We start from the raw sequence: 115,343 nt of genomic DNA, 5'->3' as shown, positions 1-115,343 counted from the left end.
TTCTAAAAATACTAGTCGTTGTCGTGCCCGCGTCATCGCCACATAAAACAATCGGCGCTCTGCTTGCATTTCTGCCGCCGCTTGACGATCGATCGCACTAAGATCATCGTCATAATATGGGAAGCGCCCTTCTTGCAGTCCGGACATTAGTACCAGGTCAAACTCTAAGCCTTTGGACTTATGGATAGTCATTAAATGCACACCATGATTGTGCTGGGCATCTTGCTCGTTAAGCTGACGCAACTGCGCCATAATCTCATCAGCAGGCTTAGCAATACCTTTGACGTAGCTTAAAAAGGCTTCACAGGTGGCGATTTTCTCTTGCGCTTGGATATCTTTGCTACTGGTGTTTTCAAAATAACGATAGATGCCCAGCTTATCCAAGGTCATTTGCAGCCCTTGCGCAGGGTCGTTTTTGTATAGGGGCAAGGTACGTAACCAATCCGCTCGGTCCGCCATTTTCTTACCCTTCCAACCTTCGGTTTGATCGGCTAAATTTTCGATTAGCTCGGGAATCAAATGTGGACTTTGGCGCGCCTGGGTAAGCAGACGTTTGCGGTCAGCTTGGGCATGGGTAACGTGTGGCACACTTAATAAATACTCAAGATCGTTGCTGTCATAAAACTTCGAAGGATCCTGCAACCCGCCAGCCATGACACTCAAATAGGCCATTAACAAACGTATTTGACGGTTATCCAAAAGTGGCGAATCACCATGCAGCTGATAAGGCACACCTTTGTGCATCAAAGCTAACTGTATCGGCACCATATCACTGTAGAGGCGCACTAATACCGCACAACTTTCCAGGCTGCGGCCACGGTCGTGCCAGTCTTTTAACTCAGTTAGCAATGCTCGACCAGGAAGGTTTGAACGGGCAAAGTCGATCTCGGTCGCTTGACCTTTACCCACCACGAGCTGATCAACTTGGTTTTGCGACACCACACAGGAAGCCATCAAGCCAACCGAGTGGCCAAAGCGAAAACTACACGCTAGCGGATAGGTCGTCACTTGACCAAAGTCATGATCAAATTGCTGCGCCATGATATCTGGCGCCGCACCGCGCCACTCATAAATACACTGTTGCACATCGCCGACGATCATCCAATTGGCCTGACTCTGATAGAGCGCCTTTAGCAACTCGTACTGACACGGATTAATGTCTTGAAACTCATCAATTAATAAGTGCTCATACTCCGGCGCCAAGGTCTGAATATAGTGCATTTGCTCGCCCGAAGCCGTTTGCATCAAGGTGAAAGGATCCGCCAATAGATCGGCAAAAAAACGTAGTTTATGCTGTTTACGCAGGGTTTCGACGTGCTCATACAAGGCCACAAAATGCTGGCATTCTTTGTTCCAACTGCCTGACTCAAACACCTCTTGAGGGTTGATGCTTGCGGCCTTGACTTGATCGACAAACAGTAAGAAATCTTCCAACCAATCCCGCTCATCTTGCAAAGTAAGCGTATTGTTGTCACGCAACAGCCGCTGTCGGGCCTCGCGCACAAGCTTGATAAAAGAAAACTCATCGGTCACCAGCTTGGCAGTGCTAAGCAAATTACGCTGCTCTAAACGTCGGCATAAACGCATACCAAAAGCATGAAACGTCATTACATTTGGCTGACGCGCACTTCCCCGCTGCGCTAGTACCTTGCTTAAACGAGCAGAGAACTCTTCTTGAGCGCTTTTATTAAACATAAACACGCCAATTTTTTCAGCCGCCACGCCCTGCTCAAGTAATGTCACAATACGCCCGATCAAGGTCGTACTTTTACCTGCGCCGGCCACAGCGATGACTTTAGCATGCTGGCGCATATCATGTTGAATCACCGCTTGCTGTTCAGCGGTATATGGATAATCAGACAAGCGACTATATCACCTTATTAAACTGTTAAATCTTCCATTTACAGGCCATAGTTACATAATGACGCAACGATAAATTTGCCGCTCATGGTACGCTAAAGCGCTGCTGAAGAAAAAAATAAATCCTTCTCACCCACTCATTCAATCTTTGTGCAGCCAGACATCGAAGTGCTTAAGGAGCTTGAGATGCTTAAATACACACCTTTTTATGCCATCAGTCTATGCTTGTCAGCGTTGCTTGCCACGTCCTCTGCTCAAGCACAGTCAGAGACATCTCGATGGGATGCCATTGTTGAACAGGCTAAGGGCCAAACCGTTTATTGGAGTGCTTGGGGTGGCGCTGAAAATGTGAATGAATACATTCAGTGGATCGCCAGCCGCGTCGACAGCCAATACGATATTGAGTTGAAGCATCTTAAGGTTGTCGAAATAGCGAACACAGCCAATCGAATTATGGCAGAAAAACAGGCCAACAATAATGCTCAAGGCAGTGTCGATCTGGTCTGGATCAATGGTGAGAACTTTCGATTCATGAAGCAAAATGGTCTGCTTTATGGACCTTTTGCAGAGCAGCTCCCCAATTATATAAACCATGTGAATCCTTCAGCTCGACAAAGCCTGACACAAGATTTCGGTACTGCTGTGGAAGGCATGGAAGCCCCTTGGGGCATGGCTCAGCTGACCTTTATGTATGACTCAGCTAGGTTAGAGAATCCCCCTAAGTCAGCCCATGACATGTTGCGCTATGCCAAACAACACCCTGGTCAAATCACTTACCCTAGACCGCCACATTACTTGGGCACGACCTTTCTAAAGCAAGCCTTATACGAACTCTCTGAGGACCGCCTTGCCCTTCTTAATCCAGTGAGTGAGGCAAATTTTGATCAGGCCACTAAGCCTTTGTGGGCCCTACTAGATCAACTTCACCCCTATGCTTGGCGCCAAGGGCGCGTCTTCCCAGCCACCGCAGAAGAGATGATGCAGCTTTTAGCGGATAAACAAATCGATATTGCCCTAAGTTTTGATATATCGGCGGCATCGGTACAAATTGAACGCGGCAATTTACCTGATACTGTACGTACCTATGTGTTTGATGCTGGCACTATTGGCAACACGCATTTCGTCGCCATACCTTTTAATAGTGGCGCTAAGGCTGGCGCACAAGTGGTCGCCAACTATTTACTGTCGCCTGAAGCTCAAATCTTTAAACAAGATCCGATGATTTGGGGCGATTTATCGGTCTTAGATTACAACAAACTCTCACCCCAATCCCAAGCGGAGCTGGATAATCTTCCAAGGGGACTAGCCACGCTCTCTATAGAAGAACTTGGCACCACACTGCCCGAGCCCCACAGCAGTTGGATGACGGCGTTGGAGCAAGCTTGGCAGGCACGCTACGCCCGTTGAGCCATTTGCCCCAGCAAGCTTGAGTCACCGTTATTCCGTGACAAAAATAGCGGTACCATGAATGCTCGCAGGATTAATGGTAAAGCCAGTGCCTAAACCTGAGCGTAACCCGCCACTACCACCAGAGATCCCCGTAGAAACTTGCGTCGACACGCCACCTCCACGCCTAGCAAGATCTGGCACGATCACGCCATTAGCGCCAAGCTCGGCCGCTTCTTCTTTAAGCGTATTGAGAGCTGAATCCATGCGCCCTTGTTGTGTGACGCCGCGACTACTGGAAGCCTCAACACGCGCTACTACTTCGTAGTTTTGTTGCGGCGGTTGACTGTAGACGGCGACTTGTGTCGCGTCGATGGCAGGTCGTTGCTGACCAGTTAAGACATGAGAACCCGATGCACAGCCTGTGAGAGCCAGCGCAGTCAGTACTGCGATAAGAGGTTTGCGTTGCTTCATGGTTTTCTTCCGCATCATTTAAACAGAATAACAGTTTGGCCGAATGTGCCTATGAAGTCAGCTTTGTAATGAGATTTTAATCCTATTTACCCAATTGGACTCCCCATTGCGTCTTCGCTGTTCTAACATGACCTCCTACACATCCCATTAAGGAAGGTTATGATCGTTCAACAACAGAGTGTCGAGCTTGCGACTGCAACAGGCCCTATGCACTGCCAAATCATTCGCCCTCAGATAGAGGGAAAGTTTCCGTGTGTGTTTTTTTACTCAGAAATTTTCCAAATTACCGCACCAATAGAGCGCAGCGCTAAGATATTAGCAGGCCATGGCTTTGTCGTGGTCATTCCAGAAGTGTTCCATGAACTCAACCCTATTGGCACCGTGCTCGCTTATGACGACGCCGGCAAGGACAAAGGCAACCAAGACAAGTTCAGCAAACCGCTTGAACATCACGACTCCGACACTTGCGCCATGCTCGATTATTTTACGCAGCAGCCTTATTGCTCGGGACACTTTGGCGCTATGGGCGTCTGCATAGGGGGTCACCTAGCCTACCGTGCCGCACTCAACCCACGCATTGAAGCCAGCTTTTGCCTCTACGCAACAGATATCCATTCCAACACTCTGCCTTGTCAGCCAGGTAACGATTCACTGACTAAAACGCCCGAGATAAAAGGTGAAATCAGTTTAATTTGGGGCAAGCAAGACCCGCATGTCCCGACTGAAGGACGTCAAAAAATCTACCAAACATTAATTGATAGCAAGACAAACTTCACTTGGCATGAATTTAATGCTCAACATGCTTTTATGCGTGATGAAGGCGACCGATTTGATCCAGAAATAGCCCATGAGTGCTATCGCATGGCGGTCGCTTTATTTCGAAGAGTCTTGTAGCTCACCAAGATTAGATTTATTCCAAAGCCCTTTTTTAAAGGGCTTTTTAATGCTTAAAAGCCTTGTAACTCCCACCACCATTGAATCTTTACACTTCCCGGTTAATTTCTGACAATAATGAAAGAACTGCTAAAAGAATAATGTTTACAAAAAACTGCATTGAATACCGCGCAGAAAAAACCAAAAATGATTACCAGCTGCAGGACACAGCGTCAGGAGTTATCACATAAATAAATTCTTTTTAAATTAGTTTTTATTTAAATAGATTCGCCTTTTTCGAATAAGGGACATCGCAAAAAGGCACATAGATAAAAATTCACTTAACGAGAAATTAGAGGGAAGCACAATGGACAAGTTCAAACTTAAATACATCGCCGGCCTATTTGCAGTAGCAGCTTTTACAACCGCTTGTAGCGAGCAAATGCCAGAAGTAAATGATGAGAACTGTACTCAAGCAAACATTCAGCAAATCGAAGATAGCCAAGCTCGTGAAGAGTTTTCTGATCAGTGCTTTGACTACCAAATCGAACAAGGTAAAGAAGCCGCTCAAGAATTGATGGATGACAGCGCAGACGCTGCTGAAGACGCTTACGATAACACAGCTGATGCTATGGAAGATGGTGCAGATGCGGTAGGCGATGCGTGGGATGACAGTGTTGACGCGATCGAAGAAGGCGCTGACGAAGCCGAAGACGAAGTAGATCAAGCGACTAATTAATCGCTGAACTTCAAGATTTAGGATGATAACTCCCCACCATGGATGGTTTTAATGGGGACAGAATATAGGGAGCTGATGTTCAGCTCCCTTTTTTGTGCCTATGGATAGTTATTCTTTGACATCCATAAAACGATGCGCCCACTCTCTACTTTCTTCAAGCGTCGAATAACGAGTAGACAATTCAGAGGCATTAAGCTTGCCTTCGGCGATACCGCGTTGCTCACGCAGACAATCATAAGTTGCTTTGATCGCGGCAAAGTAAGCCGCATGACCATTCACCACAATACGCACACCATTAGCAGCCAATCGCTCACGATCATTAAGCTCAGGATTGCCATAAGCCACTAACATCAGCGGAATCGAAAGGTGTGCACTGATTGCTTCTAGGTGTTCAAAATCTTGCACGCCAACCATGCAAATACCATCGGCACCAGCCGTTTCGTAGGCTTTAGCACGGGCAATTACTTGCTCTGTGGTTAATTGCCCCGCATTGGTACGGGCAATGATACTCATTGCTGGATCAATACGTGCTTCAAGCGCAGCTTCGATCTTACCGACAGCCTCTTCTAGCGGAATTAAATCGGTCGACTTATGACCGTATTTGGCCGGTAGCAACGTATCTTCGATGGTCAGCGCCGCAACACCTGCACGCTCCAATTCAGTCACGGTGCGCATAACATTAAGCGCATTACCGTAACCATGGTCAGCATCGGCAATGATGGGTAACCGTGCAACACGACCGATACGAGTCGCTTGCTCGACAAACTCACTCAGTGTAATTAGCGCAAAATCTGGCGCTGCCAAGACCTGCAGTGAGGCCACTGAGCCACCTAGGATGCCAACTTCAAAGCCTAAATCTTCAGCGATACGAGCAGACATCGGGTCAAAGGTTGAAGCGGTATAATAACAATTAGAGCTCTCAAGAAGCGCACGAAAATCTTTACGTAGATCGTGTTGAGAAGGGGTAGCCATGGGGGAAGACTCCTGATTACGACCTAACTCCTTTTTTATTGTGTCGGAATTAGGCAAGCGAACAAATTTTCCCGCATTTTAACTAAACTAACGACAAATAGTCACCAGCAAAGCTTGTAACAAAGTTCCAAAAGGCACGTTAATGCATAATGTTGGAAATTAACTACAAAAATACTCTATAACAACTCTTAATAATTGACTTATCAAATGGCTAGGGGCGAGCAATTCATATTAAGCATTATGGCTTAGAGGGCGCCTCTGAGGTCAACTGCTCGACTCGTGCATTGTCCGCTTTCAGCTCCACGTAGACCTTCTGCCCAGTATTACCCCCGATATAGTCTTGCGCCGCCGCCAGCATAATCGGGAATAAACGACGTAAATCCTGCTCGCCATCTGTCAAGGTAATAGTGATATCCCACAACTGACTCGCCGCTTGATCTAAGCTCTTAGCCGTTAGACGGATATGACTGCGATAGGTGGTCATGGTTCGCAGCTCATCTCTGAATCCTCGTACCCCATAGGATGGCACATGACGTATGGTACGCACCACTTGCGTCCCACCATCTTTGGCGGCAACTTGCGTTGTTTCTGTTACCGCGTGGTAGCCTGTGTGCCCATAGACAGGTACGGACTGACGATACTGTTCCGTTTGCGGGTCACTCACCCCATAATCCAGTGCTACACTGAAATCGGCTGCCTCAGATGAGGGGGTTAGTTGATAACCTTTTGTCGCTAACGCTTTGATGACGTAATCAGAAAACTCTTGGAATTGTAGACTGTCAGAACTCACTCGCTCCATGGCAGACACCAACTGATAGGTGGCGCCCTCCCCTAAATCTGTAGGACGATTGATGGCATCAATACCGACTTGATAAGTAGGCGTCATTGAGCAAGCGCCCAGCAACCAAGCACTAACGAACAAGAACAACAGTTTAAGGTGTTTGTTGTGCATCCATTCCTCCAAATAAAGCTAGACAAGATCGAAAAGCCTAAGTATCAGTATAATCTATCCTTATTTTTTTCACCTAGCTGAAACAACCCGCCATGACAGACACTTTACAATATTGCTCCACATAGCTTGCAAATCATGATGTTAATCAGCACAAATCACGCACACTTGCGCTAATTTGTTGCGTCTAGAAAGGAGGTAAACATGATCAAGCATTCAGAGTCCACCGCACCTAACCCTAATAGCCCGGCAAATGACTTATACGAGCAATTACTACAAAGCAGCCGTACGCGCGCCAGTCATTCGGTACACACAGCCAAACACAAGAGTAATATTCGCAACCTTATCATCGTAAGCTGCTTGCTGATCGCTGGCATCCTAGCGGTTGCCCTTACGAATAGCTAATCACAGCCTAGTACTGACTTGGCAAACCTTGCGTTTGCCAAGTAGTAAAATTCCTCAACACGCCCGCCAAACAGACGACTACTGGTCTTTTGAATGACAAGCCGCCGCAGTAAATAGCACATCGGTAGAGCTGTTAAGAGCCGTTTCGGCCGAATCTTGCAACACCCCGATAATAAAGCCAACAGCTACCACCTGCATGGCAATATCATTAGAGATATTGAACAAGCTACACGCCAACGGAATCAACAACAAAGAGCCACCGGCCACACCTGAGCTACCACATGCCGAAATAGCAGCAATGACACTCAACAGCATCGCCGTAGGTAAATCGACGGTTTGCCCTAATGTATTGACAGCCGCCAGCGTCAAGGTCGTTATGGTAATGGCTGCGCCGGCCATATTGATGGTCGCGCCCAGTGGGATAGAGACCGAATAAGTATCCTCATCCAGCTTTAACTTCTCACACAAGGCCATATTCACAGGAATGTTGGCTGCAGAGCTGCGAGTGAAAAACGCCGTAATGCCACTACTTTTCAAACACTGAAATACTAAAGGGTAAGGGTTTTGACGCGTCATCAAAAACACCAATAAAGGGTTAGTGACCAGCGCAATAAATAGCATGGTGCCAATTAGCACCATCAATAGATGCGAATAACCTAGCAACGCTTCTAACCCCGTAGTAGCGACCGTATTGGCCACCAAACCAAACACACCAAACGGTGCCAAGCGGATCACATACCCCACCACGCTGGTCACACTCTCCGCTAAATTATGCAACACCACTTTAGTGCTACCAGAGGCATGGCGCAGACCAATACCTACCAATGCCGCCCAGGTCAAAATCCCTACATAGTTGGCGTTAACTAGCGCCGCTACTGGGTTGTCGACCATGTTGAACAACAGATTGTAAAGTACTTCTGCGATGCCTTGAGGCGCTGCTTGGGCAACATTGGAAGTCACCAAATCTAAGCGTGATGGAAACGCGTAACTAAACAATACGGCAGATAATGCAGCGATTAAGGTACCAATTGCATACAGGCCTAACACCGGTCCAATTTGCGTCTGTTGGCCGCTTTTGTGATTGGCAATAGAAGCCATCACCAGCATAAACACCAAAACAGGCGCTATCGCTTTCAGGGCACTGACAAAGAAAGTACCGATAAACGCAAAGGATTGAGCTAAGGAAGGAGCGACGGTCGCAAGTACCACACCACTGACGATACCGATCACAATTTGCAGCACTAAACTGCCGTTCATATAACGCTTAAATAGCGCGGAAATAAAGCTTGATGCCATGATTTAAACCCATCTTTTTTTGTGGGTGAACCTTATAGCATCAGCCATCAGAATTGAACCTTTATACGGTTTTTTTTGACTTATTGGTCAACGGATGAACACTTACGGTTTGTATCCCACTCATTACGAGGCCTAGGTAAGTGATACCTCGTAAACGAAGAATAGTCGTTTAAGGTAGGTCGTGCAGGCCAGCATTACAGGCCTGCACTGGTTAGAACTTAACGAATTTCAAAACGCTTATCGAAACGTGAAATCATTAAAATATTGCGAATGAAATCATTGGCACCAACAATTTCAATTTTCACCGGCTCCCCTAGAGCTGTTTTCATACTCAACAGCATCCCCAGCGCAGCACTATCAAGATATTCAACGCTTTCAAGATTCACAATGAAGTGCTGACTCTGACCAATGTATTCTTCGTAAGCGACACGAAAGTCGTTAAACAAAGAAAAATCAAAGCTGCCCATTACCTGAATCTCAACGATTCCATTACTCTTGTGTTGAATGACCGAAATACTCATTAGCTTTCCTTAATGACCCCCACCCATACAATCTGGAGAAAGCGGTGCTTCATATTTACGAGCCTCCCACTCCTCTAGTGTATAAGGGTGGATGGCAAGTGCATGTATTTTTTGCATCTGATCCGTCAATGCGCCGTAGATGAGCTGATGTCGCTGCACCAAGCGCTTCCCTTCAAACACATTACTTACTAAGGTTAGCTTAAAATGTGACTCACTGCCTTCTGGCACATTGTGTTTGTAGCTTTCATTTTCAAGCTCTAAATGATGCACATTGAAAGCGCGCTGTAGAGTTTCTCGAATTTCGTTTTCAATGATCATATTATTCCTCCGCGAGCGTTGATGCTGGCTGTGGCTCAGCATCGCCTGATTCTTCATCACCACTTAACAACGCTTTACCGCGTTGCTGAGGGTAGGCAACATCCAACGACACTGCCCCGCCTTCACGCCAAACACTGATAATGGTATCCATATTGGCCGCCATCACCGCACGCTTGTCATCGGGTGCTGCCGCAATGACCTGCAAGCCAATATCACGCATAAAGCCCATACAAGTTGACGTTTTCGCCATATCGATTTTGTTGAAAGCTTCATCAAACATAGCCAACGAGAAACCACCCACAATATCACCATCCATCGTCTCGTGCAGGCGATAAGTAGTAGATAACGCAGCTGCGATCGCCAGATAAAATGGAATCTGGTGCTCACCACCTGAACCAGTTTGGATACGCTGTGACAAGGTGGTTTTCTTCTCACCTTGTTGATCTAGGATATCCACTTCAAAGTTATAGAACTTACGGTAGTCAGCTAAGTCTTTTTGTTTGTCTTCATCACTGATCAATTCTTGAATCAGCTCAATGGCGCGAGCATGTTCTGAATCGCCAGTTTGCTCCGGATCAAACAGACCACCGACATTCGCTTGGTCATGCGAACTAAATTTCTCCACCAAATCCAAGATGTCTTTCATATCACCGTTTGGATAAAAACGGAATTGGTACACTTCTTGGTTAAACGGACGGCGTTTAAGGCTGTGGTTTAGCTCTTTAATGATCAGCGCCACTTGGTCCAGTGAGTCTTTCAGTTTTGATACATAATCGCTGCGGAAGGTCTCTTCTGCTTCCCGACGAGCAATTTCAGCACGCTTAGCGTATTTCGCCAGTTCCGTATCACCCAGCACTTCAATTTGATGATTGATGTAGTATTCAAACTCTTCAAATTTAGACTCTAGGTAATCCAGCTGAATATCATCGTCTAGATTACTGTTATGGTACTTAGCGTAATGATCCGCGACTTCTTTACGTACCTTTTGATCAAATGAACGCACTTTTTCAGAGGCTTTGTCAGAACGGCTAATAGCCTCTTTGTAGATCGCTGAGCCATTGCCCATACTTGACTCAAGCAGCTCGTAGCGCTCACTGGCGTATTCGGCATTAAACAACGGATTAGCGGTGATGCGCGTACGCTCTTCATCCAGCGCTGATAAAGCCTCGGCTAATTGTGTTTTCTGGGTATTCAAAGAGCCATAATGCTCAGAAATTTGCTGACGCTCACGATCAAGCTTTTTGCGTTCAAGTTCAATGCTCGCAATACGCTCTTTTAAGCTTTCGATGCGCTCTTGTAGCTCCGTATCATCATGCTGCTGTAGGGCCGCGATCTGCGCTTCCACATCAGCCAAATCTTGCGCTACACGGGTATTGGTCGTACCCGCCTCATGCAACGCATCCGCATCGATCTGATTAGAGGCCATGATACGACCAAGCAAACTGTCCGCTTGCTCTAGACGCTGATCGGTTTTCATGTAGTCCATCAACTCGCCACTTAGCTTTTGCAGCTGAGCTTCACGAGATTTACGCATCCCTTCGGTATTGATACCAACCATCATGTGCGGCTGGAAACGTATCGTTGAAATGGTACCAGAGAGTTTTAACATGCCATCCGCCGTCATGGCGCTGTCTTCACGCAACAACTCACGCTCGGTCTCAACCGGCTTAATGCCGCCTAAACGGCGATTTAGATACGCTTGAGCATGATCATTATTGCAGCGAATAAAACGCAATACGGAGTTGCTATCGCCGCGGTTCAACCACAAACGAGTCTGGGTAGTATCCACTACACGACAACCCATCAGCTGACGACGGTGAGCACGGAAAATTCGAATGGCTTCTTCGGCGTCATCCGGTTCTACGATCAAAGCTTCACGTTGGCTACCCAAGTAACCTTCGATGGCGTCTTGCCATTTATGATCCGTCACTTCTGCCAAGTGGCTCAGTGGCGTTGCCTTGATATTGGCCTCATTCAACAGGTCGATCAGCTTCTTAACATTGTTAGACAGCGGGCTCGAACCACCTTTTAAGGACTTTACATCCGACTCAAGTTGGCGGCACTCGTCTTTCAAGTTAAGAATGTTGCGGTTAAGCTGAGTACGTTGCTGGAACAAAGCCCCTTTGTCTTCATCGAGGGCCTCATTCACACTGGCGAGCAATTTGCTGACGACCTTGGCACTGCCTAAGATATTACCTTCAGCATCAAGATTCGACGCAGCCTCAGTCGCCTCTTTGATGAGGCCACACACACGCTCAGACAAAACGTCTTCAAAACTCTGCAAAGCAGCGAGCAATTGCAGTACTTGGTGTGCTTGGATGACAAGTTTCTTGTCTTGCTGCCCTTCAAGTGTCAGGAGCTTTTTGCTTTGCTCAAGTTGCTGTAGTTTCAGTCCTACATCAGAGTGCTCGTACTGCTGCTCGAGACGCAACAACTGACCTTGCAGCTGTTTTAAAAGATTGGCCTGGGCGACGATTTCTTCGTCGATTTCTTCTTCACGCTCTTTGTAGTTTTCGTACTGATCCTGCAGCTCGTCTTGCTTACTGCCTAATTGATCAAAGCGCGCCTCGGTCGCAATCCACTGGTAGTTGACCACCGTTTGCTCTTGTTGATGCTTCTTCTCACATTCCAGTTGGATGGCTTTAAGATCATCAATTCGCTTCGCCACCTCTTGGGTTTTCGCTTCCAGTTGGCGGTATTCGGTAAGCGATTTTTGATACGCCCCCACTTGCAGCGGCGCCTCGGCCAAGACAAAGTCCTGCACAAAGCGAGTCGGTGAGGCGATCGGCACAAACTTGAGCGCATTTTTGAAGTTTTTCAAGAAGCCATCTAGCGTAATCAATTGCTCAGCACTTGGGCTTAGCTCTTCTAGATAGCGGTTCATATATTGCGTTGCCGAAGCGCTGCCAGACTTGATGTAAGGGTCCAAGCAGACTTTTTTCATGGCTTCGCGAACTTCAAGCCAAGGTTTGGCCTTGTATTGCTTCTCGCCTAACACTTCGACAAAGTCATCACGACGAACGCCGTAGTTCGATAATACAAAGCGCCCTAACACATCCTCTTCAGGGGTTGCCAAAGACGCAGATAGACACAAGCCAACGGTAGTTTCTTTGCCGCTGTTAGAGTCTTCAAACACTAGCGCCAAATAAGCAATCGCATCTTGGCGTGTTTGCGCGCCAGTGACTTTTTGGCTCGCTTGCCCTGAGTCGATCATACCCAAAATATAGGAGCGGATGCTTCGGCCAGAGGCTTTGCCATCGTTGGCGCTGGCGTTGTAATTTAGGTGGCGTTTACTGGCCCCGGTCAAAACGGTCTGGATCGCATCCAATAGCGAAGACTTACCCGAACCCGTTGGACCGATAATCGCGGTATTACCGCGAACATTGATTTCTTCGGCACCCAATAGATACCAGTTCACTAAGACTATACGGCTAAGTTTTTTCATAGGTATTATGGCGCCTCATTCTTTTCGGTTACATCAGCATCGTCTAACGACAGCTCCAATAGCGTTTGGTCAGAAGATGACTCGTCCTCAGCTAACTCTAGGGGCGCCTGATCGTCAGTCATAGCGGCGCTTTCAGGTGCTTGCTCAAGCGCTACAGAAGGCTGTTCAACGCTCGCAGGCTCGTTCTGACCGCCCTCTTCCTCCGTGTCAACATCATCATCGTCTGGATCACTACCATTAAATGACTCCAGTTGACGCAGGTAAGCCTCGGTCACGATTAAACGCACCACCGGCGTAATACTAATCATGAGGTTTTTGGCGTCTTCTTCAAACGCTTTGCCGCGAATGATGACACCGTGCTTGCTGAACAAGCTCAAAATTTCTTTAAAACGCGTTTCCGTTGGAATCTCACGTTTGACCAACTGCACATAGCGCTCAAGGATCGCCACACTGTTGGTGCTAACAAAGCCATTATCAATTTCGAAGTTTTCGACTTTTTCTTCGTACACTTGGCGCATCACCAACAAAAATAGGGTTTCATCGGTTTTCAAACGTACAAAGGCTTCTTTTTCAACGGGTAACACACCCGCCAGACGCTCATTTTCATTCACGTATAGTTTCATGCCTAAGGCATCGAATAAATTAGAGAAGTACTGCTGGTACATTTCGACCAACAGATAATGGCGACGTTGTCCATGCTTGAATGCACTGACAAATTGATTGGCTACCAAATAGTTCGCAGTCTGCTGAAACTCTTGTGGGTCTTTACCAGACTCCTCAGCGGCTCGTTTTAATTCTCTAAGCATTAGCTTTGCTCCTGCGCACTACATTAAATTCACGACATTCTACAAAATCGCGCACATTGATATATTGATCGGTAAACACGACATCGAAAGTTTTCTCGATACGTTTTGCATTGATTCCCAGTGAGCCGATATAACGAAGATGATCAAAGCACACAAAGTCTTCTACGGACTCAATGGTAAAGTCAGTGATATGCATGGCCGACTTTTCGGACAGCTGACGATCGAGGTAGCCCTGCAGCTTAGTGGCACTCACTTGGCGCGCCTCATGGAAACGACGTTGGCGGTCACGCAAGGCTAATGCGGACTGCGGCACTTCCGCTTGCGTAATGACACGTGGCGGTGGTGGCTCACGGCGTTTCATTGGCTGGGCACAAGACTCCACACCAACGATTTTACCGCCGACGACATTTTTAAGGGTCGGCAAGGTATCAAATTTAGCCACGTCGGTGATAATGCCCGCCACTTTGTTGGCTAACCCTGGGCGTGAAGAATCCATGTAACGTGCGGTATCAGCGGCACGCTTTTCAAGACGATAACGATACTCATCGATACGCTCTAAACGCTGCTCAATGGTGCTAAAGGTTTGAATGATATCACGGCAATCTTTTTCCACGATGACCATCGCAGCATCCACCGAAATCAGCTGCTGATCGGCGTAACATTGAGCGATCTGCCCTAGCAGGTTGGGCTCAGCAAGGAAGCTTTGCGTCAACTCAAGAATCTGGCGACGGAAGCGAAACGGGTTATTGCTGGTTTTAATGGTTTTGTAGTCGGCTATCAAGATGCCTTCCACAAACAAATCAAAGAAGCCGGACACAATTTCTTTCGGGTTGCGTTTGGCGAACAAATCACGCTGAAGGCTTCGGATGCCCAACAAAATCTGATTCAAATGCGCGGAGAAGTCACGCGCCGCTTCAGCGGATTGATTCAGTGTCACACCACGTTCTTGTGGGTGCTTAGCAACTGACTCAAGATTACTCAAAATACTAAGTACGGTCGCGCCGTAATTGCGTTTGCCATGGCGACTGATTTCGACTAACGAGCGCAACAGCATCGATACCTGTGGCGACATCAGTACGCTGACTCGATACAGCTCTTGCTCTTCAATCAGCCAACCAGTATTCACCAATCGATGGTAAATCCGCAAAGCATAGTCGTGAATAGTCTTGGGCGAGTCAAAACCCTCTTTAACATCATCATGCCAAGCGAGTGTATCCAGCTTATGCAGTGAGTCTTCGATGGCTTCGATGATCGAAGATTTATCCTTAATCGGATCTTCCGCATGGTCATAAAACACCTCGGACAGATCAAATAATACCGCTTCGATTAACAATTTATTGGAACCCGAGAGAGCCTGAAAAATCTCCTCGGGTAGATGGGTGAATAGCATTCAGAACCAATCCGTTTATGTAATGGTTAAGCTGAAGCCTAGCGTTTGTCTAAGCCAGCTTGGAAACAATGGCTCTCTCCATTGCTGCCACCACTTCTGGGTCATGACCGATAGGGTCAAGCAGCGTGAGAGAGCGATGCTCGTTATTCAAATGCGCCAATTGCTCCGGTACATCCTTACGAAGGTGGCGTCCTTGGGCAAAAAACAGCGGGAAGACCGCAATGTTTGCTTTATCTTGTGAAAGTGTGCTCAAAACTTCCTCAACGGTCGGTTGACACAATTCCATGTACGCCAAACTTACCTTATCCGCTGACACTTCACCAGTCACACGAGTCAATAACTGCTCAAATGGAATCTTCCAGCGCTCGTCGCTACTGCCGTGCGCTAATAAAATAATGTGGTCAAACTGATTAAGTTGCATGTAACTACCTTTTTTCGTATTCGATATTTTAGCGATTAAGTCTTTTAAAAAGAAGGGATTACCTTCTGATAAGAAAATTATTTCACTGCGAGCCTTGATCTATTTTTGGGCAAATGGCGTACACTAAGGGTACATTCTTTGAAGGAGCCGCAGATGAAAGTATTGATTACGGGCGCAAACGGATTCGTTGCCACCAACTTGTACCCCACGCTGACCGCGGCAGGATTTGAAGTCTTTGCACTGATTCATAAACACCAAGGCTCGATTCCTAGTTACGTACAGAAGCTCAAAATAGATGAAATCAGTGATCATTATTTTGATGCCATCGTAAATTTGGCCGGTGCTGGCATTGCTGATAAACGCTGGAGTGCTGAGCGCCAAAAAGAACTACTCGACAGCCGCGTCGGCTTTACTGAGTCCTTGCTCAACAAACTTAAAACCAAACCCAAAGTGCTGCTTAATGCTTCTGCGGTTGGCTATTATGGCTTTGATCGCAGCAAAACCTTTACTGAAACGACCACCGCCAATCCAGGCTTTACCCACCAGCTGTGTAGTGCGTGGGAATACACGGCGAAGAAATTCGAAGCATTTGACACACGGGTCGTCATCTTTCGCTTAGGGGTAGTGTTGGGGCACGGTGGGGCACTCAACAAAATGAAGTGGCCTTACAAACTTGGTTTTGGTAGCAAAATCGGTGACGGACAGCAGTATTTCCCTTGGATACATGTACACGATGTCTGTCGCTTCATATGGACCGCCTTAGAACAGCCGGACTACCAGGGCATCTATAATCTCGTGGCACCAGAAGTGGTCAACCAGGAAACTTTCTCGCGCACCTACGCCGAAGTGTTGCGTCGACCTCATTTGCTAACGACGCCTGCTTGGGTATTGGATAAGGCCATGGGGGACATGGGGTCTTTGCTGACGCGCGGCCAAAAAGTGGTACCTATGCGCCTAGAGGAGCAAGGCTTTGAGTTTGAATACCCAACCCTTAAAGCCGCTTTAAAAAGCCTGACCTAGAACTCATGAAAGTATCAGTCCGCGCTGCGTTTACGCGGCACGGGCTGCCCTTGGTAATCCGGCAAAGTATGCCGGCAATCTGGATATTTGATACAACCCCAAAAGTATCCCTTAGGTCCTTTTTTACGTACCAAGTAGTGCCCACAGGCTCGGCAAGGATATTTTCTCGACGAAGTCGGCTCACCGTTGTGATCTTCCAGAGTTAGCTTACACTCCGGGTAGTTTGAGCATCCCCAAAATGTATTTGCACCGTGGGTTTTCTTGCGTAACTGACCACCACATAAAGGGCAGAAGTACTTTTTCGCCCTGACGGGACGCCCCTCTTCATCATTGGCGGTGTAATCACAAGTTGGATAATTTTCACAGCCCCAAAAGGCGCCATTTTTGCCTTGTTTAAGTAGCAATACACCTTGGCATTTAGGACACCGATAACGTTTGCTGGGCGTGCCAATGTAACCCGAGCCGTCTTGCTGCAGAAACTCTGATTCCCATGGGTCCTGTATCTTTGGCTTACCGCCATTATCACGCGTCAATCAAGGCTACTCCGAACCACAACCCTGCTGAGCATTGGCACACCCATTACCTTGAGTGGCCTGCCTCACATTATCACTGGCGCGACGAGTCGACTCTTTAACACGCTGCCATACATCTCTGCTGGCCTCCCCCACATCTTGGCCTACTTCGCGTGAACGATCCGCCCCATCGCGAGCGACTTCATTGGTGCGCTCAGCAACATCTGAAGCAACCTCACGAACACGATCTGTTAATTGTTGAGCTGATTGACGAAGGCTTTCTATATTTTCGTTAGCGTAGCCAGATGAAACAGACAACACCATACCGACTAACAATACTAAAATACGTTTCATAATCCCCTCTCTACATCGAAAAGTGTGCATCTAACCAAGACAGCACGTCTTCAGCTGAACGAACAGTGGCGATAGGCTGATAAGCGTCAAGCTCAGCTTGGGTCACTTGCTCATGAGACCAAGTCGTATGATACGGAATATGCAAGGCATGCCCACCTACATTGAGCACAGGCAAAATGTCTGAGCGCAGCGAATTGCCGATCATTAAGGTCTCGCTTGGCTTAAGCTGCAAGCGCTCAAACAAACGCTGATAATTGCTCTCTTTTTTGTTACTGACTACCTCATAAAGGTCAAAGTACTGCGCCAAGCCTGATCGAGCCAACTTGCCTTCTTGATCCAGTAAGTCGCCCTTAGTGATTACCATTAGCTGACAGCGACCTTGAAGTGATTGCAACAATTCTTCCACGCCTGGTAACAACTCGACTGGCGATGCCACCATCTGTTTTGCTAGAGTTATGATCTCATGGATCTCGTAGCCTGTAATCCGCCCCTCTGTCAGCGAAATGGCGGTTTCGATCATAGAAAGCGTAAAACCTTTGATGCCATAACCGAAATTGCTCAGGTTTGCTATTTGGATGCTATTGAGGTGCTCAAGGATGTACTCTTTAGAGTGATATTTCTCAAGCATCTGCACAAAATAATCTTGTGAAGAATGGAACAAATCTTCATTGCGCCATAAGGTATCGTCGGCATCAAAAGCGATCGTTTTTAGCTGGGGGGTAGACAAACTTTATATCCAATGTTGCGTGTTTTCATGAACAAGGGTTTCGTATAATGCCACTTGATCCGCAGAGTCATTCAAGGCAGCAATGTAGTCAAAACGCTCACCACCAGCCGCCAGGAACTCATCACGAAGCTGCATATCGATCTCCTCTAGGGTTTCGATACAGTCTATCGCAAAGGCTGGACTGATGACATTAATGGCTGTGATTCCTTTGCCTGGCAATGCTCGCATGGTCTCATCAGCATAGGGCTTCAACCATTCCTCACGGCCAAAGCGTGATTGGTACACATGAGTGTATTCCGACTCAGATAAGCCAAGCTTGGCAACGACTGCTTGCGTGGTCGCCTCGCAGCGTCGCTGATAAGGGTCGCCTTCAGTGACATAGCGCTTAGGCACACCATGATAAGAGAACAATAAGTGGCGCTGCTCGCCCTGTTCTTGCCATTGTGCTTTGATGGTTTGCACCAGTGCCTCAATGTAACGTGGGTGATCTGCGTAATCTTGCAATAGATTCAATGCGGGCCAATGTGGGCAGCGCTTTAAGGATGCCATTAAGCGATCGTAAGCCGCTGCAGTAGTCGAACGAGAAAACTGCGGATACATTGGCAAGACGAAGATTTTCTCGACACCTTTTTCACGAAACAGTTTGCCTGCAGACTCCACGCTCGGCGCGCCATAGGTCATGGCTTTTGCCACCACATAGCGCTCTTGATTAGCATTTAAACGCTGCGCCAATTTATCGGTCAAACGCTGCCCGAGCACCAACAAAGGTGAACCTTCTTCCATCCATACTTCTTGGTACACTTTGGCCACTTTTCGCGGACGTGTATTTAAAATAATGCCATTGAGCACCGGCTTCCAGATCCATGGATTGACATCGACCACTCGAGGGTCCGATAAAAACTCACGCAAATAGGTTTTCACCGCCGCTGGCGTAGGCGCTTCGGGCGTACCTAGATTCATGAGTAAGACGCCGATCAGAGGGGAATTTTGCTGCATGGTTAGTCCATTGTCTTCGTTAAAGGATGAAAAATTTAAAGGTAAGATGCGCCCAGACACTTAAGCACACCAGCACTACGATCCAACGCAACAGTTTGGATTCAAACGCACTGACATTTATTCTGCTGGCCAAAAAAAGCCCCGCTAAGATAGCTAACAAAGCGACCACGATAACACTTATATCAAGATGTAATGGTGTCGTTGATGCAGAGGGTAAGGCTAGCAAACCAATCAAAGCTCCGACTAAACCAAATGCCCACAAGGCAAAATGATTGGCCTTTGAACTCGCCTCTTGATGTGTTTTCAGTAAAGCTCTACCGCTGCCCAAACCAAGAAACTGCACCATTCCAAGCGCTAGACCAGCCCACAATTGCGCCATCTGTGGTAGACGCAGTATATCAACACCTTTGAGGGCACTTAGTCCAAGACTGAAGCTGGACAAAGTCAACAGCAGCAATACTAAAGTCACTTGTGATAACGGCAGTAACGTAAGCAATTGAACACCCACAAAGCCGCCTAATGAAAGACCGGCTCCTAAACGGGTAATCGACTCTACGTTTAACTGCTGTCGTTCTTTGATCACGAAAAACAACGCCATGAGCAGCACAACCGCCAACACATTAACGTAGCTAGTAAGCAGCACAGGAACCGTAGGAAACAGTAGCAACACACACGGCATCACTACCAGCATAGGGTCTAGCCGTACACGTTCTACGACTAAAGCGGCACAAAACAGCGCCAAGAAAAGGTACAGTAAAAACATAAGTGTGAGCACCTTAGTTCACTAAGGCGCTTGATATATCGTCTATTAATCGTCGGCCATGACGCTGCGAATACGGTCTTGGATTACCGTCGCAAGCTTGTCTGGCTGGAATTTGGAAAGGAAATCATCACACCCTACTTTTTGCACCATGGCTTTGTTGAAACTACCACTTAGCGAGGTATGCAGCACAATGTACAAATCTTTAAGGCGTGGATCTTCACGAATTTCGCGCGTCAAACGGTAGCCGTCCATTTCTGGCATCTCAGCATCCGTAATGAGCATTAAAAGCTTGTTAGGCACATCTTCACCGTCGCCAGCCCACTTTTTCAAAAGATCTAAGCCGCGTTTACCATCGGTCGCAGAATGTACTTTGATGCCTAAGTGATCTAATGTCGAACGGCACTGAGCAAGACCAACCGAAGAGTCATCTACGACCAGTACTTCTAGCCCTTTAGCAAGGGTAAGTAAATCTTTGTCGATGACATCGTCAGATACACGCGTGTCGTATGGTGAAATTTCTGCCAAGACTTTTTCAACATCAATGATCTCAACTAAGCGGTCATTCACACGCGTAATAGCCGTCAAATAATGCTGGCGCCCCGTACCATCTGGCGGCGGTAAAATATCGCTCCAGTTCATGTTAATGATGCGATCAACCTCACCCACCATAAAGCCTTGGATGGTGTTGTTGTACTCAGTCACGATAAGATTACAAGGCTTCTCTTTGTCAATCGGACGCAGGCCAATAGACTCAGATAAATCAATGACTGGAATGGTACGCCCACGGAAATGTGTCACCCCAGCGACCGATGGGTGACGATGTGGCATTAGGTTCAAACGCGGCAGTTGCACCACTTCTTGAACTTTAAACACATTGATCGCAAACATTTGCATGCCACCAAGACGGAACATCAACAACTCGAGGCGGTTTTCACCAACCAGCTGTGTCCTTTGGTCTACCGCATCTAACATTCCTGCCATAACACACTCCCAAACGTAAATTTTATTTACTTAGTAAACTCAGTTGATGATAGTGAATTTTAACCAGGTTAGCAGTAGTTTTTTGCTTAATTATTTTGTTAAGTCATGATTTATAAAGCATTCCCTGACGGTTTGCTACGTAGTATTACAAAAGCCTACGCCATCTCCTTACGTCTGTTACAATCACGCTAAAATAATTGTGGAGTGATTATGTTTGATATCGGCGTCAACTTAGACCATTCATCTTACCTTGACTCGCTGCCGGATTTTGAGCAGCAATTTTTGCAGCAGGATGTCACAGGGATTATTTGTATCGCCTCTAATCTTGTTGAGGCTGAGCAGCTGCAACAACATTGCGCACCCTACAACAGCATGTCTTACACATTAGGTTGTCACCCTCACCACGCCTCAACATGGCAGGATCAAGATCAACAAACATTGCTTGAATGGTTTGGCAAAGATACTAAAGCTGTGGCCATTGGCGAAATGGGATTGGATTTTAACCGCAACTACAGCACCCCTGATGAGCAGCGTCGCGCCTTTGCCGCGCAACTTGAGCTTGCTCAGCAGGTTAAGAAACCGGTGTATTTGCATGAGCGAGACGCCTTTGCCGAGATGCAAACAACCTTGCGCCAACATGCTCTACCAAGCGGTGGCGTTATCCACTGTTTCACCGGCAACCGCGATCAAATGGAGCGCTATCTAGAGCTAGGATTGTATGTAGGCATTACCGGTTGGCTACTGGACGAGCGCCGTAATCAAGATTTGATCGAAGCGGTTAAACATTTGCCACTGGAGCGACTTTTACTAGAAACCGATGCGCCCTATTTATTGCCGCGCAATATTCGCCCACGCCCCAAGCGCAATCACCCACAATACTTGCCTTACATTGCACAAGCCGTTGCAGACATTAAGCAAATATCGCTTGAAGAGGTACGCCTGCAGACACGGCAAAACACACAGCAATTATTCTTTGCTGGCGCCAATATGCCAAACACGTCGTTGGGGCGCTGAAATTGATGTAGGCATAGCTGACGTAGCAGCCGCCTCATGCGCCACAAGCGCGGCGACAACCGTTTCGTCAAAAGGCCAGTCATGCTCTTGCTCGCCTTTTGCTAGCACAGGGATACGGATGCCGTAGCGCGCAACTAATGCTTCCTCATCGGCAATGTCTATTTTTTTAAGACTAATGTCTGGATAACTGTTTGCCAGCCAAGCTTCTGCTTCTGTACAAAGATGGCACCCAAGGGTGCCGTACAAAAGAATTTCGTTAGACATAACCTAAATTTGCTCGTTGTAACTGATAAATTGAGAACGGCAATTCTGCCAAAGGCGTGACCGGACAAGGCATTTTCGCGGCCAGCTCTAGGTCTTGACCTGTCAAACCGACAGCTGCTAATGCCATCTGCACCATTTGCGCCGCCTCTTGATCTTCGATTCTAATTTGATTCTGGTGGCGCAATTTCAATAATGGAAACAACCCATTTTCAATAAACGACGCCACCATTTGCTCATCGTAGTGATGCGGCCATGCGAAGGTAGCCCCTTCAATAATAAGAGGCTCTAATAAGGCACATAATCCACCGTCGATACGCTCATGAAACGCTTCTGCGCGATAGAAATAATTGGCCCATGCCGGTTTAGCGTTGGCAATGTTGACGAAGTATTTAAGCAATAGCGAAATACGATCTTGAGTAGTCATGCGGGTCGCCAACAACAGATTTATATCTTTTTTAATAACTTCTGTAAGGCACTGTCTGACATCCGCTAAAGCATCGTCTTTACTGTCGTAATAATTGTAAAAAGTACCAATGCTTACTCCGGCTCGCTCAGCCACATGCTGTACGGTAATCGCAGACCAATCGGTAACCAGCAACAGCTCCTGCACTGCGGTTCGTAAGCGATCTTGTGTAAGAGTTCTCTTTGGTGGTAACGCCATGTTCAATCAACCATCATTCCATAATAGATCAAAGATTATACTAAGGGGCTTATCACCTGACCTCACCCCTAACTACTTTTTTACATATTTATCATACCTAACTTAAGCACACATAGCTCTATGCCCGTTACAGTAAATTAAACTGTGGCGTGAATATTTCCGTGACGTTTAGGTGCAACATATGAAACACGCCTTCGGCAATGGGCAGTACCTGCTTATCAATATAATGTTGATAATCCAGCTGCACCAAGTCATTGTCATCAAAATATGGCTTAACGCCATTGAGCGTGTAGCAATAAGCAATGCGCTTGCGGCCGCGCTCGTACTCAGGCGGCAAGCCCTGCTGAGCGCGTTCTTCATCAACCATGCGCGCGGCTCGCACGTGGGGCGGTTGGGTTTTGACATATTGCGACAAGGGGCGCGTCAATTGTTTGGTATAGACCAGCTCATGATCAAACTTGCCAGCCAACAAGTCATTCACAAACTCCGACACGTAGTGATTAATATCTTTATCAAAGAATAAATGCTCAAACAGCTCGACTTGAAAACGCTTCGCCAGCGGCGTCCAATCACTGCGCGCTGCTTCCAGTCCTTTAAACACCAACTCGCCGTTGGTTAAACCGGCATAACGCTTTTTCGAGCCCTCTTCCTGACCACGGATCGTCGGCATATAAAAACGCGAGTAAAGTGTCTCAAACTCTAATTCTAGATGTGAGGTTACATCGGCATAGTCACCACACCATTCGCTCAAGCATTGGTTTACCACCTCACACAAGTCTTTACCCGCTTGCCAAGCCTGCTCTTCACTCAGCTCATCATCGAGTGTGATAAACAGCGAATCCGTGTCACCATAAATCACTTTGGCGCCGCGCTCTTCCATCCATTGCTTGCTTCTCCCCAGTAACTCATGACCACGCATGGTGATCGAGCTCGCCAGTTCAGCATGGTAGAAACGACACACGGCAGAACCCAACACACCATAAAAGGAGTTCATAATGATTTTTATGGCGTAGCTTAAGATGTCGTTGCCAGCGCGCTTAGCACTTTCACGGGATTGCGCTAGCTCAGCGACTAGCTCAGGCAAAATGGCATGCTGACGCTCAAAACTTGCGCCACGATAACCTGGTACAGGCAATGACTCTTGTGTGAGTGAGAGATCAGACTCGTCGGAAGAATCGATCTCCATTGGGCTCGCCTGCGGCGATAAAGCTTGGGCCACGACACGGGCCAGTGGATCCACATAAAAGGTGCGGATAATGCTTGGGTACAGACTCTTAAAATCAAATACCAAGACATTTTTATATAAACCAGGCACAGAAGACATAACAAAGCCGCCAGGGCTCGGCACAAACTTATCGTCACTCCACGCAGGTGCCACCCAACCTTTACGGTGCAAACGAGGCAAGTAGAGGTTTTCAAACGATGCCACTGAGCCACCCGTTTGCGAGAGCGGAATACCCGTCAAATCGACTCGGGTTTGCTGCAATTCAATCAACTGTAACTTGGCAAAGATCTGCTCTACCAAGACACAGTCTTGCAAGTTATAGGCAACAAATTTATCCAGTTCCTGCTGATGCATGCGCTCGATTTCTTGCCAACGATCGCCGCCGGTCAATAATTTTGATTGATCCAGCAGCTCGCCACTGACATGGTTTAGACTGTAGGATTTGAAGTGATAGCCGCCCACCTTGAGCATGGTAATACCATCTAGGACCGCTCGACCTGCAATGCTAGCAAAGACTTTACCGCTCTCTTTGGCTTCGCGCACGCGCCAAGTTTCACCGTTCACACCAAGCGCTGGCTTGATACCTAGCGTGCGAAAACGTTGATCTAAGAACATCAAATCAAAGCCGATGACATTCCAGCCAATCAAAATATCGGGGGCTTGCTTACGCAAAAATTTGATAAACGCCAACAATAGACGACGCTCGTCCGGGAAGGTAAACACATAATCTTCTGGCGCAGGTTGATCACTGACCACCAACACCGCTTTGCGCTCACCACTGGTGACACCGATTGAAAGCAGCTCATTACGTGTAACCGAAGTTTCAATGTCTAATGACCACACTTGCCAGTCAGGCTGATAATCACTGACCTTAAGCTTAGCTTGGGTAAAATGCGCCTCGGCTGCATCGGGCAGACCGACAAATTCCACCGCACCGCGGATATAGCGCTCCATCAGGTAACGATCTTCTGGGTTAATGTCCTCTTCGTATACGGCATAACCCAGCTTTTTTACTAAAGCCACCATCTGCTGTTGCAACAACAGACTTTTACAGCGCACCACGGTCACGGACTCGTGACCAAAGGATTTCAGTTGCGTCTCATCACACTGCACGCCCGCTACATCAGGGGCGATGGCATCCGCTGGCGCATTGGTAAAAAAGAGCGTTTCTGGATCGGCGATGGAGACCTTCACGGTCCCCTCGTCAGTCTTCACATAGTAATGAATCTCTAGTTGGTTTTGTTCATCACTGCTGTGACGACTGACGATGTATCCTTGACGGGTTTCAAACATGGAACAATGACTTATATAGATCTTAATAAACGAATAGGCGGCACTTTTAGCACAGCTCGGCTCGCAAATACACCTATAATTGTCACAATCACCCAACCAGATAAGGGCCCAACAAGCCATAAAATCGGATGTAAGGTTACCGCCATCTCAAACACAAAGTGCTGTAGCCCTATCAGTGACAGTTCTGCCCCCGCAGCGCCCACTAGACCAGCAAAAAGCCCCAAGGCACCGAATTCCACCAATAGCGCCTGACGCACCACACGCTTGGTCGCGCCTAAAGTACGCAGTAACGCGCCCTCTTCTAAGCGTTCATCTAAGGTCGCGCGCACACTCGCAACCAGCACCAACGCGCCGGCGCCTAAGATAAATGCCAAGACAATTTGCAGCGCATTGGCTAGCTGAGCAATGATCGCTTGCACCTGCTTTAGTAGCTCGCCGATGTTGAGCATTGAAACCGTAGGATAGTCCGCCATAAAACGATAAAAACCAGGCGCACTACGCTCATCTAGAAACACACTGCTCACATAATTCGCTTGGTAATCACTGAGTACCGTCTTAGGCAAAATCAGGTAAAAGTTCGGCTGCATACTTTGCCAATTCACTTCTCGAATCGAAGTAATAGGCAAGGTATAGCTCAAACCACCCACATTGATTTCAAGCTCATCCCCCAAGCCGACATTGGCCTCAATGGCCGCTTCACGCTCAATCGATACACCTTCAGCCGAGAAGTCTCCCTCCACTAACGTTGAGCCTTCGCCAATCTGATCAGCCCAAGTTAAATTCAGCTCACGTTCCACAATCTCTGGCTCATTACGGCGCTCAGGAAACAATGTCTCGGCGGCTACGCCATTAATATGCGTAACGCGGCCGCGAACCATGGGATACCACTCTGAGCTAGTTATACCCTGCTCCTTGGTATATTGCGTGATCGGCGCCAACTGCAGCTCTTGCACATTAAACAAATAATGATTTGGCGTATCCTCAGGAATTTGCGCTTGCCAATCTTGGATCAAATTACCTTGCACACCGACCAACACCAAACTGAGCATGATGATCAGCGTAAATACCAATAATTGAAATAAGTTAGATACCAAGCGTCGATGCAAGGCTGCTAGGCCGACTTGCCAGCCAGTAGTGGCTTGCTTGGATAATGAACGGCTGACTTTGAATAGCCCCCAACCGACGATAAACACCAACGCCGTGACCGCTGCCAGTGCGACCATCATGATGCTCGGTAGGCGCCAACCGCCCGCGTACACGACCATCAGTACATACATCCCCACCAAACCAAAGACAAACAACGACGCCGATCCTGCCTTAAAATCGGTATTGGGCTGTAATACTCGCAGTGGCGGCACTTGCACCAAGCGCGCCAGCAACGGCGAACAGAATGCCACCACCGAAATGATCGCTGTCGTCGCACCAAGCCATAATTTCTCTAAACTCGGGCTTGGCAACCCTGCCGTCATCAATGACCCTAGAATTGACGCGATAAACTCCTGCACTAACATCCCAAGCACTGAGCCCAACACTATCCCCATGAGTGTGATCAAGGAGACTTGGAATACCATTAGAGAAACCAGTCTTTTCGGTGTTGCGCCTAAGGTTTTCATGACCGCAAACTGAGTTAAATGACGCTTCACATAGCGCGCCGATGCCAGCGCCATGGCCACGCCTGACATCACCACAGCTAAGGTGCCAGCCAGTAACAAAAACGATTCGGCACGATTGACGGTATTGCCAATGCGCTCACCGCGCTGCACGGGCGTACGAATGCGTTCACCTTCTGCAAGGCGTGGCTGTAAGATTTCATCAAACTGTTCGAGCTGATCGGCTTCACCCGCGTATAGAAACGCATAGCGCACTCGCGCACCGGGGATAATCACACCCGTTGCTTCTAGGTCTTGAGCACTCATCACCGCGCGCGGCGAAATCGAAAAAGCAGAGGTAGCGCTGCCAGGATCACGCACCAAGTAGCGTGTCACATCGAGAGTTTTCTCGCCCACTCGCACCTCACTGCCCAACTCAACATTTAGCAAGCTCGCCAGACGTGAAGACAACCATACTTCGCCAGATTGCGGCGCATCAGCGGTCGCTTGGCCCGCACCAAACTGCCTTTCGTCAGTTAAAAACTCGCCACGTAAAGGGTAGTTATCCGAGACGGCCGTTAGCTGCGCCAACTGCAAACCATCGCCACCGAATACCATGGAAGAAAACGATACGGTTTGCGCTGTTTCAAGATTGTTTTGCTGCGCCAAAGTGAGCCACTCTTGCGGTGGCGGATCATCCCGGCGAACGCTTCGATCAGCCCCTAACAAATTAGCCGATTGCTGCTCAAATGACTGTTGTAGACGATCAACAAACAAGCCAATCCCTGTCACCGTGGCGACAGATACTACCAAGGCAATCAGTAACGTCAGCACATCCCCAGTTTTAAATTCTCGTAATAGCAAGCGCCACGCAAACATTTAAGACTCCTTCAGCTCGCCATCAAAGATCTCGATTTGTCGATCACAACGCTTAGCCAACTCAGGGTCGTGAGTCACGACCACCAATGTCGTGCCCTCTTTTTCGTTTAATTCAAATAATAAATCTTCAACTAAGGCCCCGTTTTTACTGTCTAGGTTACCGGTAGGCTCGTCGGCAAATAAGATCTTAGGCGCTGAAGCAAACGCGCGGGCAATGGCCACACGTTGCTGTTCACCACCCGACAATTGTCTTGGGTAGTGAGTTAAACGCTGCGCCAATCCGACAGAAGCAAGCAACGCTCGCGCCCGCTGCTCGGCTGAGCGCTCGCCTTTAAGCTCATTAGGCAACATGACATTTTCAAGCGCCGTGAGACTTGGCAATAAATGAAAAGACTGAAAGATAAAACCCACATGCTGGCCACGTAAAATCGCGCGCCCTTCTTCATCTAACGCTTCCAGCGCTTTGTCGTACAAAACAATACTGCCATCACTGTGCTGATCTAAGCCGGCCATCAATCCCAACAAGGTTGATTTGCCAGAGCCAGAGGCGCCGACGATCGCAACCGACTCACCGTCCTTGATTTCCAGATTGATCCCTTTCAGTATGTCCAATGATCCGTTAGCGGTTGCTACGGAATGATTGAGCTGTTTGATTGTCAAAACCGACTGTTTTTCCGTGTCCTGCATAGATAGGTTGCCTATGATTTCTAAAGTGATTGTTACGTGTTTACTTGCTCTTTCGGTTGTTACTGGCGCACATGCGAGCACCTTGCTGGTCTTTGGCGACAGTTTGAGCGCGGCTTACAACCTCAGACAACAAAATGGCTGGGTTAGTTTACTTACTCAACAAATAAATGAACGTGAGCTTGATGTTGACGTCGTCAACGCCAGCGTCAGTGGCGAAACCACCCAAGGAGGTTTGAGCCGCCTGCCCGCATTACTCGAGCGCCATCAACCCGATTGGATGGTGTTAGAACTGGGCGCTAATGATGGCTTACGTGGCTATCCGCTAGAACAGGTCAAAAATAATCTAGCGCAAATGATCGACATGGCCCAAGCACAGGACACTAAGGTGCTATTGCTTGGCAATCATCTTCCGCCTAACTACGGGCGTCAGTATACTGAGCAGTTTTTCAATCTATACAAAGACTTAGCAGAAAGCAAAGACCTAGCATATGTGCCTTTTATGTTAGAAAATGTCGCTCTTGATAAATCATTAATGCTCGCAGATGGCTTGCATCCAAATGCCGACGGTCAACCAGTGGTACTTGAAAACATTGCCCCCACGCTACTGCTGATGCTCGAACAATAATAAGGAAACGTTATGAAAGCTGTTTTTCTAGATCGTGGTTCTTTCCCTGAGACTACGCACATACCACTGCCTAAGGCGGTTACTGAATCAGAGTTTTATCACAATACTGCGCCTAATGAGGTGTTAGCACGTATTCAAGACGCTGATATCGTCATGACCAACAAAGTGGTACTAGATCGCTCAGCCTTAGCCGAAGCGTCTTCGTTAAAACTCGTACAAGTGATGGCCACTGGCACCAATAATGTTGACATAGCGGCTTGTGATGAACTTGGGATTGGCGTGCAAAACGTATCTGGCTACTCTACTGTTAGCGTCCCGGAGCACACTTTTGCCCTGATCTTAGAACTACGCCGCAACTTAACACGCTATCGCGATGCGGTTCGTGCTGGACGCTGGAGCGAGTCAGAGTTTTTCTGCTTTATGGATTACCCGATTCGCGATTTATCCGGTGCCACACTGTGTATCATTGGCAGCGGCACCCTCGGACAGCGCGTGGCAGAGATCGGCCGAGCGTTTGGCATGCAGGTGATTTTCGCAGAGCGTAAGCATGCCGACAGCATTCGCGAAGGCTTTACTGAATTTAAGTCGGCTATAGCTCAAGCCGACATTATCAGTTTTCACTGCCCACTCACCGAGCAAACACGTCATATGCTAGACGCTGAAAGCTTCGTTTCTATGAAGCCTAGTGCGCTGGTAATCAATACCGGCCGAGGTGGTTTAGTTGATGAGCAAGCCTTAGCCGATGCTCTACGTACTGGCCAGATTGCTGGCGCCGGATTTGATGTGGCGACCACCGAACCTATGCCAAAAGACCATCCACTACAGTCGTTAACCGAGCTCCCTAATTTTATTTTGACGCCGCATGTGGCATGGGCCAGCGAAAGCGCCATGGATCGATTACTAGCCATTGCCTGTGACAACATGAGCAAGTTCATCGAGTCTTACCAAGCATGACGCTCGACATTCTGTATCAAGACGAAGACTTGGTAGCCGTCAATAAGCCGAGTGGCTTGTTGGTACATCGCACCGATTTGGCCAAACATGAGCAAGACGCTGTCGTACAGCGTTTGAATGAGCAACTCGGTCAATGGGTCTACCCTGTACATCGACTGGACCGCGCCACCTCTGGCGTACTGGTAATGGCGCTAAATGAGCAAAGCGCTCGAGCATTGGCAGAGCAATTTATGCAGCGCACCACTGAAAAACGCTACTTAGCCATTGTACGTGGCCATACTCCTAGTGACGGCGTCATAGATTACCCGCTGGCCAAGCTGAACGAAGAAAAAGGCCGCTCACGCTTCAAAATCGAAGGCACAGAAAAAGACGCGATTAGTCGTTATAAAACCCTTGAGCACTTCACCCTAGCGCTGCCAGTCAGCCGCTATGACAGCATGCGACTAAGCCTTGTCCAGGTTCAGCCAGAACAAGGCCGAACCCATCAAATTCGACGTCATTTTAAACATATTTTTCACCCGCTACTGGGCGATACCCGCTATGGCTGTCGTCATCACAATAAAGCCATGCGAGAATACTGGTCACCAGAGTTACGTTTAATGCTCCACGCTGAGCGATTAGCCTTTGACCATCCTCGTACCGATCAACGCATCGAGCTAACAGCACAGTTACCCATTGATATGGACAACCTGTTGCAACAACTAAGAACTGAAAACAAGCGAGACTAACCTTTATGAGCAGTAAATTAGTTTACTCAACCGACCAAGGACGCATCGAAGACAAAGAAGATACTAGCGATCAAATACTTGGCTCAGGTAATGTAAAAATTCAGCTTGAAACCAAGGGCCGTAAAGGCAAAGGCGTGACGTTAGTCAAAGAGCTGGCCATGACAGCTGATGAGCTTAAGGTAATGGCCAAGAAGCTGAAAAATCATTGCGGTGTTGGTGGCGCAGTGAAAGACGGCACTATCGAGATCCAAGGCGATCAACGCAGCAAGGTTCAAGCCTTTTTAGCGGACCAAGGAATTAAGGCTAAATTAGCAGGCGGCTAGTTACACTTTTTAACATTAGAAATCATTGGTTACTCATCAGATACGTTTCTTAGAGACTTCTTCATCTAAATCAATGATTTCTATTTTCATTTGCTAGAAGTTGCTGTTAAATTTGAGTGAACCTAAATTCACATAAGGGGTTTAAATGCACGCCGACAGTCCTCGACAAGCTTACGCTTTGCTTCACAAAGCAATTCCCCTTATGCGGGACATGGACATTCCACCTACGCCCTATAATTACGGCATTTGGTACGAATATGTGCGTCAAACCTCTCCTCAATTGAATCGTTTAGTGGATTCTACTATCGGTCGACTTGGGAGCCTGCCAAGCTTTGTCTCTAAAGAACTTTTTCATCAATTTCTGGTTGCTGAAGAGGCTCGCTACAATCCTGAGCACAAAGACCGATTAGAGCAGCTGGTACAGGCGCTTTCTAGCAATACCAACCACCTGCAAAAGAACCTAGCCGACCTTAATCAAGTAGTGCACAAGAGTCAGCGAGTATTGCGTCGCGCCGATCGCGAAGAACACTTAGAGACGGTACTTAGCTATTTGGATAAAGGCACCCAAAAAGCTCGCCAAGAAGCGGTTCAGTTTGCTAAATCCCTAGATGAAGTACAAAGTGAAATTACGCAGCTAAGAGCAGAGCTTGAAGCGATTCGCAGCAATGTGGATCTTGACCCAATGACGCAGTTACTTAACTACAAAGGCTTAGAGAGACAGCTTTACGACGCCCTACTGTCCGCTGAAGACGATCTCTCACTGCTGATTCTGGACATCGATAACCTCAAGGACCTCAATACTCAGCACGGCAAGCGTGCAGGCACCGCTTTGATCACGCATCTTGGTCATATATTAAGTAAACGCAGCACAGAAAATACCTCCATTGCACGTATTGAAGGCGGCACCTTTGCCATACTTCTGCACGAGGCCACACTGGATAACGCGATAGAATACGCGGAAGACTTACGCCTACATCTCAATAAGCAGCGCCTAAAAAGCCGTAATGGCGAAGGTATTATCGAACAAATCAAGGTTTCGATTGGCGTCGCTACTGTTATTGGTGAAGAAACGCCGACTGAGCTTATTGCACGCGCCAATGGCTATCTGGATAATGCCAAGCGACAAGGCCGCAACCGTACGGCCAGCCGCTAACCTGACAAGATGTGAATCATGGATCAAAGCCCACATATCACCGAGATTGAAGTTCGTGACTACGAATGCGACATGCAAGGCATCGTCAACAATGCCGTATATCAGAATTACCTAGAACACGCTCGTCACACATTCATAAAAGCTAAAGGATTGGATTTTGCGGACATCACCCGCGACGGCGTTCACCTTGTTGTGATGCGTGCAGAAATTGACTATAAGCGTCCACTGCATAGTGGTATGACTGTCAAGATAGAGAGCGTTTGCACTCCTATTAGTAAATTTAAAAGCCAATTTACCCAACGTATCTTTATCGCTGAAACAGACCAATTAAGTGCTCAAGGCGTGTTTGTTATTGCCTCTATAAGCGAGAGCGGTCGCCCTACCCAGCACCCTAGCATTGCTAAATTGTTTGACTAAGCTTTCTCTTGCTCATAGAACACTACTTGGTTTTTACCCTGATTTTTGGCTCGGTACATGGCTGCGTCTGCTAGACGCAGCAGCTCCTCTACCTCTTGAGCATCCTTAGGATAGAGCGCCACACCTAAACTCCCAGTTAACGATACGTCTACACCATCGACAGACGAAATATTGGCGATATTCGAAATAATGTTCGTGGCTTTTTGCAATATTCTTTGATGATCGGCGATGTCCACCATACAGACAACAAACTCGTCACCACCTAAGCGACCCGCCGCATCACTCTTACTTAGGGCGATATTAATAACAGAGCCCACTGTCTCCAATAAATGATCGCCAAAGTCGTGTCCATAGGTATCGTTATACTGTTTAAAGCCATCTAAATCGATAAACATTACCGCTAACGAATCATTGCGAATACGCGCTTGCTCTACCTGCTTCTCGAAATAAGCATGAAAACCAAAGCGACTTAATAATCCTGTTAAATGATCGTGCTCAAGCTGCTTCTTAATGTTCTCCGCTTCAATTACCTCATGAGTGACATCGCGTGAAATTTTAGAGATCGAACGCACCACGCCATCTGAATCATAAATGGGCGACGCAGAGATGGAGACATACAAAGATGAGCCATTTTTATGATGATATTTGGCGCGGTAATGATGCTTTCGCTTACCTTCAGCGACACTGCTAACAAACTCAAGCTCCTCCACTTGAGTCAGACTACTGATCAGAGACATGGGCTGCCCAATGATCTCATCAGCCTTATAGCCGTAGATATGTTGTGCTGCATCATTCCAACTCAACACCTTACCCTCTAAATCGATACTAATAATCGCATCCTCAGAAAAGTCGACCAGCGCCTTAAAACGATCTATCTCTTTACGTGCCAAAACGCGCTCTGTGATATCCATCACGAAGCCGTCGATGCAATCCTCACCATTTTCATTCTGAATGTATTTATAGTGATCGACGACCCAACGCACCTTTCCATCAGCACGACGAATACGATATTCAACAGTGTAAATACCATTGCGGTCTGGCTCGATTTCTCGCTCTATATTTTCCTGATCTTCCGCAATAATCAGACTATGGATTGTGACGCCATTCTTAGCCTCAACAAAAGAGCTTGGAACATAGCCGGTGATATGATGAACAGCATCACTGACATAAAGCATTTCATCATTGTTACGCACAGAACGGCGGTAGGCAGCCCCAGGGATATTGGCCACCAAGGTTCGAAACTTCGCTTCGTTGGCTTTAATTGATCGCTCCATTTCGATGCGCTTACGAATATCAGAGATAAACGCCACGAAATAGTTTTCATTGGCCAACTTGGCGTGACCAATACTTAGACGAATAGCAATTAACTCACCATTTTTATGCAACGCCTCAACATCGCGACCAATGCCTATAATCTTAGCTTTATGGGTCGCTAAGTAGCGCGCGATATAGCCGTCGTGATGCTCGCCATCCGCTCCAGGAACAATCTTACTGACATTAGAGCCAATCAAATCCTCGGGCAACCACCCCAACAAACGCGTTGTCGCTTGATTGATACTAGCCACCGTACCTTTTTCATTGATGGTAATAATGCCATCTACAGCGCTGTCCATAATGGTTAACAGGCGCTCTTCACTGGCCTGAACCCGTTCAGAAATGGCTTTATAGCGTTTGACTGTGGTGATCCCAAGAATCAGACCAATCACAACAATGGTGACGATCGTCACCCCAAAGGCCAGTACGTATGAAAAATGCTCTTCGGAGTCCGTCAACACAACACCGTCGGGTAACACGAAGCGCGCAGCAGCCATACCTAGATAATGCATGCCACTGATCGCTAATCCCATGCCTAACGCTGCATAGAAGTTAATGAGAATGAGCTTCTGGCTAAGCTTTTTGCCAAGGTAAAAACGCCCCCAAAGTGATAAGGTCGCAAACACCACGGCAAACACGATCGATGCTAAAAACACCCCCAAGTCATAACGCAACAGCAGCGCCATCTCCATTGCCGCCATACCAAGATAATGCATCACCCCAATACCAGCACCGACCAGTACACCACTACCGATCAACGCTATTTTATTGTCACGCCCAGACTCAATAAAATTCAACGCCACCCAAGATGCCAGCACACAGGGGATCATTGATAGAATAGTTAGGGTAACGTTGTAAGAAACGTCGATATGCAGATGAAAGGCCAGCATCCCCAAAAAATGCATACACCAAACACCACCACCTAAGGCTAACGCAGCACTAGAGGTAATAAGGTGATTGAGCCAATGAGAAAACGTCGGTGATTTGTAGGATAAAACCTGTAATCCGACAAATGAGAAAAACGTTGCCATAAAAACAGACAAGACAACAAGCCATACGTGGTAATAACCTGACAAGATTACCGAGGATGGCGGGATGACAAACCACTGCGTCACAACATCAATCATTCAGCTATCGACTCCCTGATAAGCGACCACAATATTTACTTTAGAAAAGCGTAATAATGAGGTTAGCAGAGAGTAAAGAAACTCGCTAGAAGAGCCACCAAGATGAGCACTTAACGCGTACTAAGCAGTAAAAACTCACACATCCGCCATGAAAAGCAGTAATTATAAGAGAAAATTATAGGCACAAAAAAAGACGCGTTAAGCGTCTTTTTTAGGTCATCCGTACCAGCACGGATTTTCGGTATTTCGAAACTCACTGACTTGATGAAAGTTCTTCAAAATCAATGAGTTAGATGATGGCGGTGAGCAAGAGATTCGAACTCTTGATGCCTTTCGACATACACACTTTCCAGGCGTGCTCCTTCGGCCACTCGGACAGCTCACCAAAACTGGTTGTTCGCTATGAGCGAAACGTGGCGCGTATGATAAAAGCGAAGTTATTGAATTGCAAGCCTTTATTGATCAATAAAGGTCACTCGCTCGGTCACGCCAGTATCTTCTACACGCGGTGGAATATGGCTCGCTGTCCCGGCATAAATGAGCCCGACTACATGCTGATTTGGTTCAAGCCCAAACAGGTCTTTTGCCGTATCGGTAAACACCGCAGGACCTGTACGCCACATACCGCCGTAGCCCAATGCGTCCAAGCCAAGCAACACCTGCTGGGCGGCAGCAGAGGCTGCCATCAATTGCTCAAACTGCGGCACTTTGGGGTGATCCACAAGATCGGCGTAGACCAACACAATCGCTGGCGCACGGAAGGCTTTTTTAATAAAGGTCACCGCTTTGTCATCACTTAACTCAGGCACCTCTGCCTTAGCATGCAACCAATACGCCTGACCCACTTGCTCACGCCCCTCGCCACTGTAAACTTGGAAACGCCAAGGCTTGAGCCCACCGTGGTCCGCGGCACGACTGGCCGCATCTAAAATCTCATGCCACTCAGCTTTACTCGGTGCAGGCTCTACCAACTGGTTTTTTGATACACGATCGCGCATGAAGCGCAAAAAATCTTTACTCATAAGTCCAAAAATTCCGTTACTATCAAATTTATAGGTCAAACATAACGAATGTCGTACTGTATGTAAATTAAAACGACTCTCATTTGAGCAGGTAACTGTTATGGAAAAATGGATACTTTGGGGCTTATTGGAAGCCGCGACAATTATGACCATTGCCTCGATTTGGTTGCTCTGGCGTGCCTATCGTTTACGCCACAAGGATGCACCTACTGCACAAGCTGATGCAGGTGATTCAGCCCCCTCGACAGCCGTCACTGAAAGCTCTGATGAAGACAGCCCCGGCGTCTATAAACTTTTCACTATCGAACTTGAGGCCCAAGCGAACGCCGCTGCCGATACCCTTAAAGCTCTGCGTGATTCTGATGACTTAGATACTGTTACTCAGTACAAGGTCTGGGGCACTTTAGCCAAAGCCGAACGCGCCATCATATTGAACGATGCGTCAGATCATCCTCAGGCCATTGTGAATCGATTTATGGCCAGCATCATTAACACCTTAGAGAGCATACAGAATCGCCAACTCGATCAATCCAAACTGATCGATAGCATCAAAGAACTTGACCAAGAGTTTGTTCAAGCCAGCGACATTATTATCAGCAAAGAAAGTTTAATAGAAAATCAAAAGCTGCTGCATAACGAGCTACAAGAGAGCATCGAATTTGCCACACAGAAAGTGAATCGCCTCGGTGTGAAAAGTACGGAACTGCAGCGCTTAAATGTTGAACTTAAAAAGCTACAAGAACAAATCCACCAACTTGAGTCTCATGATCATCACAGCAATGACTATATTGGCCCACAAGACAGCAATCATACCCAAGCTAAACAACACCACTCTTCCACACACTTAAAGCAACTCGAACGACTGTCACAACGCCAACAAGCTATTATTGAACACTTACAAGCAGAACTTGATAGTGATCATAGCAGCGATGATAAAGAGCATAGTAGCCGCACCGTCGCCTTGGAGCGTATGGAGCGCTTATCCATCGAGTCTCAATCCCTTATTGACCAACTACAAAATGAATTAGAAAGCACCAACCTATCCATTGAATCTTTACGCTTTGAAGTGACTCGCAAGGATCAACAAATCCAAGCTCTCAACGAAAAGATACAAGCCGCTGAAGGTGACGTGCTTACCGAATATCAGTCCCTAAACAGCGACAAACAACTCACCTTAGAAGAAATTTTGGGTAGCATTGAAAACTGGAACGAGCAGAATCCGCCACAAGAATCCCTGACCAATCAAATCGCTGAGGCGAGCAAGCTTGAACAGATGCTTAAAGAATCGGAGACCTGTGTACAGCTTCTGATTCAAGAGTTAGAAACCGCCGAGATGGAAAATAATCGCTTACGCCAACAAGTTGATCAGCAAAGCAAAAGCGTCCGTCAAAAGCCCACCAAGGCCAACAGCCCCATTGCTGAACTTGAGCAATTACGTGACTACAACCGCAACTTACTGACGTCAGTACAGACGATGAAGGAAGAGCTACTGAACCAAGTCGCTGGCAAAGCGGAAAAAGAACTGCGTAATGAATACAACAAGAAAAGCCTAGAGCTAGACCGATTACAACTGGCCTACTCAGATTTAGAAAGGAAATATTTAGGGACGCTGCGCTAGCAAAGCAGCGAGCGCCCCCTGTTATTACTGACGTGTTAGTCGATCATTGCCTAACACAATCTCAGAGGTAGCACGGTAAGGATTAATATCCAAACCACCACGGCGCACATAGCGAGCATAAACCACCAAGCTTTCAGGCTGACAGCGTGTCATAATATCGATAAAGATACGCTCAACGCACTGCTCGTGAAAATCCGTATGTTCACGGAACGATGCCACATATTTAAGCAAGCTGGCATGATCAATGGGCTTGCCTTGATAATCGATAAATACCGAACCCCAATCAGGCTGATTGGTAACCGGACAATTTGATCTAAGCAGATGACTCACCAACCTCTCCTCAACTGCCGGCCCCTCTTTGATCATCAACAAGTCTGCATTAGGCTGGTATTCATTGATTTCGACATCCAGCTCATCGATGCAGTAGTCCGGTGTCAACACCACCAAAGACTCCATCGCATCAACATCACGAATCACCACAGAGACTGGCGCACCAGCCGCCGCAGATAAATCACGCTCCAAGATGCCTTGCACTTCGTAAGCATCCTCATAGTGCATTTGATTCAAAGAGTTTAGATACAACTTAAACGACTTTGATTCAATGATGTTCGGGGATGTGCATGGCAATCTAAATTCGGCTGTCGCAACAATGGGCTTTCCCTTTTTATTAAGCCAAGACAACTCATATGCATTCCAAATATCCTCTCCATGGAAGGGTAAACGCTCAGACTCTATTCCCATGTCCTGCCATTTATCTACCCGTGCGATAGGAAATAGCAAATCAGGATCATATTTAGACACATAATCCGTTTTTTGTCCCAAGGGCAAAAAACCCATAGTTAATACCTCAATTTCTAATGCCTCTGCCACGATTCAGCAGAGTTAAACCAATACAATACAAACCAACAATGAAGGCGCAGATAATAAACAATGCCCAACTGACGTCAATATCTGACACCCCTAAAATGCCATAACGGAACGCATTCACCATATAAAGCACTGGGTTTAGCATCGATACACTTTGCCAAAAATCTGGTAGCAGACTAATGGAGTAGAAAACCCCGCCCAAGTAAGTCAATGGCGTCAGAATAAAAGTCGGCACAATCGAGACATCGTCAAAGTTTCTAGCAAACAGCGCATTAACAAAGCCGCCCAACGCAAACATCACCGATGTCAGCAGCACAATTAAGACTGTCAAAAACAAATTATGTAGATGCATGTGTGTGAAAAACAGCGACAAAATCGTCACCACCAGACCCACTAACAAACCACGCGCAACACCGCCCAATACATAACCAGTGAGTACTACCCAGCTCGGTGTCGGCGAGACCAACAATTCCTGCACGCTGTGCTGAAACTTAGCCGAGAAAAACGACGACGCGACATTTGAGTAAGAGTTGGTAATGACCGACATCATAATCAAACCCGGTACGATAAACTGCATGTAGCTAAAGCCATCCATCTCACCGATACGGCTACCAATCAAATTACCAAAAATGGCAAAATATAAGGTCATCGTGATCGCTGGTGGCAGTAATGTTTGCGGCCAAATACGCATAAAGCGACGAATTTCACGGCGCAGTATGGTGTAGAATGCTATCCAAATTTCACCTGTGGACATGCTATTTATTTCCCTCGATTAATTTGACGAAAAGCTCTTCAAGACGGTTGGACTTGTTGCGCATACTGACCACTTTAATGCCTTGCTGCTCAAGGTAGGCAAACACATCGTTTAAGTTCTGGCCCTTCACAATCTCAATTTCTAAAGACGAGCCATCGCCAACTTTGGTCAAGTTGTAGCCAGGTAGACTGACTTCCGTAATAGACTGGTCCAAATCCAATACAAAGGTTTCACTGTTTAGTGTCTTAAGCAGCGCTTTGACACTCGTGTTTTCGACAATTTCACCACTATTAATAATGGCGATGTTGCGACACAGCTGCTCCGCCTCTTCTAGGTAATGCGTAGTCAAAATGATGGTCGTACCCTGCTCATTAAGACCTTTAATGAACTCCCACATTGAGCGGCGTAATTCAATATCAACACCCGCCGTCGGCTCATCAAGGATCAACACCTTAGGCTCGTGAATGAGTGCGCGAGCAATCATCAAACGGCGTTTCATACCGCCTGACAGCATGCGGGAAACGGTATCTTTCTTATCCCACAAATCAAGCTGCTTTAGATATTTTTCAGCACGTTCTTTTGCCAACTCATGGGGGATGCCGTAAAAACCGGCTTGGGTAACCACGACATTGAACACTGTCTCGAACTGATTGAAGTTAAACTCTTGCGGCACTACGCCTAAAAAACGTTTAGCCCCAGCAAAATCTTTATCAATGTCGACACCAAAGATGCTCACTTGGCCAGCCGATTTGTTCACTAGTGAACACAAAATACCAATAGTAGTCGACTTGCCAGCGCCATTTGGCCCTAGCAAAGCGAAGAAGTCGCCCTGTTCGACGGTTAAATCGATGCCCTTCAATGCCTCAAAACCGTTACCGTAACGTTTTTTAAGGTCCTTTATTTCGATAGCATATGCCATAATAACCTTCTTACTGAAATGACTTAAAACCCGCTAAAACAGGTGTAATAACTCGTGAGTTCTAGAACCCAATATACGATTAGCCTTCTAAATGACCTACATCAGCGTATCCAAGATCACGATCCGTTTGACCGCGAACACCTAGCCGAAGAAGAGCAAGACTTTATAGACAAATTACAGGCCTTGCGTAGCGTTGACACACAACCATCGGCAGACTTTTTGTTTGACGCACAAGAACTGATTGGTCGCTTTATTCGCTGTTATCCCAACCTCGTTCCGCTTATGCAGCGTGAGCTTTTGTATTTCGTCGGCGGTGAATGCCTGCACTTTCTTGGTGATGAAGAGTTGGAGCTGTATCAACAAATTGATGAGCAACTCTACGAACAAGAGCAAGCTGGTAACGATGTAGATATACGCGCCATCATAGAGGCCAACAAGCCAACGACACAAGCGCCAACCTTGCAATAATCTTTAAATTAAAAAAGCGGCCTAGCCGCTTTTTTTATACCTTGCGAAAGACCAAGGTACCGTTTGTGCCACCGAAGCCAAACGAGTTATTTAACACTAACTCGACTTTGCGCTTTTGAGGTGTGAGAGGCACGTAATTTAAGTCACAGCCTTCACTTGGCTCATCCAAGTTGATGGTAGGAGGTGCAACTTGATCGCGTATTGCCAAAATTGAGAAAATCGACTCCACGGCTCCCGCTGCACCCAACAAATGACCGACCATAGATTTGGTCGAGCTAATCGCCACATCAGAAGCATCCGCGCCCATTAAGGACTTAACTGCTTCTGTTTCGGCTAAGTCACCGATCGGTGTCGAGGTACCGTGAGCGTTGATATAGTCAATCTCATGGGCCTCTGCCCCAGCATCTTTAAGCGCTGCTGTCATCGCAGCAAAGGCACCTTCACCTTGCTCAGGTGGCGCCGTCATATGAAATGCGTCATCACTCATACCAAAGCCTGCAAGCTCAGCATAAATCGTAGCACCACGCGCCACCGCATGTTCATACTCTTCTAGCACTAAAATACCTGAACCATCTCCCATGACAAAACCATCACGGTCTTTGTCCCAAGGACGGCTGGCAGTCTTAGGATCATCGTTGCGGGTTGATAGCGCACGCGCCGCACCAAAGCCACCGATACCTAAAGGTGTGATGGCCATTTCCGCACCACCTGCGATCATGACGTCCGCATCACCATAGGAGATCATACGCCCAGCCATACCAATGTTATGTGTGCCGGTGGTACACGCCGTGACGATAGAAATATTAGGGCCTTTAAAGCCAAAACGAATCGCCACGTGACCAGAAATCATATTAATGATGGCACCCGGAACGAAAAATGGAGAAATACGTTTCGGGCCTGACGCATTTAATAGCTCAACGTTTTTTTCGATCATTGGCAAGCCACCAATGCCCGAACCAATCGCACAGCCAATACGCGTATAATCAACACTTTCAGGCGATAAACCTGAATCTTCAATCGCTTGAACCGCCGCAGCAATTCCGTACTGGATAAAAACATCCATTTTACGAGCTTCTTTAACGCTCATGTACTGCGATGCATCGAAGTCTTTTACTTGAGCAGCAAAACGTGTAGAGAACTGTGACGCATCAAATTGTTCTATCTCTGATACACCACTTTTACCTTCAAGGATATTATCCCAGGTATCTTGTACGTTATTGCCAAGGGGGGTCACCATACCCATACCGGTGATTACGACCCGACGACGAGACATATGATTCCTCCGAAAAACTCCCTTTCATACAGGGGGTAAGAATAAGAAAAGCCGCTGTACCTATAATACGAGCGGCTTTTCGGAAACTCATTACACCTGAGTATTACAAGTTAGCGTTGATGTAGTCAATTGCTGCTTGTACAGTGGTGATTTTTTCAGCTTCTTCGTCAGGAATTTCAGTATCGAATTCCTCTTCTAGAGCCATTACTAGCTCCACTGTGTCTAGGGAATCAGCACCCAAGTCATCTACGAAAGATGCTGCTGGTACTACTTCTTCCTCTTTTACACCTAGTTGTTCGCAAACAATTTTTTTAACGCGTTCTTCAATGCTACTCATTAGAAGTTCCTACTCTACTCGTTAATAGCTCACTTTGAGCATATTATAAAAATTAGTGACACCCTTTTCGGGGCGTGATTCTCATCATGAACCGGAGACGTATTTTCGTTGAATTCATTACGAATTTCAACTCAATTTACGCCATGTACATGCCACCATTGACATGTAAAGTTTCACCGGTGATGTAACCTGCCGCATCAGAGGCCAAAAATGCAACAGCCGCTGCAATTTCTTCTGGCTCACCTAAGCGTGCCGCAGGCACTTTAGAAACTAAGTTCGCTTTGTGATCTTCAGGCAGATCCTTGGTCATATCAGTTGCGATAAAACCAGGCGCCACACAGTTCACAGTGATACCGCGAGAGCCAATTTCTGCCGCCAAGGAACGGCTAAAGCCTTCTAGGCCCGCCTTAGCAGCAGAGTAGTTCGCTTGACCAGCGTTACCCATTGAACCCACAACCGAGCTAATCGTTACAACACGACCAAATTTAGCCTTAGTCATGCCACGTAGACATGCCTTAGTCACGCGGAAAACAGATGTAAGGTTGGTGTTAATCACCTGATCCCATTCATCCATCTTCATACGCATCATAAGGTTATCACGTGTAATACCAGCATTATTGATCAAAATCGTCGGCGCACCGAACTCTTCATTGATCTGCTTCACGACCGCATCCACAGATTCATCGCTGGATACGTCAAGCACGATACCTTTACCGTTATCGCCTAGGTACTCACTGATAGTCGCAGCACCTGATTCGCTTGTGGCCGTACCAATCACTGTTACACCGTTCGCCACAAGTGCTTGCGCGATGGCTTTACCAATCCCTCGCGTCGCACCGGTTACTAGCGCAATCTTGCTCATTAATATTTCTCCAATACTAACTATTTTTCAGTGGCAGCTTGAAAACTTGCCACATCACCAATCGCAATCGCGTCTAAACCTTTTACAATACGCTTGTTTAGACCCGTCAAAACTTTACCTGGGCCACACTCAACGGTTTGAGTCACACCCAACTCATTCAGCAATACTACCGATTGAGTCCATAAAACTGGCTCACTTAGCTGTGACACCAAGTTCGCTTTAATTTGTGCGGCATCAGAAACTGCTTGCGCCGAAACATTCTGTACTAGCGTCACTTCAGGCTCACTGAAGGTAATCGCATTCAAGCGCTCAGCTAATTTCTCACCTGCTGGGACCATCAACTGACAATGAGATGGCACACTAACAGGCAGAGGCAGCGCGCGCTTAGCACCCGCTTCTTTAGCATTAGTCATAGCCACCTCTACGGCAGCTTTTTCACCCGCAATAACAACCTGGCCTGGCGAATTAAAGTTAACCGCACTTACGACACCTTCAGTGACTGCTTCACAGGCCGCAACCACTTGCTCATCAGTTAAACCAATGATGGCTGCCATGGCACCCGCGCCTGCAGGCACGGCTTGCTGCATGTATTCGCCTCGCAGTTTTACAAGCTCTACCGCATCTTTAAACGCTAGCACGCCCGCACAAACCAACGCAGAATACTCACCTAAACTATGACCTGCAACATACGCTGGCTTATCACCACCCTGCTGCTCCCAAAGGCGCCATAAAGCAACACTACTGGTCAACAGTGCTGGCTGGGTTTTATCGGTCTGATTCAATGCATCAGCATCGTTTTGCACTAGCTCCCAAAGATCATAACCAAGCACCTCAGATGCTTCGGCAAACGTTGCCTGAATCACGTCATACTGTTCCGCCAGATCCGCTAGCATACCAAGCTGCTGTGAACCTTGACCAGGAAACACAAATGCTAAAGATGAATTCATAACACCCCCTGTTGAGTTAATTTTTGCTCTATGCGTTCGTATAAGTTTGTGCGAGCTATATCAACACCATACTCAATCGCACCTATCATGGCTTTTAAATCAGAACGACCATGACCTTTTACTAAATTTCCTTTCACTCCGACGAGGCAAGCCCCGTGGCGACTTTCTGCTTGAATCAATTGTTCTATCGAAGAGGTATCAACCGAATGCTTAGGCAGCTGCGACAGCAAGAAGAAAAATAAGCCTTCTGAGGCTTTTAATACCGCATTGCCCACCATGCCATCACACACGATGACATTCTTTTCACCCGTAAATAACTCAAACCCCTCAGCAAAGCCAGAAAAAGCCGGCCATGATTGCTCAGACAACATCTGATAGCACTCACGGATTACTGAACTGCCTTTACTGGTTTCCACACCCACATTTAATAATGCCACATTGGCCGCACTATCACTGCGCGATTCCACATAAGCCGCACCCAATAGCGCGAAACCATTTAACATCGCTGCAGGGCAATGGACATTAGCTCCTAAATCCACCAAACAACGCAGTGGATTAGGTCGCATTTCACGAATCAAAGCTGGGTAGAGCTTAGGACGCAACAATCCCAACAAGTGGCGCGCTAACGCTACCATTGCAGCAGTATTACCAAAGGTGACGACAACATCCGCTTGCTTCTGTGCGACAGCGCTCAAGGCGGCATAAAGCGTCGACTCATTGCGCTTAAACAATGACCGATCCACACCCTCGGTGCTGGCGATAGAATCGCAACATGCTATGGGAATTATTCGTGAGGAAGATAGAACATCAGGGCAATCAAAACCCTGAGGATCGAAATAGAAAAGCGCCTCTACATCAGAGAACGCGGCAACGATCTGTTCGGTTGCCTGGAATGCAATGCGGGGACCTAAGTCCCCGCCCATAGCGTCAATAGCTACCCTAATCATTGGGGTATCTAATTACTCACCTTTAGGAGTAACGACTTGACGACCACGGTAAAAACCGTCTGCAGAAACGTGGTGACGACGGTGTAGTTCACCAGTAGTCTGTTCAACAGAAAGAGTTGGGTTAGATAGTGCATCGTGTGAACGGCGCTGGCCGCGACGTGAACGAGTCACTTTACTTTTTTGTACTGCCATTTTTGGAGCTCCTAATTTTTCTTAGCCTTTAATTCGGCCAATATACTAAATGGATTCGGTTTAATTTCGTCATCCGGTGCGTCATCGGTAGACGAGGCATACTTTAGAGCTACTGGGTTGCAACCACTTTCTTCATGATAAGCAACGATGGGTAGCGCAAGAAGTAATTCTTGTTCAACCATCTTAGCGAGAACGACCTCACCATCGGTCATGACAACGGGATCATAGTCGCTAGGAATGTTCTTAGCATGCTCTTCGTCATAAACAAAGCACAGACTAAGATCAACCTCTAGCTCAACAGGACACGGCTCTAGGCATCGTTGACACTCAACCTGAACAGTAGAACTAATTGAACCAGTCGCTATGTAGCGCCTATCTTCATCCACTCTAAAGTCTAGATGAACAAACGCATCCCCTTCATTTGAGGCGGTCGCCGCGCTCAACTCGGGAAACTGACTGAGTGATAAACGCCCTTCGAGGCTTGCTTCGTGAGAAGCAAATTTACGAGGGTCAAAGTATTTGGGTAATGTGTCATTCAACATGGCGACGAATAATATTGCCAAGCTCCAAGCTTGTCAAAGAATACTGAGGCAGAATTGCTATTTTTTACGTATTATTTTGCTCAAGAGAGCGAATTTGCATTTTTTTCATCTATGAGAACAAGGAGACACAGAAAATGACTTACCAACTCGTGTTAGGGTCCTCTTCAAAATACCGTAAAAAACTATTGGAACGTTTGCGTCTGCCATTCACCTGCCTGTCGCCTGAAGTGGATGAGAGCCGTGTCGGCGACGAAACGCCTGAAGCCTACGTAGAGCGGATCAGCAAAGCCAAAGCACGCGCCATTATTAAAGACGTAGATGACCAAACCATCGTTATCACTTCAGACCAATGCGCCACTTTCAAAGATGAAATCATCGGCAAACCTCATACGGTAGAGCGTGCTGCCGAGCAATTACTGCACTTTAGCGGCCAGAGCGTTCGCTTCTTAACGGGCCTTTATGTGTTTAACACCGCCACACTAGAAGACTACTATGCGCTAGCAGAATACACGGTCACTTTTAGGGATCTAACGCTTGAGGATGTGATGCGCTATGTCGAGGCCGAACAACCACTTGATTGTGCTGGAAGTTTTAAGTGTGAGCAACTTGGTGTCGCGTTATTTGAAAAAATGGCAGGCGATGATCCCACATCATTGGAGGGACTACCTTTAATAGAGACATGCAAAGCACTACGCGTGCTGGGCCTAGACCCACTAGCCAAAGCTTGATGAGGCTGTGTCCGCCAGCGATTGCCGGCGGACACTATCAAAACTTAACGCAACCCTTGCAAGGTAGACTGAACCCCTTGCGAGAACTCCACACCAAGCTCTTTCGCCATCTTTTCCCATGGCTCTTGATACGGCTGGTAATAAGTAGGCGTCAATTCAGAGAACTGCGCATTTAAAAGCTGCTGCGAGTACCCATACCCATCAGCAAGACCAAGCTCAACCGCTTGCGCCCCAGTAAACACCATACCGCTAAACAGCTCTTCATTATCAGCCAGCTTATCCCCTCGACCTGCTTTTACAGCGTTAATAAACTGCGCATGAGTTTGATCCAACACTGCTTGCCAGCTTTGAGTCGCCTCCTCGGACATGGGTGAGAATGGATCCAAAAACGCTTTATTTTCACCAGCAGTAAACAAACGACGTTTAACGCCAAGCTTTTCAATTAGACCACTGGCTTCAAATCCACCAGACACAACGCCGATCGATCCAACTAAGCTGGCTTTATCCACGATAATCTGATCCGCCGCTGCGGCAATATAATAGCCGCCCGACGCTGCCATATCTTCGACCACAACCCAAACTGGCACTTCAGGTCGTTGCGCACGATACTGAGTGATAGCATCGTACAAAATCCCGGCGTGCACAGGACTACCACCGGGACTATTCATTTCGATCAAAAGCGCCTTGGTACTGGGATTGGCATAAATTTCATCTAATAAAGCCACGTACTCATTAGCATCAATTTCAGCTTGAGCACCAATCACCCCTTGCATGCGCATCACCGCGACACTGTCGCCGCCGGCCATGTCATCCACATCACTTTGCCAAACCACTGTCGTCATCACACCGACAAAGATGAGCAAATACACTAGACGAAAAAAGATCTTCCAACGGCGTGCACGTCTGCGCTCAGTCACCTGCGCACCCAGCACCTCTTTAAGCGCCTCAACTACCTGACTGTCGGCATTAACAGCCTGACCAGATGGTTTGGTCGAAGACGCACTCTCTGATTGCTGTGTCTTTTGGTCTTCATCTTCCGTCCAAGACATACTTACTTCTCCACATTTAGATCTATGCCTACTTTTAATGGCATGGCGCGAACTTTTGCACCACCCCTCTTAAGAAAACTTCGGCCTGAGTGTACCATAGGGCGATTTTTGTAAATAAGGACTTAATTGTGAGCTATCAATTTGAAGATTTAAGCGAAGGCTTAAGCGAAAGCATTGTTAAAACGGTTACTCAAGCAGACGTGCAAGCCTTTGCTGATGTTACTGGTGACAATAACCCAGTCCACCTTGATGCCGAATTCGCGGCTACGACAAGCTTCGAAAAGCCTATTGCCCATGGCATGTTAACCGCTGGCTTCATTTCTGCAGCAATCGGTACCAAGCTGCCAGGACCTGGCTGCATTTATCTTGAGCAAAGCCTAAAGTTTCGCGCACCGGTTTACATTGGCGCGACGGTCACTACGACAGTCACCGTTAAAGAGCTAAACGAGCGCCGCCGTCGTGCTGTGATCGAAACAGTCTGCACAGTAGAAGGCAAAAAAGTCGTTACGGGTGAAGCGACTATCATGCTGCCATAAAAAAGGGGCTCAAAGCCCCTTTTAGTTTTAGTAATCAGTATTTAGTTGGCAACGCGCTCATAGCCGTTTGCCAATCTTCATCTAACGGCGCTTCTAACACTAAGAGCTCATCGTTATATTGAATTTCAAGCCTAGCAGCATGCAGACAAAGGCGCTTAAAGCCTAATTGCTTAGCCGTGGCATTGGCCTCATTAGGCGTATATTTGTCATCACCCACAATCGGGTAGCCAGCAAACTGCGTATGAACACGAATCTGGTGCGTACGACCAGTGACAGGCTCACACTCAATTAACGAGTAGCCATCAAACCAGCGCAACACTTTAAAGCGCGTCAACGACTCTTTGCCATCTGCGTGGACTTTAACCACACGCTCACCTGACTTGAGTTCATTCTTTAATAGCGGTGCGTTAACTTGCAATTTACGTTTTGGCCAAGCCCCTAACACCAAGGCATTATAGGTCTTTTGCACGCCATCTTTATCGCGCAATGCCGCATGCAGCATTTTTAACACGCTGCGCTTTTTGGCAATCATAATCAAACCAGAGGTATCGCGATCCAATCGATGCACCAGCTCAATAAACTTTTCTTGGGGACGCATTTGGCGCACCACTTCTACCAGACCAAAGCTTAAACCGCTACCGCCATGTACCGCCAAGCCGGAAGGCTTATTAATTACCATCAGCCCCTTGTCTTCAAAGACAATACGACCTTCAATCTCACGCTTGAGCCCTTCTGCCACCATCGGCTTGTCATTCGGCTCTGCGACTACGATCGGCGCGATACGTACTACATCCTCTGCTGCCAAGCGATAATCAGGCTTGGTGCGCTTTTTATTAACGCGAATCTCACCTTTACGTAGCAGGTTGTAAATCTTCCCCTTCGGCACACCCTTTAAAAAAGTCACCAAAAAATTATCGATGCGTTGACCATCATTATTCTCGTCAATGGTGACGAAGCGCACTTGTGGGCGCTCTGATGCCGTATTATTTTCACTCGCCGTCAAAAGATTGGTTTCCTATGTAATTGAAGCACTTAGATTTTACTGTTATATTCAAATCCGCAGAGGGTAAGAGGCAACAAAAAGCCTCGAAGAAGTTATTGTAACGAATGAAAAGCCATTACCAAAGCGACACTTTGGTCCTTTCTTACCTCTGACAAACAGTTAAATTTTATATAATAAACCGCATGAATCAGTGATCCGGTTCATGGGTGTACAGTTTACCATTGAATTAGCGTTCAAGATTCGCACCTTTCATGTTGAAAAATATTTGATACACGCAAGATATCAACACCGAAAAGAGCTACGTCATGACACTCAAAAACCGTCTGGCGTGCCTATAAATTGTGCGAAGCTTTGGGGCACTATTCAAAAATAGCCTTACATCTCATGAACTTAACGTTCACTGACTCAGCTAATAGAGTCACTATTAATGATTAGAATGCTAATAAACGCAACTCAACAAGAAGAGTTGCGCGTTGCACTAGTGGATGGGCAGCGTCTGTATGATCTTGATATCGAATCGGGTTCGCGTGAACAAAAGAAAGCGAACATCTACAAAGGTAAAATCACACGTATCGAGCCTAGCCTAGAGGCTGCGTTTGTGGACTACGGCGCTGAGCGTCACGGTTTCCTCCCTCTTAAAGAAATCTCCAAGACGTATTTTTCTAAAAAAGGTAACCACGACGGCCGCCTTAACATCAAAGACGTACTGACCGAAGGCCAAGAAGTCATTGTCCAAGTCGACAAAGAAGAGCGTGGCAACAAAGGTGCGGCGTTAACAACATTTGTCAGCTTAGCCGGTCGCTACCTAGTCTTGATGCCAAACAATCCACGTGCAGGTGGCATTTCTCGTCGTATCGACGGCGATGATCGCACCCAGTTAAAAGAAGCCATGTCCGGTCTTGAAGTGCCTGACAACGGTGGCCTTATTGTTCGCACCGCAGGTGTGGGTCGCTCAACGGAAGAGTTACAGTGGGACTTAGACTACCTACAAACACTTTGGGACTCGATCACTAAGGCGGCTGCAGAACGTCCAGCCCCATTCTTGATTTACCAAGAGAGCAACATCGTTATCCGCGCGATTCGTGACTATCTACGCGATGATATCGGTGAAGTCTTGATCGACGAAAAGAACGTTTACCAAGACGCACTAAACTTCGTCATGCAGGTGATGCCGCACTTTAAGAACCGCATCAAACTATACACTGAACCAACTCCGCTATTTAACCGCTTCCAGATCGAGACACAAATCGAGACAGCGTTCCAGCGTGAGGTTCGCCTACCATCTGGCGGCTCGATCGTAATCGACCCAACCGAAGCACTGGTTTCTATCGACATCAACTCGGCGCGCGCCACCAAAGGCGGCGACATCGAAGAAACTGCACTACAGACCAACCTAGAAGCAGCAGACGAAATCGCTCGTCAATTGCGCCTACGTGATATCGGCGGCCTAGTTGTTATCGACTTCATCGACATGACACCTGTACGCAACCAAAAAGAAGTGGAAAATCGCATGAAGACGGCACTAGAAGCCGATCGTGCGCGCGTACAAATTGGTCGCATTTCCCGCTTTGGTTTGCTTGAAATGTCGCGCCAGCGTCTACGCCCTTCTCTAGGCGAGACCAGCGGTATTGTTTGCCCGCGCTGTAATGGCCAAGGGTTCATTCGTGATGTCGAATCGCTTGCCCTATCCGTACTACGTTTGATCGAAGAAGAATGCGCTAAAGAACGCACCGCGCAAATTCGCGCTATCTTACCCGTGTCTGTTGCAACCTTCCTACTAAACGAAAAGCGCACCAATATTGCTAAGATCGAAAAACGTAATCACGTACACATCATCTTGGTACCTAACCCACACATGGAAACGCCACACTTCAGTGTTGAGCGCATTCGTGATGACAACGCCGTGATCGAACAAGATGACAGCAGCTACGATCTAGTGGACGCACCAGAGCAGCCACCTTACGAGCCACGTCAGGCCGGTGAAAAAGCACGTCCGCAAGCGGCCGTTACCAGTATCGCTCCAGCGTCTCCAGCGCCGGCACCAAGCGAAGTCGAAGCACCAAAAGCAACAGAGAAAAAGCCTGGCCTATTCAAACGCCTGTTGAATGCTCTCTTTGGCAGCAACGAAACGGCTGAAACCGCACCAGCCACGACACCAGACAGCCAAAAATCAGCGACTAGCAACAGCCAGCGCCAAGGTGATAAAAAACCGAATCGCAATCAACGCAACCGTCGCCCAGCGAAACCGCAAAACAAAGAGCAGTCTGAGTCACGTTCAAACCAGAACAAAGACCAGAACCAAAACTCTGAGCGCACTAACCAAGCACAAGGCGACAAGCAGAAGCCGAAATCGACGCGTCAGTCACGTCGCGCTCAAGCGGAAGCACAAAGCCAGCCTAAAGCGAACCAAGACAACGCAAATAAAGAGTCGAATCAAAAGTCTGCCAACGCTAGCAACAACAATGCTAATAAAGACAAACCAACTCGCAACAAGCAACGTGACAACAAGTCACAGCAAGACGAGTCAGGTCAGGCTAAAGGCAACAACGCGCCGAAGGTAAAACCTCGCCGTGAAGAGCCAGAAGTCAAAGAGCGTCAGCGTGACCGTAACGACAATAAACGCCGTAACGGCAAACTGAAGGATGAAGCTGAACTTGCTCAACAACAGCAAGCCGCTGAAGCTGAGGCACAAGCAGCACAAGAACAAGCTGCCAAAGCCGAGCAAGAAGCAAATGACGCGAATCCAATTGATGCCAACACAGGTGAACGCAAGCCACGTCGCTCACGCCGCTCACGTCGTAGCAACAACAAGCAAGACGACAATAAAGGCAACAATGAAGTAGAGACAGCATCAACTGACAACACTTCTGCAAAGCCTGAGCAAGCACCTGCATCAAGCGCAACTGAGACAGCCGCGACTAGCGCTTCTACTGACGCTGCGCAGCAGACCACTGAGTCAACGCCTGAAGCCAAGAAAGCTGCACAGCAAGCCTCTGAAAGCCCAGCTGTTGAAACCGCTGACACTGACACAACGTCTGATACTCAGACTGAGCCAAGCAGCAGTAAAACAGCTAGTGAAGAACAGTCTGCTCCAGAGCAAGCTGATAGCACACAAGAAAAAGCTGAGAAACCGAAAATGTCGGTTAAAGCGAGTCTAAGTGAGACACCAGCAAACAGTGATGACGCTCAAGCTGAGCAAACTACTGACCGCGTAGAAGAAAGTGAGAAATCAGACTCTGAATCGGCATCTGCCTCTTCAGAAACTGCCGAAACAACTGAAATCAAACCAGAGCCAAATCACTCTGAGACTGAAACTTCTACTGAAGCAGAGGCGTCAGATGAGGCAGCAAGCACACAAGCAAGTGACTCAGTATCAGAAAATTCTGTTACTGAAACTGCTGTGAAGCCTGAGTCGTCGGACGAGACTCCAGCTAAGACGCATCAAGCACCTGCCTCAAGCGAACCTGAAGCAACTGTTACGACAGAACCAGTGGTTGATCAGGGAACTGATGACAGTATTGCGGCACCATCTGAGCCGACCACAGCTGACCATGTGTCAACTACGTCTGAGCCAGAGCGTAAAGTGCGTCAGCCTCGTGTAGCACGCGGCCGCAGCAAGGCCAAACCAGCCGACAGCAGCAAAGCAGCCGTACAATTGCCGCAAGCCTTGATTGAGCAACAAGAGAAAGCTAAGCAAGAACTGATGGCAAAACGCGAGCAAGCCGCACAAGAGCGCCGTCAGCGTCGTTCTGGTCGCGTCAAAAATGACCCTCGCCTAGTGCGCGAAGCGGATACATCAGGCTCTGATAAAGAGCAAACAGAAGCCGCATCTGAGTAAATTAGACCTAGGGAGGAGCCCACTCCTCCCTAATGTTCTAACCTCAGATGACACAAAAAAAGCCAACCTATAAGGTTGGCTTTTTTATACCTACTGTTCGTCCTATTTAGCTCAGACCGAAATGGACTCCACTTCTTTTGCAAGACCATCAGCCCAGTAAGCTAAAGCAACCTGCGCCTCTTTAGACCCGGTCGACAGTAAACTCAAGCTACCTAACCGATCCGCTGACAAACATGGCTCACCTTGGGCCTGCAATAATCTAAGCACCTGAGCCGTCACACCTTTGCTGGGCTCGACAATGTTAACGCCTGGTAGCCGCCTAACAAACGCCTCAACAATCAAAGGATAGTGCGTACAAGCTAACACCAGCGCATCAGACTCATGCGCTAACACGCCCGCACAGATAGCCTGCACTTCTTGCTCAAGACTCGCCTCTGACATTGGCATTTGATCGATCAGAGACGCTAAGCAAGCACTGGCTACAATGGCCACTTCACTGTCTGCGCGCCATGTGTCTATTAAATCAATCAAGCGCGCGCTTTGAGCAGTGGTCGGTGTCGCCAAAACGGTTACACGCTTACGTTGACTCACACTGCAAGCAGGTTTCACCGCCGGCTCAACACCAACCACAGGTATCGTTAGGTGTTCGCGTAAGTACTGGATACCTGCCACGGTGGCCGTATTACATGCGACCACCATCATTTGACAACCTTGTGCCATAAAGAATTGACCAATCGCCACCAAACGCTGCTGTATGGTGCTTGGGGTTAAATCGCCATAAGGTGCGTAGGCTTGATCCGCCACATACAGAAGATCGGCATGCGGAAGCGCCTGATGGATCGAACGTAAGATACTAAGCCCTCCCGCCCCAGAATCCATAATGCCAATTTTTACTGACACGAAGGTGCTCCTAGCAGCACAGGCTCACGCTCTAATGACACACCAAAGGTGGCGTAAATACTCTGCTTGATATCTGCTTCGAGCTGACATAAACCATCCGCGCGTCGGTCTGCGTAGTTCACTAATACCAAGGCCTGCTTGTCATACACACCAACATTACCTTGGCGATGCCCTTTCCAGCCGGCTTTATCGTTGAGCCAGCCGGCCGCCAACTTCCAGCCATCACCATGAGCAAACGCCACTAAATCTGGGAATCGTTGCTTGAGTTCAGCGTACTGCGTCGCAGTAACAATCGGATTTTTGAAAAAGCTGCCGGCATTTGCCAAAACATCAGGATTGGGCAACTTGGATTGTCGCACCTGACAAACCGTATCAAACACCTCGGAAATGGAAGCATTTTGCGATAAAAATTTATTAAGACCACCATAGGCAAGCTTTGGCTGACCCTCTTTCGTCAGGCGTAAACAGATATCAACAATAATGTAACGCTCTTTCCAAGCATGCTTGAAGTGTGACTCGCGATAATCAAAACCACACTCATGCGCCAAAATCGTCACAAACTCTCCCGTCTCACGGTCTAGCGCCGTGACTGACTCGAGCACATCTTTAATTTCAACCCCATAGGCGCCGATATTTTGCACGGGGGCCGCACCGGCAGTTCCAGGAATCAAGGCTAGATTTTCAATCCCCCAAAGACCCTGTTCAACAGCCCAGCTCACGCACTCATGCCAGTTCATACCAGCACCGAAACGAACGGACACATGCGTTGCATGATCAAGTATTTGACAGCCTTGAAGGCGATTAACAATCACCAAGCCAGAGACATTGCCCTGCAGCAACAGGTTGCTACCACCGCCAAGGCAGGTGATCGGCAAATTATGATCATTGGCCCAAGTCACCGCCTCAAGCAACTGTTCACGGCTTTCTACCCGCGCTAAATACTCGGCGTTATAGTCAAATCGAAAAGTATTATAGGAATATAACGAGGCCTGCACCTCGACTTCCTGTGGCAGATTAGACATCTGAAATATTCACTTAGTTAAGTTAGCGACGAAGTCTTCGGCGATTTCAAACAGTTGCTCACGCATACTGGCAAACCCTGAGTCGCCACCATAGTAAGGATCGTCTACTTCACCAAAATTGACGCCATCACGGTAACGACCAAACATCACCACTTTGGCACGACAATTAGCGGGCTTGAGCCGTTTTAAATTAGCTAGGTTTTCACTGTCCATGGCCAAGATCCAATCAAACTGATCAAAATCGTCTTGTGCCACTTGTCGAGCACGCTGATGAGTAATATCTAAACCGACCTCATTGAGCGCTTTAATGGAACGCTTATCAGGCTGTTTACCAATGTGGTAGGCTGCGGTACCCGCCGAATCAAGCTCTAAAGCAACACCTTGCTGATCAGCGACATGTTGCAAAATACCTTGCGCTGCAGGTGAACGGCAGATGTTACCTAAACAAACGGTTAGGACTTTCATTTATTTAGCGCTGTCGTCAAGACGCTCTTCGGCACTCAAAGTTCGCGCCTCACTCTCCAACAAAACCGGAATACCATCACGCACTGGGTAAGCCATGCCGCCGACTTTACTAATTAACTCAGTACCTTCTTCGTTTAGCGAAAGCGGTGCTTTAGTCACAGGGCAAACTAAAATATCTAGTAGTGTTTTATTCATATGCTTGTTTCTTCTTCACAATAGTGTGTAATTTTTCAATCAGTGGGGCAGTAAAACTGTCTGGCAACGGAAGTTTAGCCGCCACAAACCACCAATCATCTTCTGGCTTAGCAAACGCCTCAACTTTAACCGCATCTTTTTCCGTCATCACCACACGCTTAGCGTCACTTAGATCTGATCTGGTGTAATCATGATGATCTGAATATAAAAGCTGTTCAGCATCTGGACTCAAGCCATGCTGCTTAAGCGACTGCAGAAAACGCTGGGGATTACCGATACCCGCGACAACTTGCCATGAAGGTTGCGCCAAGATCTGCAGTGGCATAGTTTGCTGTGAATCAGCCACCTTACGCAGCTCGCTTAACTCCAACGGCGCACAAAAGCTCGGCGTCGCTAGCTTCAGCGGAAATTGTTCACCAATGGCAAAGGCAAAATCCACTTCTTCAAGCCGTTCAGCTGGTTCACGTAACGGCCCGACGGGTAATAACTGTCGATTGCCTAAGCCGCGCTGCGCATCCACCATCACGATTTCGATATCTCGATCCATGGCGTAATGCTGCAGGCCATCGTCACTGATGATGACATCGACTTGCTGAGTATTCTCAAGTAGCTTAATCGCCTCAACACGCTTGGGCGCTACCGCGACAGGGCAGCTCGCCCGGCGCGACAACATTAACGGCTCATCCCCTACAGCCAGCGCTTCATCAGTTGGGGTAACCAAGACTGCATCTTGCTGCTGACGCTTATGACCACGCGTTACAATACCTGGCGAAAACCCATGCAACTTTAACAACTCAACCAAGGCTAACACCATTGGCGACTTACCAGTACCGCCCACGGAAATATTGCCGACGACAATCACAGGCACACTGGCTTGATAGCTTTGCGTTTGGCGGTGGTGCAAATATTGTCGACGTTTACGCTTTACGTAAGAGTTACTTAACAGTAACAGAGGCGCTAGCCCCCAAGTCCAACCAAAAGGCTGATACCAAGCATCAGTAAAGCGTTTTTCTAGACTCACGGCGCATCTTCTTTTTGGGCAGTGTGCGCCAGCTTAGTAATGCCAAGCTGTGCCGCGGCATCATACACTCGCATGACCATTTCGTAGGAAGCATTGGCGTCCGCAGTAATAATCAAAGGTCGCTCAAAGTTACCATCAAAGGTTTGTTGAAGCCCTTGAACCAGTGTATCAATACGCTCGTTGATGAGCGTTTGACCATTAATCACAAACTGACCATCTTGGCTAATGGTTACTTCAACGGGATCCTGAGAAACGATCGAGGCAGCACCGCTGCTCGCTGTGGGCAGATCAATGGTCAAATCCGTGGTTTGCTTAAACGTGGTACTCACCATAAAGAAGATCAACAACAAAAACACCACATCGATTAAGGGTGTTAAATTGATGTTAACCTCTTCGATTTTCTGTCTACGAAATTTCAACGAAGCACCCACCTATTCTTTGCCATCGGCATTCAAGACATCGATCAGCTTAGTCGATTGTTGCTCCATGTTGACTACCAACTCATCAATACGGCGCGCAAAATAACGGTGAAACACTAGCGCTGGAATCGCCACGGCCAAACCAGCAGCCGTAGTCAGTAGGGCTTCAGAGATACCACCCGCTAAAAGTTGAGTATTACCCGCTCCCTGCTCCATCAACACATTAAAGACCTTAATCATGCCGACCACGGTGCCCAACAAACCGATTAACGGTGCAATAGCAGCGATGGTTCCCAGCGTGCTCATAAAGCGCTCTAATTCATGAATCACATGGTTCGCGGCTTCTTGAATGCTTTCTTTCATCGCACGACGACCATGCTTCGAATTCAACAATCCAGCAGCAAAAATAAAACTTAAGCCAGACTGAGCCTGCATACTGCGAATGTAGTCCAAGGTCATACGATCTTCACGAAGACGCGTCATCACATCAGACAGTAAAGATCTCGGCGCCACACGATTGCCTCTAAGTGTCCAAAAGCGCTCCAAGACGATCGCAAGGGTAAGAATAGAACACAACAGCAGTGGCCACATAAACACACCACCTGATTTAAAAAACTCTAGCACCGAGACCTCCTTTATCAAACTGAGCTTAATTTAACACACTCTCTAAAGATTCTGCATGCTCGCAAGCAACTGTTTTCAGAAGATTTAATAACTGATAACAATTCGACGACTGAACTCGCCATTGCGTCTGATTTCGATATAAAAGGATCTGCTCTCCCTCAGCAACTTCAAGCACTACCACACCCAGAGCGCGTAGACGCACCGCGTCTTTATGACCTTCACTTAGTAAGGCAAAGGACCAATCTTGTTGTAACGCCAAATGCCCAATATCCTTTGCCCTTGGATTAAAAAGCCCCACGTGCCCATCTATCGTTTGCCTCACAACGGGCTGCAGCCCTGACCGGGAAGACTGTTGCACAAATTGATGGCCATAACGCTGCCACTGGAACTCAGGCGTAGGCGCTATATTCATCAGCGACGCCACCACACAAGCGCCGATCAGCAGTAGCCAAGCATTTCGCAACGGCAACCACAAAACACCTGCTAAGGCCAAGACAATACACACCAGCTTGAGGCCTGCCGCAACATTGGAACGCAGCAACACATCCGGAGCATAAAACAATACTGGCTCGATATAGGAAAACCCCCACATCAATACAAAGTCCAGCCAACTGTAGAGCCACACCGTGCCAAAAAGGTTGGCCTCAGCCAAAGACGCCAAGCTGACAGGAAACCAGACAAATGCCACGAACGGCACCAGTAATAAATTGATAAAGAGTGTTAACGAGCTCAAATAGCCCTGCCACCCGAGGGTAAACAGCAGTGCAAACACCGACAGCAGTGCTTGCAAATAAAGCCCTTTGCCAAGCTTAGGCAATTTAGATACACACAACACTAACAACCCAACAAAACCAAACGATAGCCAGAATGAGGCATCAATCAGTCGCCCAGGCCACATGATGAGCATCAACCAAGCACAGCTCAGTAAAATTTGACCTAAGCTGATTTTGTGAAACAACACTCTTAGACTCATAAAACAAAGTGCCATTAATGCCGCTCGCACAGCTGGCTCTCCCGCACCACTCCACTGGGCATAGACAAAGCAAGCGGGTACCGCCGCCCACCATTCGAGCACCACGCGTCGGCCGCAATAGCGATATACACTCGGCCACAGCCACCATACGCCACGCACGACACACAGTGCTAACAAACACACAAAGCCCACATGCAAACCCGAGACAACAAATAAATGCGTAATCCCTAGATAATTCACCCACCATTGGTCGCGCTGATCCCACTGAGTACGCTCACCTTTTATGATCGAATAGGCAAAGCGCCAGCTAGCAAACTGCGACAACCGACTCTGCGCATCAGACATCGTCGTCATATTTTTAGGAATAGCATTGGCGTAGCCTAATGCATCAACTCCCTTGCCATAAGCAAAGCGGGCTAAGCGTGAGCCCTGTAGATCCGCTAATGTGAGCGTCACGCTAATGCTTTGCGCTTGGTTAAAGGACCTTCCTGCATCACAAGGCGTAAGATAAAGATCGCGGCGCTGCGCTTTGATCAAGACATAGTTAAGATTGGCTTCAGACGGACCAATAAAGCATTGATGCGATGGCAACCAGTCCACTTTATAAGTGGGCGCTAGCGCTAGTGATTTATTCTGCCAGGGCTGATGAAGAAGAAGGGAAACTAAGGAAATGCTAATAAATAACAGAGCAAGCCATCGCTTATGCACCATTTGATAGAGACATAGCAACAGTATGCAAGTAGAATAAAGCCATCTATAGGGCGACGGCACTAAAACCGCAGCCACGATTATGCAAACATTTATAAGCAGCATAGGACCTCCGTGTCCTGATGTAGCCAAAGTAGTTTTTATGCCTAAGCGTTATCTAAAAAAGTTGATCCCTCACCCTGAGACCTTAAAGCAAAATAAGGCCCTCAAGATACTGGGATCGCAAATTTATGAAGCCGACCTCTGGCATCTTTCAAGACGCTCTGTCGCAAAAGCTTTTTGGAATGGTATTTTTTGGGCAGCCTTGCCGATGCCATTCCAAATGGTTGCTGCTGCGCTTTTTGCCATACCGTTGCGCGCCAACATTCCTCTATCGATCGCACTAGTTTGGGTCACCAACCCTCTTACCATGCCCTTGGTGTTTTACGTCAATTACTTGATTGGTACATGGATCATTGGCAACGGTATCGATTCTGAATTCCAATTATCGGTGGAATGGATCTGGGGCCAAATGGAGCACATCTGGATACCACTTTATGTGGGTTCTACCGTCGCTGGCTTTGTATTAGGCGGCTTAGCCTACGCTGCTATCCTGCTACTTTGGCGACTCCATGTCATTAAGCGCTGGCAGCAACGTAAGCGTCGCCCTAAAAATCACTCCACTTGATGCAGAGTTTTATGCTGTAAGCGATAGGCTCGATCCATCCAAGATAACATCTTCTCATCATGAGTGACGATCAAAAAGGCCATTTGCTTTTCTTGCTTCAATCGAACAATCAGCTCTTGAATCTCTTTCGACGTCGTTTCATCTAGGTTACCAGTCGGCTCGTCCATCAAGACACACACTGGATCATTTGCCAGAGCGCGAGCAATCGCCACACGCTGACGCTCTCCACCTGAAAGCTTAGCAGGGCGATGAGACAAGCGCTCACCTAAGCCCACATCTTGCAGCAGAGAGGTAGCCACCTGCTTTGACTCTGCACGGCTTTTGTTGGCGATCAACAAAGGCATCATCACATTTTCCAAAGCACTAAACTCCGGCAATAGATGGTGAAACTGATAGACAAACCCAAGCTGCTGATTACGCAGGCGTGAGCGCTTTGCATCTTTGACACCAAACCAAGCTTGATCACTGATCAACACCTGCCCTGCTGTTGCACGATCAAGACCCGCCAGCAAATTCAATAAGGTTGTCTTACCCGAGCCTGAGCTACCAACGATAGCAACGGCTTCACCTTTAAATAATTCGAAATTAATATTTTCAAACACACTGACATCAAGCTTACCATCACGATATTGCTTGCTCAGCGCTTCACTGCGCAACACTGCATTATTCATAGCGCAAAGCCTCCGCTGGATCCACTTTAGAGGCACGCCACGCTGGGTAAAGCGTCGCCAATACCGTCATAATAAAGGCCGCCGATACAATAAAACGTACATCGGACCATTCAAGCTGAGATGGCAAATAGTTGATAAAGTACACATCACCACTTAAGAACTGAATGCCCAAAGCCGTCTCAAGCCAAGCGATCGCATCGCTGACATTTAGCGCCGCTGTGACACCCAACACCAAGCCAATCGTGGTGCCTAAAAGGCCAATAAAAATACCTTGCACAACAAACACCGACATTACTTGGCGAGATGTGAGTCCCATGGTGCGTAAAATCGCAATGTCAGTACGCTTATCCGTCACCACCATGACTAGAGTCGATACAATGTTAAATGCCGCCACCGCAACGATCAGCAACAACAACAAACCAATCATGGTCTTTTCCATTTTAATAGCTTGGAACAAATTGCCGTGCGTGCGTGTCCAGTCACTGACCTTGTTTTGTCCAGGAATCGCTCGCGCGATATCCCAAATACGGTTAGGCGCCTCAAACAAGTCGTCAAAAGCAATACGTAAAGCTTCCACATCGTTAGGCTGATAACGCTTTAGACGTGCTGCGTCTTGGATATGAATGTAAGCAAGACTGGAATCTAACTCCGCCCCCACTTTAAACGTACCCACCAAGGTAAAGCGCTTCAATGTCGGTGTAATACCGGCAATGGAGACATTCGCCTTAGGCATTAAAGCGGTGACTTTATCGCCAACGCGCACACCTAGCATACGCGCCAACTGCTCACCTAAAACAATACCAAATTGCCCAGGCTGAAGATCACCCAAGGCCCCAGAGGTCATATGATTAGGCAAAATAGAAACTTGCGCTTCTTGGCTTGGCTCGATGCCGTTGAGTAGAGCGCCATGCACACCACGCTGAGACTGAAACATCACTTGCGCTTGGATATGCGGCGCCACGGCTTTGACACCTGGCATAGTGCTCACCTGATCTGCGGTTGCAGACCAATCCACTAAGGTCGGATCCCCCCACACAGTGGCATGGGGCACCATACCCAAAATACGCTCACGCAACTCGCGGTCAAAGCCATTCATCACCGATAGGACTGTGATCAAAACGGCCACACCTAAGGCAATCCCTGCAATTGACGAAAAGCTGATAAAAGAAATGAAATGATTGGCACGTTTCGCACGCGCGTAGCGCAAGCCAATCTTAACAGGCAGTAGATTCATTAAAGCATTCATCCATAACAAAGAAGGGGCTTAAAGCCCCTTCTAGTACAACGTCAGTAATTACGCATCAAAGTCGATACCGATACGACGTCCAACATCTTCATAGGCTTCGATCACACCACCAAGACCTTGGCGGAAGCGGTCTTTGTCCAATTTTTCTTTAGTTTGCGCATCCCATAGGCGACAGCCATCTGGAGAGAACTCATCACCAAGCACCACTTCACCCTTGTACAAACCGAATTCAAGCTTGTAATCGACAAGGATCATGCCGCCACTGGCAAACAATGCTTTCAGCACGTCATTGACCTTGTAAGTAAGTTCTTTAGCTTTAGCAAGGTGTGCAGGCTCAGCCCAACCGAATGATTCAACGTGAGATTCGTTGATCATAGGATCACCTAAGGCATCGTTTTTAAGGAAAAGTTCAAACGTTGGCGGTGTCAGCTCTAAGCCTTCTTCAACGCCTAAACGACGACAAAGGCTACCCGCAGCAACGTTACGCACGACACACTCAACTGGCATCATCTCAAGGCATTTCACCAATGATTCGTTATCACTTAGCAGCGCTTCGAAGTGAGTTGGAATACCCGCTTCCTGCAGCTTAGACATAATGAATGCATTAAATTTGTTGTTTACCATGCCTTTACGGTCAAGTTGCTCAACTTTTTTACCGTCAAATGCAGAGGTGTCATCGCGGAATACTAGAACCATTTTATCAGGATCATCGGTGCGAAATACCGATTTTGCTTTGCCTGCGTATAGCTCTTGTCGTTTTTCCATTAGGAGAGTCTCCAAAATTCAATTCTGTAAGGGGATTTGTTACTTCGCTAGGCGCGAAAAAATTCGGTACGAAGTCAGTTTCGGATAATCCGTCGCTGAAGTATCAACCGTTAAAAAGTAGCCTTGCTGCTGGCGTACAATGCTGTAGGGGTAGCTGCGAGCACTCCATTCAACATCATCAAGGTTACGGCGTCGTACGTTAAACAACTTAATACCGTCCTCACCTTCAGCAGATTTAACTGGCAGGTTAAAATCAATAATGTCACCCACTTTAGCTAATTGCTCGGCAGGCACAACACTGATCTCTTGATTGTTATCACCTGTTAAAAATACGCCATCAGAGTTGCCAATGTAGGCTTCAAAAGAACGCTCTGAAAAACGGTTGCCTAGATTAAACGCAAGCTCACCATTGCTGCGCATCCACACAGGAGAGTTTTCATTAAGTGGGCGATTGACGTTGCTTTGATCAGACAACAGCACACGTGACACCTTGATCTCACTGGCAAACGTCGTCCACATATCAACGATCAAGCTAGCGAAACGATCCGATTTGTCTAGATTAACGGGGGATTCAGAACCGTCTTTAATCGACACTACTTGGATATTGGCTTGTGTCATCAAATTCTGTTCATCAAAGTCGATGACAAAACGGTATTTAGGTGTTTCAAGCTTGGTCACTACATACCAAACTTTTTTCAATGTCCCCTGCTCTTCCAGAGAAAAAGCGGAAGTAGATAAGCCATTGTCGCTTACTTGAAGCTCAATCTCAGCATCGTGAGCGGCCGCCATCTGCGTCAGATAGTCAGACATAAGTGTACGCGATTGCTCGATATCTAACGGCAATTGCAGCACAGCTTGCTGAGCACTCAGGCGTAAAGGTGCATACGCTAATGGCTGGAATGAAAGCGGCGCTCTAGGTGCTTCAAACTCGCCTTTGGCAGTCAAATCACCAATACGATCTTCATTAGGGATAACAAGCTTATCGCGAGTGGGTTGAGCATCATTCGGCAGCTGCAAGGTTACATCACTTGCTTCTGACTCTTGGTAGTCCAGACCATGATCGGTCAACATACTAGTACAGCCACTCAACAGGCCAAGCGCGATGACACCGCTTACAATCTTAAGGTTATGTTGTTTCATACCATTAGCCCTTAATTCCAGAATCTTTGAGCGCTTTAAGCACTGTCTCATGATACTGATCTGATAAATCAGTCAGTGGTAAACGAATTTTTTGCTCACATAGGCCAATTTGCGCTGCCGCCCACTTCACTGGAATTGGGTTTGGCTCAACGAACAACCCCGAATGCAAAGGCGCAATCGTTTGGTCGACTTTATGGGCTGCATCTGCATCACCAGCGATAGCTAGTTCAGCAGCTTGCGCAACGGCTTGTGGTGCAATGTTTGCTGTCACCGAAATGTTGCCTTTGCCACCCAACAGCATCAAATCAACCGCCGTTGGATCGTCACCAGAATACACAGCAAAATCATCAGGTGTACGTTCAATTAAGTCTTTGCCACGCACTAGATCACCGGTCGCATCTTTAATACCCACGATATTGGCAATGCCACATAAACGCAATACGGTATCATTGCTCATATCTGCAACCGTACGGCCTGGTACGTTGTAAAGAATTTGCGGAATGTCTACCGCCTCAGCAATGGCTTTAAAGTGCTGGTACATACCTTCTTGGGTTGGGCGGTTGTAGTATGGCACGACCAACAAACACGCATCGGCACCAGCATCTTTAGCACGCTGTGTCAGATCAATGGCTTCATGGGTCGAGTTAGCGCCCGTACCTGCGATAACAGGGATACGACCATTGACCGTTTGCACCACTTGGCGGATCACATCCGCGTGCTCATCATAGGTTAATGTGGCCGACTCACCCGTTGTTCCCACGGCAACGATACCGTGTGTACCTGAAGCGATATGGTGCTCGATTAGCGCGTCCAGCTTCGGCTTATCGATGTGACCATCTTGTGTCATAGGGGTGATAAGCGCAACTAAGCTTCCAGTGATCATCAGTACATCTCCACATTAAATTAAGCGTGCATAGTCTACCGCTCACGTTTGCCCTATACAACACAACAAGCTCGCAATATTTAGTCGCAATGGCTTCTAGAGTAAACTATTCGGCTTTTCATTGCGTAAACATTGTAAAATTAAGACATCAAACAAAACTGGAGTACACCATGAGCCTAACCATCGGACAACCAGCCCCTGATTTCGAATCCAAAGACCAAGACGGCAACCCGATTAAATTGAGCGATTTTCGTGGCAAAAAAGTCATCTTATACTTCTATCCAAAGGACTCAACACCTGGCTGCACCGCACAGGCCTGTAACTTACGTGACCATTACCAAGAGCTTACTGATGCAGGCTACGTCGTACTGGGCATCAGCCCAGACAGCGAAAAACGCCACCAAAACTTCATTAAGAAACAAGAACTGCCTTTTACACTGATTTCGGATGAAGACAAATCCGTACACGAACTGTACGGCACCTGGCAGCTGAAGAAGTTTATGGGCAAAGAATACATGGGCACCGTGCGCACTACTTTCATCATCGACGAATCGGGCAACCTTGAAAACATCATTGAAAAAGTAAAAACAAAAGAGCACGCAGCACAGATTTTATAATAAAAAGGCCCAGCAAATAGCATTGCTGGGCCTTCAGTTCTCACATCTATGAACGGTCAGGTGGGTGGCATCAAAGGCTGCGGATGCACCTTAGGCCAAGCATTGATAATCGCTTTCACCAAGGTGGCTAACGGAATAGCAAAGAACACGCCCCAGAAGCCCCAAACACCCCCAAAAAAGACCACCGCCACAATAATCGCCAATGGGTGCAAGTTAACCGCTTCAGAGAACAAGAACGGTACCAACACATTGCCATCCAATCCCTGAATCACCATATACGCCACACATACATACCAAAATTCATTCGAGACACCAAACTGGTAAAAAGCCACCAATACAACCGGTATAGTCACCGCCGCAGCACCAATGTAAGGCACCAGCACAGATAAGCCCACCAACAGCGCTAACAAAGCAGAATAGCGCAAATCGAAAAACCAGAAAGTAACAAACGTTACTAAGCCTACCACCAACATCTCTATCACTTTACCGCGAATGTAGTTGGCAATTTGATCATTCATTTCATGTGCTACATTGCGAATCATACGTCGCTCTTTAGGCAGCCAAGAAGTCATATAAGCAACGATTTTGTTCTGATCCTTCATGATGAAAAACATCACTAAGGGCACTAACACTAAATACAACAACAAGGAAAACAACGATGGGATACTGGTCAAAGAATAGGACAGCAACCATTGCCCGACTGTAGCGGCCTCAGCCGCCAGTAAATCACTCACCTCATCCACCGCCGACTGACTAATATAATTAGAATGTTCAGCAGCCAACGCTTGCACAAAAAATTGTATTTCACCGAACATTCGCGGCAAGTCATTGGCAAATCGCACAGCCTGCTTCCAAACAATCGGCACCGTGACACCGATAAATGCCCCACAAACCGTAATAAAACTCAAAAATACCAGCGTCACCGCCAGATTGTGCGACACACCCACTTTTTTAAGGCGCGCAATCGCCCCTTGTAACAAAAACACAAACACTACAGCAATAAAGACAGGCGCCAACACGCCACCCCAGAATGCCACCACCAACAGCGTAGCGAACAGCAACAAAATAAAAATCACCACTTCTTCATTCGAGAAGTAGCGCTTCATTAAATCATCTAGTATGCGAATCATGACTCAAGCTCTTGTTTAGCAATGACAAAATAAAAACTCCCTTCACTCTCACCTTGCTCAAGCAAAGGCAGACCAACCAAATCAAGGTAATGAGGGATATCTCGCAAAGACCCTGCGTCGGTTGCATAGACACAGATAACGTCTCCTGATGACATTTTGGCGAGCGCCAACTTTAATTTTAACAATGGCATTGGGCAACGCTCTTCTCTGGCGTCTAGGATTACGTCATACTGCTGTACTTCAGACATATTTAATCTCGCTTAAAAATCTAGGCCTTTATGAGACATTTTTTTTCACCAATCAGCAAGCTACTGAGCACATTAATATTGCTAACCGCTTGCCTACCAGCAAACAGCTACAACGATTTAAGCTTGCCGGATTTTACACGCCATCAAAATGAGCGCAGTCTCTCCAATAATGGTTACTTACTTGGACAGTTTTGGTTCCGCAAAATAAGTGGTAGCAATGGCTTAATCGAATACCCCCCTGCCTACAACTATCTGCGCCAGGCGGCCTCTGAAGTATTACCGCAAACCGGACTCAACAATAAGACACTGGAGTTGGCTCTACTTAATAGCCGACAAACTAACGCCTTCGTCATTCCTGGCAACCATTTATTCTTATATTCGGATATTTTGCGCATCATTCCTAACGAAGCAACGCTGATGGGACTACTTGCCCACGAGATCGCACACTTAGAGCTCAACCACTATGAGCGCTCAATTGAGAATCGTAAAAATGAACAAGGCAAGGCCATCATGATGCTGCTGGCCGGACTGGCAGCTTCCGCCTCAGGAGATGGCGAAGCGACATCCGCTTTATGGCTTGGCGGCATGGCGAACCAACAGGAAAACTTATTGCGCTACTCCCGCGCTCACGAACACGAAGCTGACCGCCGTGGTCGCGAGCTACTAGAGCGTAGTGGACTTCCCATTACCGGCATGAGCGAGCTGCTCGGCGCGCTTTCGCGTCAAGCTCGTGGTTCAAACTTCCCTGAATACCTATCCACTCACCCACTGCCGCAAAATCGCCTCAGCGACACGCTAAACGGCCAGCAAAATCAATCAGTGTTATTTCAACCTTCTTCCGATGGCTTTCAGTATTTCAGAGCCAGTGTGCTGGCGTATCGCGCTGCCCTCGAGGACAGCCAGGCGAAGCAATTATTGCAACGCAATATCAGCGATGCCAACGAATTTTATTATGCTCATGCCTTAGCGCTGGTATTAAATCACTACCCAGAACAAGCGCAAGCCGAACTGGATAAGGTCCAAGACAGCAATGATTTCATCGATTATTTGGCCGTGATTATCGCCTTAAGTAACAACCAAGTAGAGCAAGCAGATGCCATCACGAAACGTCGCTTGGCATTGAATCCAAGTGATCTCACCTTTCGCTACTTATCAGGGCAAGTTAGCCAAACTGGGAATTATTTACGCGTCAACAATGACATGCTTGGTTATGAGCAGCGCATGGTCTATCGCCACAACATCGCCATCGCCCGTCAACGGGGCAATGACTCCTACGCTCTGTATTATCATGCACTACTTGAATTTGCCCGCGGTAATGAGCGCTCAGCCATGCACCTAATCAAGCGCGCCGAACGTGAAAGCTCAGGCGAGCAACAACAAGAGATTCACCTAAAACAGCAACAGCTTGAACAGCTGATGGACGCACAGAAAGCCGAGTCCCTTGAATAACACCTTGCCCATGGGTGAACAACAACCATAAAAAAAGCAGCCGAGGCTGCTTTTTTAGATATTGGCACAAGACAAACTTACGACTTTTTAAAGTCCAGCATGCGCTGTAATGGCTTAAGCGCCTTGACGCGCACCTGCTCATCCACATGAATCTCATCGCTGCCATCACGCAAGGCATTGCGCAATAACTCCAACGAATTAAGCGCCATCCAAGGACAGTGCGCACAGCTACGACAGGTAGCACCAGAGCCAGCAGTAGGCGCTTCAATGAAACGCTTATGCGGAGACGCCTGCTTCATTTTGTAAAAAATGCCGCGATCCGTCGCCACAATGAAGGTTTCATTCGGCATTTCTTTGGTGGCTTTTAATAACTGCGAGGTCGAACCCACCACATCAGCAATCTCAACCACAGACTCTGGCGACTCTGGATGCACAAGAATGGCTGCATCTGGGTACACAGCTTTAAGATCTAATACACCCTTAGCTTTAAACTCTTCGTGAACGATACAAGCACCGTCCCACAGCAACACATCCGCACCGGTTTGAGTTTGCACATAACGGCCCAAGTGTTGATCTGGCGCCCAGATGATTTTTTCACCTTGATCACTCAAATGCTGCACCACATCCAAAGCAATCGCGGACGTCACTACCCAGTCAGCACGCGCTTTTACCGCCGCCGACGTATTGGCATAGACCACTACAGTTCGATCAGGGTGTTGATCACAGAATTTAGCAAATTCGTCTTCAGGACAGCCGATATCAAGCGAACACGTCGCTTCTAACGTCGGCATTAAAATCGTCTTTTCAGGACTTAGGATTTTTGCTGTCTCACCCATGAATTTAACCCCTGCAACCACAAGAGTTTTAGCTGGGTGCTCAGCACCAAACCTAGCCATTTCTAAGGAGTCAGCAATGACACCACCGGTTTCTTCTGCCAACTCTTGGATGGCATCTTCACAGTAGTAATGGGCAACTAATGCCGCATCTTTTTCTTTCAGTAGCGTTTTGATCTCATCACGCAGTGCTTGATTGTCGACCACGGGCTTTTTAAGAGATTCTTCGGCTTCAGACAGGTATTTCTGAACTGTATCGCGTAACGCTGCTTTATCGATTAATTCAGACATTGTATAACCCCTTGGGAATGGGCAGGCCTTGTGTGATGGTGGGTCGTACTGGATTCGAACCAGTGACCAATTGATTAAAAGTCAACTGCTCTACCAACTGAGCTAACGACCCGATCACAAATAAAGAAGAGTTGGTGGGTCGTACTGGATTCGAACCAGTGACCAATTGATTAAAAGTCAACTGCTCTACCAACTGAGCTAACGACCCAACGGGCGCGTATATTACAGTGATCACTGGGGAATGCAAGTAATTATTTCATATTATTCAAATAATTAGTCGCAAGTTTGGCAGCATTGGAGTCAGGGAAGTTTTCGATGGTGCGATTGAAGTAATCACGAGCCAGCGTTTGGTTACCCATTTGATCGTTTGCAATGCCTAGTTTATAGGTGGCATCGGACACTTTTGAATGCCCTGCAAAGGAATCAATAACCGTCTTGAATTGCAGTAATGCCTCGCCTTGATTACCAAGCACTAATGCCAACTCACCTAACCAGTAATGTGAATTCCCCGTCAACACATTATTAGGATGCGCTTTAACAAACTCACGAAACGCCTGTTGTGCTTGTTCAAATTGCTTATCCTTGATGAGCTGATAAGCCGCATCGTAGGCTTGCTTTGCCTCATCAGACGCTGGGTCTAGCTCGGCAGCACGCACTGGCGCGGACGCAACCATATTCGTAGCGTCATCTTGCTCAACGCTGCCGCTAATGGTCTGGGCTGGCGCAGCGGATTTACGGGCCTGCGTCATAGCTTCTGCAATGCGTTTATCAAGATCAATGTAGCGATCTTTTTGCAACGCTTTCATTTTATCAAGTTCGTATTGCTGACGCTCAACCTGACCGCGCAACTGAGAAACCTCTTGCTGCATAGTCTCTAGTTGATAAAGAAGATCAGCCGCCACACTTGAAGAAATACCGGATGAATTATCTGCTGCTAGCGCTGTTGGCGCTGACAAAGTCAGCACCAACACCGTAGAGCCTATCGCTAAACGAAAGCTCATTACTCGTAACGAACCTCAACGCGACGGTTAAGCTGCCAAGAAGAGCTGTCGTGACCGAAAGCAACTGGCACTTCTTCACCGAAGCTTACTGTTTCGATTTGTGACGCAGCAACGCCTTGGATCGTTAGGTAGCGCATGATCGCTTTCGCACGACGCTCACCTAGAGCCATGTTGTATTCACGAGTACCACGCTCATCCGCGTGACCTTCTAGAACGATGCGCGCATCAGGATTATCGATCAAGTATTGTGCGTGCTTAGCCAATGCTTCGCGAGCTTCAGGACGTACAATCGATTTGTCGAAGTCGAAGTAGAAAACTGTTGCAACGCCATCTAGAGAGTTCTGATCCATTTGTGCTGCTGCAGCACCTTCTGCACCGTCATCAACGATAACACTGTTTAAAGAACCACCTTCACCGGCTGCGTAAGTAGAATCTGATGAACCAGCTTGCGCTTGGCCATTTTCTTCTGACATTGCAGCTGAATCATTTTCTGTAGCGGTTGTGCTACAGCCTGCCAACCACGCTGCAGATAGGCCAACTACAGCAAACTTACCTAGTTTTGATACACTCATTATTAGCTCCTTAAAAGTGCTTTTTTTAATTAAAATACGGGGACCAAGCTGGCTCTCGCACATCACCGTCTGCCGATGGTAGCTTATATTTAACAAGACCATCAACTGAAACTACTGCCAATATGCCCTTACCTCGTTCAGATGTCGCATACATCACCATACTGCCGTTTGGCGCTATGGTTGGCGACTCATCAAGGTAAGTTTGGCTCAGAATTTCAACACGTCCAGTATTCATGTCTTGCAATGCAACATGATAATCACCGTTGTTCTTTTGTACCGTTACCAAGTAACGGCCATCTGGAGTCAAACGGGCACGTGTGTTGAGCTCACCTTCAAAGGTAATACGCTCTACATTTTTGCTATTTACATCGACGCGATAGATTTGCGGGCTACCACCACGGTCAGAAGTAAAGATGATACCCTTGCCGTCTGGTTCCCAAGTCGGTTCCGTGTCGATATTGTAATGATTCGTCATACGCTCAAGCTTACGCGTAGCGATATCTAACGTATAAATCTCAGGGTTATTGTCCTTCGACAACACTAAGGCCAACTTCTTGCCATCAGGCGACCAAGCTGGCGCACCATTCAAACCTTCAAATTGAGTTAAGCGCTCTTGCTTACCCGTCGCCAGCTCTTGAATAAAGATACTTGGTCGACGGTTACGGAACATCACATACGCGATCTTCTTACCATCACTGCTCCAAGAGGGTGACAAAATAGGCTCTTTTGAAGAGACAACCACACGTGGACGATAGCCATCCGCATCAGCAACCTGCAACTTGTAGGTCGGCGCACCTTTATCACCTTCTGCTGTGACATACAAAATACGGGTACTAAACGCACCACGAATGCCGGTCAGTTGTTGATACACCTTATCACTGATGTAGTGAGCAGCGTCACGGAAGTTACTTGGTCGCACATCCAGTGCCTCACGCTTACCCACGCGTGTTTGCGTTAACACATTCAAAAGCTCAAACGACACACGAAAAGTGCCATTATTGTTGTCAGTAACACTACCCACCAACACATAATCGGCTTTCAGCAAGCGCCAGTCACGGTAAGACACATTTTGCGAAGAGCTTGGCAAGCTAAGCATATTCTCACGCGGAATGGTTTCAAAGACGCCGCTGCGCAATAAATCACTTTGCACGATGCCAGCAACATCCTCCGGTAGCGGCTCCGCACCTGAATAGCCAAATGGCACCACAGCAATAGGCAGTAACTGATCAGCACCACTGGTAATCTCGATCACCAGTTGCGCTCGAGCAGACATAGAAAAAGTGAGGCATGCCATCACAAAGGCTAAAAAGATATGCTTTTTCATCAGTTTCTCAAATCTTGTGGGTTAAATAACAAATCGATTTGTCTGAAATTGCGCTCAAAAATATACGACTCAATTTCAGACAATTCCTCTATGCGTCCAACACGGTAAACAGCGTCTTTCGCTTTTTGGTCAAACACAGCATCACCACTGCCCTTTACCACTTGTACGTTATTGACTTCCCCACTTGGTAAGAAGCTAATCCGTAACAAGGTTTGCATACCATTACGAGCGCCTGGCGGTCGAATCCAAGCTGCGGTGATACGGTTATTGATCAGACTACTAATTGACTGCACCATCTGACCGGCTTGCTGCTCTTGCAAACGGCGCTCTTCTTCCGCCATCGCTTGCTTAACAGCTTCCTCTGCTCGACGGCGACGCTCTGCTGCTTCTTGACGTGCCTGTTCTTCAGCTTTGCGGGCGATTTCAGCCTCTTTAGCACGCTGACGCTCAAGCTCTTGCTGTCGTTCACGCTCTGCTTGGCGACGCGCTTCCTCTTCAGCCGCTTTTTTCTCGCGTGCGATACGCTCTTGACGCGCCTTCTCTTCAGCGGCTTTCTTTTCTTTAGCGCGCTGCTCAGCCCGCTGTTTTTCAAGCGCAGCTTGTCGAGCCGCCTCGGCTTCTTGACGCGCCTTCTCTTGACGCTGTTTCTCCGCTGCAGCCGCTTTTCGCTGTTGCTCTAGCTCTGCTTGGCGCTTGGCTTGCTGTTGCGCCTTACGCTTGGCCTCTTGTTCTGCTTCGGCAGCCGCTTGCGCAGCACGACGCTGCTCGGCCTCGCGCTTACCAATGATGGTTTCAGACACATCAATAACCGTCGCATTAACTATCGGCGGACGCTTAGGCGGCTCTGGAGTGCTTTCAGAAAAACCCGACAACACCACACCGCCCACTAGCACAACGACATGTAAGCCGACCGCCAATACGACAGGAAGTGAGTAGTTTTCCTTATCCAAAAACTTCATCAGTTTACTCAGGCTCCGTTACCAAACCGACATTAGGCGCACCCGCCCCTTGTAGAGCAACCATCAGACCAATGACATCACCATAAGGCACATTACGGTCACCACGCACTAATACAGGCAAATTCGGATTCTGCGCCAACACCTTACGGACGCGATCTTTCAGCTCAGCCAATGACAAAGTACTTTGCTCACCACCGATATCAATATAGTACTGACCGTCGCGATCAATCGAGGCAACAAGGGTGTCGGACTCTTCGGTTTGAATCGGACTTGCGTTAGCATTCGGCAACTCTACATCCACACCTTGAGTTAGCATCGGAGCGGTAATCATAAAAATAACTAGCAGCACCAACATCACATCGATGTAAGGTACGACGTTGATTTCGGCGACAGGCTTACGACGCTTAACGCGCCCTTTGCGTGAAATCATAATGATTAAGCCCCTTCGTTTGAATGAACCTTACGATGCAACACACTGCTAAATTCATTGGCAAAGTTTTCATAATGCGAGGCGAGGTTTTCCGCTTTGGTAGAAAAACGGTTGTACGCCACCACCGCAGGAATCGCTGCCGCCAAACCAATGGCTGTGGCGATAAGCGCCTCGGCAATACCCGGCGCCACGGTTGCTAACGTCGCCTGCTGAACTTCCGACAAACCAATAAAAGCATGCATGATGCCCCACACGGTGCCAAACAAACCTATGTAAGGACTGATCGAGCCTACGGTTGCCAAAAACGGCAAGTGCTGATCCAGCTTTTCTTCCTCACGGTACAAGGCAACACGCATTGAGCGCTCTACGCCTTCAATGACCGCATCTCCCTCAACTGCTGAGTTTTGACGCAAACGCGTATATTCTTTAATACCCGCTGTAAAAATATTCTCCATACCTTCAACATGGCGCCCTTCGGCGGTCAACTGTCGGTACAGGTTACTCAAGTCAATACCGGACCAAAACTGATCCTCAAAACGGCGACTCACGACGCGAGCACGTTTCAGTACGCGCATACGCTGAAAAATCACCACCCATGAAAAAATAGACGCTAGCAATAGCGTCAGCATGACTAACTGTACAACAAAACTTGCGTTTGCGATTAAGCCCCAAATGGACATGTGTCTTCCTCTATTCCAGATCTTGAGGTAATTGGTAATCAAAGTGTTCGTATGCCCGCTGCGTCACCTGACGCCCTCGTGGCGTACGTATCACAAAGCCCTGCTGAATTAAAAACGGCTCAATGACATCTTCGATAGTATCTTTATCTTCGCCCACGGCCGCGGCAATACTGTCTAGCCCGACGGGTCGACCGCCAAACTTTTCGATCATGGTCAACAACATACGCCTGTCTAAATGATCGAAGCCTTGGCTATCTACACTTAACATATCGAGCGCTCGTTGGGCAACTGTTTGCCCGACAACCTCAACACCTTCTACTTGTGCCACATCGCGCACTCGACGCAATAAACGGTTGGCAATACGCGGGGTGCCGCGCGATCGTCGCGCCACTTCAAAGCAACCTGACTCATCTAAGTTGACACCCAGCTTCTGCCCAGAGCGACGTACGATTGTAGTCAGTGATTGGACATCATAAAACTCCAATCGTTGCACGATTCCGAAACGATCGCGTAAAGGTGATGTAAGCAAGCCCGCACGTGTCGTCGCACCCACTAAAGTGAAGGGGGGAATGTCGATTTTAATCGAACGTGCCGCGGGACCTTCACCGATCATAATATCAATTTGATAGTCCTCCATCGCGGGATAAAGGACCTCTTCGATCGCTGGGCTCAAGCGATGGATTTCATCGATAAACAGCACATCCCCTTCTTCAAGGTTGGTCAGTAAAGCCGCCAAGTCCCCTGCTCTTTCCAGCACTGGCCCCGAAGTAGTTTTAATTTCAGCGCCCATTTCATTGGCGATAATATTGGCCAAAGTCGTCTTGCCTAGCCCAGGTGGACCAAAAATCAAAGAGTGATCTAAGGGTTCGTTACGCTGACGAGCAGCTTGGATAAAAATATCCATTTGCTCTTTTACCGTCGGCTGACCTATATACTCAGCCAAAGATTGCGGCCTGATAGCACGATCGACTTGTCCGTCTGTTCCGCGCGCTTCGGGTGAGATTATACGATCATGTTCTATCATAATTATTTCAACATGCTTTTAAGTGCCGCTTTAATTAAAGCTTCACAATCGGATTCATCTTTAGGCAACTTGGCGATCATCTTAGTGGCCTCTTGTGGCTTGTAGCCCAGCGCAACCAAAGCCGCTTCCGCCTCTTGTCGTGGATCTGCCTGTACCTGAGCTACAACAGCGCGCTCACTAAACAGATCCTGTTTCGCTGCCGTGCCAAGCTTATCACGCAGTTCCACTACCAACCGTTCAGCCGTACGCTTACCCACGCCTGGCACTTTTGTCAGAGTATCCACCTGTGACTCCTGTACAGCCGTAATAAGTTCGGCAGGGTTCAAACTGGATAACACAGATAGCGCCATTTTAGGCCCAATGCCATTTACCTTAATCAAGATTCGAAACAACGCACGCTCATCTTTGCTGGCAAAGCCAAACAGAGACTGGGCATCTTCTTTCACCTGAAAATGAGTATGTAACGTAACCACATTACCGATGCTAGGTAATTCATAAATAGTACTCATGGAGGCCATGATTTCGTAGCCCACACCATTCACATCAACCAATAATTCCGGTGGCGTTTTTTCTACCAAAGTTCCAACAATACGTCCTATCATTATTTCACCTTCAAATCTGACATTTGCCAGCGCTTAGATGTGCGTCCAGCACGTTTACCTACGCCATACTCTAGCCCATCTGATGTGCGCGTATTGGCATGACACAAGCCAATCGCTAGGGCGTCTGCGGCATCCGCTTGCGGTGTAGATTCTAATTTTAATAGCATTTTTACCATGGCTTGAATCTGCTCTTTGTCAGCATTGCCGTTGCCTACCACAGACTGCTTCACTCGACGCGCTGCGTATTCATGCACCGGCAAATCCGCCATTGCGGCCGCCACGATCGCCGCACCACGGGCCTGACCAAGCTTTAAAGCTGAACTGGCATTCTTTGCCAAAAACACTTCTTCAATGGCAAACTCATTGGGCTGAAATTGCTCAATCACATCACTCACGCACTCGTAAATGCGCTTTAAACGCACAGCCAAATTTTCATCTGGCAGCTTGATGCAACCACTGCTGACATAATGAATTTTGCCATTCACAAAATCGAGCACACCAAACCCAGTCAACCTTGACCCTGGATCTATCGCTAATATTCGCGCCAAACTAAATCCCACTTATACATCACTTAAAGTACTGTATATTTCAACAGCCCAGACAAGATATTGCAATCTAAGCGCACAAAAAAGGGCCATATAAATGGCCCTTTTTTTATTGATCAATACGTGTAGCAGATATTACTCTGAAACAGGCTTACGCACACGAATGCTTAACTCTTTAAGCTGCTTTTCACTGACTTCACCAGGTGCTTGCGTCAATAGACACGTTGCACTTTGTGTTTTAGGGAAGGCAATCACGTCACGGATAGACGCTGAACCAGTTAGCAACATTACTAGACGATCAAGACCGAATGCTAAACCACCGTGCGGCGGCGCACCGAACTTCAATGCATCCAATAGGAAGCCGAATTTTTCTTCTTGCTCATCTTTAGAAATATTCAGCAACTCAAATACGGTTTCTTGCATTTCTGACTGATGGATACGAATCGAACCACCACCCAGCTCAGTACCGTTAAGCACCATGTCGTAGGCTTGAGACAGTGCAGTTAGCGGGCTAGCTTTCAAATCTTCTGGTGAGCAAGACGGCGCCGTGAATGGGTGGTGAATGGCAGTAATACCACCATCAGACGTTTGCTCAAACATTGGGAAGTCAACCACCCAAAGCGGCGCCCACTCGCAAGTGTATAGATCTAGATCGGCACCTAGCTTACAACGCAACGCACCTAACGCTTCGTTTACAACAGTCGCTTGGTCAGCACCGAAGAAGATTAGGTCACCATCTTGTGCTTCAACACGATCCAATAGCGCTTGGCGCACATCGTTTGGCAAGAACTTAACGATTGGCGATTGCAAACCTTCTTCTAGGTCAGACTTGTCGTTAACCTTAATGTAAGCCAAACCTTTCGCACCGTAGATACCTACGAATTTAGTGTACTCATCGATTTGCTTACGTGTCAGCGCATTACCGCCTGGCACTTTCAGCGCAGCAACACGGCCATTAGGATCGGTTGCAGGGCCTGAGAACACTTTAAAGTCAACATCAGTCATTAGATCAGAAACCGTCTGAATGACTAGCGGGATACGAAGATCAGGCTTGTCTGAACCGTATTTTTCCATCGCTTCAGAGAACGGCATACGTGGGAATTCACCCAAGTCGATGTCTTTAAGCTCTTTGAACAAGTTAGTAATCATGCCTTCTGTCAGGTTCATGATTTCTTCTTGACCAAGGAACGAAGTCTCTAAGTCGATTTGCGTGAATTCTGGCTGACGATCAGCACGTAGATCTTCATCACGGAAACATTTAGCGATTTGGTAGTAGCGATCAAAACCAGACACCATTAGCAGTTGCTTAAACAGCTGAGGTGATTGTGGCAGTGCAAAGAAGCTACCTTGATGGGTACGGCTTGGCACCAAGTAGTCACGCGCACCTTCAGGCGTCGCACGAGTCAAGATTGGCGTTTCGATATCAAGGAAACCATTGTCATCCAAGTAACGACGCAAGATAGACGTTACTTTTGAACGTGTGCGAAGCTTCTGTTGGATTTCTGGGCGACGCAGATCCAAGAAGCGGTTCTTAAGACGAATGTCTTCACCCACAGCTTGGTGCTCGTCCAGCTGGAATGGAGGCGTCGCAGCACGGTTCAAAATTTTCAGCTCATGACCAAGCACTTCGATTTCACCCGTGGTCATGTTCGGGTTAACAGTCCCTTCAGGACGTGCACGTACAAGACCCTTCATTTCCACCACAAATTCGCTACGAACACTGTCAGCGATGGCAAAACTTTCGGCACGATCTGGGTCAAACACTACTTGAGTGATACCTTCACGGTCACGAAGGTCCAAGAAGATCACACCACCGTGATCTCGACGACGATGCACCCAACCACTTAGGGTTACTTCTTCTGAAATATTCTTTGCTGTTAACTCGCCGCAATAATGGCTGCGCATAATTCCTATCCTATTACTGTCTCGCTATGAGCGTAAAACTTGTTCGACTGCTCTACCGTTAACTACCTCTTGCTACAAAAAAGCGCCAGCGGTTAGATGCTTAATAACTTTTTAAGGCCCAGCATTATATGCCATGCCTTGCGCACTCTCTAGGGGATAAGCCAAATTTCTATGACTCTTGGAAGAAAATTGTCACCACTTCCCCCGTCAAGGTTTCGCCACGGGACTTTAGTGAGACTTCTTCGCCCTCTTCTTTGCCCAACAAAGACCTTCCTAGAGGTGACTCTGGCGTGACGATCAACACCGACTGCTGCTCATAATCAAACTCTCCGCCACCGACATATTGCGCCATCACAATAACTTTACGCCAGCCATCTTCACGCTCCAACAAAAAGACCGAACCTTGTGTGATACTGTCCATAGAAGCCAGAGTAAGCGCTGAAAAATAACGCAGATCACGCTGACACTCCGCCACTCGCACAGATTGCCCATGAGCAAGATATGAGTTTTCAAGCCCAAAGGTATCCCATTTAGTTTCGGCAGCACTTTCGCTATCGGTGGCAGCAGATTTTGCTTGAGACGCAGCATCCTTGGCCACCTTTAGGCGCGCCTGCATATAGTCTATCAGCGCTTGTTTAAATGATTCTTTCAACATATCGACCACCCACAAAAAAGCCACTGCAATGCAGTGGCTTTTTTAACACCGAACAAGAGGTAATTATAGGCGTACGGCAGATAGAATTTGCTCTGCTACTTCTTCAGTTGAAGCACCAGATAATTCGATATCAGCAATCTCGTTGTTGCCTACAACCACCACGACACCTGTCTGCTTCAGCAACTCAACTTGAGCCAAGTCAGCGTCTAATTTAGCCAAAGCCACCACACCGCGACGCAACAATGCGCGCTCAAGCTGTTGAGCATCTACATTATTTGCCAAGGCTACCACTGCAGGTTTCTGGCCTAGACGTGCCGCACGCTCTTCCGCCGTCACAACCGTGTCAGCATCCAAGTCACCGACCAGTTCTTCTACCATGCCCGCACCAACGGTTACGTTAGATAGGCGATCGATGATCACCAAAGCACCGGTTAGCGGGCTCTCTTGGTAGCTATCAAAGGCAACAGGTGCATCAAAACTGATCACACAGTCAGCGATAACGTTTAAGTCCACTTGATTAACTTCAGTGTGCTCAAGGGTATTAACGTCTACGCGGTGGTTAATGTGGTGCACTTTACCAGGTACGGTTTGCGTGCCCAGTTTGAAGTCATATAGCTTCCCAGGCACTAGTGGCTGTTCTGCCATCCACACCACAGAGGCACGCAGGTTAGAGCTGATGAATGGCTCTTCACCAGGATGAACCAACATGTCGCCACGGCTCACATCGATTTCATCTTGCAGTGTCAGCGTAACGGCTTGACCTTTTTTCGCTACGTCCAAGTTGCCATCGTAAGTCACGATTTCAGCCACTTTTGACTTCTTACCAGACGGCAAAGCGACGATGTCATCACCTGGCTTCACTTGACCTGAGGCGATCGTGCCGGCAAAACCACGGAAATCAAGGTTAGGACGGTTTACGTACTGTACAGGCAGACGGAAAACGTCTTTCTTAACATCGCGATTTACCTGAACCTGCTCAAGAATCTCCATCAAAGGACCACCTTGATACCAAGGGGTTTGCTCCGATGGGTTTACCACGTTGTCACCCTTAAGGGCAGACATTGGCACGAAATAAACACCTTCTGGCTTACGGTTACCTAGTTGCTCGATGAACGCTAGGTAATCTTCACGGATCTCGTTGAATTTCTCTTCTGAGAAGTCCACCAAGTCCATTTTGTTCACCGCAACCACCACATGCTTAATACCAAGCAACGATGAAATGTAGCTATGGCGACGCGTTTGTGTTTGCACACCGTAGCGCGCATCGATCAAGATGATCGCTAGATCACAAGAAGAAGCGCCAGTGGCCATGTTACGCGTGTATTGTTCGTGCCCAGGAGTATCGGCGATGATGAACTTACGCTTCTCGGTTGAGAAATAACGGTAAGCCACGTCGATTGTGATACCTTGCTCACGTTCAGCCTGAAGGCCGTCAACAAGCAACGCCAAGTCAACTTCTTCACCCTGTGTGCCAGATTTTTTACTGTCGCGTTTTACCGCATCCAAGTGATCTTCATAGATCAACTTTGAATCATGTAGCAAACGACCGATCAGTGTACTCTTACCATCATCTACGTTACCGCAGGTAAGAAGACGAAGCAGGTCTTTTTCTTCGTGCTGTTTTAGGTAGCCAAGGATATCTTGACTGATCAATTCTGATTGATGAGACATTCTTACAACTCCTAGCCTTAGAAATAACCTTGTTTCTTCTTCTCTTCCATCGAACCCGCTGAATCGTGGTCGATGACACGGCCTTGACGCTCTGAACTTTTCGTCAGCAGCATCTCTTGAATGATATCAGGCAAGGTATCCGCTTCAGACTCTACCGCACCCGTTAGTGGGTAACAGCCTAGTGTACGGAAACGTACTGATTTCATTTCTGGCACCTCGCCTTCTTTCAATGGCATACGCTCATCATCAACCATGATTTGCACGCCATCACGCTCAACAACTGGGCGTTTTGCAGCGAAGTAAAGAGGAACAATTGGAATACTTTCTAGGTAGATGTATTGCCAGATGTCCAATTCGGTCCAGTTAGATAGTGGGAACACACGAATACTTTCGCCTTTGTTCACTTTACCGTTGTAGATATTCCACAACTCTGGACGCTGGTTTTTGGGATCCCAACGGTGCTGTTTATCACGGAAAGAGTACACACGCTCTTTAGCACGTGATTTCTCTTCGTCACGACGCGCGCCACCGAAGGCCGCATCGAAACCGTATTTATCAAGCGCCTGTTTTAGACCTTGAGTTTTCATTACGTCGGTGTGCACTGCACTACCGTGTGTGAAAGGCCCGATGCCTTGCTCAATACCCTCAGGGTTTTGATGTACTAGAAGATCAAGACCCAGTTTCGCAACCAACTCGTCACGGAACGTAATCATTTCCTTAAACTTCCAACCGGTATCGACATGCAATAGCGGGAATGGTGGTTTGCCAGGGTAGAATGCTTTCATAGCAAGGTGCAGCATTACAGCTGAATCCTTACCAATCGAGTAAAGCATTACTGGGTTATCAAATTCTGCGGCTACTTCACGAATAATGTGAATACTCTCAGCTTCAAGCTGTTTGAGGTGAGTCAGTCTTGCCTCTGTAACTGTCATATTATCTCGTCCAAATATTTAAAGGCTTCGGCATTTCGCTAACTATAACATGCCAGAAAGTTATAAAAACTAGCAATACTAGATTTTAGAGTCATATACATATTAAAAAAGGCTCATAAGAAGAGCCTTTTTTATAACTTAAAATTAGTTAACTATGACTGACCGTTAGGCAGATTGCGCATCACCAAGCCAAGCTCAAGCTGCTCTGGCTGATATGGCAATGGGATGCGCACTTTATGCCCAGATCCAGGCGCTACCACCATCGGCTGACCTTTTAAGTTTTCCATCGCTTCAATGTTGTAAAGCATACTGCCTTTAGGTGTGATCAACTCAATTGAATCACCCACCTTGAAGCGGTTTTTGACATCAATGGTCAGCCAGCCGTTGTTCCAGTCGAGCATTTCACCCACAAACTGCTGACGATCCGAAATAGAGTTACCATATTGGTAGTTCTGATATTGATCGTGCACGTGACGACGGTAGAAGCCTTCGGTGTAACCTCGGTTCGCTAAGCCCTCTAACTTATCCATCAAAGACATATCAAATGGCTGCCCATGAACCGCATCATCAATCGCTTTACGGTACAGTTGAGCAGTACGAGCCGCATAAAAGTGTGATTTGGTACGACCTTCAATTTTAAGCGAGTGAACACCCAGCTCGATTAGCTTTTCGACGTGCTGAATCGCTCGCAGATCACGGCTATTCATAATATAGGTACCGTGCTCATCCTCAAAGGCCGGCATAAACTCACCTTCACGCCCTTGCTCACGCAGCAGTACCACATCATCAAATGGCTTACCTTCACCAAGGGTCGGTGCAGTGAATTCAGACGGATCAAAGTTCTGCACGCCTTTAAGGTGACTACCATCTGCTGGCACGATATCACCGTTCTCATCCTGCACCGCGGCTTTCATATCGTATTGCCAACGACAAGAGTTGGTGCAAGTACCTTGGTTTGGATCACGGCGATTAAAATACCCCGACAACAAACAACGTCCAGAATACGCAATACACAAAGAGCCATGAACAAAGGTCTCGATCTCCATTTCTGGCACCATCTGACGAATCTCACCCACCTCATCCAATGACAATTCACGCGATAGAATGACGCGCTCAAGGCCAAAGTTATGCCAAAACTTAACCGTCGCCCAGTTCACAGCATTGGCCTGCACCGACAAGTGAATCGGCATATCTGGCCATTTCTCTTTGATCAGCATCATCAAGCCAGGATCCGACATGATCAAAGCATCTGGCCCCATCTCTACGACAGGCTCCATATCTTTGATAAAGGTCTTAATCTTAGCGTTGTGCGGCGCAATGTTGGTTGCTACATAGAGCTTTTTACCTTGGCTATGCGCTTCTTCAATACCTTGCGCCAAATTGGCCATGGTGAAATCGTTGTTGCGTACACGCAAGCTATAACGTGGCTGGCCAGCATAGACAGCATCGGCGCCGTAAGCGTAGGCGTAGCGCATGTTTTTGAGCGTACCAGCGGGAGAAAGCAATTCGGTCATAATAAATCTTTATAGAGGAGTTACGATGGCGCGAATTCTAGCGAATCGGACTTGTTTTTCCTTACCTTAAACGCGAAAGGCCGACGTTAGTCGGCCTTTCTTTGATGCAGATCAAAACTCAATAATCTAGTTAACCGCCACCAAGACTAGCCTCTAACGACAACTGGCGTACTTGCGATTTTAAACTGTTAATTTCACGCAATACCTGCGGCCTAAATTGATCAATGGAGTCGATCGCCTCCTCGCTCGCCTCCAAGCGACGAGTTAAATCATCCGGCAAATTTGGTGTGGCACCCAAGGCCTGCACTTCGGACCCCAAAGCACGAACACGACCATCGAGACCAGCAAGCCGCTCTGCCATTTGATCAAGACGACTATTAATACGTGACACTTGCTGTTGCTGCTCTGTTTTAGCCTCTGTTAGGGATGACAGAGTTTCTGATTGCCCTGATTGCTGCTCTTCAACTTGTGCAACAGTGTCGACTAAACGATTGTAACCATCTTCAATCTCATTAAAGGCATCCCCTTGTACTGCCACCAATTTCGACTGAGTCGACAGGGACTCACGTAGCTGGGCGACGCGCTCTTCAAGAGCTTTTACAGACTCTGACTGCTCAGCAATCGCGGTACGATTGCGATCATAAGCCACGGCCCATAATTTACGAATTTCACTGTCATGATTGGCCAGCGTTTCTTCAACACTACTGCCTAGCGCATCAGCCGATTCGCCTGTTTCAACTAATTGGCTATCCAGCTGTTCAATCTGCCCTTGAGCACCGAGCAATTGTGCCTTGAGCTGTTGATTTTGCATCCATAACCAATAACCTCCAGCCCCCATTAGAGCGAGCACAATTAGCAATATGAAATAGACCCCAAATAAACTGGGGCGCTTTGCTTTTGCGGTCGCCTGTGGTCGCGTTGCTGGCGGTGGGTTAAGACGGCGCTTGGCCTTGACGGGGGCTTCAGTGGTTCCTGAAGCGTGTTGATTCAATTCGTCGTCATCAAGCGTTAAGCTTGGAATTTCAACTTCATCTTCTTTGCGCATAGCGAGTTCAGCCACTACATTTTTGAATAACTATGAAATAAATAACCACACAAACAGAAGGAATATAATATTCAAAAGTTCGATGCTACTATATAAGCACCATTAACTGCTTGATCACAAGCACTTTTCATTACAAAAAAGCAAGGAGAAAAGAAATGGCTTTTGAACTACCAGCTCTACCTTACGCAAAAGACGCCCTACAACCGCACATGTCTCAAGAAACACTTGAGTACCATTACGGCAAGCACCACAACACTTACGTGACAAAGCTTAACGGCCTTGTTCCTGGCTCTGAGTACGAAGGCAAAACGCTAGAAGAGATCATCACATCTGCTCCTGCTGGCCCAGTATTCAACAACGCTGCGCAAATCTGGAACCACACGTTCTTCTGGAACAGCCTAAGCCCAAATGGTGGCGGCCAACCAACTGGCGCACTTGCTGACGCAATCAACGCTAAGTGGGGCTCTTTCGAAGCATTCCAAGAAGAGTTCAACGACAAAGCAGTGAACAACTTCGGTTCTTGCTGGACTTGGTTGGTGAAAAACGCTGACGGTTCTATCGAAATCGTAAACACTAGCAACGCTGGCACACCAATGACTAACGGCCAAACAGCACTAATCACTGTTGACCTTTGGGAACACGCTTACTACATCGATTACCGCAACGTACGTCCTGATTACCTAAAAGGTTTCTGGGCACTAGCAAACTGGGATTTTGCAGCAGCAAATTTCGCAGCCTAAGCAACTTGCTTAATCGTTTTAAAAACGCGACTTCGGTCGCGTTTTTTTGTTTTACGACTTATTGACAAAAACCACACGCCACATAGACCATAGATCAGTTGCTCTTCTTTGGTAGTAGAGTTATTGTGATAATACAAGTAATTGATTGTTAAAGGGTCTCCACGTGTTTAAACACTTTCTGTACGGAATCACAGCATCTTTCTGCATATTAACTTCCGCCTACGCTGAAACCGTCTACGTTTCTGACATCCAGTTTGTCGCGATTCGCGAAGGCATGAGTAATAGCACACGCGCCACGGAACGCGGCATCAAAAGTGGCACACCACTAACAGTCTTAGAGCGACGCGACAGCTATATCAAAGTACGCACCCCTGAAGGCAACGAAGGCTGGCTACCTGATTATTTCATCAGCCAAGATCGCGTGAGCCGCGACCAGTTGGTCTACTTACAGCAGCAACTGACACAAGCCAAAGAAGCGGAAGCTGAAGCTGAAGAAGCACTCAACCAGAGACAGCAAACCAACAACGAGCTGACACAATCGGTCGAATCGCTTACTAGCCAACGCGAAGCACTTGAAGAACAACTTGCCGATGTATCTGAGCTGGCACAAAAAGCCAATGCCATCGTCTCGGCCAATGAAGAGTCACACTATCAGATTCAGTCATTGCAACAGCAAGTCGACAACCTTCAGCAGCAAAATGATAAGTTAAGCTCATCCATTGAACAGCGCTGGTTTATGATCGGTGCAGGCACACTATTACTTGGCGGTATTTTAGGTCTAGTCTTCCCACTATCTCGTAAAAAGAAAGTGTCTTCAAGTTCTTGGTAAACCAATCGCTTAATCGCACCAATCTTATAAAAGGGTGGCTTTGGCCGCCCTTTTTTAATCTTGACTCCAAGATAGAGTCGCTTGCCCCGACTAATCCAAACAGAAGCGCACCATCGCTCTAAATTCGCCTAAAAATCCGAGACTTAGCATAAGCCTTAAAATCGCATCGCAAGAGCCCCACCGCCGCCAAACGCCCACAGACAAATAAGCATCTCCCTAAACCGAGCGAACCTAAGGGCATTTTCAACACCACAATCGCACCCGCAAGACAAATAATCACATAAATCGGCGTACCATAGAGAAACAGCTCTTTTATTGCTCTATTAAAATATAATAGAATACGCCGCAATACCTGACTACTTCGCATAGAAGTCTTGTATACCAACAATTCATCCTACACTTATTAGAGTAATGTAATGGCTGACTTATCACTTTACAGAAACATCGGTATTTTTGCCCACGTTGACGCGGGTAAAACGACCACAACTGAACGTATCCTTAAGCTTACCGGTAAGATCCACAAGACTGGTGAAGTACACGACGGTGAATCAACTACAGACTTCATGGAACAAGAAGCAGAGCGCGGTATTACTATCCAGTCTGCTGCCGTAACTTGTGAGTGGAAAAACCACCGCCTAAACGTTATCGATACTCCTGGACACGTTGACTTCACAGTTGAAGTATACCGTTCTTTGAAAGTATTGGATGGCGGCATCGGTGTATTCTGTGGTTCTGGTGGTGTAGAACCACAATCAGAAACTAACTGGCGTTACGCGAACGAGTCAGAAGTAGCTCGTATCATCTTCGTTAACAAACTAGACCGTCTAGGTGCTAACTTCTACCGTGTAGTTGAGCAAGTTAAAAAAGTATTGGCTGCAACGCCTCTAGTTATGACTCTGCCGATCGGTGAAGAAGATCAGTTCGTTGGTGTTGTTGACGTTCTTACTCAAAAAGCATACGTATGGGATGACACTGGTCTTCCTGAAAACTACGAAATCACTGATATCCCTGCGGATATGGTCGACAAAGCTGCTGAATACCGCGAAATCCTGATGGAAACTGCGCTTGAGCAAGACGAAGACCTAATGATGGCTTACCTTGAAGAAGGTGAAGAGCCAACTGAAGAAGAGATCAAACGTTGTATCCGTAAAGGTACTCGTGACCTTGCATTCTTCCCAACTTACTGTGGTTCTGCATTCAAAAACAAAGGCATGCAACTTGTTCTTGATGCGGTAGTAGACTACCTACCAAACCCAACAGAAGTTGACCCACAAGAGCTAACTGACAAAGAAACTGGCGAGCCTACTGGTGAAGTAGCAACTGTTTCTGCAGACGAGCCTCTACGTGCCCTTGCATTTAAGATCATGGACGACCGTTTCGGCGCCCTAACCTTCATCCGTATCTACTCAGGTAAGATGAACAAAGGTGATACGATCCTTAACTCTGCAACAGGTAAAACTGAGCGTATCGGCCGTATGGTTGAAATGCAGGCAGACGACCGTAACGAAATCACTTCAGCACAAGCTGGTGACATCATCGCGGTTGTAGGTATGAAGAACGTTCAGACTGGTCACACTCTATGTGATCCTAAGAACGAATGTACACTTGAAGCAATGATCTTCCCAGAACCAGTAATCTCTATCGCTGTACAGCCTAAAGATAAATCTGGTATGGAGAAAATGGGTATCGCGATCGGTAAAATGGTTGCAGAAGATCCATCTTTCCAAGTTGAAACTGACGAAGAATCTGGCGAAACCATCCTTAAAGGTATGGGTGAGCTTCACCTAGACATCAAAGTTGACATCTTGAAGCGTACCTACGGCGTAGACCTAATCGTAGGTCAGCCACAAGTAGCTTACCGTGAGACAATCACGAAAGAAGTTGAAGACAGCTACACGCACAAGAAACAATCTGGTGGTTCTGGTCAGTTCGGTAAGATCGATTACCGCATCAAACCAGGCGAGCAAGGTTCTGGCTTCACGTTCTCTTCTACAGTTGTAGGTGGTAACGTACCGAAAGAATTCTGGCCTGCAGTTGAGAAAGGCTTCAAGTCTATGATGGAAGAAGGTGTGCTTGCGGGCTACCCAGTTCTTGACGTAGAAGTTGAACTATTCGACGGTGGCTACCACGCAGTTGACTCGTCTGCAGTAGCATTCGAAATCGCAGCGAAAGGCGCATTCCGCCAGTCTATCCCGAAAGCAGGCGCTCAACTTCTAGAGCCTGTTATGAAGGTTGACGTGTTCTCTCCAGAGGACAACGTAGGTGACGTAATCGGTGACTTGAACCGTCGTCGCGGTATGATCAAAGACCAAGAAGCTGGCCTAACTGGCGTACGTATCAAAGGTGAAGTACCTCTATCTGAAATGTTCGGATACATCGGTCACCTACGTACTATCACTTCTGGCCGTGGTCAGTTCTCTATGGAGTTCTCTCACTACTCTCCATGTCCTGCGAACGTTGCTGAAGCAGTTATCGAAGCAGCTAAAGCGAAGAAAGAAGAGAAGTAATTCACTCTTTCTAACCGTTACAAAAAACCCGGCTTATGCCGGGTTTTTTTATACCTCAATATAGCTGTTAGTAAGGTGAAGGGTACTGCCTAAATACCTGCCCTACCTGCTCTAACACCTCATCACTTAACCGCACATCAAACGCTTTAATATCTTCCTCAAGCTGCGCAAGCTTGGTCGCACCAATGATAGTGGATGTAACACCATCTACTTGATCCACCCACGCCAAAGCCAATTGCGAAGCCGTTAAGCCGTGCGCTTGAGCAATATCCTTATACGCTTTGATCGCGGCGTTCGCAGCCTCTGTATCACGGAACAAACCATTACGCTGCACCATCGTCCAACGCGCGCCCTCTGGACGCGCACCATCCAAGTATTTGCCTGATAAAGCACCTGCCGCCAAAGGTGACCAAGGCAAATAAGCCACATCTTGGTGGATACAGTTTTCAATCAGGTAAGGCCAGTCTTTAGCATGCAACAAGCTGAATTCGTTCTGAATCGATGCCACACGCGGCAAACCGTGCTGCTCACTTAGGCGTACGTATTCATTAATACCCCATGGTGTTTCATTAGATAAGCCGAAGTGACGAATCTTACCTGCTTTCACACACTCATCCAGCGCCTGTAAAATTTCCAACATCTGCGCGGACTGCTGGGTCGCATCTACCTCCGAAAACGTTAGACGACCTGGCCAATGCTTGGCGAAATGCGGTGACGTGCGATTAGGCCAATGGATTTGATAGAGATCGATGTAATCAGTCTGCAAGCGCTTTAGCGAATCTTCAACCGCAGCCAACACAGCCTCAGCCGTGACATCACCGCCATCACGCACCCAAGACAAGCCATTACCCGCAATTTTTGTCGCCAATACAACATCCTCACGGCGCTGCTCGTTGCGTGACAACCAGTCACCGATGATCGCTTCAGTTTTGCCATACGTATCAGGGGTTGGCGGAATGGCATACATTTCAGCCGTATCGATAAAATTAACGCCCTGCTCTAAAGCGTATTCGATTTGCTGATCAGCATCTTTTTGGTTGTTTTGTTTGCCCCATGTCATCGAGCCAAGACAAACACGTGAGACATCAATCCCAGTACGACCTAATTGACTGTATTTCATGTACATACATTCCTTTCAGAGTTTACTATAACTCTACGAATGTAATGAATCGGGCTAAACAATGCCAGCCTAGCACTGGGAAACAATGTGCAGGCTGGCGCGCTTAAGGCGGGCGGGAGGGTTAGTTCTGTTGCGCGTCTAAAAGTGGCTCGTAACGCTTATCAGTCAGGGTCTTAAGAAACGCCACAATGGCATCCACGCGACGATTTTCCAGTGGCGGACCGATCTCTAATGTTTCTAAATCAATATTTTCAGGCACCTCTGCTGGCGCCCAAGGCTCGCCTGTTTCAGGGTTAATCTTGCGCATTGGGTTATTGTATTGATCATAGAACAACACCACTGTGCGTAAATCTTTAAACACCCCGTTATGCATGTAAGGACCTGTGACCGCCACATTACGCAGAGTCGGCACTTTGAATTTACCACGCTGAGCAGGATCCTCCACCAACGGATTATCAAACAAACCTTCATCTTGGGTCGCTAATGCCAATTCGGGGTTCGCTGGCACACCGATATTGCGGTACTCGTAATTGGTAAACGTCTCACGCTCGGCAAAAGGTGACGAGTTGAGCTGATGGCAAGAATTACAGTTAGTGAACTGTTGCGAGAAGAATAAAGTACGCCCCAACTCTTCCTCAGGCGTAAAAGTGTCTTCGCCACGCATGACACGATCATATTTTGAGTCAAACGGCATAAATAATTCAGTTTGCTCAAAATGCGCAATGGCATCGGTCACAGCATTGAACGCCTTATCTTTCTGCTCCCAGATATCTTCACCGTAAAGCTTTTCAAACATGGCTTGATAGGCTGGATTTTCTAGCACGCGACTGACCACAGCCGCCTCACTGTCCATCTGCATTTCCACTGGATTCACAAAAGGCCCACCCGCCTGCTCGGCTAAGTTTGCCGCACGGCCATCTAAAAATTGGCCACCACGGTATTCGCCATTTGCCATTTTATGAAATGCTGGTGTCAGTGCAGCGTAGCTCGCAGTCGGCGTATTGCGCTCGCCGTGGGAGTGATCATCACTTCCTAATGATACTGCGCCCAAATCAACCGCCTGACGCCCATCCGTAAACGCACGACCGATGTCATGACAGCTCGCACACGACTGATTACGATGCTTGGAAAGGTTTACATCAAAAAACAGCTGGCTACCCAGTTGCGCCTTAGGATGGTCCAAGGCGACCGGTAAGTCTTGCTTACGATCAGCGGATGAGGATTCAATGGCTAGCTCTTGTGGACCTTGACTACAGCCCGCCAACGCTAGAACAGCAATGAGAGAAAAAGAAGAGACAGTGCGTTTCATAAGCCACCCTTACAACAGAAGGCCGTATGATACACCTTAATCAGAAAGCTCGTAAATAAATGAGAATCAAACTTAATAGGAAACGCTGATAAGCGTCATCAAACCCTTATCAGCGCCGTACTCTACCGCTTATTTTTCAGGCAAAGTAACATTTAGCTCCAGCACCGAGCAATCGTCGGTGTTGTCCAGCTGAATCTGCACATCATCAGATTCCACTTGAACGTATTTACGAATCACATCAATGATTTCTTGCTGCATTTGCGGCAAGTAATCTGGCTGAGTTCGCTGGCTGCGTTCGTGCGCCACAATAATTTGTAGACGGTCTTTTGCTACCGATGCTGAACTCGGCTCTTTTTTGCTTTTGAAAAACTCAAAAATGCCCACGTTAGCCCCCCAGTAGACGTTTGAAGAATCCTTTCTTTTGAATATCAGTGAAACGCAACGGGCGCTCTTCGCCCAATAGTCGATCCACTGCATCCGCGTATGCTTGGCCGGCCACCGCATCGTTATCCAAAATCACAGGCGTACCTTGGTTAGACGCTTTCAATACCGCCTCTGACTCTGGAATCACACCCAGCAATGGAATGGCTAGAATCTCTTCCACATCGGCCACACTCAGCATCTCACCTTCGGAAACGCGCTCAGGATTGTAGCGCGTCAACAGCAGATGCTCTTCAATCGGCGCTTCGCCACGCTCGGCACGACGACTCTTGCTTTGCAAAATACCTAGAATACGATCCGAGTCACGCACGGATGACACTTCAGGGTTGGTCGCAACAATCGCAACGTCAGCAAAATACAATGCCATCTGTGCACCACGCTCAATACCTGCAGGTGAGTCACACACGATGTAATCAAACTCTTGCGACATTTCGGTTAAGATTTTCTCAACCCCTTCGTGAGTCAGAGCGTCTTTGTCGCGGGTTTGTGACGCCGGCAGAATGTACAAATCTTTGGTGCGCTTGTCTTTGATCAGCGCTTGCGTCAAAGACGCTTCACCATTGATCACGTTGACAAAATCGTACACCACACGACGCTCACAACCCATAATCAAATCAAGATTACGCAAACCCACATCAAAGTCGATGATCGCGGTTTTGTAACCTTTTAACGCTAACCCAGTACCGATAGCAGCACTAGAAGTTGTTTTGCCTACCCCACCTTTACCGGAGGTGACGACGATAATTTTAGCCAACTATTTATCCCCCAAACTAAATTCTTATAGCCTTTGCCCTAACTTACTTATAGTGGGGCGATTTCCAACGTATCATCCACTAATAGCACTTGCGCGGCATCTTTCCAAATGATTTTTTGCAGGGCATCGCTCAACATAAAATTGCCAGCGATGGCAACCAGCTCAGCCTCTAAGCTTTTACAAAATACTCTTGCTTCGGCGTTACCTTTTACCCCTGCTAAGGCACGGCCTCGCAAAGCGCCGTAAACATGAATATTTCCTTCTGCCAATACTTCTGCCCCCGCACTGACTTGCGACATCACCACTAAATCACCCGGCGCATAAATCTGCTGCCCTGAGCGAACTGGCTTGGTCACGATTTTAGTGGGTTGCGACACTTCGATCTCTTCGACAACTGTCTTAATCACCACATCAGGATCTTTGTTCGGCGCTGCAGGCGGCGCTTTGGCGCTAATGCTACGACTATTAGCATTGGGCAACAGCGGCAGCGGGCAGTCAAAACGCCACGCTGGGATGTTGTCCTGAGCACAACGCCAACCAATCACTGCCAAACCGAGCGTACGACAGCGATCAAACAATGTTTGCATGAGCTCTAATGTAATATCTGCGACACAGGCGCTTATGTCGATAATCAGCGGCACTTGATCAAAAAACTGCGGCACTTGCGCAATTTTTTCTTTCAGGCCTAATTCGATTTGATCTACATTGGGGGTTCGTACTTCGAGCAGTACTGTGGTGACGACACTCCCTTTGAGACGAAAGTCATTATCTGACATCTAAAGAATTTCCTTAATTAAATCAATGCGGTAGAAATCGTCTTAAACGATTTTCTAATGCGGCCTGTTATTCTAACAATATACACTCGGAATTGAAGCAATAGATCTTAAAACAAACACATTAATCTGGATTTATTGTGCCCCAGCCCCCTCTGTTGTGCAATTTAGATCAAACACACAAACAGCTGATTTTATTTAACTTTTACAACTTATTTACAAGGTTGTGCCCGTAAAGCTGGGGAAAACTCAGTCCGTGATAGTCTTATCTAGGCACGAAACTCACGCGCCAACGTCGAAACGCCCAATCCCGCTTGTTTATGCACCTTAAGCTGCACTGGAATTCGCTCCTTAAGGGCTTCCACATGACTGATCACACCAATGGTTTTACCGCGACTATTTAATCGGTCCAAGGCATCCAAAGCAATGTCTAGAGTTTCACTATCAAGGGTACCAAAACCCTCATCTAAAAAGAGTGAATCAATCGACGTTTTGTGAGACACCAAATCAGACAAAGAGACCGCCAGCGCCAAACTCACCAAAAAGGACTCACCACCCGATAAGGTTTTGGTATCGCGGTGACTATCTCCCTGCCAGCGATCCACTACTTCTAGATGTAATCCTTCCCCTGCTTGGCGCTGCAGCTGATATCGGCCATGCAAAACTTCTAGGTGGCGATTCGCCAGCCATACTAAATGGTCCAACGTAACACTTTGAGCATAGCGCCTAAATCGAGCACCATCCGCCGAGCCAATTAAACCATTCAGGTCATCCAACCAAACAAAGGCCGCTTTTTGCTCGGCAATGTCCTGCAACATGGTTTGATTACGTGCACGCTTTTTCTGCTCCGTCTCAATACGTTCAGCAAGCTGTCCAAGCTCCACTAATAACGCTTGATACTGAGCTTGATGCGTATCGATGATTTGCTGCAGCGTCGTAAGATTGTCAAAACTCTCTAACTTTGGCAGTTGCTCAAATTGCAGCTGGTGGGCGGTAATGTGCTGCTGCGTTTGCGCCAACAAGGCCTCAATGTTTTGCAGCGCGTTGTCAGCGGTAAGTTTCTGCTGTGCCAAGCGCTCAAGCTCCTCTTCATTCAGCCGTGCTAGGCTCCAATCGGCCTCACTGTCAAAACCAGAGGTCTGCAAAGCACTACTCCAGACACCAAGTTGTTCAGTCAAGGTTTGTTGCGCCTGTTCGATGTGTGCTTGAGCAGATTCTAGTCGTGTCGCGATCTGAGTTTGCTCTATTGCATGCTGTGTCAACCTTGCTCCAGCCGACTCTTTAGCGGCCCTTGCTGCCTGCACATTTTGGTTATGCTGTTGGCGATGTTGCTGTACCGTTTTACCCGACAATCCTGTGTCATAACGCTGTCGCAACGTATCCAACTCGGCTTGCTGATCTGTCAGCTCAGCCTGCTGTTGTGCAAGCTGCTGACTAAGCGCTTGCTGTTGTTGCGTGACTTGATCCAGGCGCCATTGACAGTGCTCGGCTTGCTGAGCCAATTGCTGTACGCTTTGATCCGCAATTTGCCACGCCTCTAGCGCTGCACTAACAGCCTCAATATTGTGCGGCACCTGCTCAAGCAAGTCTGCGTCATGAGTTAACGCGGCAATAGATTGTTGTAACGCATCCGTGGTCTGCTGTGCTTGTCGCTGCGCCGCCTCGATCTGCTGGCTTTGATCACTACGCTGCTGAGCCAGTTGCGCAACCTGTTGATTATATTGCTGCAGCAACAACTGCTCTTGGTGCAACGCTTGCGCCGCTTGATTGTAGGCTTGCGTAACATCACGACGCTCAGCATCGAGTTGCTGATACGATCTTTGTATGTGTTTCGCTTGCGCTATCTGCTGCTCTAGCCATGTAAGCGAAGTACGTGCGTCCTCTAGGCTAAAGTCAGGGGCTAATACTTGCGGCCACTCGCTTTGCCATTGCGTTAGCATTGCATCATGAGCGGTCTGTTGTGTTTGCAGCAACTCAATTCGGCCATTAAGTCGAGCAAGAGTCTGCTGTGCTTGATGCAATCCCTGTTGCTGTTGCTTAAGGTCGGTCTGATATCGCTCCAGTCGCTCGGACAAAGAATCGTCTTGAGCGAGAGCGGTGACATTGGCCAAATCATGATCTTTGGACCCACACAGCACACAAGGAATCCCGGACTGTAATTGAGCTCGCTCTTGCTCCAAGATCGCCACTCGTTGCTGTAATTGAATGCGCTGCGCTAAATCTTCTATACGCTGATGCAATTGCGCTAAATCGGACTCTTTGGCGACAATACCATCATTCACTTCATCTGCTTGCTGTCGCAGTGTCTGATATTGAGTGTCGTACTCTTGCTTAGTTTGCTGCCACTGCTGATAGCGCTCTGCTGCCTGCAATTGCTGCTGGCACCGCGTATATTGTTGTGATTGTGTCTCAAAATTGTCCAACCATGTCGAGTAAGTCTCGCCTTTTAACAGCTCGTCTATTTTAAGATCAATAGTATTCAGTCGTGTGATCTGAGCTTGGTATTGTGATTCTAACTCGGTAGTACGCAGTTGTTGCTGTGCTTGTTGCTCCAGCGCTTGGGTGTGGTCTTGCTCACCTTGCGTGCGTAGCTGTTCAAGCTCGCTTTGACGCGCCCGCAGGGCAGTGATTGAGTCAGCTTGCAGTTGCCACTTTTCTTTTTGGGCAATTGCTTTAGCACCGTCCTGCCAGCGCTCTAGGGCGGCATTATACTGCTGGCGCTGCTGCTCTAGCTGTTGCTGTTGCTGCGTTAAGCGCTGTAACTCTTGAGTGAGCTGCTCTGCTTGCCGCTGGCTATCGCCAACGCGCTGCTGAATTTCGGACAGCGCTTGCGTGCAACTGGCTATACGTGTTTCCAGTGGTAACCAAGTCGTTTGCGCCGCGTCTTCAAAGCTCGTTTGCACTTGCTGACAATCCGCCAAATGTTGCTCAGCATGATTGAGCGCATCTTGCAGGGTTGCCGTATACTGCTCAGCTTGAGCATAAGTTTGGCTAAGCGATTGCGCACGATTTTGCTCGTTTAACAGGGTTTCTTCGGCGGCGATTTTAGCTTGATACTCTGGCTCAATTCGGCGTGCTTCATAAGCTTTTTTTAGACGCAGGTTGTCCGCTTCGATATCCGCTAAATGCGCTATTGCTTGCTGCTTTTGCTGCATTTGCTGAGTCAAAGATTGCTGCAAGCGTTCCTGTTGCTCATACCACTGTGCGACGGTTTGCAGGTCACTAAGATAAGCCTGCTCAGTCGCTTGGCGTTGTTCAGCGTCTTCTCGCTTTGCTTGCAAGGCTTGCCAAGCATCATCATCCATCAACTGCTGACTTGCTTGCACTGATTCTAAGGTTTTGATGTGGGCTTTTTGTTCACGGTGCCGTTCGAATATCTGGCGTGAGATTTGGGCATAAATCTCGGTACCGGTTAACTCTTCTAATAACTCTGCACGCTCATCGGTCTTGGCATTCAAAAACGCCGCAAAGCCACCTTGCGCCAGCATCATTGAACGTGTAAATCGCGCAAAATCCAAGCCGGTAATATCCGCTACTTGGCTGAGTTTATGCGCCACCTTATCCGCGACAATGGTGCCGTCAAACAAACTCAAACTACATTGAATCGGCTGCAGATTACCATCGGCTTTATTGCGGGCACGCTTTTGCTCCCAAAAGGCGATGTAACGCTGGCCTTTAACTTCAAACACCACCTCAGCAGCACAATACGCTGTGTGCCTTGTCATTACATCATTGGCCGATTGGGACACGTTTACTCGTGGCGTCTGATGGTAGAGAGCCAAACAGATCGCATCGAGCAAGGTGGATTTACCTGCCCCAGTCGGCCCGGTGATGGCAAAGATACCTGCATCCTTGAAGGGTTCGGCTTCGAAGTCGATATGCCATTTCCCTTTTAGGGAGTTTAAGTTTTCAAAACGCAAAGAGCAGATTTTCATACCTCTTCCTCCTGCTCGTACGCTAACTCTTTAAATAACTGGGTTAACGTTTTAGCACGTTCAGGCTCGACCTCTTTCTCCACTAATAAGCGCTCAAATACGTCTTCAGGGCGAATGTCTTCTAAGGTCGCCGTCTCCCCCGTCCCTGCAAATAAATTTGCAGTTTTACGACTGCGCTGCACTTTGACGACCTCCATATTACGCTGTGCGCACAGCTCTCCTAATTGCTCTTGAAAAGGACCCAAATTAATGTCTTCGGTCACGGTCAGATCTAACCAAAGCGCTAACTCTTGCTGATCGTCTAGGGCTTCCACCTGTTCTAACAACTGCTTGCGCGAACCACTAAGGGTGATTAACTGACGAAACGCTGGCACTGTGATGCGCTCGACTTCTCGTGTAATCGTGTCAAAGATACAAACAGACTTGGGACCATTGGCTTCATCAAAGCTCATCGCCAACGGCGAGCCTGAGTAGCGCCAATGGTGCTTAACACCAATTGGCATAGGCTTATGTATGTGCCCAAGTGCCAGATAATCAAACTCTGGCAACATGCTTGGCGGCAATGATTCAAGGGTACCGACATAAATATCTCGCACCGAATCCGTTGTCTCACCACCTACCATGGTGAGATGCCCAGTACCGATAATTGGCACATTCTTGGCTTGAGCTTGCGCGCATTCAAATTGCTGCTGGTAATAGCGCTTGATTTGCTCAGCGAGATTTAACTGTTTGTCGGCACCAGACTGACCGGCTTCATAGCGCACCATATCTCGCGGCCGTAAAAAAGGAATGGCACATACGACTGCCGCTAGCTCCCCATGAACATCCGTCAATGCAATGATTGCGTCATTTGGATGTTGCCAAGCAGGCTCTGTCACCACATAGGTACTAAGCTTAGCAAGCAAGCGTTTGCTCTCATTCAGCACACTGACGGAATCATGATTACCCGCCACGACGATAAACTGACAGTTGAGCTTATTAAGGCGAATGACGCAATCGTGGTAAAGCTCACGGGCGTAACTTGCAGGGGTTGAGGTATCAAACACATCTCCCGCCAAAATGACACATTCAATCTGCTGTTCCGATACGGTTTGCTCCAGCCAAGCGATAAAACGCTGGTGTTCTTCAAGGCGACTTTTGCCCATGAAATTCTGGCCTAAGTGCCAGTCAGAAGTATGTAAAAGTTTCATTGATCTGCAAAAGTAAGATAGGTTGGCTGTTCGACTCGCACACGGTTGTTCTGTAGCCATTGCTCAATAGAGGTCAGACTTACCGCAGTAGAAGAGATGATAAAAGCATAGTCAAAACGCTTAAAATTAAGCGCAGCATAGGGCTGTTCTGCGTGAAGTGCATACACTTGATCCGTGGCAGCAATCCCCAGCTCAGCTAGGCTCTCTTGAAAGGCCTGTGCAATGGTAAGACATACATCATCACAGATCACAATCGCTTGTGCGCTAGGATCCAAAGAAAAGCGTGCGCGAGTATCGGCCAGCTTCAAAGTGGTTCGTGTCAAATCGATATCACTGGGTAGAGCAAACTGCACACTTTCATGATTGGCTGCACACTGAAATGCTCGGCCTTGGCGCGCTCCACACTGCCACAACACAGGTTGTGCCAGTTCTAAGGAAAAAGGTGTCGTAGCATCGATCCACTGCCATTTATCAGACAAAGGGGCGACATGGTAGTGATCCACCGCAAGATCGTAGCGCCGCTCTGGCTGACTTACCAAAGTCAGCGGGTCACTGACTTGAGTTTGGCAGCTGAGCAGTGGTGCTTGCGTTTTGGCGTCATATAAACGACAACTGCGACATACACCGGCCAAGCAGCTATGATTGATCATGGCGCCGCGTTTCAATAAACCTTGCAACAAGTTTTCCTGCGCGTCCAAAGTATAGCGTTGCTCATCAAGCGTAATGGTGACAGACGGTACGTTTTGCATTCTCTAAGCCTTAGGCGTGGCGGCTAACAATGCGACCAACAAGGACCAAAAGTCACTCACGGAGGCAATCTCGAGCCGTTCTGAGGGTGAATGAGCGCCGCGAATATTAGGGCCAAAGGACACCATTTCCATACCTGGGTATTTCGCACCAATGATACCGCACTCAAGCCCAGCATGAATCACCTTAACATTTGGTGCTGTACCCAAGACATCTTTGTGCACCTGTTTAAATTGCTGCAACAAGCCCGCTTCAGGCTCAGGCTGCCAACCAGGATAGGCATTTTCTAAGGCCACGGTACAGCCGAGCATGGTCAGCGGCGCTTGCACGCGCTGCGCCATGTAGTGCGTTTGGGAATCCACCAGCGAGCGGGCCAGCAAGCACACTGAAAAATGCAAATGCTGATCTTCGGCTACCAGCTCTACCACGCCAAAATTACAAGACGTTTCGGTCACATCAGCAAGTGTAGGCGACATCCGTAACACGCCATTTGGCAGACTTAACAGCGTGTTGAGCAATGAGGCTTGCTCAAGCGGAGGCAGCGACGGCACCAAACTAGTGTCTTGAACGGTGATGTCTAGACCAGGGTCTGTGTCTTTGAATTCATGCTGAAAAAGGCGACGATGATGATCCAGCACACCGATTACGGCTGCCTCTTCTTGCGCTGCGAAACTGATCACGGCATAGGCGTCACGAGCAATCGCATTGCGCAATGTGCCACCTTTAAGCTCACATAAGCCAAACGTAATGCTTTGTGCCATAGTCGCCAACAAACGCACCAGTAAGACATTGGCATTAGCGCGCCCTTTATGAATATCCAAGCCTGAATGACCACCCGTTAGGCCCTCAATGCTAATCTTTAGCGCTTTATGATCTGTATCGATCGGCTGCTGCAGAAACTCTGCTTGCGCGTTGATATCAATGCCGCCAGCACAGCCAATGTAGACATCACCACGATCTTCAGAGTCAAGATTCAATAATCTTTTACCCTGCAGTAAGCCAGGTTCAAGCTGAGCTGCGCCGCGCAAGCTGGTTTCTTCTTCGATGGTAAATAATGCTTCGAGCGGCCCATGAGCCAAATCATCGGCTTCCAGCACCGCTAATATTGCCGCGACACCGATGCCATTATCCGCGCCAAGTGTGGTTCCCCGTGCATGCACCCAACCATCGCGTTCATAGGTCTCGATGGGGTCCGTTAAGAAATCGTGCTGAACCTGAGCCTCCTGTTGCGCCACCATATCCAAATGGCCTTGTAGCACCGTCGTCGCTCGGTCTTCCATCCCAGGGGTTGCAGGCTTTTTGATGATTAAATTGCCAGCGCTACAGACAAATGCTTCAAGCCCAAGCTCATGGGCCCAGTCTTGTAATCGCTGTCTAAGCGCTTGCTCATGATAGGAAGGTCTTGGGGTATCGCACAATAAGCGAAAGTGGCGCCAGATGGCGACGGGGGTTAACGACTCTAACCAGGTATTCATTGTCACTCCTACCAAGCACTGGACTGATACGCCCAGTGCTTTGGCTAAAAGCCTAAGTTTAGCGTTTTTTCAAGGCGCCTGCGGAAAAGGTGACAAACTCTTCGGCACTGGTCGGATGCACGCCAACTGTACTATCAAAGTCTGCCTTGGTAGCACCGGCTTTGACTGCGATACCTAAGCCTTGGATGATTTCACCTGCGTAGTCGCCAACCATGTGCGCCCCGAGCACTTTGTCGGTAGCGCGATCCACAATCAACTTCATGAAACAACGCTCTTGCGAACCTGTTAAGGTATGTTTCATTGCCCTGAAGTCAGTTTGGTAGACGTCAATGTCATAACCACGCAGATCAGCTTCTTGCTCGCTAAGGCCGACTGTACCAATCGCTGGCTGTGAGAACACCGCTGTTGGGATATTGTCATAATCAAAATTCGGCTCAATGCCATCAAACCAGTAGCCTATAAGTGCCATCGCTTCTTTGATCGCAACTGGCGTAAGCTGAATGCCGTCTGTGACATCGCCGATAGCATAAACGCTCTCCGTCGAGCTCTGGTAGCGTTTATTAATTTTGATAGCGCCTTTATCATCGGTCTCAACGCCGGCGGCAGCAAGATTCAGCTGGTCAGTATTAGGCACGCGTCCTGTAGCGTACAGCACTGCGCCAAAGACCTGCTCACTGCCATCTTTAAAGAAGACTTTACGCTGACCTTGGTATTCTTCAATGCGCGCCACATCGGTTTCTAGTTGCACATCCACACCATTACGCTGGTACTCTTGGCTAGCAAAATCACGTACATCGTCATCAAAGCCACGCAGCAGTTTATCGCCACGGTATGCCAAGGTTGTCTTAACGCCTAAGCCATTGCAGATACCGGCGAACTCCACTGCAATATAACCGCCGCCCACGACCAATATGGACTCAGGCAGCTGCTCCAAGAAGAACATATCATCGGACACTAGCACCAAATCATTACCTGGGAATTCTGGTACAAATGGCTTTGCGCCGACCGCGATCAAGATGCGCTCTGCGCTAATCGTCTCGTCACCCACTTTAACCGTATGCGCATCTACCAACTCACCGTAACCTCGATGAATAGTGACACCAGGATTTTCTAAAAGATTTTGGTAAATACCATTAAGACGTTCAATTTCTTTGGTTTTGTTGTCACGCAGAGTTTGCCAATCAAACGTATGTGGCTCAAATGACCAACCATAGCCTTTAGCCTGTTGTGCCACATGCGAAAATTCTGAGCCGTAGACAAATAGCTTTTTCGGCACACAACCAATATTGACGCAGGTACCACCTAACGCCGACGCTTCCGCAACGCCTACTTTAAATCCCTTAGACGCCGCTACACGACTGGCACGTACACCACCGGAACCTGCTCCGATCACAAATAGATCATATTGGTAACTCATGTTGACCCCTTTCATTAATGATTAACCTTTCAATAAGGCTCAAGCTAAGCATTTCAATGGTAAAGCACGTATTCACTAAGGAATTACTGTTTTAGGCGGTTGTCAATAAGACTTTTATCTGTAACTATGCTTTACAAAGCGCTACAAAAATAGGATCTAAGCACAGATATGAAAGTTATCTCATTTAATATTAATGGGTTAAGAGCACGCCCCCACCAAATCCAAGCTCTAGCCGAGACGCAAAACCCAGATATCATTGGTTTACAAGAAACCAAAGTTCACGATGAGGCCTTTCCGCACGAGATCCCAGAAGCTGCAGGTTACCACGCTTATTACTACGGCCAAAAATCTCACTATGGCGTGGCGATCTTTAGCAAACAGCCAGCTCTAGAAGTCGAATATGGCTTTCCAAATGATGAGGAAGATGCTCAGCGTCGCATGATCATTGCGACCTTTGACACACCTAAAGGACCATTGAAAGTCATCAACGGTTACTTCCCGCAAGGTGAAAACCGCGATCATGAAACCAAGTTTCCCGCCAAGCGTAAGTTTTACCAAGATTTAATGGATTACCTCGCCACACAAAGTCCTGAGCAGCAGATTGTGGTCATGGGGGATTTCAATATCTCTTACCAAGACTGCGACATTGGCATTGGTGAGCAAAACGCTAAACGCTGGTTACGTACTGGCAAATGCAGTTTCTTGCCTGAAGAACGTGAATGGTTTGACCGCTTATTAAGCTGGGGCCTAAGCGATACCTATCGCCACCAACACCCAGAGAGCAATGATTTATTTAGCTGGTTTGACTATCGCTCTAAAGGCTTTAGCGATAGCCCCAAGCGCGGATTGCGTATTGACGGCATCCTAGCAACGCCTTCATTGATAAATCAGCTAACGGATACTGGGATTGATTACCAAGCACGCGGCATGGAAAAGCCCTCAGATCACGCTCCCATTTGGGCAAGCTTTGACCTGTAATATTGACTAATAATTAAACAATCACATAGGATCCAAGTGAGCGTTAGCTAAAGGGCTTTTTACGGACAATACCCCCAATCTTATCCACAACGGATGTGGATTATTTGTTTTAAAATGAACACTGATATAAAATCAATTTTCATTCGCATTACTATTCTAATAACTACGATGAGACGCTCAACACACCATGCCAAAATCTGAATTGACCATAAATGAGATGCTCGAACGAGCAGGAGAAGCGTCAGGATTCTTAAAAGCCCTGAGCAATAAAAACCGACTTTTAATCCTGTGCAATCTACTTCAAGACGAGCTATCTGTAGGCGCACTCAACGAGAAAGTCCCCTTAAGCCAATCCGCTTTATCACAGCATTTGGCCATACTGCGCCGCGACCAACTAGTTGCAACACGTAGGGACTCTCAAACCATTTATTACTCCATCGCTGATGCTCGAGTCAGAGAACTGATCCGCACCTTACACGAGCTATTCTGTGCTGACTAACTAAACCTACTCTCTTTGGGTCGAGCGGCACCTCGACCCAAAGATTAGCTCATTGTTACTCAGAGAATGCCCTCATGCCTTTACGCTCACGCACAAACGTTGCAAAGCGTGGCAAGCCAGTGACCGTGAAACCTTGATATTTATAGGTCACAAAGGCACCTACCGCTGGCGGGGCAGCACGCTGCTCATCTGTTAAGCCACTACCAATACGAAACTCTTTACCGTCGGCTAATCGTACCTCTAGAGCGCCCACTAGACCTTGATACTTGCCTTTGCCTGGCGTGTAGCCGATCACTTGCGCCTCACTGTCCATATACGGCTTTAACTTCAATAATGCATCGCTGCGCCCATCTTGAAAGCGCGCATCTTTACGATGCAACATCAACCCTTCTCCGCCTGTATCAACTACGCGATCAAGCCAAGCATACAAGTCTTCGTTTGAGTCCACAGAGCGCTGCTCTACTCCCTTTAAATAAGTCGACGTCTGATCACTCAATAAGGTGTGATAAAAGTCGGCTCGAGCAGCGAACTCGCCTGAATAACCCGGCGCATCAAAAACATAGTATTGCAGCTTACGCCAATCATCGTGATTGGGCTGATAATCTAATACTGTTTTTTGCACTAAAGAAAACTGATTGCGACCAGCCCATAACTCACCGTCCAGCCACACATCAGGCCAGCCATGGGTAAACCAGCTAGGCGCATTGATTAAATGACCATTGCGGGTTTTGAGCACTTCGCCATCCCAAATAGCGCGAATCCCATCGAGCTTTTCACTGACTAAAAAATTATCAACTAACTGATCTTCGTAGGTTTGCGCCAACTGCACGGGCTTAGCACATACGAGAGTAGGAAAAAGCGCACAAGCGCCTAGGAAAGGTAACACACGCATAAGACCTCCATGTCCATACGGTTATTGATATAAAAAAGCCCAAACAATTGTTTGGGCTTTTAGGATAGGATTAGTTCGACATTTGAACAATCAGTTTATTCATACGGCTGACAAAGGTGGCAGGATCTTCCAATTGACCGCCCTCTGCTAGGGTCGCTTGCTCATATAGCAACCAAGCCATGTCAGCAAAACGATCTTCGTCGGTCTCAGCATCCATTTTCTGAACGATCGGATGATCTGGATTGACCTCAAGTGACGGCTTAGATTCCGGTAGCTGCTGACCCGCTTGCTCCAGCAAACGACGCATCTGTAGACCCATATCAAACTCACCGACTACAAGACAAGCAGGAGAATTCGTCAGACGATCAGTACTGTTAACAGAAGTTACCTGCTGCTCCAATACTGCCTTCATACGATCAAGCAGCGGCTTCACTTTTTCAGCTTTTTGCTCTTTCTCTTTCTTCTCTTCTTCGGTTTCTTCGATCTCGATGTCTAGCTTGCCTTTGGTTACGTCTTGGAAAGACTTACCATCAAACTCACGCAGAGATGACATCATCCACTCGTCGATGCGATCGCTAAGCAATAGAACTTCATAGCCTTTCTTACGTAGAACCTCAAGGTGCGGACTGTTCTTCGCGGTATTGTGGCTCTCAGCGTAGATGTAGTAGATCTTATCTTGGCCTTCAGGCATGCGCTCGATGTAGTCTTTTAAAGACTCAGTTTGCGCCGCTTTATCAGTGTGAGTCGTACTAAAGCGTAGCAGTTCAGCAATCTTGTCTTTGTTACCAAAGTCATCTGCTGGGCCTTCTTTCAATACTTGGCCAAATTCATCCCAGAACGTTTGGTATGTTTCAGGGTCGTTCTTCGCCATCTTCGACAACATGTCTAATACACGCTTAGTCAAGGCTGAGCGCATAGAATCAACAGCGTTGTCGTTCTGCAGAATTTCACGCGATACGTTCAAAGACAGATCGTTAGAGTCCACCACGCCTTTTACAAAACGCATGTACGGCGGCAAGAAGGCTTCAGCGTCGTCCATAATAAATACGCGCTGTACGTACAGTTTCAAACCGCGCAGCATGTCACGGTTCCAAAGATCTTGAGGCGCTTTAGCTGGAATGTATAGCAAGCTGGTGTACTCAAGCTTGCCTTCAACTTTGTTATGCGACCATTTCAGTGGATCTTGGAAGTCATGAGAGACATGCTTGTAAAACTCTTTGTATTCTTCATCACTCACTTCGTTGCGCGGACGCGTCCAAAGTGCTTTTGCTGAGTTGACTGCTTCCCAAACAGGTTCAGCGTTGTCATCTGAAGGCTTAACGTTACCTTCTTCATCATACTCCGGCATTGGCACTTTGAGCATTTCAACAGGGATCGAAATGTGATCAGAGTACTTAGACACTAATGAGCGTAGGCGCCAGTTATCAGCGAACTCTTTCGCATCTTCTTTAAGATGCAAAGTAATGCTGGTACCGCGCGTTGCTTTGTCGATGGCCTCAATGGTGAATTCACCCGTGCCTTCTGACTCCCAACGTACTGCTTCGTCTGTACCAGCACGACGTGTTTCAACCGTGACACGGTCTGCGACGATGAACGCAGAGTAAAAACCAACACCAAATTGACCGATCAATTGGCTGTCTTTTTTCTGATCGCCGCTCAATTGCTCAAGGAATTGCGCTGTACCAGATTTGGCAATGGTACCTAAGTTGGCAATCGCATCGTCGCGGGTCATACCAATACCGTTGTCATCAACGGTAATAGTGCCAGCTTCTGGATCAAAGCTGATGCGTACACGTAGATTCGGATCGTCTGCTAATAGATCCGCATTAGAAACCGCCTCAAAACGCAGCTTATCCACCGCGTCAGACGCATTGGAAATCAGCTCACGTAGAAAGATTTCTTTGTTTGAGTACAAAGAGTGGATCATTAAATGAAGCAGTTGTTTAACTTCAGTTTGGAATCCTAAAGTTTCTTTTTGAGTTTCGGTTGTCATGTTTCTCCATGCTCCTTTGTTACAACAAACGCGCTGATGCGCATAACTCTTATGATGAAAAAGGATATGGAGTCTCGAAAATAAAATTCAAGCGTAAAAATTAACGTTTGTGCACAATGGTCAAACCATCACCAATGGGTAGCAAACTAGACAGGACTTCTTCGTCCTGATGAACATGATCATTTAAAGCACGTACGATACGGGTATCTTTATCATCAAATTCAGGATCAGCCACATTGCCCCACCACAAGGTATTATCGATCACCATACAACCGCCTGGGCGCAGCAATTGCTTACCCATGTCGTAATACGCCATCAGGTTCGCTTTATCAGCATCGACAAAAATAAAGTCTAGGGTGCCAGCTTGATCCTGAAGCATCGCCTCCATGGTTGCTTTCGCATCACAACAACGAGTTTCGATCTGATCGATAAGATGTGCCTGAGCGATGTATTTATTAGCAATATCTAGCCACATTTGCTTTTTATCGAGTGCCACCAGCGTCGCATCGGGCGCCAACCTTAAGCCCATAGACAAGGTGCTGTAGCCAGTAAAAACCCCCACTTCTAGCACCTTCTTAGGGTTTTGCATGGCGATCAACAGCCCTAAGAACTGCCCTACCTCGGGCGAAAGCGCCATGCGCGCCATATGATACTGGGCGGTCTCGCGTCTTAAAGCCTCAAGCACCTCGGGCTCGTTGACAGAATGCTGAATCAGGTAGTCGTATAAACGATCATCTACTTGAACATTACGATTAACCGGCGGGTTATCGTCTGATACTTGTTTAGGGAAATTAGGAAGCATGAGATTTGATTACTAAACCACGACTTAATGTTTTAAATGTTTTGGAACGGAACTCACGACGGTATAACACCGCCACCACCATCAGGCTCGCTGCCATGCAAAAATAGGGGCCTAAGAACCAGGCCGAGAACGCCATGGCAAAATAATAAGCACGCAAACCATAATTAAATTGATTAGCCGCCAAGCTACAGATCTTAGCCATGTGCATGGCATACAGTTCACGCTCGCTTTCTTCGATACCACGCTCGGTCGCCAAAGGCGCACTGCCCACCAATACCGAACAAAAATTATATTGGCGGATCGACCAAGTAAACGTAAAAAAGGCATACACAAATATAAGCACCAGAACGATGATCTTAAGTTCCCATTCGGTCTGGCTCATAGGCGCCAAAAAGTAGAAATCATTGATGATGCCCATGGCCTGCTCTGAGTAGCTAAACGCGGTAAATAGCCCGGCAATGATCAGCAAACTACTGGAGGCAAAAAACAAACTACTGCGCTCTAAGTTGGCCATCACCGAGGCATCGGCGATGCGATTATCGCGACGCAATAAACGTGACATCCAAGCCAAACGAAACTGATGCAATACACTCACTAAACACGTGCGTCGCTTAGAATAGTACAGCGCATAAAAAGCATAGCCCCACCAGCAGCCGACAAAGACTGTTAACGTGACAATGTTATGAAATTCAAATAAGTGGCTCAGCGAGTTCTGTTCCATAGGACAATTACTACCTTATGTAGCGCATCAATGTGTTAGCGCCATTATATCTAATTCTAGATGAGAACAGATCACCTGCTTCCATCTTTTGTAAAATTTCATAGAACCCCTGCAAAAATGTGGCCAATTTAGTAGATAGTGAAAGAAAAAGGGGAAATAAAAAAAGTAACAATTGATCGTTGTCAAATTGAATCCTTTCAGGCTATGCTGAAAATGTAATCAAGAACTGGGAGGCGCAGCATGACTCGCTTTTTTATCACTACTCTATTAGCGCCGCTGATACTTTTATTTAGTATCAACGCCACCGCATTAGACACGAGCGATACCCATGGCTTCTTGAAGACCGGCGTGCTTGAAACACCTATCGAACTTCCTACTCCAGAAGTCACGCCCGATCCTGATCATGCCTTACCCATCTCGAACCATGTGTTTGCAGACGTCAATTTACGCTGCAGTGTTGTAGGTGAAAAAACGGGGAAAGTTGATCGACTAGCCAAAGCACTCTCTTGTCGCGACCCACCACAACTCTAGTACTCGTTAACCGCTAATTAACAGCTAATACTTTTTTACTAGATACTAATTTTTGGGGTGCACTATGAAAACACTTACTTACGTTACCACTAAAGACATTGATACTTTGACTTGGCCTGAGATTGAAGAAAACATTGGTCTTTACTCGCCAGCCACACGCGTATTTACTGACTTTAAAGAAGCTAGCCCTCGCTTGATTGAGCCGAGCGTTCGCGCTGATGTACTTGCCGACATCATGAAGAAAGAGCACGTGCGCATGAAGATCGTAGTGGATGCGCAGAATAACTTCTTAGGTGTTGTGAGTCTTGAAGACTTATCTGAAGAAGCATTTGTTAAACAAATCGCAGCTGGCTATGTGCGCGATGAACTACTCGCTATCGATTTGATGCGCGCCAAAGATGACTTATTGGCGGTGTCTTACAAATCACTTCTAAGTAGCGATGTTGAATCATTAATCTACAGCCAGAAAGCTAACACCTACCAGCACATTCTTGTGGTAGATGAAGAGACCATGTCAGTACGCGGTCTAGTATCAGCCAACGACATCGTACGTAAGCTTAAACTGAACATTGATGTTTCAACCTCTACCAGCTTTGCCAAGCTGTACGATGTGATTGAGCACGATTACGCTGACAGCAAACGTATTCGCGTAGCTTAACCCTTCAGCAATCCTTGATAAAAAAGCCAGCTGCTAAGCTGGCTTTTTCTTTTGCACCCAATAAAAGTAAAGGTCCCCTTCTTGCTGTTGCTGCAACAAAGGGTGGCCTAAAAAATTACAAAACTTGGGAATGTCACGCTCAGTAGAGGGATCACTGGCAATGATTTTAACCACTTCTCCAGGCGCCATTTTACGCACCACGCCATGCAGCATCATCACAGGCTCTGGACAATACAGCCCCTGAGTGTCTAGTAATTGAGCGTGTTCAATGTGTTCCATTTAATTACCTTAGCTCTCGCAATTTCATAAGTACTGAGCGACAAACGCATACGCCGTCTGCACTAATTCATTCATAACGTCATCTTGGCTACGATTATAACGCTTTAACAGATGAAAATCGTGATCCGCGCCCAAAAGCCAATGCAAACAAACTGACTCTGGTAACGTCTGCTCAGCCACCCACTCTTGCGAGCCCAATGCATCTCGGGTGCCTTGCAAAATTAAGTAAGGCACAGAACCGCATGCCTGCAAATGCCCCAAGCGATGTTTTTCTGGTTTTTTAGCGGGATAAAAAGGAAAGCCCAATGCCACGCAAGCTTGCACATTATGGCTGGCACATAGCTCCGCCGTGATGCGACAGCCCATGGATTTACCCAACAATATAATGGGCTCTTTAGGGTCAATTAACGCTTGTGTTTCGGCAATAAGTTTATCGATCGCTGGCGGCGGTCGCTTCTTTCTCGTGGCTTCTATCTGCTGCATATAAGCCAATGTTATCGGTGAGATTTTTGCCCCGCTTCGCGCCTCAAACTGGGCTTTAAAACGCTGTAAAAAATCACTCTGATGCCCCGCTCCGGAGCCGTGTAAAAGATAAAGTTTCGTCATATCGTATGAAAACCTTGCTCTGCGACAAGGAATGCCCACAAAGCATTATTCCCGCCTGTTCTTTAAATTGTGAAAAGACTTAGAATCAATTTCGCTAGTTTACCGCTGTTGGAATTTGATTGGAGTCCAGGGCCTAGCCAGAGTTAAAGCCATTGTCTCCAACCAAATGATATCAGCATTTTCGATAACAAGGTCTATCACTCAACGTGGTTTGTGGAAGAAACTATGAGCACAGCTTTTGATCACCCAACATACAACTATCGAGTGGTGCGCGCATTCACCATCATGACGGTAGTATGGGGCGTAGTAGGCATGGCTATTGGCGTATTGATTGCGTCACAATTGGTATGGCCAGATCTACTTGCTAACATACCTTACCTTCACTTTGGTCGTTTACGCCCACTTCATACCAACGCAGTCATCTTCGGATTTGGTGGCTCTGCCCTGTTTGCAACGTCGTACTACGTTGTACAGCGTACTACGCAAGCAAGGCTTTTCTCTGATGTGTTATCAGGGTTCACCTTCTGGGGCTGGCAAGCCATTATTGTCGCGGCAGCGATCACCTTACCGCTTGGCTACACGCAAACAAAAGAGTACGCCGAGCTAGAATGGCCAATCGATATTCTTATCACATTGGTTTGGGTGGCTTACGCCATAAACTTCTTCGGCACCATCGCCAAACGTAAGATGAAACACATCTACGTGGCCAACTGGTTCTACGGCGCCTTCATTATTACCGTGGCTGTATTGCACATTGGTAACAGTGCGGTTGTGCCAGTCGGCGCTTGGAAATCTTACTCTGTTTACTCAGGGGCAGCGGATGCCATGGTGCAATGGTGGTACGGACACAACGCTGTAGGTTTCTTCCTCACCGCCGGTTTCCTAGGCATGATGTACTACTTCGTACCTAAGCAAGCAGATCGTCCGGTATTCTCTTACCGCCTGTCTATTGTTCACTTTTGGGCACTGATCTCGCTTTACATCTGGGCAGGCCCACACCACCTCCACTACACCGCATTACCTAACTGGACACAAAGTCTGGGCATGGTGATGTCTTTGATTCTGCTAGCACCTTCTTGGGGCGGCATGATCAATGGTGTGATGACGCTTTCAGGTGCTTGGCACAAGCTGCGTCATGATCCTATCTTGCGCTTCTTAGTCGTATCACTGTCGTTCTACGGTATGTCGACGTTTGAAGGCCCAATGATGTCTATCAAGACCGTCAATGCGCTGTCTCACTACACTGACTGGACCGTGGGCCACGTACACGCAGGTGCGCTGGGCTGGGTAGCCATGGTCAGCATCGGTGCGGTTTACCATCTATTACCAGTCATGTACGGCCAAAAAGCCGGTGCAATGTACTCTACTCGTTTGATCAATGTGCACTTCTGGTTGGCAACAATCGGTACAGTACTGTACATCGCATCAATGTGGGTAAACGGCATCATGCAAGGTCTGATGTGGCGTGCGTTTAACGACGATGGCTCTTTGACTTACACCTTCGTTGAATCGGTTGACGCAAGCTACCCAGGTTGGTTTGTGCGTGTACTAGGCGGCAGTATCTTCTTACTAGGTATGTTGCTGATGTCTTACAACGCGTACATGACTGTGCGTTCGGCAAAAGGCCAAGAAGCGCAAGCTTTCGACGCCGACACTCAAACAGCATAGGGGTTACTACACATGCGCCATGAAGTTATTGAAAAGAATATGGGGCTCATGATCATCCTTATCGTCGTCGCGATTAGCTTCGGCGCTTTGGTTGAGATTATCCCGCTGTTCTTTATGAAACAAACGACTCAACCAGTCGAAAATCTACAACCGTTAACCGCTCTAGAGCTTGAAGGTCGCGACATTTATCAACGTGAAGGCTGCTTAAGCTGTCATACACAAATGATCCGCCCATTCCGCTCAGAGACCGAGCGTTATGGTCCCTATAGTGTGGCAGGCGAGTCTGTATACGATCACCCATTCCTATGGGGCTCGAAGCGTACTGGCCCTGACCTAGCTCGTGTGGGTCAGCGTTACAGTGATGAGTGGCATCGTGCCCACTTATACAACCCACGTGATGTGGTACCAGAATCCAACATGCCAGGTTTCCCTTGGCTGTTTGAAAACACCATCACTGGCAACGATACCGCTGACAAAATGGCAGCACTTCGTATGGTTGGGGTGCCCTACACCGATGAGCAGCTTGCAACTGCCAAATCCGATGTACGTGGCAAACGTGAAGTCGATGCGCTAGTTGCTTACTTGCAGCAGCTAGGCACAGTGATCGAACGATAGGACCTAAACATGGACATTAATACGCTACGAGCACTGGCAACACCGATTGCATTCGTCGCCTTCATTGGCATTTGCTTCTGGGCTTACAGCAAAGGACGCAAAAAGGATTTTGATGAAGCCGCAAACTTACCCTTTGCCGACGATGACATGCACGATGGTGCTCAGCGCAACGAATCCGTGGAGAAAGACAAATGAATGAATTAAGTTCTTTTTGGAGCGGCTGGATCATTGTGATCTCGTTAGGCTCAATCATTGGAAGCTTTGTGCTGTTATCGATTGTCCGTAAAGGGCAACGTTTTAACTCAGAAACCACTCAAACTGTGGGCCATGAGTTTGATGGCATCGAAGAATACGACAACCCGCTACCACGTTGGTGGTACTGGATGTTTGTCCTAACCGTTATCTTTGCCCTAGGCTACCTTGCGCTCTACCCTGGACTTGGCAACTTCAAAGGTTTTCTCGGCTGGACCCAAGAATCAGCTTATGAACGTGAAGTCGCCAAAGCCGAGGCCGAGTTTGGCCCGATGTTTGCGCAATTTTCGCAAACACCGATCGAAGAGCTTGCGCAAAATGATCAAGCGATGCGCATCGGTCAGCGTCTGTTTGCCAACAACTGTGCCCAGTGTCACGGCTCAGCGGCAACAGGTGGTTTTGGCTTCCCTAACCTGACAGACAATGATTGGTTGTACGGCGGTGATGCTGCCGCCATCTCACAAACAATCCTTAAAGGGCGTGTGGCAGCGATGCCTGCTTGGGGACCGACACTGGGCGAAGAAGGTGTCGACCAAGTTGCACAATATGTGCTGAGCATGAGCGGACGTGAGCATAATGCTCAAGCCGCTGCACAAGGTCAGCAACTGTACAACACCAACTGTATCGCCTGTCATGGTGCCGAAGGTAAAGGCAACCATCTATTTGGTGCGCCAAACTTAACCGATAACATTTGGTTGTATGGCGGCAGTGAGCAACAAATCAAACAAACGTTGCGTAACGGCCGAGCAGGTAAAATGCCAGCTTGGGAAGCTATCCTAGGCGAAGACAAATCACACGTGGTCGCAGGCTACGTTTACAGTTTGTCTAATCAGTAAATCTGTGACGTGTATCAAAAGGGTGCGACCGAAAGGCGCACCCTTTTTTTATGATTAATTGTAATATTAGTAGCAACTTAATCTGTCTGTTGCACGTAAGGAAAACAGCATGAGTGACAAAATACCCGCCCAAAATGTCGAACCTGAAATAGAAACTTTCGACCTCTACGAGAAACGTAAAAAAATCTACACCCGCGCTATTTCAGGCTTTTTTCAACGCATTCGTACTCGTGCCTTATGGCTTTTGATGCTGGGCTATTTTCTGACGCCTTGGATTGACTGGCATGAGCGCCAAGGCGTGTTATTTGATTTACCGGCACGTCAGTTCCACATTTTTGGCCTAACCTTTTTCCCACAAGACTTTTACCTACTGGCTTGGATTCTGATTATCTGTGCCTTTGGCCTATTCTTTGTGACCACCTTATTTGGTCGTGTTTGGTGTGGCTATACTTGTCCTCAGACCGTATGGACCATGGTCTTTATGTGGATCGAAGAAAAAACCGAGGGCTCGCGCAATCAACGTATCAAGCTTGATAAAGAACCCATGAGCGCCAGCAAAGTGCGCAAAAAATTCAATAAGCACGCACTTTGGATTCTGTTTGCCTGGCTCACAGGTCTCACCTTCGTCGGCTACTTCACCCCTATTCGCGAGCTGATCGTCGAGCTGTTCACCTTTGATGCCCACCCATGGGCGTATTTTTGGATTGCCTTTTTCACCGTCGCAACCTACCTTTTCGCGGGTTGGATGCGCGAGCAAGTCTGTACCTATATGTGCCCTTACGCACGCTTCCAAGCCGTCATGTTTGACCCTGATACCATGGTCATCTCCTACGACTATAATCGTGGTGAAAAGCGCGGTGCCCGTAAGCGTAATGCTGATCCTAAAGCCGAAGGACTAGGGGATTGTATTGACTGCAACTTGTGCGTACACGTCTGCCCTGCAGGCATCGATATTCGTGATGGCTTGCAATATCAATGCATCGGCTGTGCTTTATGTGTCGATGCCTGCGATTCGATCATGGACAAAATGGGCTATGAGCGCGGCCTAGTCAGCTACACCACCGAGCGTCGCCTAGAAGGCGAAAGCTCGCACATTATGCGCCCTAAAGCGATCGGCTATGCTATGTGCATGCTAGTCGTGGTGACCGCATTTTTATACTTTGCTGGCGACCGTGAGGCTTTAGGTCTGGATGTGATTCGCGATCGCAATCGTCTCTTTAACGAGACCCCAAGTGGAATGATTGAAAACATCTACACCGTTAAAGTCATCAATATGGACCAAACTGCACACCCCTTTGAGGTGTCTGTGTCTGGACTACGCAATATGAACATGATTGGCCGCAAAAGTGTCAACGTTCGGGCAGGCGAAGTTCGCTCGGTACCGTTTTCGATCCAAGTACCGCCGACTAGCTTACAGCAACAAAAGAATACCATTTATTTTAAGGTGGTCTCCAAAGACCCTAATTACCCAGTCGAAAAAATCACTGAAAGTCGATTTATTGGTCCTGTATCAAAATAATGGCTTATAAGCGGTGTTAATATCACCGCTTAAGTCACCTTAGGGAGCGTTTACATGTCAACAATTGCCCAATCAACACCCTGGTACAAACAGTTTTGGCCTTGGTTCATTATGAGTATTCCACTATCTTCGGTGTTAGTCGCCGTCGTTCAAGTATACGCTGCCGTCAACTCTTCCAGCGACCTAGTCAAAGAGGAATACTACAAAGAAGGGCTCGCCATCAATACCGTCATTACTGAGCGTCAAGCGGCTAAGGATTTAGACATTAGGGCGACTTTACGCCTTGATAATCTAACTGGCGAACTGCTGCTAACGACACAAAACGCCGATGCCAGCACACTTAATGCAGTCTTTGCTCATGCAGCAGTATCCGAAAAAGACTTCAGCGTGACTTTTTCCCAGAGCCAACCCAATGAGTATCGAGCGCAATTAGAAAAACCATTGTCTGGCATCTGGAATGTATACCTAGCTTCGCCAAATGGTTGGCAACTTAGCGGTCGCATCAACAGTAATGTTCACAGCGCGCTTAATTTTAACCTATGAGCCAAGCTTGCTTTCACTGTGGCGACCCAATCCCTATTGGCCTTGAGATCGCCAGCGACCTGCAAGACGCTCGCCGAGAGTTCTGCTGCTATGGCTGCCAAGCCATCGCCGAGCATATTTGCGCCGCCAACTTAGGCACCTACTACGATAAGCGCGGCGAGCAAAATGCCGTGCGCTTAACTGATGAAGACCTAGCCCCGTTTGATTTATTGAACGATCCAAGCT

Annotated in this window: 117 protein-coding genes and 3 tRNA genes (2 of these 120 only partly in view); 34 read left to right on the top strand and 86 right to left on the bottom strand. The window is 47.6% G+C overall.

The window, feature by feature from the left end:
• Positions 1–1,863 carry the 5' portion of an ATP-dependent helicase gene (locus JQX58_RS03025; RefSeq protein WP_239090128.1) on the bottom strand. 426 nt of this gene lie to the left of the window's left edge, so 1,863 of the gene's 2,289 nt are visible here — the first part of the coding sequence; its start codon is at positions 1,861–1,863; its stop codon lies off the left edge, out of view.
• A 183-nt stretch (positions 1,864–2,046) separates the two neighbouring features.
• Here JQX58_RS03025 and JQX58_RS03020 point away from each other — a divergent pair, with 183 nt between their 5' ends.
• Entirely contained in the window at positions 2,047–3,267 is a 1,221-nt protein-coding gene (locus JQX58_RS03020) for an ABC transporter substrate-binding protein (protein ID WP_204145334.1), read from the top strand.
• 30 nt (positions 3,268–3,297) lie between these two features.
• On the opposite strand, the gene JQX58_RS03015 is transcribed toward JQX58_RS03020, so the two are convergent.
• Positions 3,298–3,720 (bottom strand): DUF4156 domain-containing protein, encoded by a 423-nt coding sequence (locus JQX58_RS03015; protein ID WP_204145333.1) that lies wholly within the window; start codon positions 3,718–3,720, stop codon positions 3,298–3,300.
• A gap of 159 nt (positions 3,721–3,879) precedes the next feature.
• Between JQX58_RS03015 and JQX58_RS03010 the strand changes: the two genes are divergently transcribed.
• Complete coding sequence (locus tag JQX58_RS03010; protein WP_204145332.1) at positions 3,880–4,614, top strand: dienelactone hydrolase family protein; 735 nt, start codon at positions 3,880–3,882, stop codon at positions 4,612–4,614.
• A 346-nt stretch (positions 4,615–4,960) separates the two neighbouring features.
• On the top strand, positions 4,961–5,332 hold the full coding sequence (trbK, locus tag JQX58_RS03005; RefSeq protein WP_204145331.1) for an entry exclusion lipoprotein TrbK: 372 nt from the start codon (positions 4,961–4,963) through the stop codon (positions 5,330–5,332).
• A 108-nt stretch (positions 5,333–5,440) separates the two neighbouring features.
• On the opposite strand, the gene JQX58_RS03000 is transcribed toward trbK, so the two are convergent.
• Together JQX58_RS03000 and JQX58_RS02995 are read right to left on the bottom strand one after the other, a co-directional pair.
• On the bottom strand, positions 5,441–6,304 hold the full coding sequence (locus JQX58_RS03000) for an isocitrate lyase/PEP mutase family protein (protein WP_204145330.1): 864 nt from the start codon (positions 6,302–6,304) through the stop codon (positions 5,441–5,443).
• 238 nt (positions 6,305–6,542) lie between these two features.
• The gene (locus tag JQX58_RS02995; RefSeq protein WP_204145329.1) at positions 6,543–7,256 is read right to left on the bottom strand and encodes a DUF4136 domain-containing protein; all 714 of its coding nucleotides are present in this window, start codon (positions 7,254–7,256) and stop codon (positions 6,543–6,545) included.
• Positions 7,257–7,457: 201 nt separating this feature from the next.
• On the opposite strand from JQX58_RS02995, the gene JQX58_RS02990 reads away from it, so the two are divergent.
• Positions 7,458–7,658 (top strand): hypothetical protein, encoded by a 201-nt coding sequence (locus JQX58_RS02990; RefSeq protein WP_204145328.1) that lies wholly within the window; start codon positions 7,458–7,460, stop codon positions 7,656–7,658.
• A 78-nt stretch (positions 7,659–7,736) separates the two neighbouring features.
• Here JQX58_RS02990 and sstT read toward each other — a convergent pair whose 3' ends face one another.
• From sstT to JQX58_RS02955, 7 genes are all read right to left on the bottom strand, one after another.
• On the bottom strand, positions 7,737–8,954 hold the full coding sequence (gene sstT, locus JQX58_RS02985; protein ID WP_204145327.1) for a serine/threonine transporter SstT: 1,218 nt from the start codon (positions 8,952–8,954) through the stop codon (positions 7,737–7,739).
• 218 nt (positions 8,955–9,172) lie between these two features.
• On the bottom strand, positions 9,173–9,475 hold the full coding sequence (locus JQX58_RS02980; protein WP_204145326.1) for an STAS domain-containing protein: 303 nt from the start codon (positions 9,473–9,475) through the stop codon (positions 9,173–9,175).
• A 9-nt stretch (positions 9,476–9,484) separates the two neighbouring features.
• Positions 9,485–9,793: a BolA family protein gene (locus tag JQX58_RS02975; RefSeq protein WP_204145325.1), complete on the bottom strand. Its 309-nt coding sequence runs from the start codon at positions 9,791–9,793 to the stop codon at positions 9,485–9,487.
• Position 9,794: 1 nt separating this feature from the next.
• Positions 9,795–13,238 carry an SbcC/MukB-like Walker B domain-containing protein gene (locus JQX58_RS02970; protein WP_204145324.1) on the bottom strand — a complete coding sequence of 1,148 codons (3,444 nt, stop codon included), beginning with the start codon at positions 13,236–13,238 and terminating at the stop codon, positions 9,795–9,797.
• 5 nt (positions 13,239–13,243) lie between these two features.
• Complete coding sequence (locus JQX58_RS02965) at positions 13,244–14,044, bottom strand: DUF4194 domain-containing protein (protein WP_204145323.1); 801 nt, start codon at positions 14,042–14,044, stop codon at positions 13,244–13,246.
• Complete coding sequence (locus JQX58_RS02960) at positions 14,037–15,434, bottom strand: Wadjet anti-phage system protein JetA family protein (protein ID WP_204145322.1); 1,398 nt, start codon at positions 15,432–15,434, stop codon at positions 14,037–14,039. The genes JQX58_RS02965 and JQX58_RS02960 overlap by 8 nt, the downstream gene beginning before the upstream one ends.
• 49 nt (positions 15,435–15,483) lie before the next feature.
• Positions 15,484–15,855, bottom strand: coding sequence for a sirohydrochlorin chelatase (locus JQX58_RS02955; protein ID WP_204145321.1), 372 nt, complete (start codon positions 15,853–15,855; stop codon positions 15,484–15,486).
• Between the two features lie 153 nt (positions 15,856–16,008).
• Here JQX58_RS02955 and JQX58_RS02950 point away from each other — a divergent pair, with 153 nt between their 5' ends.
• The gene (locus JQX58_RS02950) at positions 16,009–16,875 is read left to right on the top strand and encodes a TIGR01777 family oxidoreductase (protein ID WP_204145320.1); all 867 of its coding nucleotides are present in this window, start codon (positions 16,009–16,011) and stop codon (positions 16,873–16,875) included.
• Between the two features lie 14 nt (positions 16,876–16,889).
• On the opposite strand, the gene JQX58_RS02945 is transcribed toward JQX58_RS02950, so the two are convergent.
• From JQX58_RS02945 to JQX58_RS02920, 6 genes are read right to left on the bottom strand one after another with little or no spacing between them, the layout of a single operon-like run.
• Positions 16,890–17,408 (bottom strand): DNA topoisomerase family protein, encoded by a 519-nt coding sequence (locus JQX58_RS02945; protein WP_239090127.1) that lies wholly within the window; start codon positions 17,406–17,408, stop codon positions 16,890–16,892.
• Positions 17,409–17,414: 6 nt separating this feature from the next.
• Positions 17,415–17,741: a hypothetical protein gene (locus tag JQX58_RS02940; protein ID WP_204145319.1), complete on the bottom strand. Its 327-nt coding sequence runs from the start codon at positions 17,739–17,741 to the stop codon at positions 17,415–17,417.
• A 10-nt stretch (positions 17,742–17,751) separates the two neighbouring features.
• Positions 17,752–18,468: an HAD family hydrolase gene (locus tag JQX58_RS02935; RefSeq protein WP_204145318.1), complete on the bottom strand. Its 717-nt coding sequence runs from the start codon at positions 18,466–18,468 to the stop codon at positions 17,752–17,754.
• Positions 18,469–18,471: 3 nt separating this feature from the next.
• A complete protein-coding gene (hemH, locus tag JQX58_RS02930; protein WP_204145317.1) occupies positions 18,472–19,464 on the bottom strand; it encodes a ferrochelatase in 993 nt (330 codons plus the stop codon).
• 19 nt (positions 19,465–19,483) lie between these two features.
• Positions 19,484–20,227: a hypothetical protein gene (locus JQX58_RS02925; protein WP_204145316.1), complete on the bottom strand. Its 744-nt coding sequence runs from the start codon at positions 20,225–20,227 to the stop codon at positions 19,484–19,486.
• 45 nt (positions 20,228–20,272) lie between these two features.
• Entirely contained in the window at positions 20,273–21,208 is a 936-nt protein-coding gene (locus JQX58_RS02920) for a chemotaxis protein CheV (RefSeq protein WP_204145315.1), read from the bottom strand.
• Between the two features lie 210 nt (positions 21,209–21,418).
• Here JQX58_RS02920 and JQX58_RS02915 point away from each other — a divergent pair, with 210 nt between their 5' ends.
• Complete coding sequence (locus JQX58_RS02915) at positions 21,419–22,222, top strand: TatD family hydrolase (RefSeq protein ID WP_204145314.1); 804 nt, start codon at positions 21,419–21,421, stop codon at positions 22,220–22,222.
• On the opposite strand, the gene JQX58_RS02910 is transcribed toward JQX58_RS02915, so the two are convergent.
• The 5 genes from JQX58_RS02910 to JQX58_RS02890 form a co-directional block, all read right to left on the bottom strand.
• Positions 22,175–22,486, bottom strand: a complete 312-nt coding sequence (locus tag JQX58_RS02910) for a glutaredoxin family protein (RefSeq protein ID WP_204145313.1) — start codon at positions 22,484–22,486, stop codon at positions 22,175–22,177. The genes JQX58_RS02915 and JQX58_RS02910 overlap by 48 nt on opposite strands.
• Positions 22,479–23,147: a TetR/AcrR family transcriptional regulator gene (locus tag JQX58_RS02905; protein WP_204145312.1), complete on the bottom strand. Its 669-nt coding sequence runs from the start codon at positions 23,145–23,147 to the stop codon at positions 22,479–22,481. The genes JQX58_RS02910 and JQX58_RS02905 overlap by 8 nt, the downstream gene beginning before the upstream one ends.
• 127 nt (positions 23,148–23,274) lie before the next feature.
• On the bottom strand, positions 23,275–25,665 hold the full coding sequence (locus tag JQX58_RS02900) for a DNA polymerase II (protein ID WP_204145311.1): 2,391 nt from the start codon (positions 25,663–25,665) through the stop codon (positions 23,275–23,277).
• Between the two features lie 11 nt (positions 25,666–25,676).
• Positions 25,677–28,133: an ABC transporter permease gene (locus tag JQX58_RS02895; protein ID WP_204145310.1), complete on the bottom strand. Its 2,457-nt coding sequence runs from the start codon at positions 28,131–28,133 to the stop codon at positions 25,677–25,679.
• Complete coding sequence (locus tag JQX58_RS02890) at positions 28,134–28,820, bottom strand: ABC transporter ATP-binding protein (RefSeq protein ID WP_204145309.1); 687 nt, start codon at positions 28,818–28,820, stop codon at positions 28,134–28,136.
• A 13-nt stretch (positions 28,821–28,833) separates the two neighbouring features.
• Between JQX58_RS02890 and JQX58_RS02885 the strand changes: the two genes are divergently transcribed.
• The 6 genes from JQX58_RS02885 to JQX58_RS02860 all read left to right on the top strand — a co-directional run bounded on the left by JQX58_RS02885 (position 28,834) and on the right by JQX58_RS02860 (position 33,020).
• Positions 28,834–29,445, top strand: a complete 612-nt coding sequence (locus tag JQX58_RS02885; RefSeq protein ID WP_204145308.1) for an arylesterase — start codon at positions 28,834–28,836, stop codon at positions 29,443–29,445.
• Positions 29,446–29,457: 12 nt separating this feature from the next.
• A complete protein-coding gene (locus JQX58_RS02880; protein WP_204145307.1) occupies positions 29,458–30,399 on the top strand; it encodes a D-2-hydroxyacid dehydrogenase in 942 nt (313 codons plus the stop codon).
• Positions 30,396–31,127: an RluA family pseudouridine synthase gene (locus JQX58_RS02875; RefSeq protein ID WP_204145306.1), complete on the top strand. Its 732-nt coding sequence runs from the start codon at positions 30,396–30,398 to the stop codon at positions 31,125–31,127. Before JQX58_RS02880 ends, JQX58_RS02875 begins: the two co-directional genes overlap by 4 nt.
• Before the next feature lie 5 nt (positions 31,128–31,132).
• A complete protein-coding gene (locus JQX58_RS02870; protein ID WP_204145305.1) occupies positions 31,133–31,450 on the top strand; it encodes a translation initiation factor in 318 nt (105 codons plus the stop codon).
• Positions 31,451–31,661: 211 nt separating this feature from the next.
• Positions 31,662–32,603 carry a GGDEF domain-containing protein gene (locus JQX58_RS02865; protein ID WP_204145304.1) on the top strand — a complete coding sequence of 314 codons (942 nt, stop codon included), beginning with the start codon at positions 31,662–31,664 and terminating at the stop codon, positions 32,601–32,603.
• 18 nt (positions 32,604–32,621) lie between these two features.
• Positions 32,622–33,020, top strand: a complete 399-nt coding sequence (locus tag JQX58_RS02860) for an acyl-CoA thioesterase (protein WP_204145303.1) — start codon at positions 32,622–32,624, stop codon at positions 33,018–33,020.
• Here the strand turns inward: JQX58_RS02860 and JQX58_RS02855 are convergent.
• From JQX58_RS02855 to JQX58_RS02845, 3 genes are all read right to left on the bottom strand, one after another.
• The gene (locus JQX58_RS02855; RefSeq protein ID WP_204145302.1) at positions 33,017–35,461 is read right to left on the bottom strand and encodes a PAS domain S-box protein; all 2,445 of its coding nucleotides are present in this window, start codon (positions 35,459–35,461) and stop codon (positions 33,017–33,019) included. The genes JQX58_RS02860 and JQX58_RS02855 overlap by 4 nt on opposite strands.
• 297 nt (positions 35,462–35,758) lie before the next feature.
• A tRNA-Ser gene (locus JQX58_RS02850) sits at positions 35,759–35,846 on the bottom strand.
• Positions 35,847–35,916: 70 nt separating this feature from the next.
• Complete coding sequence (locus JQX58_RS02845; protein ID WP_204145301.1) at positions 35,917–36,483, bottom strand: nitroreductase family protein; 567 nt, start codon at positions 36,481–36,483, stop codon at positions 35,917–35,919.
• Positions 36,484–36,583: 100 nt separating this feature from the next.
• Here JQX58_RS02845 and JQX58_RS02840 point away from each other — a divergent pair, with 100 nt between their 5' ends.
• A complete protein-coding gene (locus tag JQX58_RS02840) occupies positions 36,584–38,101 on the top strand; it encodes a coiled-coil domain-containing protein (protein ID WP_204145300.1) in 1,518 nt (505 codons plus the stop codon).
• Positions 38,102–38,125: 24 nt separating this feature from the next.
• On the opposite strand, the gene queF is transcribed toward JQX58_RS02840, so the two are convergent.
• The 3 genes from queF to JQX58_RS02825 are packed head-to-tail and all read right to left on the bottom strand — an operon-like array spanning position 38,126 to position 40,641.
• Positions 38,126–38,938, bottom strand: coding sequence for an NADPH-dependent 7-cyano-7-deazaguanine reductase QueF (queF, locus tag JQX58_RS02835; RefSeq protein ID WP_204145299.1), 813 nt, complete (start codon positions 38,936–38,938; stop codon positions 38,126–38,128).
• Positions 38,939–38,948: 10 nt separating this feature from the next.
• A complete protein-coding gene (locus JQX58_RS02830) occupies positions 38,949–39,722 on the bottom strand; it encodes an ABC transporter permease (RefSeq protein WP_204145298.1) in 774 nt (257 codons plus the stop codon).
• A 1-nt stretch (position 39,723) separates the two neighbouring features.
• The gene (locus tag JQX58_RS02825; protein ID WP_204145297.1) at positions 39,724–40,641 is read right to left on the bottom strand and encodes an ABC transporter ATP-binding protein; all 918 of its coding nucleotides are present in this window, start codon (positions 40,639–40,641) and stop codon (positions 39,724–39,726) included.
• A gap of 54 nt (positions 40,642–40,695) precedes the next feature.
• On the opposite strand from JQX58_RS02825, the gene JQX58_RS02820 reads away from it, so the two are divergent.
• Positions 40,696–41,109 (top strand): PA2817 family protein, encoded by a 414-nt coding sequence (locus JQX58_RS02820; protein ID WP_204145296.1) that lies wholly within the window; start codon positions 40,696–40,698, stop codon positions 41,107–41,109.
• Between the two features lie 34 nt (positions 41,110–41,143).
• Here JQX58_RS02820 and fabF read toward each other — a convergent pair whose 3' ends face one another.
• From fabF to JQX58_RS02785, 7 genes are all read right to left on the bottom strand, one after another.
• Positions 41,144–42,382, bottom strand: a complete 1,239-nt coding sequence (gene fabF / locus JQX58_RS02815) for a beta-ketoacyl-ACP synthase II (protein ID WP_204145295.1) — start codon at positions 42,380–42,382, stop codon at positions 41,144–41,146.
• A 103-nt stretch (positions 42,383–42,485) separates the two neighbouring features.
• A complete protein-coding gene (gene acpP / locus JQX58_RS02810; RefSeq protein WP_055462884.1) occupies positions 42,486–42,719 on the bottom strand; it encodes an acyl carrier protein in 234 nt (77 codons plus the stop codon).
• A gap of 136 nt (positions 42,720–42,855) precedes the next feature.
• Positions 42,856–43,581: a 3-oxoacyl-ACP reductase FabG gene (fabG, locus tag JQX58_RS02805; RefSeq protein ID WP_204145294.1), complete on the bottom strand. Its 726-nt coding sequence runs from the start codon at positions 43,579–43,581 to the stop codon at positions 42,856–42,858.
• Between the two features lie 20 nt (positions 43,582–43,601).
• Positions 43,602–44,528, bottom strand: coding sequence for an ACP S-malonyltransferase (gene fabD / locus JQX58_RS02800; protein ID WP_204145293.1), 927 nt, complete (start codon positions 44,526–44,528; stop codon positions 43,602–43,604).
• Positions 44,525–45,475, bottom strand: coding sequence for a fatty acid synthesis protein (locus JQX58_RS02795; protein ID WP_204145292.1), 951 nt, complete (start codon positions 45,473–45,475; stop codon positions 44,525–44,527). Before JQX58_RS02795 ends, fabD begins: the two co-directional genes overlap by 4 nt.
• A gap of 12 nt (positions 45,476–45,487) precedes the next feature.
• Positions 45,488–45,667, bottom strand: a complete 180-nt coding sequence (rpmF, locus tag JQX58_RS02790) for a 50S ribosomal protein L32 (protein ID WP_067209547.1) — start codon at positions 45,665–45,667, stop codon at positions 45,488–45,490.
• A gap of 11 nt (positions 45,668–45,678) precedes the next feature.
• Positions 45,679–46,230 carry a YceD family protein gene (locus JQX58_RS02785; protein ID WP_239090126.1) on the bottom strand — a complete coding sequence of 184 codons (552 nt, stop codon included), beginning with the start codon at positions 46,228–46,230 and terminating at the stop codon, positions 45,679–45,681.
• 113 nt (positions 46,231–46,343) lie between these two features.
• On the opposite strand from JQX58_RS02785, the gene JQX58_RS02780 reads away from it, so the two are divergent.
• Entirely contained in the window at positions 46,344–46,937 is a 594-nt protein-coding gene (locus tag JQX58_RS02780; protein ID WP_204145291.1) for a Maf family protein, read from the top strand.
• A gap of 44 nt (positions 46,938–46,981) precedes the next feature.
• Here JQX58_RS02780 and JQX58_RS02775 read toward each other — a convergent pair whose 3' ends face one another.
• Entirely contained in the window at positions 46,982–47,986 is a 1,005-nt protein-coding gene (locus JQX58_RS02775) for a S49 family peptidase (RefSeq protein ID WP_204145290.1), read from the bottom strand.
• A gap of 128 nt (positions 47,987–48,114) precedes the next feature.
• Between JQX58_RS02775 and JQX58_RS02770 the strand changes: the two genes are divergently transcribed.
• Positions 48,115–48,522, top strand: coding sequence for a MaoC/PaaZ C-terminal domain-containing protein (locus JQX58_RS02770; RefSeq protein WP_204145289.1), 408 nt, complete (start codon positions 48,115–48,117; stop codon positions 48,520–48,522).
• 34 nt (positions 48,523–48,556) lie between these two features.
• On the opposite strand, the gene rluC is transcribed toward JQX58_RS02770, so the two are convergent.
• Entirely contained in the window at positions 48,557–49,525 is a 969-nt protein-coding gene (gene rluC / locus JQX58_RS02765) for a 23S rRNA pseudouridine(955/2504/2580) synthase RluC (protein WP_204145288.1), read from the bottom strand.
• Between the two features lie 427 nt (positions 49,526–49,952).
• On the opposite strand from rluC, the gene rne reads away from it, so the two are divergent.
• Positions 49,953–53,363, top strand: a complete 3,411-nt coding sequence (gene rne, locus JQX58_RS02760; RefSeq protein WP_204145287.1) for a ribonuclease E — start codon at positions 49,953–49,955, stop codon at positions 53,361–53,363.
• Positions 53,364–53,474: 111 nt separating this feature from the next.
• Here the strand turns inward: rne and murI are convergent, their stop codons facing one another.
• Genes murI through JQX58_RS02720 form a run of 8 tightly spaced genes read right to left on the bottom strand, consistent with a single transcriptional unit; the run spans position 53,475 to position 59,573 of the window.
• The gene (gene murI, locus JQX58_RS02755; RefSeq protein ID WP_204145286.1) at positions 53,475–54,263 is read right to left on the bottom strand and encodes a glutamate racemase; all 789 of its coding nucleotides are present in this window, start codon (positions 54,261–54,263) and stop codon (positions 53,475–53,477) included.
• Entirely contained in the window at positions 54,254–55,285 is a 1,032-nt protein-coding gene (murB, locus tag JQX58_RS02750; protein WP_204145285.1) for a UDP-N-acetylmuramate dehydrogenase, read from the bottom strand. Before murB ends, murI begins: the two co-directional genes overlap by 10 nt.
• Before the next feature lie 9 nt (positions 55,286–55,294).
• Positions 55,295–55,750, bottom strand: coding sequence for a low molecular weight protein-tyrosine-phosphatase (locus JQX58_RS02745; protein WP_204145284.1), 456 nt, complete (start codon positions 55,748–55,750; stop codon positions 55,295–55,297).
• Positions 55,751–55,945, bottom strand: a complete 195-nt coding sequence (locus JQX58_RS02740; RefSeq protein WP_204145283.1) for a Trm112 family protein — start codon at positions 55,943–55,945, stop codon at positions 55,751–55,753. It lies immediately after the preceding gene.
• On the bottom strand, positions 55,938–56,966 hold the full coding sequence (lpxK, locus tag JQX58_RS02735; protein WP_204145282.1) for a tetraacyldisaccharide 4'-kinase: 1,029 nt from the start codon (positions 56,964–56,966) through the stop codon (positions 55,938–55,940). The genes JQX58_RS02740 and lpxK overlap by 8 nt, the downstream gene beginning before the upstream one ends.
• Positions 56,963–57,385 (bottom strand): ExbD/TolR family protein, encoded by a 423-nt coding sequence (locus JQX58_RS02730; protein WP_204145281.1) that lies wholly within the window; start codon positions 57,383–57,385, stop codon positions 56,963–56,965. Before JQX58_RS02730 ends, lpxK begins: the two co-directional genes overlap by 4 nt.
• 12 nt (positions 57,386–57,397) lie before the next feature.
• A complete protein-coding gene (locus JQX58_RS02725; RefSeq protein ID WP_204145280.1) occupies positions 57,398–58,009 on the bottom strand; it encodes a MotA/TolQ/ExbB proton channel family protein in 612 nt (203 codons plus the stop codon).
• 25 nt (positions 58,010–58,034) lie between these two features.
• Positions 58,035–59,573, bottom strand: a complete 1,539-nt coding sequence (locus JQX58_RS02720) for a ComEC/Rec2 family competence protein (RefSeq protein WP_204145279.1) — start codon at positions 59,571–59,573, stop codon at positions 58,035–58,037.
• A gap of 259 nt (positions 59,574–59,832) precedes the next feature.
• On the opposite strand from JQX58_RS02720, the gene JQX58_RS02715 reads away from it, so the two are divergent.
• Positions 59,833–60,357: a DUF2062 domain-containing protein gene (locus JQX58_RS02715; RefSeq protein WP_204145278.1), complete on the top strand. Its 525-nt coding sequence runs from the start codon at positions 59,833–59,835 to the stop codon at positions 60,355–60,357.
• Here JQX58_RS02715 and JQX58_RS02710 read toward each other — a convergent pair.
• The 5 genes from JQX58_RS02710 to dapA are packed head-to-tail and all read right to left on the bottom strand — an operon-like array spanning position 60,345 to position 65,062.
• Positions 60,345–61,028: an ABC transporter ATP-binding protein gene (locus JQX58_RS02710; protein ID WP_204145277.1), complete on the bottom strand. Its 684-nt coding sequence runs from the start codon at positions 61,026–61,028 to the stop codon at positions 60,345–60,347. The two genes, JQX58_RS02715 and JQX58_RS02710, sit on opposite strands and share 13 nt — an antisense overlap.
• Positions 61,021–62,262 (bottom strand): lipoprotein-releasing ABC transporter permease subunit, encoded by a 1,242-nt coding sequence (locus tag JQX58_RS02705; protein WP_204145276.1) that lies wholly within the window; start codon positions 62,260–62,262, stop codon positions 61,021–61,023. Before JQX58_RS02705 ends, JQX58_RS02710 begins: the two co-directional genes overlap by 8 nt.
• Positions 62,263–62,322: 60 nt before the next feature.
• Positions 62,323–63,039, bottom strand: a complete 717-nt coding sequence (gene purC, locus JQX58_RS02700) for a phosphoribosylaminoimidazolesuccinocarboxamide synthase (RefSeq protein ID WP_204145275.1) — start codon at positions 63,037–63,039, stop codon at positions 62,323–62,325.
• A gap of 39 nt (positions 63,040–63,078) precedes the next feature.
• Entirely contained in the window at positions 63,079–64,179 is a 1,101-nt protein-coding gene (locus JQX58_RS02695; protein ID WP_204145274.1) for a hypothetical protein, read from the bottom strand.
• Positions 64,180–64,183: 4 nt separating this feature from the next.
• A complete protein-coding gene (dapA, locus tag JQX58_RS02690; RefSeq protein ID WP_204145273.1) occupies positions 64,184–65,062 on the bottom strand; it encodes a 4-hydroxy-tetrahydrodipicolinate synthase in 879 nt (292 codons plus the stop codon).
• A gap of 170 nt (positions 65,063–65,232) precedes the next feature.
• Here dapA and bcp point away from each other — a divergent pair, with 170 nt between their 5' ends.
• Complete coding sequence (gene bcp, locus JQX58_RS02685; protein ID WP_204145272.1) at positions 65,233–65,679, top strand: thioredoxin-dependent thiol peroxidase; 447 nt, start codon at positions 65,233–65,235, stop codon at positions 65,677–65,679.
• 56 nt (positions 65,680–65,735) lie between these two features.
• On the opposite strand, the gene JQX58_RS02680 is transcribed toward bcp, so the two are convergent.
• The gene (locus tag JQX58_RS02680) at positions 65,736–66,809 is read right to left on the bottom strand and encodes an AI-2E family transporter (RefSeq protein WP_204145271.1); all 1,074 of its coding nucleotides are present in this window, start codon (positions 66,807–66,809) and stop codon (positions 65,736–65,738) included.
• On the bottom strand, positions 66,806–67,057 hold the full coding sequence (locus JQX58_RS02675; RefSeq protein ID WP_204145270.1) for a sulfurtransferase TusA family protein: 252 nt from the start codon (positions 67,055–67,057) through the stop codon (positions 66,806–66,808). The genes JQX58_RS02680 and JQX58_RS02675 overlap by 4 nt, the downstream gene beginning before the upstream one ends.
• 30 nt (positions 67,058–67,087) lie before the next feature.
• On the opposite strand from JQX58_RS02675, the gene JQX58_RS02670 reads away from it, so the two are divergent.
• The gene (locus JQX58_RS02670; protein ID WP_204145269.1) at positions 67,088–68,506 is read left to right on the top strand and encodes a M48 family metallopeptidase; all 1,419 of its coding nucleotides are present in this window, start codon (positions 67,088–67,090) and stop codon (positions 68,504–68,506) included.
• Positions 68,507–68,583: 77 nt separating this feature from the next.
• On the opposite strand, the gene nadA is transcribed toward JQX58_RS02670, so the two are convergent.
• From nadA to JQX58_RS02580, 18 genes are all read right to left on the bottom strand, one after another.
• A complete protein-coding gene (nadA, locus tag JQX58_RS02665; protein ID WP_204145268.1) occupies positions 68,584–69,630 on the bottom strand; it encodes a quinolinate synthase NadA in 1,047 nt (348 codons plus the stop codon).
• A gap of 36 nt (positions 69,631–69,666) precedes the next feature.
• Positions 69,667–69,742 (bottom strand) — tRNA-Lys (locus JQX58_RS02660).
• A gap of 20 nt (positions 69,743–69,762) precedes the next feature.
• Positions 69,763–69,838: transfer RNA gene (locus JQX58_RS02655), tRNA-Lys, on the bottom strand.
• A 43-nt stretch (positions 69,839–69,881) separates the two neighbouring features.
• Positions 69,882–70,631 (bottom strand): tol-pal system protein YbgF, encoded by a 750-nt coding sequence (gene ybgF / locus JQX58_RS02650; RefSeq protein WP_204145267.1) that lies wholly within the window; start codon positions 70,629–70,631, stop codon positions 69,882–69,884.
• Positions 70,631–71,203 (bottom strand): peptidoglycan-associated lipoprotein Pal, encoded by a 573-nt coding sequence (gene pal / locus JQX58_RS02645; protein ID WP_204145266.1) that lies wholly within the window; start codon positions 71,201–71,203, stop codon positions 70,631–70,633. The genes ybgF and pal overlap by 1 nt, the downstream gene beginning before the upstream one ends.
• Before the next feature lie 25 nt (positions 71,204–71,228).
• Positions 71,229–72,527 (bottom strand): Tol-Pal system beta propeller repeat protein TolB, encoded by a 1,299-nt coding sequence (gene tolB / locus JQX58_RS02640; protein WP_204145265.1) that lies wholly within the window; start codon positions 72,525–72,527, stop codon positions 71,229–71,231.
• Entirely contained in the window at positions 72,527–73,486 is a 960-nt protein-coding gene (gene tolA / locus JQX58_RS02635) for a cell envelope integrity protein TolA (RefSeq protein WP_204145264.1), read from the bottom strand. The genes tolB and tolA overlap by 1 nt, the downstream gene beginning before the upstream one ends.
• A gap of 4 nt (positions 73,487–73,490) precedes the next feature.
• A complete protein-coding gene (gene tolR / locus JQX58_RS02630) occupies positions 73,491–73,916 on the bottom strand; it encodes a protein TolR (RefSeq protein ID WP_204145263.1) in 426 nt (141 codons plus the stop codon).
• 5 nt (positions 73,917–73,921) lie between these two features.
• Positions 73,922–74,596 carry a protein TolQ gene (gene tolQ, locus JQX58_RS02625; RefSeq protein WP_204145262.1) on the bottom strand — a complete coding sequence of 225 codons (675 nt, stop codon included), beginning with the start codon at positions 74,594–74,596 and terminating at the stop codon, positions 73,922–73,924.
• A 10-nt stretch (positions 74,597–74,606) separates the two neighbouring features.
• A complete protein-coding gene (gene ruvB, locus JQX58_RS02620; RefSeq protein ID WP_204145261.1) occupies positions 74,607–75,620 on the bottom strand; it encodes a Holliday junction branch migration DNA helicase RuvB in 1,014 nt (337 codons plus the stop codon).
• Between the two features lie 2 nt (positions 75,621–75,622).
• Positions 75,623–76,222: a Holliday junction branch migration protein RuvA gene (gene ruvA / locus JQX58_RS02615; RefSeq protein WP_204145260.1), complete on the bottom strand. Its 600-nt coding sequence runs from the start codon at positions 76,220–76,222 to the stop codon at positions 75,623–75,625.
• Complete coding sequence (ruvC, locus tag JQX58_RS02610) at positions 76,222–76,770, bottom strand: crossover junction endodeoxyribonuclease RuvC (RefSeq protein WP_204145259.1); 549 nt, start codon at positions 76,768–76,770, stop codon at positions 76,222–76,224. The genes ruvA and ruvC overlap by 1 nt, the downstream gene beginning before the upstream one ends.
• 132 nt (positions 76,771–76,902) lie before the next feature.
• A complete protein-coding gene (gene aspS / locus JQX58_RS02605; protein WP_204145258.1) occupies positions 76,903–78,672 on the bottom strand; it encodes an aspartate--tRNA ligase in 1,770 nt (589 codons plus the stop codon).
• Between the two features lie 169 nt (positions 78,673–78,841).
• The gene (locus JQX58_RS02600) at positions 78,842–79,327 is read right to left on the bottom strand and encodes a GreA/GreB family elongation factor (RefSeq protein WP_204145257.1); all 486 of its coding nucleotides are present in this window, start codon (positions 79,325–79,327) and stop codon (positions 78,842–78,844) included.
• 63 nt (positions 79,328–79,390) lie between these two features.
• Positions 79,391–80,998, bottom strand: a complete 1,608-nt coding sequence (gene cysN, locus JQX58_RS02595; RefSeq protein WP_204145256.1) for a sulfate adenylyltransferase subunit CysN — start codon at positions 80,996–80,998, stop codon at positions 79,391–79,393.
• 17 nt (positions 80,999–81,015) lie between these two features.
• Positions 81,016–81,930, bottom strand: coding sequence for a sulfate adenylyltransferase subunit CysD (gene cysD, locus JQX58_RS02590; RefSeq protein ID WP_204145255.1), 915 nt, complete (start codon positions 81,928–81,930; stop codon positions 81,016–81,018).
• A gap of 152 nt (positions 81,931–82,082) precedes the next feature.
• Positions 82,083–83,444, bottom strand: a complete 1,362-nt coding sequence (gene trhP, locus JQX58_RS02585) for a prephenate-dependent tRNA uridine(34) hydroxylase TrhP (protein ID WP_204145254.1) — start codon at positions 83,442–83,444, stop codon at positions 82,083–82,085.
• A 130-nt stretch (positions 83,445–83,574) separates the two neighbouring features.
• Positions 83,575–84,489 (bottom strand): hypothetical protein, encoded by a 915-nt coding sequence (locus tag JQX58_RS02580; RefSeq protein WP_204145253.1) that lies wholly within the window; start codon positions 84,487–84,489, stop codon positions 83,575–83,577.
• A 155-nt stretch (positions 84,490–84,644) separates the two neighbouring features.
• Between JQX58_RS02580 and JQX58_RS02575 the strand changes: the two genes are divergently transcribed.
• From JQX58_RS02575 to fusA, 3 genes are all read left to right on the top strand, one after another.
• Positions 84,645–85,229: a superoxide dismutase gene (locus tag JQX58_RS02575; RefSeq protein ID WP_204145252.1), complete on the top strand. Its 585-nt coding sequence runs from the start codon at positions 84,645–84,647 to the stop codon at positions 85,227–85,229.
• Positions 85,230–85,392: 163 nt separating this feature from the next.
• On the top strand, positions 85,393–86,058 hold the full coding sequence (locus tag JQX58_RS02570; RefSeq protein ID WP_338040650.1) for a TIGR04211 family SH3 domain-containing protein: 666 nt from the start codon (positions 85,393–85,395) through the stop codon (positions 86,056–86,058).
• A 416-nt stretch (positions 86,059–86,474) separates the two neighbouring features.
• Positions 86,475–88,565: an elongation factor G gene (gene fusA / locus JQX58_RS02565; RefSeq protein ID WP_204145251.1), complete on the top strand. Its 2,091-nt coding sequence runs from the start codon at positions 86,475–86,477 to the stop codon at positions 88,563–88,565.
• A 67-nt stretch (positions 88,566–88,632) separates the two neighbouring features.
• Here fusA and JQX58_RS02560 read toward each other — a convergent pair whose 3' ends face one another.
• The 10 genes from JQX58_RS02560 to gorA form a co-directional block, all read right to left on the bottom strand.
• Positions 88,633–89,685: an aldo/keto reductase gene (locus JQX58_RS02560; RefSeq protein WP_204145250.1), complete on the bottom strand. Its 1,053-nt coding sequence runs from the start codon at positions 89,683–89,685 to the stop codon at positions 88,633–88,635.
• A gap of 121 nt (positions 89,686–89,806) precedes the next feature.
• On the bottom strand, positions 89,807–90,994 hold the full coding sequence (locus tag JQX58_RS02555; protein WP_204145249.1) for a cytochrome-c peroxidase: 1,188 nt from the start codon (positions 90,992–90,994) through the stop codon (positions 89,807–89,809).
• 129 nt (positions 90,995–91,123) lie between these two features.
• Complete coding sequence (minE, locus tag JQX58_RS02550; RefSeq protein WP_204145248.1) at positions 91,124–91,378, bottom strand: cell division topological specificity factor MinE; 255 nt, start codon at positions 91,376–91,378, stop codon at positions 91,124–91,126.
• A gap of 1 nt (position 91,379) precedes the next feature.
• The gene (gene minD / locus JQX58_RS02545; protein ID WP_204145247.1) at positions 91,380–92,189 is read right to left on the bottom strand and encodes a septum site-determining protein MinD; all 810 of its coding nucleotides are present in this window, start codon (positions 92,187–92,189) and stop codon (positions 91,380–91,382) included.
• A gap of 47 nt (positions 92,190–92,236) precedes the next feature.
• The gene (gene minC / locus JQX58_RS02540; RefSeq protein WP_204145246.1) at positions 92,237–92,965 is read right to left on the bottom strand and encodes a septum site-determining protein MinC; all 729 of its coding nucleotides are present in this window, start codon (positions 92,963–92,965) and stop codon (positions 92,237–92,239) included.
• Between the two features lie 266 nt (positions 92,966–93,231).
• Positions 93,232–96,897: an AAA family ATPase gene (locus JQX58_RS02535; protein ID WP_204145245.1), complete on the bottom strand. Its 3,666-nt coding sequence runs from the start codon at positions 96,895–96,897 to the stop codon at positions 93,232–93,234.
• Complete coding sequence (locus tag JQX58_RS02530; protein ID WP_239090125.1) at positions 96,894–98,042, bottom strand: exonuclease SbcCD subunit D C-terminal domain-containing protein; 1,149 nt, start codon at positions 98,040–98,042, stop codon at positions 96,894–96,896. Before JQX58_RS02530 ends, JQX58_RS02535 begins: the two co-directional genes overlap by 4 nt.
• Before the next feature lie 41 nt (positions 98,043–98,083).
• On the bottom strand, positions 98,084–98,836 hold the full coding sequence (locus tag JQX58_RS02525) for a 2Fe-2S iron-sulfur cluster-binding protein (RefSeq protein ID WP_204145243.1): 753 nt from the start codon (positions 98,834–98,836) through the stop codon (positions 98,084–98,086).
• 3 nt (positions 98,837–98,839) lie between these two features.
• Complete coding sequence (locus JQX58_RS02520) at positions 98,840–100,309, bottom strand: aminoacyl-histidine dipeptidase (protein WP_204145242.1); 1,470 nt, start codon at positions 100,307–100,309, stop codon at positions 98,840–98,842.
• Between the two features lie 58 nt (positions 100,310–100,367).
• A complete protein-coding gene (gorA, locus tag JQX58_RS02515; RefSeq protein ID WP_204145241.1) occupies positions 100,368–101,726 on the bottom strand; it encodes a glutathione-disulfide reductase in 1,359 nt (452 codons plus the stop codon).
• Between the two features lie 168 nt (positions 101,727–101,894).
• Between gorA and xthA the strand changes: the two genes are divergently transcribed.
• Together xthA and JQX58_RS02505 are read left to right on the top strand one after the other, a co-directional pair.
• On the top strand, positions 101,895–102,704 hold the full coding sequence (gene xthA / locus JQX58_RS02510; protein WP_204145240.1) for an exodeoxyribonuclease III: 810 nt from the start codon (positions 101,895–101,897) through the stop codon (positions 102,702–102,704).
• Between the two features lie 187 nt (positions 102,705–102,891).
• Complete coding sequence (locus tag JQX58_RS02505; RefSeq protein WP_204145239.1) at positions 102,892–103,203, top strand: ArsR/SmtB family transcription factor; 312 nt, start codon at positions 102,892–102,894, stop codon at positions 103,201–103,203.
• A 55-nt stretch (positions 103,204–103,258) separates the two neighbouring features.
• Here the strand turns inward: JQX58_RS02505 and JQX58_RS02500 are convergent, their stop codons facing one another.
• The 4 genes from JQX58_RS02500 to JQX58_RS02485 form a co-directional block, all read right to left on the bottom strand.
• Positions 103,259–104,095: a DNA ligase gene (locus tag JQX58_RS02500; protein ID WP_204145238.1), complete on the bottom strand. Its 837-nt coding sequence runs from the start codon at positions 104,093–104,095 to the stop codon at positions 103,259–103,261.
• A gap of 70 nt (positions 104,096–104,165) precedes the next feature.
• Positions 104,166–106,088: a molecular chaperone HtpG gene (gene htpG, locus JQX58_RS02495; RefSeq protein ID WP_204145237.1), complete on the bottom strand. Its 1,923-nt coding sequence runs from the start codon at positions 106,086–106,088 to the stop codon at positions 104,166–104,168.
• 100 nt (positions 106,089–106,188) lie between these two features.
• Positions 106,189–106,890: an O-methyltransferase gene (locus tag JQX58_RS02490; RefSeq protein WP_204145236.1), complete on the bottom strand. Its 702-nt coding sequence runs from the start codon at positions 106,888–106,890 to the stop codon at positions 106,189–106,191.
• Entirely contained in the window at positions 106,880–107,611 is a 732-nt protein-coding gene (locus JQX58_RS02485; RefSeq protein WP_204145235.1) for a DUF599 domain-containing protein, read from the bottom strand. Before JQX58_RS02485 ends, JQX58_RS02490 begins: the two co-directional genes overlap by 11 nt.
• Positions 107,612–107,851: 240 nt before the next feature.
• On the opposite strand from JQX58_RS02485, the gene JQX58_RS02480 reads away from it, so the two are divergent.
• Together JQX58_RS02480 and JQX58_RS02475 are read left to right on the top strand one after the other, a co-directional pair.
• A complete protein-coding gene (locus JQX58_RS02480) occupies positions 107,852–108,142 on the top strand; it encodes a hypothetical protein (RefSeq protein ID WP_204145234.1) in 291 nt (96 codons plus the stop codon).
• Positions 108,143–108,206: 64 nt separating this feature from the next.
• Positions 108,207–108,800 carry a CBS domain-containing protein gene (locus tag JQX58_RS02475; RefSeq protein WP_204145233.1) on the top strand — a complete coding sequence of 198 codons (594 nt, stop codon included), beginning with the start codon at positions 108,207–108,209 and terminating at the stop codon, positions 108,798–108,800.
• A gap of 33 nt (positions 108,801–108,833) precedes the next feature.
• Here JQX58_RS02475 and tusA read toward each other — a convergent pair whose 3' ends face one another.
• Both tusA and JQX58_RS02465 read right to left on the bottom strand, forming a co-directional pair.
• On the bottom strand, positions 108,834–109,079 hold the full coding sequence (gene tusA, locus JQX58_RS02470) for a sulfurtransferase TusA (protein WP_204145232.1): 246 nt from the start codon (positions 109,077–109,079) through the stop codon (positions 108,834–108,836).
• Between the two features lie 24 nt (positions 109,080–109,103).
• A complete protein-coding gene (locus tag JQX58_RS02465) occupies positions 109,104–109,685 on the bottom strand; it encodes an alpha/beta family hydrolase (RefSeq protein ID WP_204145231.1) in 582 nt (193 codons plus the stop codon).
• Positions 109,686–109,910: 225 nt separating this feature from the next.
• Between JQX58_RS02465 and ccoN the strand changes: the two genes are divergently transcribed.
• The 7 genes from ccoN to JQX58_RS02430 all read left to right on the top strand — a co-directional run.
• The gene (ccoN, locus tag JQX58_RS02460) at positions 109,911–111,353 is read left to right on the top strand and encodes a cytochrome-c oxidase, cbb3-type subunit I (protein ID WP_204145230.1); all 1,443 of its coding nucleotides are present in this window, start codon (positions 109,911–109,913) and stop codon (positions 111,351–111,353) included.
• 12 nt (positions 111,354–111,365) lie between these two features.
• Positions 111,366–111,968, top strand: a complete 603-nt coding sequence (gene ccoO, locus JQX58_RS02455) for a cytochrome-c oxidase, cbb3-type subunit II (protein ID WP_204145229.1) — start codon at positions 111,366–111,368, stop codon at positions 111,966–111,968.
• A 9-nt stretch (positions 111,969–111,977) separates the two neighbouring features.
• Positions 111,978–112,163 (top strand): cbb3-type cytochrome oxidase subunit 3, encoded by a 186-nt coding sequence (locus JQX58_RS02450; protein ID WP_204145228.1) that lies wholly within the window; start codon positions 111,978–111,980, stop codon positions 112,161–112,163.
• Positions 112,160–113,056, top strand: a complete 897-nt coding sequence (gene ccoP / locus JQX58_RS02445) for a cytochrome-c oxidase, cbb3-type subunit III (protein WP_204145227.1) — start codon at positions 112,160–112,162, stop codon at positions 113,054–113,056. The genes JQX58_RS02450 and ccoP overlap by 4 nt, the downstream gene beginning before the upstream one ends.
• A 109-nt stretch (positions 113,057–113,165) precedes the next feature.
• On the top strand, positions 113,166–114,575 hold the full coding sequence (gene ccoG / locus JQX58_RS02440; protein ID WP_204145226.1) for a cytochrome c oxidase accessory protein CcoG: 1,410 nt from the start codon (positions 113,166–113,168) through the stop codon (positions 114,573–114,575).
• 54 nt (positions 114,576–114,629) lie between these two features.
• Complete coding sequence (locus JQX58_RS02435; protein ID WP_204145225.1) at positions 114,630–115,118, top strand: FixH family protein; 489 nt, start codon at positions 114,630–114,632, stop codon at positions 115,116–115,118.
• A protein-coding gene (locus tag JQX58_RS02430) for a heavy metal translocating P-type ATPase (protein WP_204145224.1) crosses the window boundary here: on the top strand, positions 115,115–115,343 show its 5' end (the start). 2,144 nt of this gene lie beyond the right edge of the window; only the first 229 of its 2,373 coding nucleotides appear in the window; it begins with the start codon at positions 115,115–115,117; its stop codon lies beyond the right edge, outside the window. Before JQX58_RS02435 ends, JQX58_RS02430 begins: the two co-directional genes overlap by 4 nt.

It is taken from the genome of Marinomonas ostreistagni (assembly GCF_016888445.1).
Taxonomy (GTDB): domain Bacteria; phylum Pseudomonadota; class Gammaproteobacteria; order Pseudomonadales; family Marinomonadaceae; genus Marinomonas; species Marinomonas ostreistagni.
Note: the sequence above shows the minus strand (reverse complement) of the source record. Positions and strands in the feature narration are given on the sequence as shown.

Bases quoted from the DNA above. Each gene is read 5' to 3' on its own strand.
- fabF (WP_204145295.1), bottom strand. From the start codon at position 42,382: ATGTCTCGTCGTCGGGTCGTAATCACCGGTATGGGTATGGTGACCCCC.
- JQX58_RS03000 (WP_204145330.1), bottom strand. From the start codon at position 6,304: ATGGCTACCCCTTCTCAACACGATCTACGTAAAGATTTTCGTGCGCTT.
- JQX58_RS02775 (WP_204145290.1), bottom strand. From the start codon at position 47,986: ATGTCTTGGACGGAAGATGAAGACCAAAAGACACAGCAATCAGAGAGT.
- JQX58_RS02845 (WP_204145301.1), bottom strand. From the start codon at position 36,483: ATGAGTAAAGATTTTTTGCGCTTCATGCGCGATCGTGTATCAAAAAAC.
- JQX58_RS02955 (WP_204145321.1), bottom strand. From the start codon at position 15,855: ATGCAACTTAATCAGTTTGACCACATTATTTTATTAGCGCACGGCAGT.
- ccoO (WP_204145229.1), top strand. From the start codon at position 111,366: ATGCGCCATGAAGTTATTGAAAAGAATATGGGGCTCATGATCATCCTT.
- JQX58_RS02980 (WP_204145326.1), bottom strand. From the start codon at position 9,475: ATGAGTATTTCGGTCATTCAACACAAGAGTAATGGAATCGTTGAGATT.
- tolA (WP_204145264.1), bottom strand. From the start codon at position 73,486: ATGAAGTTTTTGGATAAGGAAAACTACTCACTTCCTGTCGTATTGGCG.
- JQX58_RS02960 (WP_204145322.1), bottom strand. From the start codon at position 15,434: ATGCTATTCACCCATCTACCCGAGGAGATTTTTCAGGCTCTCTCGGGT.
- JQX58_RS02705 (WP_204145276.1), bottom strand. From the start codon at position 62,262: ATGAATCTACTGCCTGTTAAGATTGGCTTGCGCTACGCGCGTGCGAAA.
- JQX58_RS02965 (WP_204145323.1), bottom strand. From the start codon at position 14,044: ATGCTTAGAGAATTAAAACGAGCCGCTGAGGAGTCTGGTAAAGACCCA.
- JQX58_RS03020 (WP_204145334.1), top strand. From the start codon at position 2,047: ATGCTTAAATACACACCTTTTTATGCCATCAGTCTATGCTTGTCAGCG.
- JQX58_RS02995 (WP_204145329.1), bottom strand. From the start codon at position 7,256: ATGCACAACAAACACCTTAAACTGTTGTTCTTGTTCGTTAGTGCTTGG.
- JQX58_RS02950 (WP_204145320.1), top strand. From the start codon at position 16,009: ATGAAAGTATTGATTACGGGCGCAAACGGATTCGTTGCCACCAACTTG.
- nadA (WP_204145268.1), bottom strand. From the start codon at position 69,630: ATGTCTGAATTAATCGATAAAGCAGCGTTACGCGATACAGTTCAGAAA.
- ccoN (WP_204145230.1), top strand. From the start codon at position 109,911: ATGAGCACAGCTTTTGATCACCCAACATACAACTATCGAGTGGTGCGC.
- sstT (WP_204145327.1), bottom strand. From the start codon at position 8,954: ATGGCATCAAGCTTTATTTCCGCGCTATTTAAGCGTTATATGAACGGC.
- rpmF (WP_067209547.1), bottom strand. From the start codon at position 45,667: ATGGCAGTACAAAAAAGTAAAGTGACTCGTTCACGTCGCGGCCAGCGC.
- JQX58_RS02915 (WP_204145314.1), top strand. From the start codon at position 21,419: ATGTTTGATATCGGCGTCAACTTAGACCATTCATCTTACCTTGACTCG.
- JQX58_RS02890 (WP_204145309.1), bottom strand. From the start codon at position 28,820: ATGCAGGACACGGAAAAACAGTCGGTTTTGACAATCAAACAGCTCAAT.
- dapA (WP_204145273.1), bottom strand. From the start codon at position 65,062: ATGATCACTGGAAGCTTAGTTGCGCTTATCACCCCTATGACACAAGAT.
- JQX58_RS02575 (WP_204145252.1), top strand. From the start codon at position 84,645: ATGGCTTTTGAACTACCAGCTCTACCTTACGCAAAAGACGCCCTACAA.
- ruvB (WP_204145261.1), bottom strand. From the start codon at position 75,620: ATGATAGAACATGATCGTATAATCTCACCCGAAGCGCGCGGAACAGAC.
- JQX58_RS02780 (WP_204145291.1), top strand. From the start codon at position 46,344: ATGACTTACCAACTCGTGTTAGGGTCCTCTTCAAAATACCGTAAAAAA.
- JQX58_RS02830 (WP_204145298.1), bottom strand. From the start codon at position 39,722: ATGTCCACAGGTGAAATTTGGATAGCATTCTACACCATACTGCGCCGT.
- minC (WP_204145246.1), bottom strand. From the start codon at position 92,965: ATGTCAGATAATGACTTTCGTCTCAAAGGGAGTGTCGTCACCACAGTA.
- fusA (WP_204145251.1), top strand. From the start codon at position 86,475: ATGGCTGACTTATCACTTTACAGAAACATCGGTATTTTTGCCCACGTT.
- cysN (WP_204145256.1), bottom strand. From the start codon at position 80,998: ATGTCTCATCAATCAGAATTGATCAGTCAAGATATCCTTGGCTACCTA.
- rne (WP_204145287.1), top strand. From the start codon at position 49,953: ATGATTAGAATGCTAATAAACGCAACTCAACAAGAAGAGTTGCGCGTT.
- JQX58_RS02740 (WP_204145283.1), bottom strand. From the start codon at position 55,945: ATGAATAAAACACTACTAGATATTTTAGTTTGCCCTGTGACTAAAGCA.
- JQX58_RS02715 (WP_204145278.1), top strand. From the start codon at position 59,833: ATGCCTAAGCGTTATCTAAAAAAGTTGATCCCTCACCCTGAGACCTTA.
- pal (WP_204145266.1), bottom strand. From the start codon at position 71,203: ATGAGTGTATCAAAACTAGGTAAGTTTGCTGTAGTTGGCCTATCTGCA.
- acpP (WP_055462884.1), bottom strand. From the start codon at position 42,719: ATGAGTAGCATTGAAGAACGCGTTAAAAAAATTGTTTGCGAACAACTA.
- JQX58_RS02580 (WP_204145253.1), bottom strand. From the start codon at position 84,489: ATGCGCAAAGAAGATGAAGTTGAAATTCCAAGCTTAACGCTTGATGAC.
- tolR (WP_204145263.1), bottom strand. From the start codon at position 73,916: ATGATTTCACGCAAAGGGCGCGTTAAGCGTCGTAAGCCTGTCGCCGAA.
- JQX58_RS02970 (WP_204145324.1), bottom strand. From the start codon at position 13,238: ATGAAAAAACTTAGCCGTATAGTCTTAGTGAACTGGTATCTATTGGGT.
- JQX58_RS02480 (WP_204145234.1), top strand. From the start codon at position 107,852: ATGACTCGCTTTTTTATCACTACTCTATTAGCGCCGCTGATACTTTTA.
- JQX58_RS02840 (WP_204145300.1), top strand. From the start codon at position 36,584: ATGGAAAAATGGATACTTTGGGGCTTATTGGAAGCCGCGACAATTATG.
- ccoP (WP_204145227.1), top strand. From the start codon at position 112,160: ATGAATGAATTAAGTTCTTTTTGGAGCGGCTGGATCATTGTGATCTCG.
- JQX58_RS02865 (WP_204145304.1), top strand. From the start codon at position 31,662: ATGGACATTCCACCTACGCCCTATAATTACGGCATTTGGTACGAATAT.
- JQX58_RS02920 (WP_204145315.1), bottom strand. From the start codon at position 21,208: ATGGCAGGAATGTTAGATGCGGTAGACCAAAGGACACAGCTGGTTGGT.
- fabD (WP_204145293.1), bottom strand. From the start codon at position 44,528: ATGAATTCATCTTTAGCATTTGTGTTTCCTGGTCAAGGTTCACAGCAG.
- tolB (WP_204145265.1), bottom strand. From the start codon at position 72,527: ATGAAAAAGCATATCTTTTTAGCCTTTGTGATGGCATGCCTCACTTTT.
- JQX58_RS02520 (WP_204145242.1), bottom strand. From the start codon at position 100,309: ATGAATACCTGGTTAGAGTCGTTAACCCCCGTCGCCATCTGGCGCCAC.
- ruvA (WP_204145260.1), bottom strand. From the start codon at position 76,222: ATGATAGGACGTATTGTTGGAACTTTGGTAGAAAAAACGCCACCGGAA.
- murB (WP_204145285.1), bottom strand. From the start codon at position 55,285: ATGTCTAATCTGCCACAGGAAGTCGAGGTGCAGGCCTCGTTATATTCC.
- JQX58_RS02745 (WP_204145284.1), bottom strand. From the start codon at position 55,750: ATGAAAGTCCTAACCGTTTGTTTAGGTAACATCTGCCGTTCACCTGCA.
- JQX58_RS02465 (WP_204145231.1), bottom strand. From the start codon at position 109,685: ATGACGAAACTTTATCTTTTACACGGCTCCGGAGCGGGGCATCAGAGT.
- hemH (WP_204145317.1), bottom strand. From the start codon at position 19,464: ATGCAGCAAAATTCCCCTCTGATCGGCGTCTTACTCATGAATCTAGGT.
- tolQ (WP_204145262.1), bottom strand. From the start codon at position 74,596: ATGTCCATTTGGGGCTTAATCGCAAACGCAAGTTTTGTTGTACAGTTA.
- JQX58_RS02855 (WP_204145302.1), bottom strand. From the start codon at position 35,461: ATGATTGATGTTGTGACGCAGTGGTTTGTCATCCCGCCATCCTCGGTA.
- JQX58_RS02885 (WP_204145308.1), top strand. From the start codon at position 28,834: ATGATTTCTAAAGTGATTGTTACGTGTTTACTTGCTCTTTCGGTTGTT.
- JQX58_RS02555 (WP_204145249.1), bottom strand. From the start codon at position 90,994: ATGAAACGCACTGTCTCTTCTTTTTCTCTCATTGCTGTTCTAGCGTTG.
- JQX58_RS02895 (WP_204145310.1), bottom strand. From the start codon at position 28,133: ATGTTTGCGTGGCGCTTGCTATTACGAGAATTTAAAACTGGGGATGTG.
- JQX58_RS02560 (WP_204145250.1), bottom strand. From the start codon at position 89,685: ATGAAATACAGTCAATTAGGTCGTACTGGGATTGATGTCTCACGTGTT.
- purC (WP_204145275.1), bottom strand. From the start codon at position 63,039: ATGGAAAAACGACAAGAGCTATACGCAGGCAAAGCAAAATCGGTATTT.
- cysD (WP_204145255.1), bottom strand. From the start codon at position 81,930: ATGACAGTTACAGAGGCAAGACTGACTCACCTCAAACAGCTTGAAGCT.
- JQX58_RS03015 (WP_204145333.1), bottom strand. From the start codon at position 3,720: ATGAAGCAACGCAAACCTCTTATCGCAGTACTGACTGCGCTGGCTCTC.
- JQX58_RS02600 (WP_204145257.1), bottom strand. From the start codon at position 79,327: ATGTTGAAAGAATCATTTAAACAAGCGCTGATAGACTATATGCAGGCG.
- JQX58_RS02485 (WP_204145235.1), bottom strand. From the start codon at position 107,611: ATGGAACAGAACTCGCTGAGCCACTTATTTGAATTTCATAACATTGTC.
- JQX58_RS02880 (WP_204145307.1), top strand. From the start codon at position 29,458: ATGAAAGCTGTTTTTCTAGATCGTGGTTCTTTCCCTGAGACTACGCAC.
- JQX58_RS02435 (WP_204145225.1), top strand. From the start codon at position 114,630: ATGTCAACAATTGCCCAATCAACACCCTGGTACAAACAGTTTTGGCCT.
- JQX58_RS02535 (WP_204145245.1), bottom strand. From the start codon at position 96,897: ATGAAAATCTGCTCTTTGCGTTTTGAAAACTTAAACTCCCTAAAAGGG.
- ybgF (WP_204145267.1), bottom strand. From the start codon at position 70,631: ATGAGCTTTCGTTTAGCGATAGGCTCTACGGTGTTGGTGCTGACTTTG.
- trhP (WP_204145254.1), bottom strand. From the start codon at position 83,444: ATGACCGAATTGCTTTCTCCCGCTGGTACGCTCAAAAACATGCGCTAC.
- JQX58_RS02525 (WP_204145243.1), bottom strand. From the start codon at position 98,836: ATGCAAAACGTACCGTCTGTCACCATTACGCTTGATGAGCAACGCTAT.
- JQX58_RS02450 (WP_204145228.1), top strand. From the start codon at position 111,978: ATGGACATTAATACGCTACGAGCACTGGCAACACCGATTGCATTCGTC.
- htpG (WP_204145237.1), bottom strand. From the start codon at position 106,088: ATGACAACCGAAACTCAAAAAGAAACTTTAGGATTCCAAACTGAAGTT.
- JQX58_RS02475 (WP_204145233.1), top strand. From the start codon at position 108,207: ATGAAAACACTTACTTACGTTACCACTAAAGACATTGATACTTTGACT.
- JQX58_RS02695 (WP_204145274.1), bottom strand. From the start codon at position 64,179: ATGAAACAACATAACCTTAAGATTGTAAGCGGTGTCATCGCGCTTGGC.
- JQX58_RS02675 (WP_204145270.1), bottom strand. From the start codon at position 67,057: ATGTCTGAAGTACAGCAGTATGACGTAATCCTAGACGCCAGAGAAGAG.
- JQX58_RS02500 (WP_204145238.1), bottom strand. From the start codon at position 104,095: ATGCGTGTGTTACCTTTCCTAGGCGCTTGTGCGCTTTTTCCTACTCTC.
- fabG (WP_204145294.1), bottom strand. From the start codon at position 43,581: ATGAGCAAGATTGCGCTAGTAACCGGTGCGACGCGAGGGATTGGTAAA.
- JQX58_RS02925 (WP_204145316.1), bottom strand. From the start codon at position 20,227: ATGTTTTTACTGTACCTTTTCTTGGCGCTGTTTTGTGCCGCTTTAGTC.
- JQX58_RS02875 (WP_204145306.1), top strand. From the start codon at position 30,396: ATGACGCTCGACATTCTGTATCAAGACGAAGACTTGGTAGCCGTCAAT.
- bcp (WP_204145272.1), top strand. From the start codon at position 65,233: ATGAGCCTAACCATCGGACAACCAGCCCCTGATTTCGAATCCAAAGAC.
- JQX58_RS03010 (WP_204145332.1), top strand. From the start codon at position 3,880: ATGATCGTTCAACAACAGAGTGTCGAGCTTGCGACTGCAACAGGCCCT.
- JQX58_RS02990 (WP_204145328.1), top strand. From the start codon at position 7,458: ATGATCAAGCATTCAGAGTCCACCGCACCTAACCCTAATAGCCCGGCA.
- trbK (WP_204145331.1), top strand. From the start codon at position 4,961: ATGGACAAGTTCAAACTTAAATACATCGCCGGCCTATTTGCAGTAGCA.
- JQX58_RS02870 (WP_204145305.1), top strand. From the start codon at position 31,133: ATGAGCAGTAAATTAGTTTACTCAACCGACCAAGGACGCATCGAAGAC.
- JQX58_RS02900 (WP_204145311.1), bottom strand. From the start codon at position 25,665: ATGTTTGAAACCCGTCAAGGATACATCGTCAGTCGTCACAGCAGTGAT.
- ccoG (WP_204145226.1), top strand. From the start codon at position 113,166: ATGAGTGACAAAATACCCGCCCAAAATGTCGAACCTGAAATAGAAACT.
- JQX58_RS02795 (WP_204145292.1), bottom strand. From the start codon at position 45,475: ATGATTAGGGTAGCTATTGACGCTATGGGCGGGGACTTAGGTCCCCGC.
- JQX58_RS02940 (WP_204145319.1), bottom strand. From the start codon at position 17,741: ATGAAACGTATTTTAGTATTGTTAGTCGGTATGGTGTTGTCTGTTTCA.
- JQX58_RS02825 (WP_204145297.1), bottom strand. From the start codon at position 40,641: ATGGCATATGCTATCGAAATAAAGGACCTTAAAAAACGTTACGGTAAC.
- JQX58_RS02505 (WP_204145239.1), top strand. From the start codon at position 102,892: ATGCCAAAATCTGAATTGACCATAAATGAGATGCTCGAACGAGCAGGA.
- JQX58_RS02910 (WP_204145313.1), bottom strand. From the start codon at position 22,486: ATGTCTAACGAAATTCTTTTGTACGGCACCCTTGGGTGCCATCTTTGT.
- aspS (WP_204145258.1), bottom strand. From the start codon at position 78,672: ATGCGCAGCCATTATTGCGGCGAGTTAACAGCAAAGAATATTTCAGAA.
- gorA (WP_204145241.1), bottom strand. From the start codon at position 101,726: ATGAGTTACCAATATGATCTATTTGTGATCGGAGCAGGTTCCGGTGGT.
- tusA (WP_204145232.1), bottom strand. From the start codon at position 109,079: ATGGAACACATTGAACACGCTCAATTACTAGACACTCAGGGGCTGTAT.
- JQX58_RS02680 (WP_204145271.1), bottom strand. From the start codon at position 66,809: ATGATTCGCATACTAGATGATTTAATGAAGCGCTACTTCTCGAATGAA.
- JQX58_RS02710 (WP_204145277.1), bottom strand. From the start codon at position 61,028: ATGAATAATGCAGTGTTGCGCAGTGAAGCGCTGAGCAAGCAATATCGT.
- JQX58_RS02670 (WP_204145269.1), top strand. From the start codon at position 67,088: ATGAGACATTTTTTTTCACCAATCAGCAAGCTACTGAGCACATTAATA.
- JQX58_RS02860 (WP_204145303.1), top strand. From the start codon at position 32,622: ATGGATCAAAGCCCACATATCACCGAGATTGAAGTTCGTGACTACGAA.
- JQX58_RS02490 (WP_204145236.1), bottom strand. From the start codon at position 106,890: ATGCTTCCTAATTTCCCTAAACAAGTATCAGACGATAACCCGCCGGTT.
- queF (WP_204145299.1), bottom strand. From the start codon at position 38,938: ATGGGTTTTTTGCCCTTGGGACAAAAAACGGATTATGTGTCTAAATAT.
- xthA (WP_204145240.1), top strand. From the start codon at position 101,895: ATGAAAGTTATCTCATTTAATATTAATGGGTTAAGAGCACGCCCCCAC.
- JQX58_RS02905 (WP_204145312.1), bottom strand. From the start codon at position 23,147: ATGGCGTTACCACCAAAGAGAACTCTTACACAAGATCGCTTACGAACC.
- JQX58_RS02975 (WP_204145325.1), bottom strand. From the start codon at position 9,793: ATGATCATTGAAAACGAAATTCGAGAAACTCTACAGCGCGCTTTCAAT.
- JQX58_RS02530 (WP_239090125.1), bottom strand. From the start codon at position 98,042: ATGGGCAAAAGTCGCCTTGAAGAACACCAGCGTTTTATCGCTTGGCTG.